Origin of the sequence: Acidovorax sp. SRB_14, from assembly GCF_012932145.1 — a bacterium.
Taxonomy (GTDB): domain Bacteria; phylum Pseudomonadota; class Gammaproteobacteria; order Burkholderiales; family Burkholderiaceae_C; genus Simplicispira.
The window spans coordinates 196,865-309,287 of the sequence record NZ_MWOK01000001.1 but is presented as its reverse complement, the minus strand read 5'-3'; the positions used below and the strand labels follow the sequence as shown (position 1 = coordinate 309,287).

The window sequence follows — 112,423 nt, the reverse complement described above, 5'->3', positions numbered from 1 at the left end:
GCCGGATCGTCCGAGTCGGGGTCGTAGCGCTCGAACAGCTGGCGTGCCGTCATCATCACCTGGTCGGAAGCCTTGCGCCCGCCGCTGCGCCCGCCCATGCCGTCGGCCACCACGGCGAGCACGCAGCCGTTGTGCCGCGGGTGGGAGAGCACGACGACCTGGTCTTGCTGGTAGTCGCGGTCACCCTTGTGGATGCCGGTCGAGGCGGTGAGGCGAAACGCTTTGGACATGCGCAAGGGTAGGGCAGTGGGAAGAACGGTAGGGCGTGTGGGCTGGGCGGGCGAAGCACGTATTATCGGCAGCCGCGTGACATTTCTACCATCGCCGTACGCCGATCGCCGCCATTCCCTTGGAACCTTCCTTTTTTCTCCTCGCGCGTGAGCGCGGCGGCCTCATGCGGCTGTGCCTGCGCAGCCCTGCGCGACGGTCCCTCCGTCCGGTGACAAGGGGCGCGCCATGACGGTGGTAGCTGCCGTGCAGCACGCGTTTGCGGCCGACGGCGTGCTCGCACGCACCCAGGCCAACTTCCGGCCCCGCGAAGGTCAGACCGCCATGGCGCTGGCGGTGGCCGAGGCCATCGAAGCGGGCGGGGCGCTGGTGGTCGAGGCCGGCACGGGTGTGGGCAAGACCTTTGCCTATCTGGTGCCTGCGCTGCTGAGCGGCGAGCGCGCGCTGCTGTCCACCGCCACCAAGGCCTTGCAAGACCAGCTGTATGCGCGCGATCTGCCGCAGCTCTTGCAGGCCCTGGGCCTGCCGCTGCGCATTGCGCTGCTCAAGGGGCGCAGCAGCTACCTGTGCCACCACCGTCTGGGCCTGGCCCGCCAGCACCCGGCGGCGCAAGAGGGGGCGGTGCTGCGCGCGTTGGCCGATATCGAGCAATGGGCCCACGGCACGCGCAGCGGTGATCTGGCCGAGCTGCCGGCGCTGGACGAGCGTTCGCCCGCCATCCCGCTCGTCACATCGAGCCGCGACAACTGCCTGGGCGCGCCATGTCCGAGTTTTCAGCGCTGCCATGTCAACCTGGCGCGGCGCGAGGCGCTGGCCGCCGATGTCGTCGTCATCAACCACCACCTGTTCTTTGCCGATGTGGCGGTGCGCGAATCAGGCGTGGCAGAACTGTTGCCCACGGTGGGCGCGGTGGTCTTTGACGAGGCGCACCAGCTCAACGAGATCGGTGTGCAGTTTCTGGGGACGCAGGTGGGCACGGGGCAGTTGCTCAATTTGGTGCGGGACCTGCTGGCCACCGGCCTGAAGTTGGCCCGGGGCCTGGTGGACTGGCAGGGGGTGGCGGCGCAGGTGGAGCGCGCAGCGCGCGATTTGCGCCTGGCCGCTGGGCCGGCGCGCTCGGGCGCGCGCCTGCGCTGGTTCGATGGCCTCCCCGAGGGCGTGCCCGCGGCGGCGTGGCGGTCGGCGCTGCAGCAGGTGGTGCATGCCCTCGCCCTGGCGCAGCAGGCACTCGACCTGGTGACCGAAAGCGCCCCCGATTTTGTGCGCCTGCAGGAGCGATGCGTGGCCTTGCACGCGCGCATGGAGCTGTTTGCCGGGCCCTGCGTGCCCGAGGCCGTGCGCTGGCTCGATGTGGGCATGCACCTGCGCATGGTCGAGTCGCCACTGGACATCGCGCAGGCGATGCAGCAGCGCTTGCGCGGTCCGCTGCCGGGGCCCGAAGGCAAGGGCGCAGGCGGCGATGCGACCGGTACGCGCGAGAGTGCCGCCCATCCCCGCGCCTGGATTTTTACTTCGGCCACCCTCGGCGACGACCCGCAACTGCGCTGGTTCACCGAGCCCTGCGGTCTGGAAGACGCCACGGTGCTGCGCGTTGGCAGTCCGTTCGACTATGCCGCGCAGGCCGGGGTCTATGTGCCAGAGCACCTGCCCAAGCCGTCGGACCCAGGCCACAGCGTGCAGCTGGCGCGCTGGGTGGGCGATGCGGCTGCGCGCATCGGCGGCCGCACCCTGGTGCTCACCACCACGCTCAAGGCCCTGCGGACCATGGGCGACGTGCTGCAGACGCGCTTTCAGGGGTCGGGCGCACTGGAAGTGCTGGTGCAAGGACAGTGGCCCAAGCGGCGTCTGATGGAACGGTTGCGCGCTGGTGCGCAGCCCGGCCAGCCGGGTTGCATTCTGGTGGCGTCGGCTTCGTTCTGGGAGGGCTTCGACGTGCCGGGCGACGCGCTGCAGTTGGTGGTGATCGACAAACTGCCTTTTCCGCCGCCGGGCGACCCCGTGGTGGAGGCGCGTTCACGGCGCCTGGAGCTGGCCGGGCGCAGCGCGTTCCGGGACTATTCGATCCCCGAAGCCGCCGTAGCGCTCAAGCAGGGCGCCGGCCGGTTGATACGGCACGAGTCGGACCGGGGCCTGTTGGTGGTGGGCGACACCCGGCTGGTCAGCATGGGCTATGGACGGCGCCTCATGGCGGCGCTGCCGCCCATGCGGCGCATTGGCGACGCGCAAGCGTTCGATGCGGCGCTGGAGGCGCTTACCAGACCTTCCACCAAGGCTCTGCCTTGCCCTTGATGCCGTTGGCAGAGAAACGGCTCTGCGGGTAGGTGGCATCCATCACGCGCTGGGCGTCGTCGCGCAACTGGGCCATGCCCAATGCATCGTAGGACTTCACCAGGATGTACAGCGCTTCTTCCAGGGCCGGCACGCCCTGGTAGTCGGTCAGGGCCTGCTGTGCCCGGCCAATCGCTGCGACGTAGGCGCCACGCTGGAAGTAGTAGCGTGCGACATGCACTTCGTATTGCGCCAGTGCGTCAACGATGTACGTCATGCGCTGGCGCGCGTCCTGGGCATAGCGTGACTCGGGGAAACGCGTGGACAGTTCGCGGAACGATTCAAACGAATCTTTGGCCGCCTTCTGGTCGCGCTCGGACAGGTCCTGCCGCGTCAGCCACGAGAACATGCCCAAGTTGTCGTTGAAGTTCACCAGGCCCTTGAGGTAGAGGGCGTAGTCGAGCGCCGGGCTGGCCGGATGCAGTTTCATGAAACGGTCGAGCGTGGCGACGGCCTGGGCCTTTTCGCCCGCCTTGTACTGGGCGTAGGCCTTTTCGAGCTGCGCCTGCTGCGCCAGGGGTGTACCGGCGGCGCGCCCTTCGAGCTTTTCAAACAGCGGAACGGCCTTGTCGTAGCCGCCGCTGCCGAGCTCGTCACGCGCTTCGGAATAGAGGCGGTCGGTGGTCCAGCCCGCGGTCTTGTCTTCTGGGGTGCTGGAACAGCCAGCCACCAGCAGGCTGGCCACCAGCAGGGCAGGAAAGGTCGCAAGGGGCGCACGCAGCATGGCAGGCAGCTTTCTGGCAGTAAGAGGCATGGGATTCCGGTGAAAGTCCCTGGTGCCACGCGGGCGGGCGTGGGCACATCGGGGAAATCCATTGTAGCGGCGGCGCGGTGGGCGCAATGCACCCGCCGCGGCAGGGGCGGTGCCCTTGCACGCCTTGGCCCTGCCTGCGCCTTTCTACAATGGCGCCATGTTTGTTCACCTGCGCCTGCACACCGAATTTTCCGTCGTCGACGGGACCAATCGCATCGATGAGACGGCCAAGGCCGCAGCGGCAGACGGCCAGCCCGCACTGGCCATCACCGATTTCAACAACCTCTTTGGCGCCATCAAGTTCTACAAGGAAGCGCGTTCCAAAGGCATCAAGCCCCTCCTGGGGGCCGAAGTCCTGGTCGAAGGCGAGGGCTCGGCCGCCCCGTCCCGCATCGTGCTGCTGGTCCAGGGCATGCAAGGATATTTGCATCTGTCGGAGCTGCTGGCCCGCGCCTGGACGCGCAATGTCGCCAAGGGTCAGGCCGTATGCACCTGGGCCTGGTTGCAGGAGCTGAGCGAGGGCCTGATTGTGCTCTCCGGAGCCCAGGCGGGGCCGGTCGGCCAGGCGCTGGTGCGCGGCGACGATGCGGGCGCCGCCAGCCTGGCGCTGCGCCTGGCTGGCTTGTTTCCTCACCGTTTTTACCTGGAGATACAGCGCGCCGGACGGGCCGATGACGAGGCCCATGTGGTGGCCGCGGTGCAGTTGGCCGCGCGCTTGAACCTGCCGGTCGTCGCGACGCACCCCGTGCAGTTCGCGACCGCAGACGACTACGAGGCGCACGAGGCGCGCGTGTGCATCGCCGAAGGCGAGATCCTGGGCAACCAGCGCCGCGTGCGCCGCTTCACGCGCGAGCAGTACTTCAAGTCGAGCGCGCAGATGCAGGCGCTGTTTGCCGACGTGCCCACCGCGCTCGCCAACACGGTCGAGATTGCGCGGCGCTGCAACCTCACGCTGGTGCTCGGCAAGCCGCAGCTGCCCAATTTCCCGATCCCGCCGGTGGACGGGAAAGTGCTTTCGGTGGAAGAGTATTTCCGGCATGTCTCGCACGAAGGCCTGGAGGCCCGGCTGCTGCACCTCTATCCGAACGAGGCAAAGCGCAACGAGCAGCGTCCGCGCTACCTCGAACGCCTGGAATTCGAGCTCAACACCATCCTGAAGATGGGGTTCCCTGGGTACTTCCTCATCGTGGGCGATTTCATCCAGTGGGCCAAGGCCAACGGCTGCCCGGTCGGCCCCGGGCGCGGCTCGGGCGCGGGCTCGCTGGTGGCCTATGCGCTCAAGATCACCGACCTCGATCCGCTTGAATACAAGCTGCTGTTCGAGCGCTTCCTGAACCCCGAGCGCGTGTCGATGCCCGACTTCGACATCGACTTCTGCCAGACCAACCGCGACCGCGTGATCGACTACGTGAAGGACAAGTACGGCAAGGAGGCCGTGAGCCAGATCGCCACGTTCGGCACCATGGCCGCGAAGGCGGCCATCCGCGACGTGGGCCGCGTGATGGACATGAGTTACACGTTCTGCGACGGCATCTCCAAGCTCGTACCCGGCAAGCCGGGCATGTCCTATACGCTGCAGTACCCGCCCGAAGTGAAGGAGGACGGGGACAAGAACAACTACGCGCTGGAGCTTGAGCCCATGCTCTACGAGCGCGTGCGCAAGGAAGAGGACGTCAAGACCATCATCGAGATGGCGCAAAAGCTCGAAGGCATGACGCGCAACATCGGCATGCACGCGGGCGGCGTGCTGATCGCGCCGGGCAAGCTGACCGACTTTTGCCCGCTCTACCAGCAGCCCGGCAGCGAATCGGCCGTGAGCCAGTACGACAAGGACGACGTCGAGGCCATCGGCCTGGTGAAGTTCGACTTTCTGGGCCTGGCAACGCTCACCATCCTGGAGATTGCGCGCGAATTCATCATGCAGCGCCACAAGGGCCAGGAAAACTTCGCTTTCGAGAACATCGCCCTGGACGACGTCGCCACCTACCGGCTGTTCTCGGAAGGCAAGACCGAGGCCGTGTTCCAGTTTGAAAGCCGGGGCATGCAGGGCATGCTCAAGGAGGCGCGGCCTTCGCGGCTCGAAGACCTGATTGCGCTCAATGCCCTGTACCGCCCAGGGCCCATGGACCTGATCCCGAGCTTCGTGAACCGCAAGCACGGCAAGGAATCGGTCGAATACCCGCACCCGCTGGTGGCCGACATGCTCTCGGAGACCTACGGCATCATGGTCTACCAGGAGCAGGTCATGCAGACCGCGCAGATCCTGGGCGGCTACTCTCTGGGCGGCGCCGACATGCTGCGCCGTGCCATGGGCAAGAAGAAGGCCGAAGAGATGGCCGAGCACCGCGCCATCTTCCGCGAGGGTGCCGCCAAGAACGGCCTCTCGACCGAAAAGGCCGACGAGGTGTTCGACCTGATGGAGAAGTTCGCCGGCTACGGCTTCAACAAGTCGCACGCCGCCGCCTACTCGCTGCTGGCCTACCACACGGGCTGGCTCAAGGTGCACTACACGGCCGAGTTCTTCTGCGCCAACATGACCGTGGAAATGGACGACACGGACAAGCTCAAGCTGCTGCTCGAAGACGCGCAGAAGAACTTTGGCATCACCTTCGAGCCGCCGGACGTGAACCGCGGCAACTACCGTTTCGAGCCCGTCTCCGACAAGGTGATCCGCTACGGCCTGGGCGCCGTCAAGGGCACGGGCCAAGCCGCCATCGAGGCCATCGTGGCGGCGCGCGAAGGGCGCGGCGAGGGGCCGCACGGATCGACCTGTGGCCCGTTCAAGAGCCTGTTCGATTTCTGCGTGCGCGTGGAGCGCGGCAAGCTCAACAAGCGCACCGTCGACGCCCTGATCAAGGCGGGGGCGTTCGACGCGCTGCACCTCAACCGCGCAGCGCTCGCGGCCTCGCTCGACCGGGCGTTCGACTTCGCCACCGCGACGCTGGCCAACGCCAACCAGGGTGGCCTGTTCGACATGATGGGCGAGGACGCCCACGGCTCCAGCACCCAGGAGCCCGCCCTGGTGGACGTGGCACCCTGGGGGGTGAAAGAGCGCTTGACCTATGAAAAACCCGCGCTCGGTTTCTACCTCTCGGGCCACCTGTTCGACGAGGTGGCGCGCGAAGTCGGGCGCTTTGTGCGCACGCGCATCAGCGACCTGGCCGACACCCGCGAAACGCAGACGGTGGCCGGCATCGTCAGCGACTTCCGCGTGGTCAACGGCATGCGCGGCAAGCAAGGCATTTTTGTGCTCGACGACACCTCGGCACGCGTCGAGGCCTCGGCCAGCGAAGCCGTCATCAACACCTACCGCGAGCTGCTCAAGGAGGACGAACTGGTCATTGCCAGCGGCCGCCTGCAGCCGGGGCGCAACGGCTTCGAGGCGCGCTTCATCGTGCAGCAGGTCTACGACCTGGCCACGGCGCGCTGCCGTTTTGGCAAGTACCTGTATTTGAGCGTCGGCGCCAAGGCCCCGGACGTGCCCCGGCTGCTGCGCGAGCACCCGTGCCGCAGCGAATCGACCGAGCACGGCGAATCGCTCCAGTACGGTCTCAAGGTGCGTCTGGGCGTGCGCTGCACCGGTGCCGGCGGCGCTGCCAGCGCCGAGCTGCAGCTGGGCGACGCCCACCGCACCTACCCCACCGACGCCGCCTTGGTGGCCTGGGCGGCGCAGGCCGGAGACGGGGTCGCGACGGTGGTCTATGACTAGCGTCAGCGCGGTGTTGCGGCGCTGGAAGAACCCCTCTCGGCTTCTCAGATTCCCTTTCACAGCGCCGTGCGGCGCGCATGGCTAGAATGAATTTCATGGCAACACAACCCCCTTCATCCCCCCTCGCGCCGGCTGTGCAACGGCCTGCGCCGGACGACGGCGGTTCGGTCGTGCTGGAGCGGCGTGCGCAGAAAACCAAGCCGCCCCAGATGTACCAGGTGCTCATGCTCAACGACGACTACACGCCCATGGAGTTCGTGATCGTTGTACTGCAGGAGTTTTTCAACAAGGACCGCGAAACCGCGACACAAATCATGCTCAAGATCCATCTCGACGGCAAAGGGGTGTGTGGCGTGTATTCGCGCGACATCGCCGCCACCAAGGTGGACCAGGTTCTGGATGCCGCCAACAAGGCGGGCCATCCGTTGCAATGTGTGAGCGAGCCCGTTGAATAACCGGCCCGCCACCCCGAAGTACGGTCATCCCTTCCCCGCAAGCACAAAGGAGTTCACATGATTGCCCAGGAACTGGAAGTCAGCTTGCACATGGCCTTTGTAGAGGCCCGCCAGCAGCGCCACGAGTTCATCACCGTGGAGCATCTGTTGCTTGCACTGCTCGATAACCCGAGCGCAGCCGAAGTGCTGCGCGCATGCTCTGCCAACATCGATGATTTGCGTGCATCGCTCGCCAACTTCATCAAGGACAACACCCCGCAGGTGGCCGGTACCGATGAGGTCGACACGCAGCCCACGCTGGGGTTCCAGCGCGTCATCCAGCGCGCCATCATGCACGTGCAGTCCACGGGCAATGGCAAGAAGGAAGTTACTGGCGCCAACGTGCTGGTGGCGATTTTTGGCGAGAAGGACTCGCATGCCGTCTACTACCTGCACCAGCAGGGCGTGACGCGGCTGGACGTGGTCAATTTCATCGCCCACGGCATCAAGAAGGGCGAGCCGCCAGAGCCGTCCAAGGGTTCGGATGCCGCGCCCGAGGGTGAGGACGGCGGCGGCGAGCGCAGCGAGAAGGCCTCGCCGCTCGAGCAGTTCACGCAGAACCTCAACCAGCTCGCCAAGGACGGCAAGATCGACCCGCTGATCGGTCGCCACTACGAGGTTGAGCGCACCATTCAAATCCTGTGCCGCCGGCGCAAGAACAACCCGCTGTTGGTCGGCGAGGCCGGCGTGGGCAAGACCGCGATCGCCGAGGGACTGGCTTGGCGCATCACGCAAAAGGACGTGCCCGAGATCCTGGCCGAGGCGGTCGTCTACTCGCTCGACATGGGCGCGCTGCTGGCCGGCACCAAGTACCGCGGCGATTTCGAGCAGCGCCTCAAGGGCGTGCTCAAGTCGCTCAAGGACAAGCCCAATGCCATCCTGTTCATCGATGAGATCCACACGCTGATCGGCGCAGGCGCTGCTTCGGGCGGCACGCTCGATGCGTCCAACCTGCTCAAACCGGCGCTCTCAAGCGGCGCGCTCAAATGCATCGGCGCCACCACGTTCACCGAATACCGCGGCATCTTCGAAAAAGACGCAGCGCTGTCGCGGCGCTTCCAGAAGGTGGACGTGGTCGAGCCGACCGTCGCCGAGACCATCGACATCCTGAAGGGCCTGAAGTCGCGCTTCGAAGAGCACCACAGCGTCAAGTACGCCGCTGCCGCGCTGCAGGCTGCAGCCGAGCTCAGCGCCAAGTACATCAACGACCGCCACCTGCCCGACAAGGCCATCGACGTGATCGACGAGGCGGGCGCGGCCCAGCGCATCCTGGTGCCCAGCAAGCGCAAGAAGACCATTGGCAAGACCGAAATCGAGGAAATCGTGGCAAAGATCGCCCGCATTCCCCCGGCCAACGTCTCCAACGACGACCGCGGCAAGCTGCAGGTGCTCGAGCGCGATCTGAAGAGCGTGGTGTTCGGCCAGGACAAGGCGCTGGACGTGCTCGCGTCCGCCGTCAAGATGGCGCGCTCGGGCCTGGGCAAGGGCGACAAGCCGATCGGCTCCTTCCTGTTTTCGGGCCCCACCGGCGTGGGCAAGACCGAAGCCGCCAAGCAGCTGGCCTACATCCTGGGCATCGAGCTGATCCGCTTTGACATGTCCGAGTACATGGAGCGCCATGCCGTGAGCCGCCTGATCGGCGCGCCACCCGGCTATGTGGGCTTTGACCAGGGGGGCCTGCTGACCGAGGCCATCACCAAAAAGCCGCACGCCGTGCTGCTGCTCGACGAGATCGAGAAGGCGCACCCGGACATCTTCAACGTGCTGCTGCAGGTGATGGACCACGGCACGCTGACGGACAACAACGGGCGCAAGGCCGACTTCCGCAACGTCATCATCATCATGACGACGAACGCGGGCGCCGAGACCATGAACAAGGCAACCATCGGCTTCAACAACCCGCGCCAGGCGGGCGACGAGATGGCCGACATCAAGCGCCTGTTCACGCCCGAGTTCCGCAACCGGCTCGATGCCATCGTCAACTTCAAGGCGCTCGACGAGAACGTCATCCTGCGCGTGGTCGACAAGTTCCTGCTGCAGCTCGAGCAGCAGCTGGCCGAGAAGAAGGTCGAGGTTACCTTCACCGACAAGCTGCGCAAGCACCTGGCCAAGAAGGGGTTCGACCCGCTCATGGGCGCACGGCCGATGCAGCGCCTGATCCAGGACACCATCCGCCGTGCCCTGGCCGACGAGCTGCTGTTCGGCCGCCTGCAAGACGGCGGGCGCCTGACGGTGGACATCGAGCTTAAGACCGACGACAAGGGCGTGGAAACCTCCGAGGTGGTGCTGGACATCCAGCCGCTGCCCAAGAAGGACCGCTCGGCCAAGTCCGAGCCGGCCGAGCCCGAAGAGGCCACGGCCGATTGACGGCGGCGCCACCGGCGCGCGGGGGCTGCGCGCCCAGGGCCAGCAACTTCGGTTGCTGGCTTTTTTGTTGCTATTCTTAGCATAGCTGCCAGCGCTGGATGGGTAAGCGCTGGAGGCCAAAAACACCCACATTCGGGTCGGATGCCGCGCCTGCGGTTACATTCGGCCCATTGCTGTTTGAGAGCGCCTTGGCGCCGCGCCATGTCCCCACACACCTTTCTCTGGCACGACTACGAAACCTTTGGCGCCGACACCCGGCGCGACCGGCCGGCGCAGTTCGCCGCCATCCGCACCGATGCCGATCTCAACGAGATCGGCGCGCCGCTGATGCTGTATTGCCAGCCCGCGAACGACTACCTTCCGGACCCGCAGTCGTGCCTGATCACCGGCATCACGCCGCAGATCGCCTGGGACCGCGGCGTCTCCGAACGCGAGTTCGCCGCCCGCATCGAGGCCGAGATGGCGCAGCCCGGCACCATCGGCGTGGGCTACAACACCCTGCGCTTTGACGACGAGATCACGCGCTTCATGTTCTGGCGCAACCTCATCGACCCCTATGCACGCGAATGGCAGAACCAGTGCGGCCGCTGGGATCTGCTTGATGTGGTGCGCATGGCCTACGCGCTGCGGCCCGACGGCATCGCCTGGCCGACCAAGGAGGACGGCACGCCGAGCTTCAGGCTCGAAGACCTGAGCCGCGCCAACGGCCTGCTGCACGAGGCCGCGCACGATGCGCTCTCCGACGTGCGCGCCACCATTGCGCTGGCGCGGCTGGTGCGCCAGCACAACCCCAAGCTGTTTGAGTTTGCGCTCGGCCTGCACAAGAAGGACCGCGTCGCCGCCGAGCTGCGCCTGCCCGCCACGGCGCTGACGGCGCGGCCTTTTCTGCACGTGTCGGGCATGTTCCCCGCCGAGCGCGGGTGCCTCGCCGTGATGTGGCCGCTGGCCAGCCACCCGACCAACAAGAACGAGATCATCGCCTGGGACCTGGCGCACGACCCGCGCGAACTGGCCACGCTCGACACCGACACGCTGCGCCTGCGCATGTTCACGCGCTCGGCGGATCTGCCCGAAGGCGTTGCGCGCCTGCCCATCAAGACCGTGCACCTGAACAAGTCGCCCATGGTGGTGGGCAACCTCAACACGCTCACGCCCGCCCTCGCGCAGCGCTGGGGCCTGGACATGGACCAGGCGATGGCGCACGCGCAGGCGGCCCGCGACCTGCCCGACATGAGCGCGATCTGGCCCGCCGTGTTCGCCCGCCCGAAAGACGAGGGCGGGGCGCCCGATGTGGAACAGGACCTGTACGGCGGCTTCGTCGGCAACAACGACCGCCGCCGCCTCAATGAGCTGCGCGCACTGTCCGGCGAGCAGCTCGCGCGCGCACGCACGGGCTTCGACGATCCGCGCCTGACCGAGCTGCTGTTCCGCTACCGCGCGCGCAACTTTGCCGCGACCCTGTCGCCCGAGGAAACCGAGCGCTGGGATGCGCACCGCGCCGCCCGCCTGTTCGACGGCGCCGGCGGCGCACGCACGGTGGAGCAGCTGTTCACCGAGATCGACCAGCTCTCCGAAACCGCCGACGAGCGTGCTGAAGGCATTCTGGGCGCGCTCTATGACTGGGCCGACGCGATCGCGCCCGAACGGTGAGACTGCCCGGCGCCTGCGCAGGAGCCACTCTGCTATTGAATGAAGAGCTTCTTGCCCTTGGTGGGTAAGGGATGGAGGCCTATTGGGCTGTGAATGTCAGCCAAAGAAGCGGTAGCACACGGCGATGGCGGCGACCACGCCGGCCAGCTCGGCCAGCAGGGCGCACCCCACCGCATGGCGCGCGCGCTGCACGCCCACAGCGCCGAAGTACACCGCGAGCACATAGAACGTGGTCTCGGTGCTGCCCTGCACCGTGGCGGCGGCGAGCGCGGCAAAGCTGTCCACGCCATGGGTTTGCATGGTCTCGATCAGCATGGCGCGCGCCGCACTGCCCGAAAACGGCTTGACCAGCGCCGTCGGCAGGGCGTCAACAAAGCGTGCGTCCAGGCCCAGCCACTGCACGCACCAGCGGATGGCGTCCAGCCCATAGCCAAGCGCGCCCGAGGCGCGGAAAACGCCGACTGCGCACAGCATGGCCACCAGGTAGGGCAGCAGGCCGCGGGCGACGTCAAAACCCTCCTTGGCGCCGTCGATGAAGGCCTCGTACACCGGCACCCGCCGCCACGCGCCCACGCCGACGAACAGCAGCACCAGCGCGAACAGCGTCAGGTTGCCCAGCAGCGCAGACAGCGCCGCCAGCGCCGCCGCGCTCAGCGAGGCCAGCAGCGCCATGAAGCCGGCGAGCCCCAGCGCCACCGGCAGCAGGTAGGCCAGCACCACCGGGCTCCAAAGCGGCAGGCGCTGCACCAGCGCCACGCTCAGCAGCCCCGCCAGGGTCGACGCCGACGTGGCCAGCAGGATCGGCAGGAACACCAGCGTCGGGTCGGGCGCGCCCTGCTGCAGGCGGTACATGAAGATGCTCACGGGCAGCAGCGTGAGCGACGAGGCGTTGAGCACCAGGAACAGGATCTGCGCGTTAGTGGCGGTGTCGGGCCGGGGGTTGAGCTCCTGCAGCGCCCGCATGGCTCTGAGGCCCATGGGCGTGGCCGCGTTGTCGAGCCCCAGCGCGTTGGCCGCAAAGTTCAGCGTCATCAGGCCCAGCGCCGGGTGGCCGCTGGGCACGTCCGGCATCAGCCGCCGGAACAGTGGCGCTAGCCAGCGCGCGAGCGCATCCACGATGCCGGCGCGCTCGGCAATGCGCAAAAAACCCAGCCACAGCGTGAGCGTGCCGAACAGCAGCACCATCACCTCGACCGACAGCCGGGCCATGGCAAACAGCGCCTCGACCATGGCGGCGAAGATCTGGGCGTTGCCGCCCAGCAGCCATTGGGCGAGGGCGGCGAGGGCGGCGGTGATGAAAAAACCCAGCCACAGGGTGTTGAGCAAGAAGACTCCGTCGGGTTGGGTGACAGGAAGGGAAAGTGCCGGCATTCTCGCCAAAGGACACACCGCCGGCTCGGCGGAGCCATGGTGGTACTCTACAAGGTTCGGCTGTGCACCGCGTTTTGCCTGCAAGGCGCCTCTGCACGTCGTTCCATCCAACCCCGCCAGGCGCCTTGGTGCGCCGCAACACCAAGGAACATCCGCCATGGGCGCCCAGTGGAAAGCAAAAGGTAAAGCACAGGCCGCAGATGCCAGAGGCAAGCTGTTTGGCAAGCTGGCCAAGGAAATCATGGTCGCCGCGCGCGGTGGCGCCGATCCCGCCGGCAACTCACGCCTGCGCCTGGTGCTGGAGCAGGCCCGCAAGGTCTCGATGCCCAAGGAAACGCTCGAGCGCGCCATCAAGAAGGGCTCGGGCACGGGCGCCGACGCCGTCCATCTCGAGCATGTGATCTATGAAGGTTTTGCGCCGCATCAGGTGCCGGTGATGGTCGAGTGCCTGACGGACAACGTGAAACGCACCGCGCCGGAAATGCGCGTGCTGTTCCGCAAGGGCCAGATGAGCGCCGTGGCCTGGGACTTCAACCATGTGGGCATGATCGAAGCCGAGCCTGCCGCCGCGGGCGCCGACCCGGAGCTGGCCGCCATCGAGGCCGGCGCGCAAGACTTCGAGCCCGGTGAGGAAGAGGGCAGCACGCTGTTCCTGACCGACCCTAGCGACCTCGAAGTGGTGAGCCGCGCACTGCCCGCCCAGGGCTTCACCGTGCTGTCGGCCAAGCTCGGCTACAAGGCTAAGAACCCCATCAGCGCGGCGAGCCTGAGCGCTGAGCACCTCGAAGAGGTGGAATCCTTCCTCGCCGCCATCGACGCCAACGACGACGTGCAAAACGTGTTCGTGGGGCTGACGGATTGACGCCTGCCGTGCCCACTGCTCCATGACAGACCACTACACCGCCCTCGGGCTGGGCGCCCATGCATCGCTGGCCGACATCAAGAAGGCCTTTCGCCAGAAGGCGTCGTTCTACCACCCCGACAGGAACCCGGCGGCGGACGCTGCCGAGCGTTTCCGCGCGGTGCAGAAGGCCTACGAAGTGCTATCGGACGATGCGCTGCGCACCGCCTACGACGACAACCGCCGCCGCAACCTGCTCGACGACCCGCTCGAGACAGCGCGGGAAATCTGGCACAACTACACCAAGAGTTTTCTTCCCTCGTGAAACTGTCCCCCTACTTTTATGACCTGCGCAAGGCCTACCAGGCCGAGCTCGACGACCTGATCTCCGACTCCGAAGGCAAGGACGTGCTGCGCAAGCGCCTGGCGCAAAAACGCAGCGAAATCGGCTTCCTGGTGCAAATGATGGAATTCAGCCCCGAGATGGTGGCCGTGGTGTTCCACCAGGGCTTTCGCTTCGGCAAGCCTGCGGCCATGGAGCAGGTGCTCGGCCTGCACGCCGACATGCTGCCGGACTGGCACAGCCTGGGGCACGCGGTCACCCTGGAACCCTGGGCCGCCAGCCTGGCGCAGACCGTGCTGCGCGAACCGCAGGGCGCCAGCTTCATGACCGTGGCCGCCGCGCTGGAATACCTGCATCAGCAGGCCCGCATGGCGCCGGTGGCCGCCGGCGCCGACGACGACGGGGACGATGCCGACGAAGAGGCCGCCGAGCACGACGACGACTTCAGCGCCCTGAGCGCCGACGACGCCCGCGACCCGCACACCAGCCGCAGCCGCGAGGAGGCCAGCGCCGACTGGCTGGCCGAGCAGGGCTTCGAGCGCAAGGACTGACATGAACCACCTGGCACTGATCACCCAAACCACCAGCCTGATCGCCGCAGGCGACATCGTGGGCGCCGAGGCGGCCCTGTCCGAACTGGCCGACACCGAGGGCGACCGCGCCCTGATGGTGGTGCTCGACCAGCTCGCGCCCAAGGACGTGCTGGCCGTGATGCGCGAGTACGACGACTCGAAAGAGTCCGTTGTCAACCTGCTGGTCACGCCCGAGCAGTTCGCGCGCGCCATGGTGCTGGAGAAGCAATACAAGGACCTCACGCACACGCACCTGCGCAGCATGGTCAACGCCGTGGTCTTCCGCGACGGTGCCGACACCGTCGAGTTCCTCAACGCCATTGGCGACCTCGAAGGCGGCAGCGAAGCCCTGGCCAACTATTTCACCGAGAAGTGGAGCCGCATCGAGGCCTTTGCGCGCACCGGGACCTTCGATGCGACCGAAGACTATGGACTGATGCTGAGCGACGACGAACTGCTGGCCTCTGCCTATGTGCGCCCCCGCGTCGAACAGGACGAGGTCGCCGACCGCGACTGGATGCAGCTGGCCTGGCTGCTGCGCTACGAATGCCGCGACCTGTTCATCGAGATGCTGCTGGTGCTGCGGGCCAAGGCCCGCGCCCACGATCTGGGCCTGGACGAGGGCGACGAGCACGCCGAAGAGGACGACGGCAAGTTCGAGACCAGCGACACCGACCGCGGCAAGGCCACGCCGGCGGCGCGCACGTCCGACGAGGAATCGGCGATCTAGCGCGATGGACACGACACCTTCCGCCTCGGCGCTGTCGCTGCACGACGCCCGCCCGTACTTTGAAAAAGCCTTGGCCCATGGCGTGCAGCACGGCATCATCGACGCGGCCAAGCTGGCTGCCATCGACGCCGACGCGCCCAAGGGCATGGTGCAGATCGCGCGCTATTTTGGCAGCGAATTCCTGCGGCCCGAGCTGGAAAAGGCACGCGAGCGCATGGTCAGCCTGGTCAGCCTGTGCCTGCAGGAGAGCAGCGGCGGCGACCTGCAGCAGGCCGCCGAGGCACTGCGCGAGCACTCGTTCCTGTCGCGCTCCAAAAGCGGCTCCGACATGCTCAAGCGCCTGATTGCCATGCCCGAGAGCAGCCACTTCGGCATGGTCGGCCATGCCGAGGCGCAGACGCCGCTGCTGGCGATCTGGTCGCTGCGCAGCCATGCCGACTACCGCGCCGAACTGGCCCGCCGCAGCGAAATTGCCCAGGCCGTGGGCGCGGCGCTGTGGCTTGCCGCGCGCTGCGAGCTCGACGCCGGCGACCTGGAAGAGGCCGGCACCGACGCCGAGTCCGTCATCCGCACCGCGCTGCTGTGGCGCGCCCTCGCGCCCCGGTCCACGGCCTGGCCCACTGGGGCGGCGCTCGAAAAGGCCCTGGCGGCGCAGCGCAAGCGTGCTGCCGGCGCGGCGCTTGCGGCGCCCGCGGTGGCTTTGCCGCCGCAGCTGCCCGCGCCCTGGCACGCGTTGGTGCAGGCGCAGTGCGAGGCGGTGCGCGCCGACTGCGCGCTGCTGCTGGCCAGCAGCGACAAGCAGCAGCGCGCACTGCTGCGCCCCCTGGGCCGTCTGCGCGCGCGCTACTTCCTGCAGGACGATCCGCTGGCCGACGTGGACGACTACGAGCGCGCACTGGCCGAAGGCGCCGCCCTGGACGGTGCCGATGGGCTGGACGAAGCACCGGCGCCCGCCAGCAAGACCTGGGACAAGGCCACCGAGGGCCGCCAGGACGAGCATGCGCTGCTCACGCTGTTCGTCTGCCTGGCTGCGGGTATGCCCAAGAAAACATTGCTCACGGAAAAAAGCGCCACGGCGCTGCTGCGCAAGATCGGCAGGAGCGGCTTCGACGCCGAGCGCGCCACCGCCTTCATCCGCCAGCATGCGCCGCAGGCCTGGGCGGACAGCTACCTGGCCCTGTGGAGCAGCTTCGTGCAGGAGTCGCAGGCAACGCTGTGCAGCGACCGCGTGGGCGCGCAGCAGGAAGCGCTGGCGCTGCTGCGCCGCGAATGCCACGTGGTGGCCGGGTAATTCGGTTCCTCCGCCAACTGCGCGCCACGGCCGGGCGGGACCGCAGCACCTGCACTGTCGTTAAAAGGTCATATCGGATGGCCCTTTGCTCCAGGTCAAACAATACCCCTACACCTCCTGGGAATAATGCCATTGACCCGCTGGCACCGCATCGTCGCAGCCCGCGGCGGGCGCTCCCCACGCGGGCGAGGCAATTCGGGCGGCGGCACCACTAGGAGTCTTTTCATGACAACCCGCAAGCTGGCGCGCATTGCTGCCCTGGCAATGACCACACTGGCGTTGACAGCCTGGGCGCAACACAAGGCCGAGGGCGTGACGCCCGCAGAAATGAATTACCAGGCCGGCTCTTCGCCCCTGGCAGACGAGCCGATGTACCAGAGCACGAACCCCAAGGCGCCCAAGATGACGCAGGCCGAGTTCGACAAGGCCCGGCAGACCTATTTCGAGCGCTGCGCCGGCTGCCACGGCGTGCTGCGCAAGGGGGCCACCGGCAAGCCGCTCACGCCCGACCTGACGCTGGCCAAGGGCACGGATTACCTCAAGGTGTTCATCGCCTACGGCTCCCCCGCCGGCATGCCCAACTGGCAGACCTCGGGCGAGATGACCGAGGCGGACGTGGACATGATGGCCCGCTACATCCAGCAAGATCCGCCCCAGCCGCCCGAGTGGAGCATGGCGGACATGAAGAAGACCTGGAAGGTCTCGGTGGCGCCCAAGGACCGGCCCACCAAGAAGATGAACAGCTACAACATCGCCAACATCTTCTCGACGACGCTGCGCGACACCGGCGAGGTGGCACTGATCGACGGCGACACCAAGCAGATCATCAACATCGTCAAGACCGGCTATGCGGTGCACATCACGCGCACCTCGGCGTCCGGCCGCTACCTGTTCGTGATCGGCCGCGACGGCCGCGTCAACATGATCGACCTGTGGCTGCCCAAGCCCGACAACGTGGCCGAGATCCGCATCGGCCTGGAAGCGCGCTCGGTCGACACCTCCAAGTTCAAGGGCTTCGAGGACAAGCTCGCCATTGCCGGCGCCTACTGGCCGCCCCAGTACGTGATCATGGACGGCGACACGCTCGAGCCCAAGAAGATCGTCTCCACGCGCGGCATGACCGTCGATACGCAGGAGTACCACCCCGAGCCGCGCGTGGCCGCCATCGTGGCCTCGCACTACAAGCCCGAATTCATCGTCAACGTCAAGGAAACGGGCCAGACGCTGATGGTGGACTACTCCAACCTCGAATCGCTCAAGACAACCGAAATCGGCTCGGCGCGCTTCCTGCACGACGGCGGCTGGGACTCGTCCAAGCGCTACTTCATGGTGGCCGCCAACAACAGCAACAAGATCGCTGCGATCGACGCCAAGGACGGCAAGCTCGCCGGCCTGGTGGAAGTGGGCAAGATCCCGCACCCCGGCCGGGGCGCCAACTTCATCCACCCCCAGTTCGGTCCCGTCTGGGCCACCGGCCACCTGGGCGATGAAACCATCTCGCTGATCGGCACCGACCCCAAGAAGCACAAGCAGTACGCCTTCAAGGAGGTTGCCAAGCTCAAGGGCCCGGGTGGCGGCGCGCTGTTCATCAAGAGCCACCCCAAGTCCAAGCACCTGTACTCGGACGCCCCGCTGAACCCCGACACCAAGCTGTCGCAGTCGGTCGTGGTGTTTGACATCAACGCCCTCGACAAGGGCTACACCGTGCTGCCGATTGCCGAGTGGGCCGGCCTGCCCGACGACGGCGGTGCCAAGCGCGTCGTGCAGCCCGAATTCAACAAGAACGGCGACGAAGTGTGGTTTGCGGTGTGGTCTGCCAAGGACAAGGCGTCTGCCCTGGTGGTCGTGGACGACAAAACGCTCAAGCTCAAGGCCGTGATCAAGGACCCGCGCCTCATCACGCCCACGGGTCACTTCAACGTCAACAACACGCAGCACGACGTGTATTGATGCCGCCGGCGCTGCGCCGAAGCACTGGGCTTTGGGGCAGTTGCCACACCAAAAAAACCGCCGGGGGCATGCCTCCACCGGCGGTTTTTTCATGGCAAGCGGGCATTAACGCCGCAACAGGCCGCTCACCGGGCCAGCGCCTTTCGGTTCCACGGCATCGCCATGAGCACGCGCGCCAGTCCGCAGAAACCCGAAATGCCCGCGAACACCAGGCCCACGCCGACGAAGCCCGACAGCGCATGGAACCATGGCGAAACGGTGGCGCCCAGCACCGCGCCGAGCACAACCATGGAGCCGGCGGCAATTTGCACCTGGCGCGACAGCTCGAGCGGCTGAGTGGCATCGGCCACGACGGGCAGACCGGCCTGCTTCCAGGCGTCCAGTCCACCTTCGAGCGCATAGGCATCGCCGGGCGTGCTGGCGGCCAGGGCCTGGGCGTTCATCCGCGTGCGGTTGCCGGAGCGGCAATGGAAGATGACCGCGCGGGCTGCGCCAGTGGCCAGCGCTTGGCCTGCCAACTGCTCCATGGGCACATGGCGCGCCTGTGCGATGCGTTCGCGCGCATTCTCATCGGCGGCGCGGATGTCGATCAACACGGCGCCGTCCACGATGAGTTGCCGGGCCGCCTGGGGGGAAAGGGGCTGGAGTGACATATTGATTTCCTTGTCATTGCCTGGGTTGAGACTGTTCAGGGACAGAAGATGGCCTTGAGTGTGGCCACGAGCTTTTCCACATCGGGGTTGTCAATGCGGTAGTACAAGGTCTGCGACTCGCGCCGGAACGCCACCAGCCCTTCGTCGCGCAGTTTGGCGAGGTGCTGCGACAGCGCAGACTGGCTCAGTTCCACCTGCTCGAGCAGCGCGCCCACCGGCAATTCGCCATGCTCGATCAGGAGACACAGCACGAGCAGTCGATGCCCATTGCCAAGCGCGCGCAACAGGGCGGCTGCCTTGTCGGCGCCTTCTTGCAGGAACAGGCGGTCTTTCGGGTTCAGTTCCATCTTGCGGATTAATTAGATTTATCTAATTTAGACAATTCTAATGTATATGCAGCCTGCCTTGTTTGCAAGGCCACCGCCGCGCCCACGCACGGAAAACCGGGCCGCAGCGTAGGCCAGGTAACCGCTCCAGCACTACTGGATTGATAGCTTCCAACGCTTGCTGGATAGGCGCTAGAGTCCGGTTTGGCTTGAAATTTAACCAGAGGGCGGCGTATTGCGTGGGCCGCCGCGCAATGCCACGACCCTGCGCGCGCAGTCCACCAGCTGGTGGATCAGGGGCAGCCGGGCGGATGAGCGCAGCCACATCACGCCGAAGCGGCGGGCCTGCGATTGCAGTGGCAGTGCGATGCGCACCACGCGCTGGCTATCAAGCAGGGGCAGGGCGGTATCCGGCACCAGTGAGACGCCCAGCCCGCGGTCCACCATCATGGCGATCGCCACCAGCGAGCTGAGCTCGAAGCGCTCCTGCGGCGCAATGTGCGCCGCATGCAGGTAGCGGTCCGCCAGTTGCCCGCCGCCCAGGCTGCGGTCATAGCGGATCAGCGGCTGTGTGCGCAGCAGCGCGTGCGGGTCTTGCCCCGCAAGGCGGCTCGGCGCCAGCAGCACCAGCGGCTCTTCGCGCAGCAGCGTCCAGTCAAAGGTCTTTGTCAGTGGAAAGGACGGATAGAGGCATATGGCAGCGTCCAGGTCCCCCTGTTGTACCGCTTGGTACAGGTCTTTCGTGGTACCGGATTGAAGAAAGACCTTCACCTCTGGGCATTTCTGCACAAAACGCGCCAGGATGTCGGGCAGCAGGCTGTGCATGGCGGTGTTGATGGTGCCAATCAACAGTTCTCCGGCCGTGTCTTCGCTGTGCACCGTGGCCTTGGTTTCCGTCAGCTCCCGCAGCAGGAGCGGGGCGCGTTGGGCGAGACGGTGCCCTGCGGGCGTAGGGAGCACCGTGCGCCCCGCGCGGGCAAGCAGGGAGACGTTGAATTCGCGCTCCAGCGTCCGGATTTGTTGGGCCACGGCGGAAGCGGTGATGTTCAGGCGGCGCGCGGCTTCCGACATGGAGCCGGACTCCACGACCAGCAAGAAGCTGTACAGGTAACTGGTTTCCATGAAGATAGATTTTCTATCATTTGATCGAAGAATATGCATGCATTTCTTTGCTTTTGTCTGAGCACAATGCAGGCATGAGAAGCAAGCTGTTTGTCCCCGGATCGCGCCCCGAACTCTTTGCCAAAGCCCTGCAGGGCTTGGCCGACAGTTTGTCTTTCGACCTGGAAGACGCCGTGGCAGAGTCCCGCAAAGCGCAGGCGCGCGCATTGCTGAGAGATTTCCTGCGTGCGCAGCTGCCACCGAACCACGGCAAGACCCTCATCGTGCGTGTGAATGCCATGGACACGGCGCACTTCGAAGCCGACATCGCGGCCGTGGTGCAGCCCGGCGTGCACATCGTGAACCTGCCCAAGCCGGAAAACACCGACCAGGTGCGAGCCGCGGCTGCGCAGATCGAGCAGGCCGCGCGCGCCAATGGGTGTTTTCAGCCGCCGCGCCTGCTGCTGAATATTGAGTCTCCCAGGGCCCTGCGCATCGCCGCGGAACTGGCTGGCGCACATGCCAGCGTAGTGGGCCTGCAGTTGGGTCTGGGCGACCTGTTCGAACCGCTGGGCATCGCGCGCCGTGAGCCTGCGGCCATCCAGCAGGCGATGTTCGCGGTGCGCATGGCGGCCGCGGAAGCCGGTGTGTATGCGTACGACGGCGCCTTTGCCAACATCCAGGATACCGAAGGCTTTGTGGCGGAGGCGCAGCTTTCCAAGCGCCTGGGCTTCTTGGGCAAGACCTGCATCCACCCCAGCCAGGTGGCGCTGGCCAACGAGGTGTATCGGCCGTCGAACGAAGAGATTGCGCACGCCCTCCAGGTGGTGCAAGCCGCGAGCGCGGCGGAAGCGAACGCCGTAGGCGCCTACGTCGTTGACGGCAAGATGGTGGATGCGCCTTTTGTACGGCGTGCCCACGCCATCGTCGAGGGCGCGCGCAGTCTCGGGCTGCTGCCCTCCGCCCACCCGCACTGATATTTGTTCGAGCCCCTTGGCGCCTCGCGAAGAACGCGCTTTATCCACCATCCTCAGGAGACAACATTGAAAAACAACATTGCGAAACACCACCGCACTGCCATTGCGGCGGCACTGGCAGGCCTTGGACTGATGGCCGGGGCCGTACAGGCGCAGCCACAGGGCAGCTATCCCAGCAAGCCCATCACCATGGTGGTTCCTTACCCTGCAGGCGGCTCGAACGATGTGTTTGCGCGCCAAGTGGCCAAGGAGATGGGCGATGCACTCAAACAGCCCGTCATCGTGGACAACCGCCCCGGGGCCAGTGGCAATACCGGCACCGCTTCTGTCGCGAAAGCCGCGCCCGACGGTTACACGCTGGTGGCCGTGTCTTCGAGCATGACGACGAATGCGGCCATACAAACGAAGCTGCCCTTTGACCCGGTCAAAAGCTTTGCGCCCGTGGCGATGTTTGCAAAAGGGCCGTTCATCGTAGCGGTCAGCAACGACTTCGAGGCCAAGACGCCGGCCGATCTGCTCAGGCTGGTCAAGGCCAACCCCGGCAAGTTCAACTACGCCTCGTCAGGCACCGGCAGCGTGAACCATTTCGCCACCGAACTGATGCGCGCGCAGGTGCCAGGCTTTGACATCACGCACGTGCCTTACAAGGGACAGGGACCGGCGGTGACCGACCTCGTGGGCAACCAGACGCAACTGATGGTCTCGAGCGGACCGTCGATCCTGCCGATGGTGCGTGGTGGCAAGCTGCGTGCGATCGGCATCACCAGTTTGGCGCCGAGCCCCGTCGCACCGGATCTGACGCCGATGTCGACAGTGATCCCAGGCTACGAATTCGATCTGTGGTGGGGCCTGCTGGCACCGGCTGGCACGCCGCCAGACATCGTGAACAAGCTCAATGCCGCTGTGAACCAGGCTTTGTCGAAGCCGCAGATGATCGCCAATTTCCTGCGGGAAGGCGCCATTGCCACGACGGTCAGCCCGGCCCAGTTTTCCCGGGTGATCGCGCAGGATGTGGAGCGCTGGAAGAAGCTGGCCAAGCAGCAAAACATCGTCGCCGACTAAGGTGATGCATTGAGCGGCCCATTTGTGTGTTGAGCGGAGATTTTGATGCGTTCCAAGTCCGATGATGGCGAAAACACCCTGCCTGTGCGAAGCGGACCTGCCGGGCCTTTGAGCGGATTGCGCGTACTCGACCTGAGCGCCTACATCGCGGGGCCGTATGGGTGTTCGCTGCTGGCGGATCAGGGCGCGGATGTCATCAAGATCGAACCCCCGGTGGGCGACAACCTGCGCAAGTACCCGTCGACACTGGAGGCCGAAAGCCGTGCGTTCATTGGCGTCAACCGCAGCAAGCTGGGCATGGTGCTGGACCTCAAGCAGCCCGGCGACCACGCCACTCTGCTGGGGCTGGTGCGCACGGCCGACGTGTTGGTACACAACTTCCGGCCCAGCGTGCCTGCAAGGCTGGGCATTGCGTTCGAGCAGCTGATTGAGATCAACCCGCGCCTGGTCTATTGCAGTGTGACGGGCTATGGCGACGAAGGTCCGCTCAAGGACAAGGCCGGCTATGACCAGGTGCTGCAATCCATGACCGGCATGTGCGCTTTGCAGGGCAAGGCTGGAGGCGCCCCTGAAATTCTGTATGGCTCCGTGGTTGATTACTACGCCTCGGCGCTGGTGGCGTCGGGGGTTGCCTCTGCGCTGTACGAACGCGAGAGAAGCGGGCGTGGCCAGCATGTCGGGGTGTCGCTGCTGCGCGCGGCACTCACCATGCAGTCGGCGCGTCTGGTGTGGGCGGAGGGTGAGCCCCGTGCCGTCGGGCGGGATATGCGCTCCGGCGGCATCACCGGCATTCATCCGACCAAGGAGGGCTATCTCTATATTTCCGCCAACACGCCGCACTTCTGGACCGCGCTGTGTGACAAGGTGGGGCTGCCAGAGGTAGGGGCAGATGCACGTTATGACACCGTGCGCAAGCGGGCCGAGCACCATGCCACGCTGGTGCCGATGCTGCACCAGGCGCTGGCAGCGCAGACGGCACTGGAGTGGGAGGCACTCTTTGGGGATGCGGTGCCGTGCGCGGCCGCCCGCACGGTGGAAGACATGTTTGACCATCCGCAGGTGGTGGCCGAAGACATGGTGGCCACGTTTGAGCACCCTGCGTTGGGTTCCTACCGCGGCTTCACGCGCGCGATCAAGTTTGACCGTACGCCGGGACCAGACCCCTTTGCCGCCCCGATGCTGGGGCAGCACACAGAATTGCTGCGTGCTGCCACGGCAGTGCAGGCAAGCAAGGAAGAGCCAGGGCCCTGCTGATCAAGGGACCTTTCCCAGGGGTTTGGAGCTGCGAAAGCGGCCGTGCCCCGCGCTGACGCAAAGTGACCGGTACCCGTGCCAGGTCCGGCATCCTTGGCGGCAAGGATGAAAGCTTCAAAAATGAGAGCTTTCAACGCAGGCGCAGCATGGATTTAAAGGTTATTTCGTGCCGAAGATGCGGTCGCCTGCGTCGCCCAGGCCCGGCAGGATGTAGCCATGGTCGTTGAGCTCGCGGTCGATCGCGGCGGTGTAGATCGCCACGTCGGGGTGCGCTTTTTGCAGCGTGGCGATGCCCTCGGGGGCGGCCAGCAGGCAGACGAACTTGATCGACTTGGGCTGGGTTTGCTTGAGGCGCGTGACGGCGGCCGCGGCCGAGTTGCCCGTGGCCAGCATGGGATCGACCACGATGATGTCGCGCTCCTGCATTTCCGAGGGCATCTTGAAGTAGTACTCCACGGGCTGCAGCGTGGCCGGGTCGCGGTACAGGCCGATGTGGCCCACGCGCGCCCCGGGGATCACGTTGAGCATGCCGTCGAGGAAGCCATTGCCGGCGCGCAGGATGGAGACCAGTACCTGCTTCTTGCCGTCGATGACCTTGCCGGTCATGGTCTCCATGGGGGTCTCGACCTCGAAGTCCTGCAGCGGCATGTCGCGCGTGACCTCGTAGGCCATGAGGGTGCTCAGCTCGCCCAGCAGGCGGCGAAAGCTGTTGGTGCTGGCGTCCTTGCGGCGCATCAGGGTCAGTTTGTGCTGCACCAGCGGGTGGGTGATGACGTGGACGTTGCTCATAGGGCTCTGTTGCCTGTGGTGTTCAAGGTGAAAGAGGATGGCGGGGCCAGGCGCGCTGGATCAGTCTGCCAGAAAGCGCGCATAGCGGGAAAGGTCGACATTGCCGCCGCTGACGACGACGCCCACGCGCGCGCCGCGGAGGTCCAGGCCGCCGTGGCAGGCACCGGCCCAGGCCAGCGCGCCGGTGGGCTCGACCACGGTCTTCATGCGCTCGGCAAAGAAGCGCAGCGCCTGCACGAGCTGCGCGTCGCTCACCGTGACGATGTCTTCGGCGTGGGCCGCGATGATCGGGAAGGTGAGCTCGCCCAGGGCCTGCGTCTGCGCGCCGTCGGCGATGGTGCGGGGCGTGTCGATGCGCACGATGTGGCCGGCGCGCAGCGACTGCTGGGCGTCGTTGCCGGCCTCGGGCTCCACGCCGACCACCTTGCATTGCGGTGCCAGCGCCCGGGCCGCCAGCAGGCTGCCGGCCATCAGGCCGCCGCCGCCCAGGCAGACGAACAGGTAGTCGAGGTCGGGCACCTCCTCGAACAGCTCCTTGGCCGCCGTGCCCTGGCCGGCGATGACCTGCGCATGGTCGAACGGCGGCACCAGCGTCATGCCGCGCTCCTGCGCCAGGCGACGGCTGATGGCCTCGCGGTCTTCGGTGTAGCGGTTGTAGGTGACGACCTGGGCGCCGTAGCCGCGCGTGGCGGCCATCTTGCTGGCGGGGGCGTCCTCGGGCATGACGATGGCCGCCGGCATGTCGAGCAGCTGGGCCGCCAGCGCAATGGCCTGGGCGTGGTTGCCGGCCGAGAACGCCAGCACGCCGCCCCGGCGCTGCGCGTCGCTGAACTGGGCCAGGGTGTTGAAGGCGCCGCGGAACTTGAAGGCGCCGGTGCGCTGCAGGTTCTCGCACTTGAAGAAGACCTGCGCGCCCATCTGCGCGTCGGCCGTGCTCGAGCGCAGCACGGGGGTGTGGTGCGCCATCCCCTTGAGCCGGTACGCCGCTTCGGCGACATCGTCGTAGGTGGGCAGGGCATGGGGGAGCAGGGTCATGGCGGCATCCTCGGTCGCAGGGCGCAGTGGTGCAGGGGATGCCGGATCATACGCGCGGATCGCCCAATGTTTGGTGAAAAAGGCCTCTAGCGCTTGTGCAGCAAGTGCGGGCAGCTATCGATTTTGATGCCTTTCGCGCTGGCACGGCGCGGGGTGGCGCTCAGTCCAGCGCGCTGAAGCGCTGCAGCGGGCTGAGCGGCGCAAAACTGCCGGCGCGCTTGTGCTGCAGGGCGCTGACGGACTCGCGCACATGCTGGTTGCTCCAGATCGCGCCCTGCAGCCAGCCCATCTGGCGCAGGCTGTCGTCGACCGAGTGGTCGCGCGCGTAGTTCACGGCCTGCTTCGTGCCCCAGATGGCCACCGGCGGCTTGGCGGCGATCTCGCGCGCGCATTGCAGGGCGGCTTCGAGCATGGCGCCCTGGGTGTCGAACACCTCGTTGACCAGGCCGTGCTGCAGCGCGCGCTGTGCGCTCAGGCGCCGGCCGGTGTAGGCCAGCTCTTTGACCAGCCCGAGGGGGATCAATTTGGGCAGACGCTGCAGCGTGCCCACGTCGGCCACCATGCCGATGTTGATCTCCTGGATGCAGAAGAACGCGTCCTGCGTGGCGTAGCGGAGGCAGGCGGCCGTGACCATGTCCACGGCGCCGCCGATGCAGCCGCCCTGGATGGCGGCGATCACCGGAATGCGCAGGTTCTCGATGCGCGTGAAGGTGGCCTGCATGTCGGTCAGCAGGTCGAAGATGGCCGCGCGCCCCTCGGGGCTCTGGTCGTCCATCGCGATGGCGCCGCCAAATACCTCCAGCGCCATGCCGGCCGAGAAATGCTTGCCGGTGCTGCTGAGGACCAGGGCGCGCGCCTCGCCCGCCTGGTGCAGCTGCGCCAACACCGCGTCCAGCTCGCGCCAGAAGGTCGGGTGCATGGTGTTGAGCGCTTCGGGGCGGTTGAGCACCAGGTGCGCCACCTGGTCGGTGGTGGTGAGCGAGAAGCAGGTGGGGGCGTTCATGGTGGCACTGTAGACGGGCGCGGCGCGGCCGTCCCGTCGCCGGGGCGACGTCCCGGGCCGTGGCCTGTGGCAGCGCTTTACCCGGATGCGCCCGGCGGTCTAGCGCGGCAGGCGCTTCACGCCCCGTGGAACCGGGCGAGAATCAGCGCGCCCCGCGCAAGCGCCGGCACGCACCAACCGCGCAATTTCCTCCGATTCCTATCGAAAGACCCCATGACCAGCCCCATCTACACCGCATCCATTCCCGTTTTCCAGCAAATGCTGGGGGGCCTCAGCCAGGTGCTGGCCAAGGCCGAGGCGCATGCCACGGCCAAGAACATCGACCCGAACGCGCTGCTGCAGGCGCGGCTGTTCCCCGATATGTTTGCGCTGCTGCGCCAGGTGCAGGTGGCCAGCGACTTTGCCAAGAGTGTGTCGGCGCGGCTGGCGGGCGTTGAGGTGCCCAAGCTGGAAGACAATGAACAGAGCTTTGCCGACCTGCAGGCGCGCATCGCCACCGTGCTGGCGTTCATCGGCGGGCTCGATCCGGCGAAGTTTGACGGTGCCGCCACGCGCGAGATCGTCACGCAGGCCGGCACGCCGAAAGAAAAGCGCTTCAGCGGCACGTCCTATCTCTTCAACTACGGCCTGCCGCATTTCTTCTTTCACACCACGACGGCCTACGCCATCCTGCGCCACAACGGCGTCGAGGTCGGCAAGAAGGACTACATCGGCAGCTACTGAGCGCCAAAAATCCCTCTGACGGAGGGGGGCGGAGCGCTCGCAGCTACGCAATGAACCGCTGCGAGTGCCGCGGCGCTGCCTCCGGCGCGCGAGCTGGGCCTGCACCGCGCCCACCGGCTGGGGCGCCGGCGGAGATGGGCCGGCAAGCGCGACAGCAGCGGCGTACGCTCTGGTGGATAGGGGTTGAATCGGCCCGAAATGCTTGCCAGTCCAGCGCCGACAGCTATGAAATCAGGAATTGTGTGCTGCGCAGTCTGGCCTATGGGCCGGGCCAGGCCAGGGCGCAGGCTTCAGCGCTTGCGACCGCCCAGCAGGCTGCCGAGCACACCGCGCAGGATCTCGCGCCCCAGCGTGGTGCCCATGGTGCGCACGGCCGATTTGGCCATGGTCTGGGCCAGGCCGTCGCGCTGCCCGCCGCGCGGGCCGGTGCTGCCGAACAGCACGTCGCTGAATCCCCCCATCAGCCCGCCGCCGCCGTTTTGCGCAGCTGCCGCGCCGCCGTTCTTCCCATTGGCCGGGGCTGCGCTGGCCGCGCGGGCCTTGAGCATTTCGTAGGCCGACTCGCGGTCCACCGTTTTTTCGTAGACGCCTGCCACCAGGGAGCCCGCCATCAGGGCCTGGCGCTGCTGCGCCGTGATGGGGCCGAGCTGGCTGCCCGGGGGCAGCACAAACGCCCGCTCGGTCACACTCGGGCGGCCCTTGGCGTCCAGGAAGCTCACCAGCGCCTCGCCCACAGCCAGTTCGGTGATGGCGCGCTCGATGTCCAGGCCCGGGTGAGGGCGCATGGTCGTTGCGGTGGCCTTGACGGCCTTCTGGTCGCGCGGGGTGAAGGCGCGCAGCGCATGCTGCACGCGGTTGCCCAGCTGCGCGAGCACGCTGTCGGGGATGTCGAGCGGGTTCTGCGTGACGAAGTAGACGCCCACGCCCTTGGAGCGCACCAGGCGCACCACCAGCTCGATGCGCTCGATCAGCACCTTGGGCGCCTCGTTGAACAGCAGGTGGGCCTCGTCGAAGAAGAACACCAGCTTGGGCTTTTCGGGGTCGCCGATCTCGGGCAGCTGCTCGAACAGCTCCGACAGCAGCCACAGCAGGAAGGTGGCGTACAGGCGCGGCGAGTTCAACAGCTTGTCGGCCGCCAGGATGTTGACCATGCCGTGGCCGTTGCCGTCGGTCTGCATCAGGTCCTGGATGTTGAGCATGGGCTCGCCAAAGAACTGGTCGCCCCCCTGGGTTTCGATCTGCATCAGCCCACGCTGGATGGCGCCCACGCTGGCGGCGCTGATGTTGCCGTAGGCGGTGGTGAACTGGCTGGCGTTGTCGCCCACATACTGCAGCATGGCGCGCAGGTCCTTGAGGTCGAGCAGCAGCAGACCCTGGTCGTCGGCGACCTTGAACACGACGTTGAGCACGCCGAGCTGGATCTCGTTGAGGTTCAGCATGCGCCCGAGCAGCAGCGGGCCCATGTCCGAGACGGTGGCGCGCACCGGGTGGCCCTGCTCGCCGAACACGTCCCACAGCGTGGCCGGGCAGGCCTGCGGCGGTGGCGGCTCGATGCCGCGCTCTTGGAGCGTCGCGGCCAGCTTCTCGCCAATGCTGCCGGCCTGGCTGATGCCGGTCAGGTCGCCCTTGACGTCGGCCATGAACACCGGCACGCCGATGCGCGAGAAATTCTCGGCCAGTGTCTGCAGCGTCACCGTCTTTCCGGTGCCCGTAGCGCCCGTGATCAGGCCGTGCCGGTTGGCCAGCGCGGGCAGCAATTCGCACGCGGTCGAGGGGTTCTTGGCGATCAGCAGAGGTTCGGCCATGGCGTGGTGCGGAAAAGTAGAATCGAAGGCGTAGATTAAATCAGGATAGCAAAAGGAAATCCCATGGCCGGACACAGCAAATGGGCGAACATTCAGCACCGCAAGGGGCGCCAGGACGAAAAGCGCGGAAAAATCTGGACGCGCATCATCCGCGAGATCACCGTCGCGGCCCGCGCCGGGGGCGGTGACCTCGGCGCCAACCCGCGCCTGCGCCTGGCGGTGGAGAAGGCCAAGGCCGCCAACCTGCCGGCCGACCGCGTCAAGTACAACATCGACAAGGCCACCGGCAACGCAGAAGGTGTCCACTACGAGGAAATCCGCTACGAGGGCTACGGCATCGGCGGCGCGGCCATCATCGTGGACACCATGACCGACAACCATGTGCGCACCGTGGCCGAGGTGCGCCACGCCTTCAGCAAGCACGGCGGCAACATGGGCACGACGGGCTCGGTGGCGTTCCAGTTCAAGAAGGTCGGCCAGTTCATCTTTGCGCCGGGCACCAACGAGGACCGGGTCATGGAAGTGGCGCTCGAAGCGGGCGCCGAGGACGTGGTCACCGACGACGACGGCGCCATCGAGGTGCTCACGGCCCCGGCCGACTTCGAGGCCGTCAAGCACGCGCTCGAAGCCGCGGGCCTCACGGCCGCCGCCGCCGACGTCACCATGCGCCCCGATGTCACGATCGCGCTCGAAGGCGAAGACGCCGCGCGCATGCAGAAGCTGCTCGATGTGCTGGAAGACCTGGACGACGTGCAGGAAGTCTTCCACAACGCTGCGCTGTGACGATGCGCATTTTTGTCCACCATTTTTCTTTGCCCCCCTGGGGGCGCGTCTCGCCGCTTTGCGGCGGACCTCTGGAGTAAGGTATGAAGGTTTTGGTCATTGGTGGTGGTGGGCGTGAGCACGCGATGGCGTGGAAGCTCAGCCAGTCGCCCAAGGTCACACGCGTGTATGTCGCGCCGGGCAACGGCGGGACCGAGCTGTCGCACCTGCTGGAAAACATCGCCATCACCGACGTGCGGGCACTGCGCGAGTGGGCGCAGGCCGAGAAGATCGGTCTCACGGTGGTCGGTCCGGAAGCGCCGCTGGCGGCCGGCGTGGTCGATGAATTCCGCGCGCACGGCCTGCGCATCTTCGGGCCCACCAGGGCGGCCGCGCAGCTGGAGAGCTCCAAAGCGTTCTCCAAGGCCTTCATGCGCCGCCACGGCATTCCCACGGCGGACTACGACACCTTCACTGACCCGGTCGCGGCCCACGCCTTCATCGACCGCCTGGGCGCACCCATCGTCATCAAGGCCGACGGCCTGGCCGCCGGCAAGGGCGTGGTGGTGGCCATGACGCTGCAGGAGGCCCACGACGCGGTGGACTTCATGCTGGTCGACAACAAATACGGCGTGGCGCACAACGACGGCGGTGCCCGCGTGGTGATCGAGGAGTTCCTCGAAGGCGAGGAGGCCAGCTTCATCGTGCTGTGCGATGGCAAGAACGTGGCCGCCCTTGCGACCAGCCAGGACCACAAGCGCCTGAAGGACGGCGACGAAGGCCCCAACACCGGCGGCATGGGGGCGTATTCACCCGCCCCCGTGGTCACCGCCGACGTGCACGCCCGCGCCATGCGCGAGATCATCCTGCCCACCGTGCGCGGCATGGAAAAGGATGGCATTCCCTACACCGGCTTCCTCTATGCCGGCCTGATGATCGATGCCAAAGGCCACCCCAAGACGCTCGAGTTCAACTGCCGCATGGGCGACCCCGAGACGCAGCCCATCCTGATGCGCCTCAAGAGCGACCTGCTCGATCTGCTGGGCGCCGCCATCGACGGCAAGCTCGACCAGGTCGAGCTGCAGTGGGACCGCCGCACGGCGCTGGGCGTGGTCATGGCCGCGCACGGCTACCCCGAAGATCCGCGCAAGGGCGATGCCATCACCGGCCTGCCGCCCGAGGCCGACGATGCCATGGTGTTCCATGCCGCCACCGTGATCGGCGACGGCGCGCTGCGCACCAGCGGCGGCCGCGTGCTGTGCGTGACGGCGCTGGCCGACAGCGCCCGACAGGCGCAGCAGCGCGCCTACGACGTGGCGCGCGGCATCCATTTCGACGGCGCACAGTACCGCCGCGACATTGGCCACCGCGCCGTCAAGAGCGCATGAACGCAAGCTTCAACACCGAAAGCACCGTGGCCCAGGTGCGCGCCTACCTGACCGGCCTGCAGGCGCGCATCATCGGCGCGCTCGAAGCCGTGGAGGGTGAGGGCGGCGCGCGCGCCCTGGTCGACCCCTGGCGCAAGCCACCGGGCGAGCTGCTGCAGGGCGACGGTATCACGCAGATCCTCGAAGGCGGGCGCGTGTTCGAGCGCGCCGGCTGCGGCTTTTCGCATGTGCGCGGGCCGCAGCTGCCGCCGTCGGCGACGCAGCACCGGCCCGAACTGGCGGGGGCGCCGTTCGAGGCGATGGGCGTATCGCTGGTGTTCCACCCGCGCAACCCCTATGTGCCCACCGTGCACATGAATGTGCGCATGATCGCCGCCGGTCACCCAGGCGAGGCGCCGGTGTGCTGGTTTGGCGGCGGCATGGACCTGACGCCGTACTACGGCTTCGAGGAGGATGCGGTGCATTTCCACCGCACTTGCCGCGATGCGCTCGCGCCTTTCGGCGACGACAAGTACCCGCGCTTCAAGCAGTGGTGCGACGAATACTTCTTCCTCCAGCACCGGGGCGAGCAGCGCGGCATTGGCGGCGTGTTCTATGACGACTTCTCCGAGCTGGGCTTCGAACAAAGCCTGGCCATGACGCAGTCGGTGGGCGACGCCTTCCTGGGCGCCTACCTGCCCATCGTCGAGCGCCGCCAGGGCATGCCCTACGGCGAGCGCGAGCGGGCCTTCCAGCTCTACCGGCGCGGCCGCTACGTCGAGTTCAACCTGGTCTGGGACCGGGGCACGCACTTTGGCCTGCAGTCGGGCGGGCGCACCGAATCCATCCTCCTGTCGATGCCGCCGCTGGCCAGCTGGTCCTACCAGCACACGCCCGAGGCGGGCACGCCCGAGGCCCACCTGACCCAGCGTTACCTGGTGCGGCGCGACTGGCTGTGACGGCGGCAGCGCAGCGGACAGGGCGCAAAGCTATAATTTCAGTAGCTATCAGCGCTCACCCCACCTGCGCCAACGCCCCCAAACCCTTGAATTGCTGTGCGCGCCCTGCGCCACGCTTCGCGCGCGCTGCGCACGCCCTCCATGGCCGTGCTGCGGGTTGCGCGCTATATTGACCCCCATTACCTCCACACCCACTGCCTGATGACCACCTCCACCCAATCGGAATCCGCGGCCAAGAAAGACGTCACCAAACTCCAGCGCGCCATCGTCGATGGCCTGGAAGACGTCAAGGCGCAAGACATCCAGGTCTTCAACACCGAGCACCTTTCGCCGCTTTTTGAGCGCGTGATCGTGGCCTCAGGCACCTCCAACCGCCAGACCAAGGCGATTGCCGCCAGCGTGCGCGACAAAGTGCGCGAGGCCGGCTTTCCCAAGCCGCGCATTGAGGGCGAGGAAAACGGCGAGTGGATCATCGTGGACTGCGGCGCTGCCGTGGCGCACGTCATGCAGCCCACCATCCGCCAGTACTACCGCCTCGAAGAGCTGTGGGGCGACACGCCCGTGCGCATCAAGCTGGGCGCACCCAAGCCCGCGGCCCCCGCCGCCGCCAAGGTGCCAGCCAAGACCGCCGCGCGCCGCGCCGCCAAGGCCGAGGCCGAACTGACCAGCACCACCGGCAAGGCCGCGGCGCCGAAGAAGGCCGCCGCCAAGCCCGCTGCCCGCAAGACCGCCCGCCCCGCGGCCGAAGCTGCCGCGCCCGCGGCCCGCAAGCCAGCGGCCCGCAAGACCGCCGGCGCTACCGCCAGCCCGTCCGCCGCCAAAACCCCTGCGCGCACCGGCGCCGTGAAGGGTGCGCCGGCCAAAACCCCGGCCAAGACGGCAGGCAAGGCCGCACCGGCCAAGGCCGCCATCAAGACCCTGGTGGTCAAGCCGCGCGCCGACAAGGCCGCGCCGGCCAAGAAGTCCGCACCCCGCGCCGCCGGCAAGGCCCCTGTGCGGGCCGCTGCCAAGCCGGCCGCGCCCGCCAAGGCGCCCGCGCGCAAGCCGGCCGCCCGCAAGCCCCAAGCCTGAGGCCTCTGATCCATGCGGCTGCTGATCGTGGCCGTGGGCCAGCGCGTGCCCGACTGGGCGCAAACAGCCTACGACGACTACGCCAAGCGCTTCCCGCCCGAGCTCAAGGTCGAGCTCAAGGCGGTGAAGACCGAGCCGCGCGGCTCGAAGACGCTCGAGACACTCTATGCCGCCGAACGCGAGCGCATCGAGGCGGCCATCCCGCGCGGCACGCGCGTGGTGGCGCTCGACGAGCGCGGCACCAGTCTCACCACCAAGGCGCTGGCCGAGCGGCTCAAGGGCTGGCAGCTCGGCGGCGACGATGTGGCGCTCGTCATTGGCGGCCCCGACGGGCTCGATCCGGCCTTCCGGCAGGGCGCGCACGAACGCATCCGGCTGTCGGACCTGACCCTGCCGCACGCCATGGTGCGCGTGCTGCTGATCGAGCAGCTCTACCGCGCCTGGTCGGTCAATGCCGGCCACCCCTACCACCGCGAGTAGAGGTCCATGCTGCCAGGCCGTGCTGGGGGTTTGCTTCTGATTCAATAGCTGCTGGCGCTTGATGTACAAGCGCCAGAGTCGTTTTTGGTCTCTATTCTGGAGGGTGGCCATGCGCCGATTCATCTACCTGGCCTCGCAGAGTCCGCGCCGCAGCCAGCTGCTCGACCAGCTGGGCGTGCACCACGACCTGCTGCTGCCCGCGGCGGGCGATGAAGCAGCAGAAGACGCCGAGGCGCTGGAGGCCGCACTGGTGGGTGAGTCGCCCACCGCCTACGTGCAGCGCGTGACCGGCCTCAAGCTCGACGCCGCCGTGGCACGCCGCGCGCGCCGCGGCCTGCCCGAGGCGCCCATCCTGTGCGCCGACACCACGGTGGCGCTGGGCCGCACGCTGTACGGCAAGCCCGAAGATGCGCAGGACGCGGCGCGCATGCTCGGCGAACTCTCGGGCCACACCCACCGCGTGCTCACCGCCGTGGCGCTGCAGGTGGGCGCGAAGCGCCTGGCGGCGCTGTCGGTGTCGCGCGTGACCTTTGCCGCATTGCCGCCGGCGCAGATCGCCGCCTATGTCGCTACGGGGGAGCCGCTGGGCAAGGCCGGCGCCTATGGCGTGCAGGGCAAGGCGGCGGCGCTCATCGAGCGCATCCACGGCAGCTATTCGGGCATCATGGGCCTGCCCTTGTTCGAGACCGCGCGGCTGCTGCGCGCTGCCGGCTTCTCCGTCTGATCGGCGCTCGCACTCCGCCCCCTATTCTTTGAGAGACCTTTGTCCATGCAACAAGACATCCTGATCAACTGGTCGCCCCAAGAGACGCGCGTGGCCGTGGTCGAAAACGGCGCGGTGCAGGAGCTGCACGTCGAGCGCACGCTCGAGCGCGGCCTGGTGGGCAATGTGTACCTGGGCAAGGTCTCGCGGGTGCTGCCGGGCATGCAGTCGGCCTTCATCGACATCGGCCTGGAGCGCGCGGCTTTCCTGCACGTGGCCGACGTCTGGCAGCGCCAGGAGGGCGGCGAGGCGCCCATGTTCGCGCGCAAGGATGCGCCGCAGGTGCCGATCGAGAAGCAGGTCTTCGAGGGTCAGGCGCTGATGGTCCAGGTCATCAAGGACCCCATCGGCACCAAGGGTGCGCGCCTGTCCACGCAGATCAGCATCGCAGGTCGCCTGCTGGTGTTCCTGCCGCAGGACGACCATGTGGGCGTGTCGCAGAAGATCCCGGCGGCCGAGCGCGATGCGCTGCGCGCGCGCCTGCAGGCGCTGGTGGGCAGCAAGGCGTCGGGCGGCGGGGGCGGATTCATCCTGCGCACCAACGGCGAGGACTCGACCGACGCCGAGCTGGCAGAAGACATCGCCTACCTGCGCAAGACCTGGGCGCGCACCAAGGAGGCGTCGCTGCGCCTGCCGCCGATGTCGCTGCTGCACCAGGACCTGAGCCTGCTGCAGCGGGTGCTGCGCGACTTGGTGGGCGAGCAGACCACCAGCATCCGCATCGACTCGCACGAGCAGTTCGCCGGGCTGCGCGCCTTTGGCCGCGAGTTCATGCCGGCGGCCGAACCCAAGCTGCAGCACTACAAGGGCGAGCGTCCGATTTTCGACCTGTATTCCATCGACGAGGAAATCGCGCGCGCGCTGGGCCGGCGTGTCGATCTCAAATCGGGCGGCTACCTCATCGTCGACCAGACCGAAGCGCTGACCACCATTGACGTCAACACCGGCGGCTTTGTCGGCGCGCGCAATTTCGACGAGACCATCTTCAAGACCAACCTCGAGGCGGCGGGCGCCATCGCGCGCCAGCTGCGCCTGCGCAACCTGGGCGGCATCATCATTGTCGACTTCATCGACATGGCGCAGCCCGCGCACCAGGAGGCGGTGCTGGCCGAATTCCGTAAGCAGCTCGCGCGCGACCGCGTCAAGACCATGGCGGGCGGGTTTTCGCAGCTCGGCCTCGTCGAGATGACACGCAAGCGCACACGCGAGTCGCTGGCGCACATGCTCTGCGAGCCGTGCCCGGCCTGCCAGGGGCGCGGCGCGCTGAAGACGGCGCGCAGCGTGGCCTACGACATCCTGCGCGAAATCCTGCGCGAAGCGCGCCAGTTCCACCCGCGCGAGTTCCGCGTCGTGGCCGCGCCGCAGGTGGTCGAGCTGCTGCTCGACGAGGAAAGCCAGCACCTGGCGGGCCTGTCGGACTTCATCGGCAAGCCGATCTCGCTGCAGTCGGAGAGCGCGATGGGGCAGGAACAGTTCGACATCGTGCTGCTGTAGCGGGACGGCCGCGCGGGGCACGCTCTTGAAAAGTGAGCTGCCTGCGCATGAATGAAAAGGGTTTCAGGCACTTTTCATGCGAAAACCCATGCAGCGCAAGCACTGGCCGCTCCTGTTTTTGCTCAGTGCCTGCCAGCGCCCTGGCGCTCAGAGTGTGCGCAGCCGCTCGATCGCCTCGCGCAGCGTGTCGTCTTTCTTGGCAAAGCAGAAGCGCACCACGCGCTGGTCGAAGCCGTCGCCATAAAAAGCCGACAGCGGGATGGCCGCCACGCCGACCTCGCGCGCGAGCCACTGGCAGAAGTCGGCTTCGCCGAGGTCGCTCACGGCCGAGATGTCCGCGCACTGGAAATAGGTGCCCGTCGTGGGCAGCAGGCGCAGGCGCGAGCCCTCCAGGCCGCGCCGGAACAGGTCGCGCTTGGCCTGGTAGAACGCCGGCAGCTGCAGGTAGGGCGCCGGGTCGGCCATGTAGTGCGCCAAGCCGTATTGCATCGGCGTGTTGACGGTGAACACGTTGAACTGGTGCACCTTGCGGAACTCGGCCGTGAGCGCCGCCGGCGCGGCGACGGTGCCGACCTTCCAGCCGGTGACATGGAAGGTCTTGCCAAAGCTCGACACGATGAAGGCGCGCGCCGCGAGGCCCGGAAAGCGCGCCGCGCTCTGGTGCGGCTGGCCGTCGAAGACCATGTGCTCGTACACCTCGTCGCTGATGAGCAGCACCTCGGTGGGCGCGAGCAGCTCCTGCAGGGTGAGCATGTCCTGCGCGCTCCAGACGGTGGCGCTGGGGTTGTGCGGGCTGTTGATGATGAGCGCGCGCGTGCGCGGCGACAGCGCCGCGCCGATCTTGTCGAAGTCGGGGCGGAAGCTGCCGGGCGTGAGCGGCACACGCACCACGGTGCCGCCGGCCAGCACGATGTTGGGCGCATAGCTGTCGTAGCAGGGGTCGAGCACGATGACCTCGTCGCCCGGGTGCACGGTGGCGAGGATCGCGGTCAGGATCGCCTGTGTCGCGCCTGCGGTGATGGTGATTTCGGTGTCGAAACTGTAGTGGCGCCCGTGCAGGGCCTCGATCTTGGCCGCCACGGCCTGGCGCAGCGCGGGCACGCCGGGCATGGGCGGGTACTGGTTGTGGCCGGAGCGCATGGCGTCATTGACCGCGTCGAGCAGGCGGGCGTCGCAGTCGAAGTCGGGAAAGCCCTGGCCCAGGTTGACGGCGCCACACTGGGCGGCCAGCGCCGACATGACGGTGAAGATCGTGGTGCCGACCTGGGGCAGGCGGCTGGTGATGGAGGGGGTGTGTTCGGTCGCGGGGGTCGGAGTCATGGCGCGCAGGCAGAAAAGAAAAAGTTACAGCTCGTAGTCGTTCACTTGGCCGGTCATGGCGCGTGCGACCAGGTCGCGGCTCAAGCGGTCGCTGATGAGCTCGGCGAATTTGTAGACGAAGTTGCGCAGGTAGGCGCCGCGCTTGAACGCGACGCGCGCCACGCTCTGGCCGAACAGGTGGCCCACGGGGCGCACCACGAGGTCGCCCACCGGGTCGTCGCGCATTGCCATCTCGGCCACGATGCCGATCCCCAGGCCCAGGCGCACATAGGTCTTGATGACGTCGGAGTCGATGGCTTCGAGCGCAATGCGCGGCTGCAGGCGGCGCGCGGCAAAGGCCGCGTCGATCTTGCCGCGCCCGGTGAACGAGGGGTGGTAGGTGATCAGCGGTTCGTGCGCGATGTCGTCGAGCCCGATGCGCTCCTTCTGCGCCAGCGGATGGCCGGGCGGCAGCACCATCACATGCTCCCATTCGTAGCAGGGCAGGGTGACGAGCTCGGGGTAGTCGGCCAGCGACTCGGTGGCCATGCCGATCTCGGCCACCTCGTCGATCACCATGCGCGCCACCTGGTCGGGCGTGGCCTGGTGCAGGCTGACGTTGACCTTGGGATAGGCCTCGCGCAGGCGCGCCACGGGCACCGGCAGGACGTAGCGCGCCTGGGTGTGGGTGGTGGCGATGCTGAGCGTGCCATTGTCCTGCGCGCTGTACTGTTCGCCGATGCGCTTCAAGTTGCTGACCTCGCGCATGATGAGCTCGATGCTCTTGAGCACGTGCAGGCCCGGCTCGGTGATGCGTTTGAGGCGCTTGCCGTGGCGGGCGAAGATTTCCACACCCAGCTCTCCCTCGAGTTCGATGATGGCCTTGGAGACGCCCGGCTGCGAGGTGTGCAGGGCCTTGGCCGCCTCGGTCAGGTTGAGGTTGCGGCGGGCGGCTTCTTGGACAAAGCGAAATTGGTGCAGATTCATATCTGATTGCGGCTAAAGAGTCGCATCATTATGCTGCAACTATCTAAGCGACTGGCCTCCAGGCCGTGCCGCAGGCAATCGAGGCCATGAGGGCGGTCATGCGCGGGTCCTCGCCAATCGCGGTCTGCACCTGGAATTGCACCCCCGGGTGCGCAGCATGCAGCGCCTGCACGAACTGGGGCAGGTCTTCGCGCGCGTGCTTTCCGGTGCCCAGGAACATCGGCACGACGGTGATGGCGCGCACGCCCAGCCCCGCCAGCTCCTGCGCGGCCAGCGCCAGGTCGGGGGCGCAGAGTTCCAGGTAGGCGCAGCGCACGGCGAAGTGGGGGCTGTGCGCTTCGATCTGTTCGCGCACGGCTTCGATGGGTGCGCGCCACAGCGGGTCGCGCGAGCCGTGCGCGAACAGGATGATGCCTCGGGAAGGGGTCATGGGTGTGCCGCAAGGGCCGTCAGCGCCGCAGCACCAGCCAGCCGAAGGCGGCCAGCGACACCAGCGAATAAATGATGCCGGGCGCCGCCGCCGTGATCCACGGCGACCAGTTCTGCAGGTTGCCCGCATAGCCAAAGACGTTGTTGAGCAGAAAGAAGCTGATGCCCGCCATCACGCCGCCGAACACATAGCCGGCGATGCCGCCCGCGCGGAAATGGAGGTACGCAAAAGGCAGTGCCAGCACCACCATGACCAGGCAGCTGAGCGGATAGAACACCTTGCGCCAGAACTCGATTTCATAGCGCTGCGCGGATTGCCCGTTGGCTTCGAGGTGGCGGATGTACTGGAACAGGTCCAGCGTGGCCATGCGGTCGGGCTTGAGCACGGCGGCGGCGACCATGTCCGCGCTGATATGGGTGGGCCAGCGCAGCGAGGGGGCCTGCAGGTGCTCGACAGATGCTTCGTCGGCGCCGCGGCTGCGGAAGCTGCTGCGGCGCACCTGCTCCAGCGTCCAGGCGCCGTCGCTGCCAAAACGCGCCGCTTGCGCATGCGTCTGCGAGGTCAGCCGCCCCTGGCTGTCGAACGCGAAGATGCGCACGTTTTGCATGCCGCCATCGGGCCCGATCGCGCGCACGTTGACGGCATAGGACTGGTCGTCCTGGCGCTCCTTGAGCCAGGCACCCGTGGCACCGGTGGTGATGCGGCCCATGTAGCGGGCCTTGACCAGCTGTGACATGCGGTCGCTCCAGGGGGCCAGGTAGTCGCCCGCGGCGAAGGTCACGACCACGAACACCGCGCCCAGCGTCAGCAGCGTGCGCAGTGCCCGTCCCGGGCCCAGGCCGCTGGTGCGCATGATCGTGAACTCGGAGCTTTGCGCGAGCCGCGCCATGACATAGATCGTGCCGATCAGCACGGTGATGGGCAGCAGCTCATAGAGGTGGCTGGGAATGCCCAGCGCCACAAAAAGCAGGGCGTGTGACAGCTCGTAGGTGCCGCCGCTTCTGCCCACCCAGCGCAGCTCGTCGAGCAGGTCGAAGAAAAAGAACAGCGCCAGGAAACCCAGCGTGACAAAAGCCACGGCAGCGATGACCTCGCGGTACACAAATCGGCGCAGGGTGTTCATGCAGCGCTCCTGCGTGCGCGCCACACGCGCGGCGTCCAGTGGTTGTGCCGCACGGCCAGCAGCAACACGGCCAGGGCGAGCGTGCCACCATGCAGCAGCACCATGAACGTGGCGAGGCCGATCTTGTCGGCGCCGACCCAGCTCTGGCCCAGGGACATGAGGTTGTAGTAGACGACGAAGGAGAACAGCGCCAACACCAGGTTGCTGCTGCGGCTGGCGCGCGGATTGACGCTGGCCAGCCCCAGGGCCAGCAGCAGGAAGTTCGCGGTCGCCAGGGACAGGCCGAGCCGCCAACCCAGCTCGGCCCGGTTCATCGGCACGGGTTGCTCAAGCAGTTGCCGGGTGCTGAGTGTCTTGGCGGCCAGTTCATCGGGTGTGCCGCTGGATGCAGTGCCGATGCGGGTCCCGTACTCGGAGAATTCGCTGATCTTCAGGCCGGGCCGATTCGCCGAGGATTCGACCCGCTGGCCATTGCTCAGCAAGACAAAGCGCTCGCCCGAGCGCAGTTCCAGGCGTGCGCTGCGCGCCGAGGTGATGGCTTCGCCGCCCGGGTCGGTGGCCGCAATGAAGACATTGTTCGCCGCTGCGGGATCGGGGCTGTCCTTGTCGATAAAGAAGACGCGGCTGCCATTGGCCGACTCCTGGAACTCGCCCGGGGCGATGCGCTCGATGTCGTTGCGCTGTTCGTACTGCATCCTGAGCTCCTGGATCTGCCGGTTGGCCCAGGGCCACACCAGCAGGGACAGCACCGCAACCCCGAGCATCACCGGCCAGGCGAACCGCAGCAGCGGAGACAGCAGGCTGGCGAGGCCTTTGCCGCTGGCAAACCAGATCACCATTTCGCTGTCACCGTACATGCGCGAGAGCGCCCCCACGATGGCCACAAACAGGCTCAGGCACAGAATGGTGGGGAGCTGCCCCAGCACCGTGAAGCCCATCACCAGCATCACGTCCGAAGGGTTGACGCTGCCGCGCGAAGCCTGGCCGAGCGTCCGGATCAGCATCATGGTCATGACCACCGTGACCAGCACTACCAGGGTGGCACCGAAGCTGCGTGCCAGCTCTCTGCGGATGGATGAATCGAATAACATTGGCTCGAAGGAAAAAGCCAATTATGAACTTTGATCTGAAGACGCTCGACCTGCCCGGGGCCCTGGCAGAAAAATGTGACCTGCTGGTGCTGCTCGTTCCCGAAGGCTTCCAGCCCGGCCGCGATGCGCTTTCCGCGGTGGTGGCCCAGGCCCTCAAGAGCGGTGACTTCGAAACCAAGGCGGGCAAGAGCCTGCCGCTGTACCAGGTGGTTGGCATTGCGGCGCGCCGCGTGGTGCTCGCAGGCATCGGCACCGGCGATGCGCGTGCCGTGGGCCAGGCCCTGCAGGCAGCGTCTGGTGCCTTGCGCTCGGCTGCCGTCAAGCGTGCGGTGGTGTGCTTTGCGGGCGCTGCATCGGCCGGCGCCGTGTCCGCGGCCGTGCAGGCCGTGGCGCACGGCAGCTACGTCTACACCACGACCAAACCCAAGGCCGAGGCGCGCGCACTCAGCCGCGTGGTGGTGGGCGTGAGCGACACGGACGCGGTCGCAGAGGCGTTTGCCCGCAGCACCGCCGTGGCGGTCGGTGTCGAATATGCGCGCGAATGGGGCAACCGCCCGGCCAACCATGCCACGCCGACCCTGCTGGCCGAGGCCGCCAAGGGATTGGCCAAGCATGCCGGCATCCAGTGCAAGGTGATGGGGCCGGCCGACGTGGCCAAGCTCGGCATGGGCGCCTTCATGGCCGTGGCCCGGGGCGCCGAAGAGCCGTTGCGCTTCATCGAGCTGCGTTACAGTGGCGCCGCCAAGACCGAGCCCCCGGTGGTGCTGGTGGGCAAGGGCATCACGTTCGACACGGGGGGCATCTCCATCAAGCCGTCGGCCGAGATGGACGAGATGAAATTCGACATGTGCGGCGCCGCGAGCGTGCTGGGCGTATTTCGCGCGCTCGCGGAGCTGCAGCCGGCCATCAATGTGGTGGGCCTGATCCCCGCCTGCGAGAACATGCCGGACGGCAAGGCCGTCAAGCCAGGCGACGTGGTCACCAGCCTGGCCGGACAGACCATTGAAATCCTCAACACCGACGCCGAAGGCCGGCTGGTGCTGTGCGACGCGCTGACCTATGCCGCGCGCTTCAAACCCGCCGCCGTGGTGGACATCGCGACGCTCACGGGCGCTTGCGTGATTGCATTGGGCGGCGTGCGCAGCGGCATGTTCGCGTCGGACGACGCACTGGCCAACGCCTTGTTGGCGGCCGGAGAGACGTCGCAAGACCTGTGCTGGCGCATGCCGCTGGACGAAGACTACGCCGAAGGGCTCAAAACCCACTTCGCCGATGTCGCCAATGTGGCGGGACGCCCAGCGGGCGCCATCACGGCGGCCAAATTCCTGCAGCGCTTTGTCGGCGCGTTTCCCTGGGCGCACCTCGACATCGCTGGAACTGCCTGGAAGGGCGGCGCGGCCAAGGGCGCCACGGGCCGACCGGTGGGCCTGCTGGTGCATTACCTGCTGGGTGCAGCGGCCGTGCCGCCTCAAGCAGCTGCGCCGTCAAAGACCGCTGCCCGCAAACCACGCGCCAAATCGCCTGCTCGCGGCGCATGAGCCCGTCATGACGGAGGTCGCCTTCCATTTCAACGCGCCGGACAAGCTGGCCTATGCCTGCCGGTTTGCTCGGAAACTGGTGCGCAGCGACCTGCGCCTGGTGATCGCGGCGCCCGCACCCGTGCTGGACACCTTGGACCGCATGCTGTGGCACATGGCGCCCCACGACTTCGTTGCCCATTGCGGCATCGACGGCGGCCCGGAGCTGCTCGCGGCGTCCCCCGTCGTATTGCTCGAAGACCCGCGCCAGGCACCACACCATGACGTGTTGCTCAATCTGGGTGGCGAAGTGCCGCAGGGTTTTGGCAGCTTTGCGCGGCTGGTGGAAGTGGTGAGCGCCAGCGACGAGGCCGACCGGCAAGGCGCCCGCACGCGCTGGCGCCATTACGCAGGGCGCGGCTATGAGATCGTTCGCCACGACCTGGTGCTCAAGCGCTGAAAGTCCTCCCATGAGCACGCCCTCCAAGACCCCGCCCCGTTTTGTGCCCACGCTCACAGAGGTGGTGCAGTGGTCCCCGGCCCTGGCGCCCGATGGGGCGGAAGAGGCTCCTCCGGTGCCCGCGAGTGCATCGGGTGACAGTCCCGCGTGGGCTTCTGCCGCGGCGCAGCCGGTGCCCGCCGCCGCGCTGGCGCCGCCGGGGCTGCCCGAGGACGTGGAAGAGTTGCTGGTGCACCGGATCATGCAGCGCGTGGATGTGGTGCTGGACCAGCGCCTGCGCGACGCCATCGCCACGGTCGTGCAGGAGCAGACACGCTCGGTAGTGCCCCGTTTGCGGGAAGAAATCGAGTCGGTGGTGCGGCAGGCGGTTTTCGAGGCGGTGGCCGACGAACTGACGGCCGGTGCAGTTGTTGAAAACATCAAAAGGTAACAGGGTATTCCCCCTGTGGTTTCTCTTGCATTTCATCGTGTTCCCTAGTGCCTCGGCACGGAAACTGCGATATGTTCGCCAGCGCTGAGGCACAAAAATAAATTCTCGGCGTTTATCTTTACTGGAGATTCCTATGCAACTCAAGTTGAAACTGACCGTAGCTGCCGCTATCGCGGCGGTTGCCGGCATCGCCTCTGCACAAGAACAGGTGATCAAAATTGGCCACGTGGGACCCGTATCCGGACCCCAGGCTCACTACGGCAAGGACAACGAAAACGGCGCACGCATGGCTGTGGATGATCTGAACACGCAAGGCATCACCATTGCGGGCAAGAAGATCAAATTCGAGTTGCAGGCGGAAGACGACGCTGCGGATCCCAAGCAGGGAACGGCTGCGGCACAGAAACTGTGCGACGCCAAAGTGGCCGGCGTGGTCGGGCATTTGAACTCGGGCACCACCATTCCAGCGTCCAAGGTCTACAACGACTGCGGCATTCCCCACGTCACGGGCGCAGCCACCAACCCCAATCTGACCAAACCGGGCTACAAGACCACGTACCGCATCATTGCCAACGACCTGGCGCTGGGCGCTGGCTTGGCGACCTACGCTGCCGATACGCTCAAGCTGAAGAAAGTCGCCATGATCGACGACCGTACTGCCTACGGTCAGGGTGTGGCAGAGGTGTTCAAGAAGACGGCCGCAGCCAAGGGCATGCAGATCGTCGACGAGCAGTTCACCACCGACAAAGCCACCGATTTCATGGCCATTCTGACGGCCATCAAATCCAAAAATCCCGACGCCATTTTCTTCGGTGGCATGGACCCGCAGGGCGGACCCATGCTGCGCCAGATGGAGCAGCTCGGCCTGTCCAACGTCAAGTACTTCGGTGGCGACGGCATCTGCACGGCCGAACTTGCCAAGTTGTCAGCGGGTGCCAAGACACTGGGCAACGTGATCTGCGCCGAAGGCGGCTCGTCGCTGGCCAAGATGCCTGGTGGCATGGCCTGGAAGGCACGCTACGACGCCAAGTACCCTGGCCAGTTCCAGATTTACAGCCCCTACACCTATGACGCGACCATGCTGCTGGTCGATGCGATGAAGCGGGCCAACTCGTGGGATCCCAAGGTCTATATCCCTGAGCTGCAAAAGTCCAACTACAAGGGCGTGACCGCCAATATCGCCTTTGAGCCCAATGGCGAAATGAAAAATCCGGCCATCACCTTGTACACCTACAAGGACGGAAAAAAGGTGTCTCTGAACTGACACGAGAGCGTTTAGGCCGGGCGCCGGCCAAACGCTGCACAGTAAAAAGGCTTCCTGCGGGAAGCCTTTTTTGTGTGGCAGGCAACGTTCAGCGGCGCACCTGCAAGGCGCCGGGGTTCACGATGTTGGTCGGTGTCCCCTTGATGTAGTTCACCACATTGTCGAAAGCCGAGCCAAAGTACAGCTCGTAGCTGTCTTGCTCCACATAGCCGATGTGCGGCGTGCAGATGCAGTTTTCCAGGCGCAGCAGGGCATGGCCCTGCAGGATGGGCTCGCTCTCGAACACATCGACCGCCGCCATCCCCGGGCGGCCCCGGTTCAGCGCAGCGATCAGTGCTTCGGGCTCGAGCAGTTCGGCGCGCGAGGTGTTGACCAGCAAGGCCGTGGGCTTCATGCAGGACAGGTCTTCCAGCGAGATGCTGCCACGGGTCTCGTCGTTGAGCCGCAAATGCAGCGACACCACGTCGCATTGCGAGAAAAACTCCTCGCGTGTGCTGGCCACCTGAAAGCCATCGGTGAGCGCCTGGGCGCGCGAGGCCTCACGGCCCCAGATGCGCACATTCATGCCGAAGGCGCGGCCATATCCGGCCACGATCTGGCCGGTCCGGCCATAACCCCAGATGCCCAGTGTCTTGCCGCGCAGCACGCTGCCAATGCCGAAATTGGGCGGCATCGAACCTGCCCTGAGCCCCGATTGCTGCCATGCGCCGTGCTTGAGGTTGGCGATGTATTGCGGCAGGCGGCGCATGGCGGCCATGATCAGCGCCCAGGTCAATTCGGCCGGGGCGACCGGCGATCCCACCCCCTCGGCGACGGCGATGCCGCGCTCGGTACAGGCAGACACGTCCACATGGGGGCCGATCTTGCCGGTCTGGGAGATCAGTTTGAGGCGCGGCAGTTTTTCGACCAGTTGGCGCGTGATCTGGGTGCGTTCACGGACCAGGACAATGATGTCGGCGTCCTTCAATCGCACCGACAGCTGTCCCAGGCCTTTGACGGTGTTGGTGTAGACCTTGGCGTTGTAAGGGTCCAGGCGCGAGGCGCAGTGGAGCTTGCGCACTGCATCCTGGTAGTCGTCCAGAATCACGATATTCATAGCGAGGTATTGTGCCTCGGACCTGCACCACTGCGCTGGCAACAAACCGCAATGGGGCTCGTGCCTGTGCTGATCAATGCAGCATTTCGCGCGCGGCCAGTCTGTCGAGTTCGGCGCATACATCCGCCATGCGTCCGGAAATCACCAGCCGGTCGGTGCCACCCGTGCCCGAACGCCGCAACACGCGCACCGCGCGGTGCGGGCCCGTGGCGCGGACCACAGAGGCGGGCAGGGCCGCGCGGGCCGATTCCGAGGCGGCCGTCGCGCAGGGTTGGGCCCGCTTCTCGGCCGCGGTTGCCGCGTCGGACACCGTTGTGCCGGCGGCATGCCGCAGCGCCGCGCCAGGGTGTGCAGCGTGCCGCGCCACGGAAGGGCCTGCGGCACGGCATGCGGGGGCCGCGGCATGCGTCCTTTGGCGCCGCCACCAGAGACCCAGGGCGTGCAAAGGGTGGACAAAGGCCGACGCGGCCAGCAGGGCAATTCCCATGTGGAACTCCATTCAACAGAGGGTGGACACGGGCGGGATTGCGGAACCTGGCACTGCTGCAGGGCCAGCGGTTTCCAAGAAACCACCCAACGCCCACCACCTGCAGCCGTGCGCCAGGTGGCCCTACATGAGCATGGTGTTGCGGATCAGACCGACCGCGATGCCTTCGATTTCAAAAGCCTCCCCGGGCTCGACGACGATCACCGGGTAGTCGGGGTTCTCGGGCAGCAGTTCGATGGCGTGCGCCGTGCGGCGCAGGCGTTTGACGGTGACGTCGTCCCCCAGGCGCGCGACGATGATCTGGCCATTGCGCGCTTCGCGCGCGGTCTGGACGGCCAGCAGATCGCCGTCCATGATGCCGGCGTCGCGCATGGACATGCCGCGCACCTTGAGCAGGTAGTCGGGGCGGTGCTGAAAGAGGCTGTTCTCGACGCAGTAGGTCTGGTCGATGTGCTGCTGCGCGAGAATGGGCGATCCGGCAGCGACCCTTCCCACCAGGGGCAGCACCAGCTGGCTCAGGCCGGCCAGGGGCAACTGGAACGGGCTGCCGCGTGCGGCGTTGATGGAACGCACGGTCTCGCTGTGCAAGCGGATGCCGCGCGAGGTGCCGCTGACCAGCTCAATGACGCCCTTGCGTGCCAGCGCTTGCAGGTGTTCTTCGGCCGCGTTGGCCGACTTGAAGCCCAGCTCGGCCGCGATTTCAGCGCGTGTGGGAGGGGCCCCGGTGCGCGCAATGGCGCTCTGGATCAGGTCCAGGATCTGCTGCTGCCGGGCGGTGAGCTTGGGGAGGGTGTGCATGGAGGCTCCAAGGGAGTGCCATATTCGGAATGGCTGTTTTTTAATCCAGTAACTGTATTTTTAACCAGTTCTTTGGGGGGCGCAAGTGGGTACTGCGAAATTGGTGGTTTTGGGCACAGGCGGCACGATCGCGGGAACCGCGGCCGAGGCCGGGGACAACGTGGGCTATACCGCGGCCCAGGTGGGTGTGCAGGCGCTGTGGCAATCGGTCCCCGGCCTGTCGCAGGCCTGTGGGGATTGGGTGACCGAGCAGGTGGCGCAGATCGACAGCAAGGACATGGACTGTGCCGTGTGGGGCGCGCTCGCCCAGCGCTGCCAGCACCACCTGGACGATCCCGCAGTGGACGCCATCGTCATCACGCACGGCACCGACACGCTGGAAGAAACCGCATGGTTTCTGCACCGCGTGCTGCGCACGGACAAACCCGTCGTGATGACCTGCGCCATGCGCCCCGCGACCGCCGTGGCGCCCGATGGGCCGCAAAACCTGCTCGACGCCGTGGCCGTCGCCCTCGCGCCGGACGCGCGGGGCGTGCTCGTCGCCTGCGCCGGCGAGGTGCATGGCGCGCGCGGTGTGCAGAAAGTCCACCCCTACCGGCTCAACGCCTTCAGTTCGGGCGAAGCCGGACCGCTGGGGTGGGTCGAGGAGGGAACGGTGCGTTTGGCACAAAATTGGCCGCAAGCTCAGATGGGTAAAGCACATGCAGCTCTCGAAAAGATAGCGCAGGGGGCGCAGTGGCCGCGCGTGGAGATCGCCATGAGCCACGCCGGCGCGAGCGGCGCCACGGTCGATGCGCTGGTGCACAGCGGAGTGCAGGGACTGGTGGTGGCGGCCACCGGCAATGGCACTGTGCACGCTGCATTGCAGGCGGCGCTCGAGCGCGCTGAGGGCGCAGGCGTGGCGGTGCGCGTGGCCTCGCGCTGCCCTCTGGGGCAGATCGTGCCGGGTTCGCCAAGCACTTTTATTGCGTTGCCCGGCCTGAGTCCGGTCAAGGCGCGCGTCGAGCTGATGCTGGAATTGATGGAGGGTGCAGCGCCGCACTGAGCCGCTGCGCAGCGACTGGTCGCGGGGGAGCGCACGCAAAAACGCCCCGCAGGGCGGGGCGTTGCCGGTGAGCGGAAGCCTGCGGGCGTTCAGTCGGCCAGGGCGGCCATGGCGCGGGCGGTGATTTCTTCCACGCTGCCGGTGCCGCTGATGGCCCGGTACTTGGGGGCCTGTGCCGGGTCTTGCTGGGCCCAGCTTGAGTAGTAGTCGACCAGCGGGCGGGTCTGCGCGCTGTACACGTCCAGGCGCTTCTTCACGGTTTCTTCCTTGTCGTCCTCGCGCTGGATCAGGTCTTCACCGGTCACGTCGTCCTTGCCGGCCACCTTGGGCGGATTGAACTTGACGTGGTAGGTGCGGCCGCTGGCGGGGTGCGAGCGGCGGCCGCTCATGCGCTCGATGATGGCATCGAAGGGCACGTCGATTTCCAGCACATAGTCGAGCTTCACGCCGGCCGCCTTCATGGCGTCGGCCTGCGGGATGGTGCGCGGGAAGCCGTCAAAGAGGAAGCCTTGGGCGCAGTCCGGTTCGGCAATGCGTTCCTTGACCAGGCCGATGATGATGTCGTCGCTGACCAGGGCGCCCGCGTCCATGACGGCTTTGGCCAGCAGGCCCAGCGGCGTGCCGGCCTTGACCGCGGCGCGCAGCATGTCGCCGGTGGAGATTTGCGGGATGCCGTATTTCTGGCAGATGAACGCGGCCTGCGTGCCCTTTCCGGCGCCGGGGGCACCGAGCAAGATCAGTCTCATGGAAGTCCTCTAAGTGTGTGAAATCAGCGGCGCCACTGGCCCCGGACACGGTTGTCCGGGGACGTGGCGCTCTCATTGGCGGCAAGGATAGCACGCACATCCTTGGCGCTGGCTGACGGCGGGCGCCTGCGCCACCGCCTGTGTCAAAGGCTTTTTGGCGGCTTCAGGCCAGCAGCTGGCGCACGCGTTCGAGGTCTTCGGGCGTGTCCACACCGGCGCCCGGGGCCTGGGCTGCGATGTGGACGGCGATGCGGTGGCCATGCCAGAGCGCGCGCAGCTGCTCCAGGGCTTCGATGGCTTCCGTGGGCGCCTGGGCCAGGGTGGGAAAGCGGCGCAGGAAGTGCGCGCGGTAGCTGTAGATGCCGATGTGGCGCAGCGGCGCAAAGTCGGCCAGCGCGGCCACGCCGGGCTGGGCCTGCGCCGCGTGGCCATCCCACCAGGCGCTGTCCGCCAGGTCGCGCGCATGCGGGATCGGGGCGCGGCTGAAATAGTGCGCCAGCCCGCGCGCATCCAGCACGACCTTGACGATGTTCGGGTTGTCGAAATCGGCCCGCGTCGCAATCGGGTGGGCGGCCGTGCCCATGCTGGCTTCGGGGTGCTGGGCCAGCAGTGCGGCGACGGCGTTGATGAGCTGCGAATCGATCAGCGGCTCGTCGCCTTGCACATTGACGACGATGTCGCCGCCCGTCAGGCCGAGCAGCGTGCAGGCCTCGGCCAGCCGGTCGCTGCCGCTGGGGTGGTCGGCGCGCGTGGCCACGGCCTGGATGCCGTGCGCGGCGCAGGCGTGCAGGATGCGCTCGTCGTCGGCCGCCACCACCACGCGCGCGGCGCTGCTGCGCGCCGCGGCGCGCGCGACGCGCACCACCATGGGCAGGCCGGCAATGTCGGCCAGCGGTTTGTCGGGCAGCCGGCTCGATGCCATGCGCGCCGGGATCAGCACGGTGAATGGAGGGGGCGGGCCGGCCGGCGCGCTCACTGCTCCAGCTCCTCGTCGGTCAGGGTGCGTGCCTCGTTTTCGAGGAGCACGGGGATGCCGTCGCGCACCGGGTAGGCCAGGCGCGCGCTGCGCGAGACCAGTTCCTGGCGCTCGCGGTCGTAGGTGAGGGGGCCCTTGGTGACAGGGCAGACCAGCAGTTCAAGCAGTTTGGGGTCCATGGCGGCGCGGTGGTGAAGGGTTCAGGAGGGCGATGATAGTGTCCGCCGCAGCAGGGCGTCGAGTGCGGCAAAGAAGCCGCCATCGATGTCCACCTGCAGCGGAACGGCCAGCGCATCGGGGTTTTGGCGCCACAGCTTGGCGGCGTCCTTTTCGGTGCAAATAAGGCGCAAAGGATCGCCTGACGGGCGCTTCCAGCTATCAAAATCAAAGTGGTCCGGCAGCGCCAGCGTGTCGGCCAGCGTGAGCCCCTGCGCGCGCAGCATGGCAAAGAAGTCTTCGGGCCGTGCAATCGCGGCCACCGCCCGCAGCGGTTCGCCGCGCAGGCTGGGCAGCGGCACGCGCTGGCCGTCGGCGCGCAGGGCGTGATCGGCCAGCTGGCGCCGCAGCGCGAACGTGGGCGCGCTGGTGTCGGGCGCAGGGCCGGCGTGCACGACCAGGTCCACGGCGCGCGGCCAGGGCTCGCGCAGCGGGCCGGCGGGCAGCAGGAAGCCATTGCCGACGCCGCCGTCGTTGAACACGCAGATAGCGACATCGTGTGCCAACGCCCAGTGCTGCAGGCCGTCGTCACAGACCAGCAGGTCGGTGCCGGGGTGCTGCGCCAGCAGGGCGCGCGCGGCGTCGATGCGCCGCGGGGCCACCGCCACCGGCACGCCGCAGCGGCGCGCGATCAGTGCGGGCTCGTCCCCGACCTCGCTGGGCAGGCTGTCGGCGCGCACCAGCCGGCAGTCGTGGGCGCTGCGCCCGTAGCCGCGCGAGACCACGCCGGGCTGCCACCCTTGCGCCTGCAGGTGGCGCACCACGGCCATCACGACGGGTGTCTTGCCGGCGCCGCCGGCGATCACGTTGCCGACCACGAGGACCGGCACACCCGGGTGTTCAGCGCGCCGCAGGCCTGTGCGGTACAGCGCGCGGCGCAGCGCCACGAGCAGGCCGTAGAGCAGCGATAGCGGCCACAGCGCCCAGGCCAGCGCGCCGCGCCGGCGCCAGGCGCGCAGCAGCGCCGCTTCGAGCGGCGGCGTGGACCGGGGCGCGGAGGCTGGCTGCGGTGCGGCAGCCATGGGGAGCTAGGATTTGCCAGCGCCCGCGCGCGCGGACGACTGGGTGGCGAAGGTGATCTGCGTGAGGCCGACGCGGCGTGCCGCCTCCATCACGCTCACCACGGCTTGGTGCGGCGCCATGGCGTCGGCGCTGATGATGACCACACTGCCCGGGCCGGCCTGGGCGGCCGCGCGCAGGGCCGTGGCCAGCGCGTCCACGCTCTTGCCCTCGATGCCGGCCTTGTTCACCACGTAGCGGCCATCGGCGGCGACGGCGACGACGACCTCCTTGGGGTGGTCGCGCTGCTGCTCGGCGTCGGCCACGGGCAGCGTGAGCTGCAATTCGGTGAACTTGCTGTAGGTGGTGGTCAGCATCAGGAAGATGAGGATGACCAGCAGCACGTCGATGAACGGGATCAGGTTGATCTCGGGCTCGTCGCGTTGGCGCGGGCGGAAGTTCATCGTGGCCTCCGGGCAGTCCGGGGGCCGGCGGCGCCGCAGCCGCGGTCCCCGCTCATTTGCGCAGCCGCGCCAGGTGGCGCACGAAGGTCTCGCTCGACAGCTCCAGCGTGAGCAGGTAGGCGTCGACGCGGCTGCGGAAGTAGCGCCAGAAGATCAGCGCCGGAATGGCCACGATCAGGCCGAAGGCGGTGTTGTACAGCGCCACCGAGATGCCGTGCGCCAGCTGCGCCGGGTTGCCGCTGCCCAGGCCGCCCGCGCCGGCCTGTGAGCCGAAAATCTCGATCATGCCGATCACCGTGCCCAGCAGGCCGAGCAGCGGCGCGGCCGAGGCAATGGTCGCCAGGGCGGTCAGGGACTTTTCCAGGCGGTGGGCCACCGCACGGCCGGCGCCTTCCATGGCGGCGCGCAGATCGCTTTCGCTGCACTGCGGCGTGGCGTGCAGCGTGCGCAGGCCGCTGGCCAGCACCTCGCCCAGTGCCGAGTTCTGTGCCAGCTGGACAACCACGTCGGGGCCGGGAAGCGCCACCGACGACACGGAGATCGCCTCGTCGAGCAGCTGGGCAGGGGCCACGCGGGCGGGTTTCAGGGCCACGAAACGTTCAAAAATCAGCGCCATCGCCAGGACGGAGCAGGCAACCAGGGGCCAGATCGGCCAGCCTGCGGCTTGTATGATCGACAGCAATTCTCTCTCCGCTCGGGGTGGGGCAAGCAGCGATTATGGCCCAGCTTGCCAGGGGCCCAGCAGCACACGGCCCGGGCGAGACAGGGGTGCCGATGGCTGCGGTCACCCACAAAATCTGTGGATAACTTTGTGGACAAAGGCGGGTGCAAGCCGCGCAAAGCGGCGCCGATTCGACATTGCAACAGATTGATTAAATTTTGCACAGCAAAAAACTCTTATAAATCAATGGCTTGTATGTATTCGTGTGATCCTGAGGCCCATCGATCGGCCCGATTGTGGAGCCAGTCGGCATGCGCTGCGCTGTGGAGTACTGCAGCGCAGCAAATGCGGCAAGCCCGCCGCCAGCGCCATGTTTGAAACCTCCACCCAAGCTGCTGCGCCCCGCATCTGGGAGGTCGGTGCGCTGTGCCGCGCCGTCTCGGACGCTCTGCAGGCGCGCTTCAACCCGGTCGCCGTGCGCGGCGAGATCACCGGCTTTTCGCGCGCTTCCAGCGGGCACTGCTATTTCAGCATCAAGGATGCGCAGGGGCAGATCCGCTGCGCCATGTTCAAGCGCGCAGCCAGCCTGCTCGACTTCCATCCACGCGACGGCGAGCTGGTCGAGCTGCGCGGGCGCCTGGGCGTCTACGAGGCCCGGGGCGACCTGCAGCTGGTCGTCGAGAGCCTGCAGCGCGCAGGGCAGGGCGCCTTGTTCGAGCAGTTCCTGCGCCTCAAGGCCAAGCTGGAGGGCGAGGGCCTGTTCGACGCCGCGCGCAAGCGCGCGCTGCCCCTGCTGCCGCGCGGCATCGGCCTGGTGACCTCGCCGGGAGCGGCGGCGCTGCACGACGTGGTGACGGCGCTGCGCCGGCGCGTGCCGCACATCCCGGTGGTGCTGGTGCCGGCCCTGGTGCAGGGCGCGGGTGCGGCCGCGTCGATGGGCAATGCGCTATCAAATCTGTATCGGCTTGCGCAGACTGGGCAAGGGTTGGAGCCCGATTTGGTGCAAAGTCCGCCGATCGACGTGATCTTGCTGGTGCGCGGCGGCGGTGCCATCGAGGACCTGTGGGCCTTCAACGACGAGGCGCTCGCGCGCACCATCGTGCAAAGCCCGGTGCCGCTGGTCAGCGGTGTGGGGCACGAGACCGACTTCACCATCGCCGACTTCTGCGCCGACCTGCGCGCGCCCACGCCCACGGCCGCCGCCGAACTCGTGGCGCCGCCGCGCGAGGTCTGGCTCGGCGCCCTGGACCTGCTGGCCGGGCGGCTGCGGGACGGGGTGCAGCGCCAGATCGACCAGCGCCACCAGCGCCTGGACCAGGTCGGCGCGCGCCTGGGGCGGCCCTCGGGCCTGGTCGGGCGCCAGCACGAGCGGCTGGCGCGGCTGGCGCAGCGCATGCGCCATGCTGCGCTATTGAAATTGCAGCGCCTGGCGCATGACCAGCAAGCGCTGGAGGCCGATTTGCCTGTAAAACTGCAGCAGCGCCTGGCCCAGCACCAGCAGCGCCTGGAGCGCGCCGCGCTGCGCCTGCAGCTGCTCGACCCGCGCCTGGTGCTGCAGCGCGGCTACGCCCTGTTGACCGACAGCGAGGGCGCGGCCGTCACCAGCGTGCGCCAGGCCCCGCTGGGGGCGCAGCTGCAGGCGACGCTCGCCGATGGCAAGGTGGACCTCACGGTGTCGCAGCGCCGGCTGCTCTGAACCGCCACCCCACGGGGCGCGGCCCGGCCGCGCGGGATCACCCCCGTTTTGTAGGAGTAGCCGGACGCCTACAGCCGAACAGGGGTTTAATTCCTACAATCTGCGCTCGCTGGCCGCAGGCGCCCTCGCTTGCGCAGCGCCCCGGCCCTCCATTCAAACCATAAGGAACCACCATGGAACATACCCTGCCCCCGCTGCCCTATGCCATCGACGCCCTGGCCCCGCACTACAGCCAGGAAACGCTGGAATACCACCACGGCAAGCACCACAAGGCCTATGTGGACAACCTCAACAACCTGCAAAAGGGCACCGAATTCGAGGCGATGACGCTCGAAGAGATCGTCAAGAAATCCAGCGGCGGCATCTACAACAACGCTGCGCAGATCTGGAACCACACCTTCTTCTGGAGCTGCATGGCCCCCCAAGGCGGCGGTGAGCCCACGGGCGCGCTGGCAGACGCCATCAACGCCAAGTTCGGCTCCTACGCCGCATTCAAGGAAGCGTTCGTGAAGTCGGCCGTCGGCAACTTCGGCTCGGGCTGGACCTGGCTCGTGAAAAAAGACGATGGCAGCGTCGACATCGTCAACACCGGCGCAGCCGGCACGCCGCTGACCACGGCCGACAAGGCGCTGCTCACGGTGGACGTGTGGGAGCATGCCTACTACATCGACTACCGCAACCAGCGTCCGAAGTTCGTCCAGACCTTCCTGGACCAGCTGGTGAACTGGAAGTTTGCCGAAGGCAACTTCGCCTGAGTCCCGTGGCGCTGCGGCGCCAGGGCCACTGGCCGCCGTGCACAAGGGCCCGAAGAGCGATCTTCGGGCCCTTTTTTCATGGGTGCACCAAGGGACTGGAGTGCCAGTCTTATAGAAGACTTGATGTCAATCGCCATTGAATGGTGTAGAATTTCGCATGGTGATATCTGCTTGCAAAGTCGCCGATATCGGCATGCGGCGTCCAGCAAAATCCCATACCGTCCAGCCAAGCGACGTGCGTCGGAACGCAGGCCGGCAACATGACCCCTGTTTTTCTTACCTGAAAGAAGAGATGAGCACCCAGCAACCCACCATCATCTACACCCTGACCGACGAGGCACCCCGCCTGGCCACGGCTTCGTTTCTGCCCATCGTGCGCCGTTTCACGGCCCCGGCCGGCATCGACGTGGCCGAGACCGACATCTCGGTCGCGGCGCGCGTCCTGGGCGAGTTCCCGGAGTGTCTGACGGACGCCCAGAAGGTGCCCAACACGCTGGCCGAGCTCGGCCAGAAGACCCTGCAGCCCGATGCCAACATCATCAAGCTGCCCAACATCAGCGCGTCGGTGGGCCAGCTGATCGCCTGCATCAAGGAGCTGCAGGGCAAGGGCTACGCGATTCCCGATTTTCCGGAAGACCCCAAGACCGACGAAGAGAAGGCTATTCGCGCCCGCTACGCCAAGTGCATCGGCAGCGCCGTGAACCCCGTGCTGCGCGAGGGCAACTCGGACCGCCGCGCCCCCCGGGCCGTGAAGGAATACGCGCGCAAGAACCCGCATGCGATGGCCGAATGGAGCCAGGCCTCGCGCTCGCATGTCTCGCACATGCACCGCGGCGACTTCTACCACGGTGAAAAGTCGATCACGCTGGACCAGGCCCGCGACGTCAAGATGGAACTGACCACGAAGAGCGGGCAGACCGTCGTGCTCAAGCCCAAGGTGTCGCTCAAGGCGGGCGAGATCGTCGACAGCATGTTCATGAGCAAGAAGGCCTTGCTCGACTTCTACGAGACGCAAATTGAAGACGCGCGCAAGACGGGTGTGATGTTCTCGCTGCACGTCAAGGCGACGATGATGAAGGTCTCGCACCCCATCGTGTTCGGCCACTGCGTGAAGATTTTCTACAAGGACGCCTTCGCCAAGCACGGCAAGCTGTTCGAGGAACTGGGCGTCAACGTCAACAACGGCATGGCCAACCTGTATGAAAAGGTCGCCACGCTGCCGCAGTCCACGCGCGAGGAAGTGCTCAAGGACCTGCACGCCTGCCACGAAGGCCGCCCCGAGCTGGCGATGGTGGACTCGGCCAAGGGCATCACCAACTTCCATTCGCCCAACGACATCATCGTGGACGCCTCCATGCCGGCCATGATCCGCAACGGCGGCAAGATGTGGGGCGCCGATGGCCGCCTCAAGGACGTCAAGGCCGTGATGCCCGAATCGACCTTCGCCCGCATCTACCAAGAGATGATCAACTTCTGCAAGTGGCACGGCGCCTTCGACCCCAAGACCATGGGCACCGTGCCCAACGTGGGCCTGATGGCCCAGCAGGCCGAGGAGTACGGCTCGCACGACAAGACGTTCGAGATCGCCGAAGACGGCGTGGCCAACATCGTGGACCTGGCCACGGGCGAAGTGCTGCTGAGCCAGAACGTGGAGGCCGGCGACATCTGGCGCATGTGCCAGGTCAAGGACGCCGCGATCCGCGACTGGGTCAAGCTCGCCGTCACGCGCGCCCGCAACTCGGGCATGCCCGCCGTGTTCTGGCTCGACCCCTACCGTCCGCACGAAGCCGAGCTGATCAAGAAGGTTGAGGCCTACCTGAAAGACCACGACACCCAGGGCCTGGACATCCAGATCATGTCGCAGGTGCGCGCCATGCGCTACACGCTCGAGCGCGTGATCCGCGGCCTGGACACCATCTCGGTGACCGGCAACATCCTGCGCGACTACTTGACCGACCTGTTCCCGATCATGGAGCTGGGCACCAGCGCCAAGATGCTCTCCATCGTGCCTTTGATGGCCGGCGGCGGCATGTACGAAACGGGTGCCGGCGGCTCGGCCCCCAAGCATGTGCAGCAGTTGGTGGAAGAAAACCACCTGCGCTGGGACTCGCTGGGCGAGTTCCTGGCGCTGGCCGTGTCGCTGGAGGACCTCGGTCTGAAGACGGGCAATGCCCAGGCCAAGATCCTGGCGCAGACGCTGGACGCGGCCACCGGCAAGCTGCTGGACAACAACAAGAACCCGTCGCCCAAGACGGGGCAGCTCGACAACCGCGGCAGCCAGTTCTACCTGGCCCTGTACTGGGCCCAGGAACTGGCCGCGCAAACGCAGGACGCCGCGCTGGCGGTCGAGTTTGCCCCGCTGGCTAAAAAGCTCGCGACCGACGAGCAGGCCATCGTGGCCGAGTTGCAGGCGGTGCAGGGCAAGGCCGTGGACATCGGCGGTTACTACCAGCCCGACCTGGCCAAGCTCGACGCCGTGATGCGCCCGAGCGTGACCCTCAACGCGGCGCTGGCGTCGGCGCAGGCCTGAGTCCCTGCGCCAAAATTTCGCTCAGGCTTCGGGCAGCGCCCGGGGCCTGGCGGAAGGGCATGAGAACAAGGCCGATCCACCCTGCGGGGCGGATCGGCCTTGTTGTTGGCGCGTCTAGGGACGGGCAGAGAAAGGCGCGCCGCCGAGCCTGCTGCCGGCCTTGAGCCCCTTCTTGGCGAACCAGCCCTGGTTCATTTCGAGCACATACCGCACGGGCTTTTGCGAGCAGTGCGAATCCTCGGTTTGCGGCTGCATGTCGGCAAGGTTCACGATGCTGCCGTCATCGGCCACAAAGGCTGCCGTGAGCGGCAGCAGCGTGTTCTTCATCCAGAAGCATTGCGTGGCGGGCTGCTCGAACACGAACAGCATGCCTTCGTGCTGCGGCATGCTCGGGCGGTTCATCAGGCCGATCTGGCGCTCTTGCGACGCCTTCGCCACCTGGGCCTCGATGCGGTGCATGCCGGCCGTGAGTTCGATGCGCTGCAGGTTGAGCTGTGGCCCGTTTTGCGCCAAGGCGGCGGGATGGGCCAGGCCCAGCGCGGCCGCCAGTGCGGCGGCGGCCAGCAGGGGGCGCTGGAGGGGAGGGCAGATCAAAGAAGTCATCGGTCAAGCCTCTGGCGTAAGGGGAGGGGGCAGGCGGGCGCAAAAAAGCCCGCGGCAAGCGGGCGATTTTGAGGCAAAAGCCGCAGGACCGAGGGCGGGCGCTTGGCCTGCGCGATCCTGGCCGGCCAAGGCTCACGCTGCCTTGGCAGTCTTGTGGACCTTTTTCTTGGCCACTTTCTTGTGGTGGCTGCTCTTGGCTTTGGCTGCCTTGGTGGCCGGTGCGGGCGTGGCAGCGGGGGCGGCCGTGGCGTTGGCCGGAGCCGGCGTGACAGGGGCGGCGGGAGCGGGCGTTTGCGCGTAGGCACCTGCGGCAAACAGGCCAGCGATCAGGGTAGCAAGAATCTTGTTCATAAAAGCCTTCAAGGGGAGACAGGTGGGGTTGGAGAGAGTGCGTCGCGAATTGCTTCCGATGCCTTTCCACAACGGCGGCCATACCCGCTCGTTGACAGGGTTTGCCGTTTTTTTGTCGATAGAATCAATTCGTCCAGAGAGTTCTTTCCAACCTGCTGAAGCCTTTTCAGCCTCATCGGAGACTTGCCGCACATGACCAGCTACCAGCACATCCAGGTGCCCACCGAAGGCCAGAAAATCACCGTCAACGCCGACATGTCGCTCAACGTGCCGGACCAGCCCATCATCCCTTTCATCGAAGGCGACGGCACGGGCGGTGACATCACGCCCGTGATGCTCAAGGTGGTGGATGCGGCGGTGGCCAAGGCTTATGGCGGCCAGAAGAAGATCCACTGGATGGAAGTCTTCGCGGGCGAAAAGGCCACCAAGGTGTACGGCCCCGATGTCTGGTTGCCCGAAGAAACCCTGCACGCCGTCAAGGACTATGTCGTGTCGATCAAGGGCCCACTGACCACGCCCGTGGGCGGCGGCATCCGCTCTTTGAACGTGGCCCTGCGCCAGGAACTCGACCTCTACGTCTGCCTGCGCCCCATCCAGTACTTCGACGGCGTGCCGTCGCCCGTCAAGGAGCCGCACAAGACCCACATGGTGATCTTCCGCGAGAACTCGGAAGACATCTACGCCGGCATCGAGTTCGAAGCCGAGTCCGACAAGGCCAAGAAGCTCATCAAGTTCCTGCAGGAGGAAATGGGCGTCAAGAAGATCCGCTTTCCGCTCACATCGGGCATCGGTATCAAGCCCGTCTCGCGCGAAGGCACCGAGCGCCTGGTGCGCAAGGCCATCCAGTACGCCATCGACAACGACAAGCCCAGCGTGACCATCGTGCACAAGGGCAACATCATGAAGTTCACCGAAGGGGGCTTCCGGGACTGGGCCTACGGCCTGGCAGCCAAGGAGTTCGGCGCCGAACTGATCGACGGCGGCCCCTGGATGAAGTTCAAGAACCCTAAGACGGGCAAGGAAATCACCGTCAAGGACAGCATCGCCGACGCTTTCCTGCAGCAGATCCTGCTGCGCCCGGCCGAATACTCGGTGATCGCCACGCTGAACCTCAATGGCGACTACGTCTCCGACGCGCTCGCCGCGCAGGTGGGGGGCATCGGCATCGCCCCGGGCGCCAACCTGTCCGACACCATCGCCATGTTCGAGGCCACGCACGGCACGGCGCCCAAGTACGCCGGCAAGGACTATGTGAATCCCGGCTCCGAAATCCTCTCGGCCGAGATGATGCTGCGCCACATGGGCTGGACTGCAGCTGCCGATCTGATCATCAGCGCGATGAAGAAGTCGATCGCCAGCAAGAAGGTCACCTACGACTTTGCGCGCCTGATGGACGGCGCCACGCAGGTCAGCTGCTCGGGCTTCGGACAGGTCATGATCGACCACATGTGATGGCGTTTTTGGGCGTCGCATGGCGCCCCAAAATTAAGCTCCTTCCCTCTGTGGACAGGGGCTTTTTTTTGTTGCCGCCACCGCGGGGTCGGCGCGGTCCGGGGCGCGCGTGCGGAGCGCAGCCACCGGATCAGAAAAGCTGCGCGCGCAGTCCCACCATCAGGCGCCGGCCGGCCGCGGGTTCGAAGAAGCGCTGGTTGCCGTCGTTCACGATGAGCGAACCCGCGTAGCGGCGGTCCAGCAGGTTGTCCAGCCGCGCCCAGGCCTGCCAGCGCGTGGACGCACCGGCAGAGAACGCATAGCCCGCGCGCAGGCTCAGCACCGCAAAACCTGCGGCGGCCTCCGTGTTGAGGTCGTTGGCAAACACCTTGCCGGACAAGGTCAGCTCGCCGCCCCACTGCCACGCGGCGGTGGACGTGTGGTCCAGCGCCAGCCGCGCGACGTGCCGCGCCGTGCCGGGCAGGCGATTGCCGGCCGGCACCGGGGCGCCGCCGGCCACGGCATAGGGGCTGGCAAAAAAGGCGTCGAGGTAGGTGTACGACAGCTGGGGCCGCCAGGGGCGGGCCTGGGCGCTCCACGCCAACTCGAGGCCGCGGCGGCGCACGCGGTCGGCGTTCTGGTAGACCGTGCGGCCGTTCACCGTGGCGGCGGGCACGATCTCGTCGCGGCTGCGCGCATCGAACCAGGCGGCGTCGATCCGGTGCACCGGGCCCTGCCACTTGGCGCCGATCTCGGCCTGCCGGCTGCGCGACGCCTGTAGCGTGTAGTTGGGCCCGGCATTGCCGAGGCTGTAGGCCATCTCGGCCAGCGTCGGCGTTTCAAACCCTCGGCCCACATTGGCATACAGGTTCAGTGGCTCGGAAGCGCTCCAGACCACGCCCAGCGTCGGGCTGGTCTGGCGCCAGCGGCGCGCGCCGCTGTCGTCGGGGTTGGTGGCGGTGCGGTAGCGGTCGGCCACCGCCAGCCGCACCGCGCTGGTGCGCAGGCCCGCCACCGCGCGCCAGGTGGGCGAGAGCAGCGCGTCCACCTGGGCATAGAGGTCGGTGTTGCCGGCGCGGTCGCGTTCGTCGCGGCGCAGTGCACCGGCCTGGCCATCCTGGTTGACGAAGCCGCGGCGGTCTTCGGCGAGGCGGTCCGCGTCGAGGCCGAGCGTCCAGGTCAGTGGCAGGCCGGACGCCAGGCGGGTGCTGTGGTTCCAGGCGATGCCGGCGCCGTGGTAGCGGCGGTCCAGCGCGACCACGCCGCCCGCGCTGCTCTCGGCGTCGCCGCTGAACGACAGGTACTGCTCGAGGCGGCGCGTGCCGCCGTAGACGCGCAGGCGCAGGCTGTCGGCCGGGCTGACACGGCGCTCCATCACCAGACCGAGCTGGTTCTGCGCGACCGATTTGCGTGTGTCGAACTGCCGCGCCTCGGCAGGCGCCTGGCGCGGGTTGGCGTCGAACTGCGCGCGTGCCAGTCCGAGCGGATCTTGCGCGTGCGGCTGGTCGAACAGGTTCAGCAGCGCCGTGACGGTGGTGTCGCCGTCGGGACGGGCGACGAGTTTGCCGTTCAGGTGGGTGCGCTGCGCCGCACTGTGCGCGCGCCAGCCCTCGGTGGAAAAATGCGAAACATCGACCAGCCCGCCGAGACTGCGGTCGCCAAAGTCCAGCGAGGCATCCGCCAGCCGCTGCCCAAAAGAGCCCGCCGCCATTGATGCCGCTGCGCCGCCGCCGCTGCGCGGCTCGCGCGTGGTCACCTGCAGCACGCCGCCGGCCGCGTTGCCATAGAGCTGCGCCAGCGGCCCGCGCAGCACGTCCACGCGCGCGGCCGACTGCAGCTGCGCGGTGGCCGCCTGGCCCTGCCCATCGGGCATGGTGGCCGGGATGCCATCGACCAGGATGCGCACGCCGCGCACGCCAAAGGTGGAGCGCGCGCCAAAGCCGCGCACCGCGATCTGCAGGTCCTGCGCATAGTTCTGCCGGTCCAAGGCCACCACGCCGGGCTGGCCGGCGAGCAGCTCGGACAGGTTGACCAGCGGCGATGCGGCGGTGAACGGGTCCACGTCCACACTGCTGAAGCTGGCGGCCGCGTCAAAGCGCTGCTGCGCCGCGGCCTGACCGCGCACCTCCACTGGCGCCAGCACGGGCTCCGGCGCTTGGGGCGCGGCAGGGCCGGCACGAGCGCCGGTGTCCGCGCCGGCGCTCTGGCCTTGCGCCGCGGCCCCGCTGGAGGCGGTGGCGGCGAGCAGCCATGCCCAGGCCGTCCAGAATCCCGCGCGTGGCAGCCTGAGACTGCACGCCGCCGGAGCGGCCGTGTGGGCGCGGCTGAAGGCAGGCTCGGCCGTGGTCGGGGGCTGGGTCACTTTTATTGCCCGGCGCCTGCGTGGCGGCGCTGGCGCTGCGCGAGCACCAAACCGCCTAGCTGCCCATGCGCGCGACGGGCGGCGTGGTGCCTTCGGCGCTGTCACCGGGCGTGAGCAAAATCACGCCGCAGGCGATGCGGGGGCCTGAATTGCCGGCCGGGTTGGTCTTGTAATCGTCCTGGCTCTCGTGCACGACCAGCGAACGCCCGGCAATCGAGCTCTGGCCGGGTGTCAGGGTCACGCCCGTGTTGGTGTAGCGCAGCGTGCCCTGGCCACTGGCATCCACCACCAGGTTCGGGGTGTCGCCGGCATGCACCTCGTGCGGCGACTGCCCGGGGTGGCCGTGGGTTTGCGTGTTGTAGGGATCGAAGTGCCCGCCTGCGCCGCCAAAGGCCACCATCTTGCCGGTCGCGGCGTCCGGGGCGGGCGTGCATTCCCCCTTGGCATGGATATGGAAACCGTGCGTACCGGGTGCCATGCCCTGCACTTGCAGCACGATCTCCACGCCCCCTTGCACCGATTGCAAGGTGGCGCTGCCCGCCGGCGCGCCATCGGCCGTCACCAGGCGCGCATGCCCCATCGGCATGCCCGTTGGGGGAGCCCCGGCGGCGCGGGCAGCGGGCGCGGTGTCGGCAGCGGCGCTGCCGTGCTGCACGCCTGTGCAGCCCGCGGCCAGAACGAGGGCGGTCGCAACCGCCATGCCCATGAGGGACCTGCCGTGCACACGGCGGGCAGAGGAGGGGTGGATATATGGCATGGTGAACAACCAGAAGAGTGGAGGGGCAGGGCAACGGTTCCCGTACCTTCCACGGCACCGCAAGGTGTGCGGGTGGCAGGGGCAGGGCCTTTCATTCTTCCAGCCGGCTGTGCCCTGGCCACGCCAGCAGGCAGGGGCGCTTTTTGTAGGACAAAGCCGCGAGAGCGTGGAGCACCGCGGGCGCTTTCGTCGCTGCTGCTGGGCCATGGCCCGAGCGGGTCAGGCGCGCTTTTGCACACTTTGCAGGATGCTGGAGAAGTCGAGCGTGCCATGGCCTGCCAGCGAATGCATGGCATACAGTGACCGCGCCAGTCCGCCGAGCGGGGTGGCGGCCTTGACGGCGGTGGCGTTTTCTTGCGCCAAGCCCAGGTCCTTGAGCATCAGGTCGGTGCCAAAGCCGCCGGCGTAGCCTTTGCTCGACGGCACGTTGTCCTGCACGCCGGGGTAGGGGTTGTACTTCTCCAGCGCCCAGTTGCCGCCCGAACTGCGGCGCATGATCTCCGACAGCACCTTGGGATTGAGCCCGTTGGCGACGCCCAGCGCAATCGCCTCGCTGGTGCCGGCCATCAGGATGCCCAGCAGCATGTTGTTGCAGATCTTGGCCGTCTGGCCCGCACCCACGGCTCCGGCGTGGAAGATGTTGGCACCCATTTTTTCGAGCAGCGGGCGCGCGCGTTCGAGCGCTGCCGCATCGCCGCCGACCATGAAGGTCAGCGTGCCGGCGATGGCGCCGCCCGTGCCGCCCGACACCGGCGCGTCGATGAACTGCACGCCCTGCGCCTCGGCCGCCTTGGCCACTTTTTGCGAGGTGGCGGCGGCGATGGTCGACGAGTCGATCACCAGCGTGCCCTTGGCAATCTGCGCCAGCAGGCCCGGCTGGCCGTGGCTGCCGAAGTACAGGCCATCGACATGCTGGCTGGCGGGCAGCATGCTGATGACCACCTCGGCGCCTTGCACGGCGGCGGCGGCACCGGCCGCCACCGGCACGCCGCTGGCCGCAAGCTGCTCGCAGGCGGCCTGGGACAGGTCGAAGGCGCGCACCTCGTGGCCGGCCTTGTGCAGGTTCAGGGCCATGGGGCCGCCCATGTGGCCCAGGCCGATGAATGCAATTTTCATGGTGTTGTCTCCTTGGTGGTTGCTGCGTTGGATTGGTATTTATTTGATAGCTGCTGGCGCCCATGGGATAAGGGCTGGAGGCCGAAAATGCTTGAATTTTCAGTCGGCGATGTCCGCGCCGCGGCTGTGCAGCTCGGCGCGCAGCACCGAGCGGTGGCAGCGCGCCTCGTCTTCGCAATAGCATCCCAGCGACAGGGCGCTGTGGTGTGACAGCGCAGCCAGCAGGTCGAGCGTGCGGTTGGTCTCGGGCTGGGCCAGTTCCCTGCGGAACTGCTTGACGAAGGCTTGCCACTCCTTGTCGGACTGTGTGGCCTGCGCGTGCAGGGCTTCCTTGACGAGCTCAGGGCTCGGCGAAAGCAAGGGATACCACACGTCGTAGTAGTCGCGGCTGGCGAATTCGGCCTTGGGTACGCCGCGCGGCGGGCGGCGCACGGTGCCGATGCGGGTGCCTTCCCCGGCGGCGCGCGGGGTGCCTAGGCGGACGATGCGAACGGGCATGGCGGTTTCCTCCGGTCAATCAGTGGGGCTCAGTCATCGGCATCGAAGATGCTGTGTTTTCTGCGGGCCGGCGGGACGCCGGTTCCTTTTTGGGTACTCGCAGTGGGCGCCTTCTTGCGCGGTGGCGTGGCCTTGGCGCGCGGGTTGTAGTCCAGGGCTTCCGCCAGCCAGAAGGCCCACTGCGCCCGCGTGGCGTAGCCGTTGGGCTCGATCCAGAAGTAGCCCTGCATGCCGCCGCTGGGCGAGAGTTCGCGCGTGTTCTGCATTTCCTGGAACTCGGCATGGCGCTCGGGCGGCAGGCGCACCAACAGTTCGTCGCCCTTGACACCGATGCAGAGCTTGCCGTCGACGAAGAAGCAGTAGCTGCCGAACAGGGTGCGCTCGTCTACATCGTCGCGCCGCGCCAGTGCAGAGCGCACCGCGTCGATCAGGTGCAGCGTGGCGTCGGCAAGGGGGCGGGCGGGCATCGGTATGAATGAAATAGGCCTCTAGCGCTTATTGGTAAAGCGTTAGCAGCTATCGAAAGACTAGCGTATGGCCTCAGGCGCATCGCCGTCGAGCATGCGCCGGGCAATGATGACGCGCATGATTTCGTTCGTGCCTTCAAGGATCTGGTGCACGCGCGCGTCGCGCAGCAGGCGCTCGAGCGGGTATTCGCGGATGTAGCCGTAGCCGCCATGCAGCTGCAGCGCCTCGTTGCAGACCGTGAAGCCGGCGTCGGTGGCAAAGCGCTTGGCCATGGCGCAGTAGGTGGACGCATCGGGCGCACCGGCGTCGAGCTTGCTGGCCGCCAGGCGCACCATCTGGCGCGCGGCGACGAGTTCGGTCGCCATGTCGGCCAGCTTGAACTGCAGCGCCTGGAAGCTCGCGATCGGCTTGCCGAACTGCTTGCGTTCGTGCATGTACTGCTGCGCCTGCGTGAGCGCGCCCTGTGCGGCGCCGACCGAGCAGGTGGCGATGTTGATGCGCCCGCCGTCCAGCCCCTTCATGGCGATCTTGAAACCCTCGCCCTCGCGGCCCAGCAGGTGGTCGGCCGGGATGCGCACGTTGTCGAAGCTGATGGTGCACGTGGGCTGGCTGTTCCAGCCCATCTTGTGTTCCTTCTTGCCGTAGTGGATGCCGGGCAGGTCGGCCGGCACGGCAAACGCGGATATGCCGCCCGCGCCAGACTGCGCATCGCCCGTGCGCGCCATCAGCACCAGCACGTCGGTCGCGCCGGCGCCGCTGATGAAGGCCTTGGCGCCGTTGATGATGTACTCGTGGCCGACCCGCTCGGCGCGCGTCTTGAGTGAGGCCGCGTCGGAGCCCGCGCCGGGCTCCGTCAGGCAGTAGGAAGCCAGTTTTTGCCCGCTGGTCAGCATCGGTCCCCAGTGCGCGCGCACGGCCGGCGTGGCCCAGGTGCCGAGCATCCAGGTCGCCATGTTGTGGATGGTGATGAAGGCGGTGGTGGACGGGTCGACCGCCGCCATTTCCTCGAACACCAGCGTCGCATCGAGCCGCGGCAGCGCGAGGCCGCCGGCGTCCTCGGGGGCGTAGAGGCCGCAGAAGCCCAGCGCGCCGGCCTTGGCGATGGCGTCTTTGGGAAAGACGCCCTCGGCGTCCCAGCGCGCGGCGTGCGGTGCGAATTCGGCCTGGGCGAAATCGCGGGCCGTCTGGGCAAAGGCGCGTTGTTCTTCAGAGAGTTCGAAATTCATGGAGTCCTCTTCCGTGACGCCGCCCTCAGGGCTGGAGCCAGCGCTCCAGCGCCGGGCGGCGCTCCTCGGTGGCCTGGGTCAGGCACTGGTGGTACAGGCGGGGCCAGTCGCTCTGGTCTTCTTGCGCCCCGTGTGCGGATTTGCAGCGCGCACTGCGGCCCTTAATCCAGCCATTGTGCTGCTGGCGCAAGGCCGTGCGCCGGCCCGCAGGCAACGACTGCATCACCGCGAGGTAGCGGATGTTCAGCGCAGTGTCGGCCGCCTGGAAGTCGCGCACCGCGCAGGCATTGACCTGCGCAACGCTGCCCTGCGGGTCGCAGCGGTCGCCGGCTTGCGCCCATGCGGCCGCGCCGCCCAGCACCGCGCCGCTGCACAGCAGCGCGTGGGCGATGCGGCGGACCGAGGCCGCGGCCACCGCCATCACTTGAGGCTGATGGTGGTGTTCACGCCGTGCGCGGTGGTGCTGTCGTCGAACCAGCGCGACGTCACTGTCTTGGTCTGTGTATAGAACAGCACCACCTGCTTGCCGTACGGGCCCAGGTCGCCGAGCTTGGACGCGCGCGAGCCCGTGAACGAGAACATGGGCACTGGCACCGGGATCGGCACGTTGATGCCGACCTGTCCCACGTCGATCTCTTCCTCGAACCTGCGCGCCGCAGCGCCCGACTGCGTGAAGATGGCCGTGCCGTTGCCGTTGGGGTTGCTATTGATGAGGGCGATGGCCTCGTCCAGGTCGGATGCCGACGAGAGACACAGCACCGGGCCAAAAATCTCCTGGTCATAAATCGACATGCCGGACTTCACGCCCGAGAACACCGTCGGACCGACAAAGTTGCCTTTTTCGTAGCCGGGCACCTGCGGCTTGCGGCCGTCGAGCTCCAGCGTGGCGCCGTCGGCCACGCCGCGCTCGATCAGGCCTTCGACGCGCGAGAGCGCAGCGCACGAGACCAGCGGTCCCACGTCGGTGCCCTTGTGCGTGCCGGCATTGATCTTGAGCGATTGCGCCTTGGCGACAAGGTCGGGAATCCACTGCTGCGCCTCGCCCACCAGCACCACCACCGACAGCGCCATGCAGCGCTGGCCGGCGGCGCCAAAGGCCGCGCCGGCAATCGCGTTGAGCGTCTGCTCCTTGTTGGCGTCGGGCATGACGATGGCGTGGTTCTTGGCGCCCATCATGCATTGCACGCGCTTGCCGGCCAGGCTGGCGCGGTTGTAGACATGCGTGCCGACCTTGGTCGAGCCGACGAAGCTGATCGCCTGGATGTCGGGGTGGTCGCAGATCGCGTTGACCACGTCCTCGCCGCCGTGCACCACGTTCAGGACGCCGGGCGGAATGCCGGCTTCGAGCGCCAGCTCGCACAGACGCATGGTCACCATCGGGTCTTGCTCGGAGGGCTTGAGGACGAAGGTGTTGCCCGTGGCAATCGCCATCGGGAACATCCACAGCGGAATCATGGCCGGGAAGTTGAATGGCGTGATGCCCGCGCACACGCCCAGCGGCTGCAGCCGCGTATAGGTGTCCACGCCGTTGGCCACATTGTTGGCCAGCTCGCCCAGCTGCAGGTTGCCGATGCTGGCCGCGTGCTCGACCACTTCGAGGCCGCGGAACACGTCGCCTTCGGCGTCGGGCAGGGTCTTGCCTTGCTCGGCGGTCAGCGTGGCGGCCAGCTCGGCCATGTTCTCGCGGATCAGCTGCTGGAGCTTCAGGAAGATGCGCGCACGCGTGCCGATGGGGGTCTTCTTCCAGGTCATGAACGCCTCCTTGCCCGCGGCCACGGCGGCGTTGACCTCTTCGGGCGTGGCAAACGGCACGCGCGCCAGCACCTCTTGCGTGGCGGGGTTCACCACGTCACGCCACTGGGTGGTTTGGGACTCGACGAAGTGGCCGCCGATCAGCAACTTGACGGTGGGGGCCTTGACGGCCTGGGTGGTGGAAGCGTCCATGGGGGTCTCCTGGAAGAAAAGAAACGCGTGGCAACGAGGGCGGGCCGGCGGTCCGTCCCTGCAGCACGCATCGTATCTGTGCGAAATTGCCATGACAATAGACAAACGCGCACTTTGATTCTGCAAATTTGCACAACGTATGCGCGCATGGCGAACGCACAAGGAAACGGCATGGACTGGGACAACCTGCGCTACTTTTTGGAGCTGGCCCGCACCGGCACCCTCGCGGGCGCCGCGCGCCGCCTGGGCGTGGAGCACACCACGGTGTCGCGCCGCATCCAGGCCCTGGAAAAGCAGATGGGGGTGGCCCTGTTCGCGCGCGAGGCCGGCGGCCACCGGCTGGCCGAAGCCGGCCGCCACCTGCTGCCCGGTGTGGAGGCCATGGAAGCCGCCGTGCTCGGCGTGGAGCGCGCCGCGCCCGCGCCGGGCGGCGGCCCTTCGGGCCTGGTGCGCGTGGGCGCGACCGAAGGTTTTGGCACGCTGGTGCTGGCGCCGCACCTGGCGCGCCTGACACAAAATCACCCGCAGCTGTCCATCGACTTGCTGGCGCTGCCACGCATGCTGCACCTGAGCCGGCGCGAGGCCGACATCGTGATCTCGCTCGAGCGCCCGACGCGCGGCGCGGTCATCGTCACCAAGTTGGCCGACTACACGCTGCACCTGTACGGCCAGCGCGAATACCTGGCCCGCCGCCCCCTGGTGGCCCAGCGCGAAGACCTGCGCCACCATGCCTTCATTAGCTATGTGGACGACCTGCTGTTCACCAAGGAGCTGCAGTTTCTCGACCAGCTGTATCCGCCCGAGCGCTTCGCCTTCCGCAGCACCAGCATCACCGCGCAATACGAAGCCGTGCGCGCCGGCGCCGGCCTGGCCGTGCTGCCGGCTTTCCTGGCCGACCGCGACCCCATTCTGGCGCGCGTGCTGCCGCACGAGGCGCGCTTCACGCGCACCTTCTGGATGAGCATGCCGGCCGAAGCCAAGCACCTCGCGCGCATGCAGGCGGTGTGGGGGTTTTTGAAGGAGACGGTGCAGAGGGAAGGGGCGAGGCTGGTACCGAAGGGAGCGGGATGAGGCGGGTTGCCCAGCGGCCCGTGGGGCCGGTCTGAGGCATGCCTGCGGGCCCTTTTTTGGGGCAATCGGAGCATACTGGGCCTCTCCAATCCAGTCCGGAGGTTTGCCATGAACGCCCTCGCCCAAGCCTTGGCGGGCCGCAGCGACACGCTGCTCGCGGAGCGCGAAAGCATCTACAAGGACCTGCACCAGCGCCCCGAGCTGTCGATGCAGGAAGTCCGGACCGCCAAGATCGCCGCAGGCTGTATCGAGACACTGCAGACCATCGTCTCGCGCCAGGTGGCGGGTGCCTTCACAAGCCAGTTTGGAGACAAAGCTTGCGAAACAGTGCCAGCCTCGGCCAGCGAAGACTTCAGCGCCTTCGGGCGCACCTGGCAGGCGCCTTGTGTCTTCTGGTTCGTCGGCGGGACCGACCCCGACGCCTATGCACAAGCCAAGGCCGCCAAGCTGCTCAACAAGACACCTAGCAACCATTCGCCCAAGTGCGCGCCGGTGATCCATCCAACGCTGGAGACCGGGCTGCAGGCCATGCTGATGACCGCCGCATCCGTCTGGCTCTGCCCTTCGCCGCAGGCATGATGGAACACAGCCTCTCCACCTTCGTGGACCTGTGCGGCACTTTCGCCTTCGCCGTCAGCGGTGCGATCGCCGCCGAGCAGCGTCGGCTCGACCTGTTTGGCGTATTGGCCATCAGCTACCTGACGGCATGCGGTGGCGGCTTCGTTCGCGACCTGTGCCTGGGCGCGCTGCCGCCGGTGGCGATTTCCGACTGGCGGTACCTCGCCACGGCGGCATTGGCCGCCGGGATGGCGATGTGGGCGCGCCCCATCATCGAGCACCTCAGCCGTCCCATTGCTTTCTTCGATGCGCTGGGGCTGGGCTTCTTCGCCGTCGTTGGCGCGCACAAGGCGCTGCTGGGGGGGCAGAACGTCGAGGTCGCCATCCTGCTCGGCATGGTGACCGCCGTCGGCGGCGGCGTGGCCAGAGACGTGCTGCTCAACCGCGTGCCCATCATCCTGGAGAAAGAGATCTACGCGGTGGCGGCGTTGATCGGGGCGTCCATCCAGGTGCTGGGGCAGCTCATGGAGTGGAGTCTCGCGGCCACGCCGTGGTTAGGCGCCTTCGTGTGCCTTGCCATCCGCCTTCTCGCGTTGCGCTATTCGTGGAGCCTGCCCGTGCTTCGGAAAAGCGACGCAGCGTAATGCTGCTCTGGCAGAGCCTGTCGGGCAGGGGGGGAAATCGCTGACATTTCAAGCCCACGCTGATTCGCGGATCGGATCAGCTGCGTTGTATGGTGTGCAAGGGTGGCATTGCCTTCTGGGCGGGTAAAAAGTCGACCCAACGCCACAGCACCTTTCATTCAAGCAGCTGACACGCTCCATTGCCTAACTGTCTTCGCTGCACATAAGGAATCGACCCATGGCACTCGAAACTGTCCAATATGCACCCAGCGACTTTGATTTTGCGGTGGGAGACTGGCGCGTCAAACACCGTCGCTTGAAAGACCGGCTGGTGGGCTCTGACCACTGGACAGAGTTTGACGGGAGCATGTCCACCCAGAAGATTCTGGGGGGCTATGGCAACGTTGAGGACAATCTGCTGCGGCTCCCTGAAGGCGAGTACCGCGCAGTTGCTGTCCGCTCCTTCGATCCACAAACCCATCAATGGTCAATCTGGTGGTTGGATGGCCGCTTTCCAGGGAAGATGGACATACCGGTGGTCGGCCAATTCAACGAACAGATCGGAACGTTCTATGCGGAAGATGTGCTCAACGGCACACCGATCCGTGTGCGATTCATCTGGTGGACCCGCGATCCACAGAATCCGCGTTGGGAGCAGGCATTCTCAGAGGATGGGGGCGCCACTTGGGAAACCAATTGGACCATGGAATTTTCAAGAGCGTGAGTCCGTGGAATATGTTGTGGCCATCCAGTCACGCTCGCGCTGTTTTCTTTTGGTGGCACGGCGGATAAAAATAGCCTGACATCCACTGAATTTCAGTGAAATTCAACCGACGGCGCATCGCCAGAAGATGAGCAAATTATTGGGGGGCTATTTCAATGGGTGCAGGTTGAATCCGGCTGGCCATTGAATAAATAGGCGATTAGCCCGCTCAATCCGCAGCCTGTTCCGCCCCTGCCACACCCAGCATGCGCTGTGCCCAGGCTGGCATGGCCTCCACCAGCGCCGTAGTGGCCGCCGCGGTGCGAATGGCCACCAGGCGCGGGCCGCCCTCGGCGACTTCCGTGGCGTCGTACAGGTAGGCCACGTCGGCCAGGCGTACGGCCTGCGCGAGGTGGGTCATCGTGCGCGGGTAGCGCGCGAGGATGCGTTCGGGTGGCACGGGATGACCGCCTTCGCGCACGCGCTGGGCCACGCGGTCGAGCAGGCGGGCCGGGTCGTCAAGCGCCACGGTGTGCAGCGCGACAGTGAAGCCATGGCGTTGGGCTTCCTCGATAAGCGCCAGCTTGGAAGGGTGAGAGAACACGGTTTCGCTGGCGAAGGGGGTGCGTGCCGCGATCAAGGCCGTGCGGCGTGCCTCGGCCCAGGCGCGGGCGGCTTCGGAGCGCTCTTGCGCGTTGGCGATGTGCTGGAGGTGCCCGCGCTCGTACAGGTCGGCGTTCACGAATTCGAGCGGCGGCCCGAGGATGCCTTCGCGCACCAGCGCGCGGTAGAGCGTGGACTTGCCCGCGCCATTGGGGCCGGCGAGCAGATGGAACCAGAGGGGCGAGGGCGTTCCATTGCGGGGCGCTGCCATGGGCTCAGGCCGTGCGGGCCTGGTTTTCGCGCACCACTTCGCGCACGCGCTGGGCCAGCGAGCCGCTGGTCTGCGCGGCCAGCAGGCGGGCGCTCAGCGCGTCCACCGAGGCGGGGGACGTGGCCGGCGTGTGCGGGGTTGAGGCGGTTTCGTACTGCTCGATGGCGGTGCGGGCTTCCTGCACGCTCAGGCCGGTGTGTTCGACGATCTGGCCCAGCGTGGCCCAGTATTCGATCTGGCTGGCCACCGAACGGCGCATGGGCTGCGCGGCCTGGCGCGCCTGCTCGACGAGGGCGCTGGGAAGTTTGACGGATGCGAAGGGGGTGGCGGCCATGCTGATCTCCTGATTGGCGCATTTTGCGCCAATCAGGGGTGAAAAGCAAAAGAAGAGAGATGCGGCAAATGGACGCAGGGCACACCGGAAAGCCGAAGCGCTATTCAAAGGAGAGCTGCCAGCGCTTTCTGGGAAAGGGCTACAGCCTTATTTGTCTCTTTCCGATATGGATCCGATGGCTGAGTCGCTGCTTTGCCGCCACAGGCCCGGCGGCGCGGGCCCGTGGAGGGGAAAGACGGGCCTAGATGCGTCCCATCAGCATCAACACCACCAAGATCAGAATGATCAAGCCAATACCGCCGCTGGGGCCGTACCCCCAAGAGCTGCTGTGGCCCCACGTAGGCAGGACGCCAATGAGGATCAGGATCAGCACGATGAGAAGAATCAGGGAGATCGACATGGCAGATCCTTGTTGTTGGTGATGACCGCATTGTTCGGTGCACCAAGGTGCGGTTTGGCAGGCCGCAGGCGTGTCAAGGCGTAAGGGTTTTTCAGCAAGCGCTGTCAGACAAAGCGCTCGCAGCTATTGATTCAATAGCTGTAAGCGCTTGACCCATCAGCGCTGGAGGCTGTTTTTGCTTGCATTGCCGATGGCGCGAACGCAGAGGCGCTTCAATGGGCTCCGCCCGCGTCCCCGGGCGCACCGGCCGGCACGCGCGGCGGGCGCTGGGTGAGCCAGATGGTGCCGATCAGTGTGAGGAACAGGAAGGCCGAGCCCAGGAAGATGTCGTCCACCGCGCGGGTGTAGGCCTGCTGGTCGATCAGGCGGTTCACCTGCGCCAGCGCCTGCTCCATGGACAGGCCCGAGGCGGTCAGGCCGTTCAGCGTTTGCGCGAACACGCCCTGGCCCTGCACCAGCGTTTCGGTCAGGTGCGCATGGTGCAGCGCGGCGCGGCTCTCCCACAGCGTGGTGGTGATCGAGACACCCATGGCGCCGGCCGTGATGCGGGTGAAGTTGCTCAGGCCGGCCGCCGCCGGAATGCGCTCGGGCGCCAGGCCCGAAAGCGTGATGGTGGTAAGCGGAATGAAGAAGAACGCCATGGCCGCGCCCTGGATCAGCGTGGGAATCAGGATGGTCACGAAGTCGGTCTGCACCGTGAACTGCGCGCGCATCCACAGCACCAGCGCAAACACGATGAACGCGCCTGTCGCCATGCGGCGCGGGTCCCACTGGCCGACCTTGCGCCCGACGATGGGCGTGAGCAGGATGGCGAACAGCCCCACCGGCGCCAGCGCCATGCCGGCCGAGGTGGCGGTGTAGCCCATCCACTGCTGCAGCCACAGCGGCAGCAGCACCACGTTGCCAAAGAACAGCGCATAGGCGACCGACAGCGAGAGCGCGCCAAAGGCGAAATTGCGTTCCTTGAACAGCTTGAGGTCGACCACCGGGTGCTTGTCGGTCAGCTCCCACACCAGGAACAGCGCAAACGCGACGGCGGCCACCACGGCCATCGCGACGATTTCGTGGGAGGCAAACCAGTCCAGTTCCTTGCCTTTGTCGAGCATGAGCTGCAGCGCGCCGACCCACAGCACCAGCAGCGTCAGGCCGACGGTGTCGATGGGCAGTTTGCGTGTGGGCGTCTCGCGCGTGCGGTAGATGCCCCAGGTCAGTGCGGCGGCCAGGAGGCCCACGGGCACGTTGATGTAGAAGATCCAGGGCCATGAGATGTTGTCGGTGATCCAGCCGCCCAGCAGCGGCCCGACCACCGGCGCCACCAGCGTCGTCACGCCCCACAGCGCCAGCGCCGTGCCCGCCAGCGCGCGCGGGTAGCTTGACAGCAGCAGCGTCTGCGACAGCGGAATCATCGGCCCGGCCACCAGGCCCTGCAGCACGCGGAAGAACACCAGCATTTCAAGCGACGAGGCAAAGCCGCACAGCCAGGACGTGAGCACGAACAGCAGCACGCTCATGGTGAACAGGCGCACGGCGCCAAAGCGCTGCGTGAGCCAGCCCGTGAGCGGCACCGAAATGGCGTTGGCTACGCCAAAGCTGGTGATCACCCAGGTGCCCTGGCCCGGGCTTACGCCCAGGTCGCCGGCAATCGCGGGGATGGACACGTTGGCGATCGACGAGTCCAGCACGTTCATGAACGTGGCCAGCGACAGCGCCAGCGTGCCCAGCAGCAGCGTGGTGCCGTGCAGCGGCGTTGGCTCGGCGGGTGCGACGGCCGGGGGCGTCGGGGGTCCGCCCGCAGGCGCCGGCAGCCCGGCGGAGGATGAAGCGGCAGTCATGCGGGTCGGTTCTGCCGTTTATTGCGCTGCGGCCGGGCGCGCCGACGCGGCCACTTTGCGGCCCAGGTTGGCAGCGATGATGGCCTGCACCTCGGCGTCGGCAGCGAGCAACTGCGCGTCGAACACCTCGGTGGCCTGCGGCGGCGTGGTGCTCGGCGTGTCGGACAGCGTCTTGCCGTCCTGGTTGCGGATGTCCACCGACACGTCCATCGACAGGCCCACGCGCAGCGGGTGCGCGGCCACTTCCTTCGGGTCGAGCGCGATGCGCACCGGCACGCGCTGCACCACCTTGATCCAGTTGCCGGTGGCGTTCTGCGCCGGCAGCAACGCAAACGCCGCGCCCGTGCCTGCGCCCAGGCCCGCCACGGTGCCGTGGTAGGTGACCTTGCTGCCGTACACGTCGGCCTGCAGTTCGGCGCTCTGGCCGATGCGCAGGTTCTTGAGCTGGCTTTCCTTGAAATTGGCGTCCACCCACAGGTCGTTCAACGCCACCAGCGTCATCAGCGGCGCGCCAGCGGCCACCCGCTGGCCCAGTTGCACGCCGCGCTTGGCGATGGTGCCGTCGAGCGGCGCCTTGAGCTGCGCGCGCTCCAGCGCCAGGTAGGCCTCGCGCACGCGGGCGGCGGCGCGCTTCACGTTGGGGTGCTCTTCGGGACTGGTGCCCTCGGTCTGCGTCTGGCCGGCCACCAGTTGTTCCTTGGCCGCCTGCACCGCCGACTGGGCGGCGGCGACGGCGCTCTTGGCCGCGGCCAGTTGCGCGGTGGCGTGCTGGAACTCTTCCTTGCCCACGGCGCCCGTGGCCAGCAGGGGGCTGCGGCGGTTCACGTCGTCCTGGGCGCGCGCGGCGTCGGACTGGGCGCGCGCCAGGTCGGCTTCGCGCAGGCTGACCTGGGCCTTGAGCGGGGCGTTGTTGGCAAACAGGGTGCGCACTTCGCGCACGGTCTGTGCCAGCTGCGCCTCGGCCTGCTCCAGCGCCACGCGGGCATCGGCCGCGTCGAGCTTGACCAGCACCTGGCCGGCGCGCACGAAGTCGGTGTCGTCGGCGCCGATGGCCACCACCGTGCCGCCGACCTGCGGCGTGATCTGCACCACGTTGCCGGCCGCGTAGGCGTTGTCGGTGCTCTCATAGTGGCGCGCATGCACCCACTGCCAGCCGCCCCAGGCCAGGCCGGCCACGGCCAGTGCCACGGCGATCACGGTCAGGCCGCGGCGGCGCGCGGGGTTGGTGGCGGGGGCGGCAGCAGGGGCTGCGGCGGTGGTTTCGCTCATGGCAAGGGTCTTTCGAGAGGCGTTTTTGTCAGGGGTCAGCGCGCTGCCGTTTCCAGGCTGCCGGTGTCGTCGCTCCAGCCGCCGCCCAGGGCCTTCATCAGCACGACGCGGGTGTCGAGCTGGCGCGCGCGCAGGTCCACCGCGAGGCGGCGCTGGGCGAGCAGCTGGCTTTCGGTGTTCAGCACCAGCAGGTAGTTGCCCAGCCCGGCGCGGTAGCGCTGCACCGCGAAGTCGTACGCGGTCTCGGACTTGGCGCTGGCCTCGCCCTGCAGCGCCTGCTGGCGCGCGAGCGACTGCACCGAGGCGATCGCGTCGCCGGCCTCTTGGACGGCATCGAGCAGCGCGCCGTTGTACTGCGCGATCGCGGCGTCGAGCTCAGCCTGCCGGCCGCCCAGTTGTGCGCGCAGCCGCGTGCCGTCGAACAGCGGCAGGCGCAGCGCGGGCGCCACGCCGATCTGGCGCGAGCCGGCGTTGAACAGGTGGTTCAACCCAAGCGCGTTGAGGCCGATGAACGCGCTCAGGTTGATGTCGGGGTAGAACTGGGTGCGCGCCACGGCCACGTCCTGCGCGGCGGCCTCCACGCGCCAGCGCGCGGCCACCACGTCGGGGCGGCGGCCCAGCAGGTCGGCGCCCAGCAGCTCGGGCACGTCGCTGAGCGCCAGATGCTGCAGCTGCGGCGCCAGCTGCGCCTGCGCATCGGGCGCCTGGCCGCACAGCACGGCCAGCTGGCGGCGCGCCAGCGTGATCTGTTCATCGAGCGCCTCGATCTGCGTGCGCACATCGGGCAGGGCGACCTGGGCCTGCGTCAGTTCGACCTGGCTGTCGAGCCCCGCCTGCGTGCGCTCGTTCGTGAGCTGCAGCATGGCGCTGCGCTGGGCCAGGTTGCGCTCGGCCACGGCGCGCTGCGCCAGCAGCCGCGCCAGCGCCACATAGCTGCGGCTGACCTGCGCGGCCAGGGCGTTGGCGGCCGCGGCCGCGTCGGCCTGCGCGGCGCGCGCCTGGCCCACGGCGGCGGCCAGTTCGGCAGCGTGCTGGCCAAAGAAGTCGGGCGACCAGTTCAGGCCGGCCTGCAGGTTGGCACTGGTCCAGGTGTTGCCGGCAATGGGCGGCGGAACCAGCCCGTTGGCGCTGTAGCGCTGGCGCGAGGCGTCGGCCTCCAGCAGCGCGTGCGGTTGGGCGGCGGTGCCGGTGGCTTCGGCCAGCGCCTGCGCGCGCGCGAGGCGGGCACGGCCCACGGCCAGGCTGGGGCTGCCCTGCAGGGCCTGTTCGACGAGGGCGTTGAGCTGGGCGTCGCCCAGCGCCGTCCACCACTGCGGGGCGGCCGGCGCCGATGCGGCGTTGACCAGGCCGAGCGCGGCCGGGGAGGTGGCCGCCAGCGGCCGGTGCGCAGGGCCGGGCGAGGCGCAGCCCGCGGCGAGCAGGCAGGCCGCCGCCAGCGTGCCGAGGGCGGCGGGGCGTCGCAGCGCAGCGGCGGTTAAAGGAAACGGGGAGGGCATGGGCGTCTTGGGGAGTGAAAGCATTAGCCGGCCGGCTTGCCGGTGGACTGGCGCAGCGCTTCGCCGTTGGCCAGCATGCGCTGCAAAAACTGCAGCAGCTGTTGCCATTCACCGTGGCTGAAGTCGCTCAGGTGGCCGTTGAGCACCTCGGCGAGCGCGCCCGGCACCTTGGCGGCGACCTCGCGGCCCGCATCCGTCAGCACCAGGTGCACCACGCGGCGGTCCGCGGTCGAGCGCTCGCGGCGCACCAGGCCTTTGGCCTCGAGGCGGTCGAGCGCGCGCGTCATGGCGCCGGGGTCGATCTCCAGGTCGCGCGCGAGACTGGCCACGGTGTTGCTCTCGCAGCGCATGAGCTTGTAGAGGGGCAGGTACTGCACATAGGTCAGGTCGTGCGCGGCAAGCTGCGCATCGGCCTGCGACAGGACGGAGCTGAGCACCTTGCGCATCAGGTAGCCCACGCTCTGGTCGGGCGTGTACTGGCCGGGCTCATAGAAAGGGCGGGGCGCCGCAGCGGGTTGGGACATGGCGCGCAATTTACTTGCCTAGACAATGATTGTCTCGACATGAATTGATGCCCGGGAGCCCTGCGGGGTTTTTTTGCCGCCGCGCCGACAGGGATCGGATACCTTGGGGCAGGGCGTCTTCGCTATTTAATCAATAGCTTTCCGCGCTTGTTGGTATTGGGCTGAAGGCACTTTGGACTCCAAACTCAGGCGAGCCGCACCACCGCCACGATCGCCACGCCGATCCACAGGTTGACCACCACCCAGGTGCGGATGCTCGCCAGCGCCTGGCCACCCGTCGCCCAGTCCGACGCGGCGGCGGCGCGCTGCAGGCGCTTGAACAGCGCAAAGCGGATGTGGCCAAAAATCGCCATCATCACCAGGCCCAGCGTGGCCATCACGGTCCACGACAGCGGCATCGAAAACTGCCCGCCCGACTGCACGGCCTCCTTGGCGACGCGGCCGATCATCCACAGCCCCGTGCCCAGCACCAGCACCACCGCGGCCGCAATGGCGGCAAAAAAGCGCTGCAGCACGCCCAGCATCAGCGGCACGCGCAGCGCGGGAGGCAATGTCTGCGCGGCCGGGCGCAGGAAGAAATGGGCGAACACCATGCCGCCGATCCAGACGATGAGGGCCAGCAGGTGGATGAGCTTGAGGGTGGCGTAGAGCATGGGGGAGCTTTCAAAAGAGGCCCTGGTGGGGCGGGATGCATGCATGTCGGGGCCGGCCGGCGCAGCCTGCCGGCCGTGGCGGGGAAGGCTTCAGGCGGTCGTGCTGGCGCCGCCGTGGCAGCTCGGGTGGGGCGCGGGCGCGCTCGCGGCCCGCCACGCGGCGGGAGCGCCGTTTCTCTTGCACTGGTACATGGCCGCGTCGGCGTGGGCCAGCAGCGTGGTGGCTTCGCTGCCGTGGTCGGGGTAGACCGCGACGCCAATGCTCGGGACGATGGCCACGCGCTGGCCTGGCAGCGTAAAGGGCGCGGCAAATGCGGCCAGGATCTTTTGCGCCACGCTGTCCGCGTGGCCGCTCGACTGGCCGCTTTCGAGCAGCACCACGAATTCGTCGCCGCCCAGGCGCGCGACCGTGTCCGAACTGCGCACGCAGCCGAGCAGCCGCTGGGCGACCTGTTGCAGCAGCAGGTCGCCCGCAGCGTGGCCGAGGGTGTCATTGACCTGCTTGAAGTGGTCCAGGTCCAGGAACAGCAGCGACAGCCGCGTGTGGTCGCGCCGCGCCCGGGCCAGCGCGGTGCGCAGGCGGTCGAGAAAGAGCTGGCGGTTGGGCAGCTCGGTGAGCTGATCGAACTGCGCCATGTGCTGCAGCCGGGCATGCATCTGCTTGCGCTCGATGGCAAACGCGATCTGCGCGGACACGAACTGCAGCAAATCCCTGTCCTTCTCGGTGTAGCGCGCGTCCTCGCCATAGCCCTGCAGCACCAGCGCGCCGATGGCGCCGCGCTGCGTTGCCAGGGGCACGCCGAGCCAATAGGGCGCCGCTGCCGCCGCTGCCTCCGCTGCGCCAGCGGTCTCGGGCGTGACCAGCAAGGTCTGCCCGCTGCGGATGACCTGGGCGCACAGCGCGTCCGCGCCCAGCGGCAGTGGCGGGGGCGCCGCATGGCGTTCGTTCACGTGATAAGGAAAGCTCAGCTCGTCGCGCTCGGCGTCGTACAGCGCCACGGCAAAGTTCTGTGCCGCCAGTAGGCCGCCCAGGGTCTGGTGGATGCGCTCGAACAGCGCCAGCAGGTCTTCGGCCGTGTGGGCCGCCTCGGAAATCGCGTACACGGCGGCCTGCAGCGCCTCGGTGTGCTTGCGCTCGGTGACGTCGTGCGCCACAGCCACGCGCACCTGCTCGGTCTCCACCCAGCGCGCGGTCCAGCGGATGTGCGCGATGCGGCCGTCCTTGCGCACGTAGCGGTTCTCGAAGCCCAGTTGCAGCCCGCCGTCCGTCACGCGCTGCGCTTCCTGCCGCGTGAGCTCGCGGTCGTGCGGGTGCACCAGATCGAACATGCGCAGACCCACGGCCTCTTCGGGGGTGTAGCCAAAAATGCGCTCGAATGCCGCACTCACAAAAACGATGCGGCTTTCGACATCGACGATGCAGACGGCGTCGAGCAGCAGGTCTGCGAGGTTGGTGGACAAAAGGCGGTGCATGGCGGCGGAGCGTGAAGACATTTTCAGGGCGCGGCGCAGCGGGCGGTGGGGCGGGAAATGGAGCGGGCGGGCATCGCGGCATTGTGCCCGCCTGGCGTGACAAGCGTGCGGCCAGGGCCGGCTGCGGGCAAGGCAGAATGCCATGTGCCCGCCGGCAGAGCGCCGGCCTTCCACCGACCGCCGACCGCGCCATGGACAAACACTACCTCACCCCCCTTTTCACGCCAGCGTCCATCGCCGTGCTGGCTGGCAGCTCCGAGGCCCCCGAGCAGCTCACGCCGCAGGCGCGGGCCGTGCACAGCGCGCTGCGGGCACAGAAGTTCAAGGGCACGTTGCAGTTTCTCGATGTCCACACCAGCGGCACGCTGGCCGACCTGGCGCAGCGGCGCGCCGACCTCACGGTCATTGCCCTGCCGGCGCAGGACCTGCCGGCAGCGCTGGAGGTGGCCGCGCGCATCGGCTCGCGCGCGGCGCTGGTCATCTCCAGCGGGGTGGGCGCGGCCGAGGCCGCAGAGCTGAAGAAAATCGCCCAGCGCGAGGGCATCTACCTGCTCGGCCCCAACAGCATGGGCCTGCAGCGCCCGGTCTTGGGCCTCAACGCCAGCGCAGTCGGTCCACTGGCCAATGCCGGCCCGCTGGCGCTGGTGTCGCAGTCGGGGGCGCTGACCTCGGCCATCCTGGACTGGGCCGGCAACAACGGCGTGGGCTTTTCGTCGGTGGTGTCGCTCGGGCCCGAAACGGCGCTCGACATCGCGCAGGTGCTCGACTTCCTGGCCAGCGACCCGCACACGCAAAGCATCGTCGTCTACCTCGAAGGCATCTCGAATGCGCGCGAATTCATGAGCGCGCTGCGCTCGGCCGCACACGCCAAGCCGGTGGTCGTGCTCAAGGCCGGGCGCAAGCCGGCCGGCAACCGCGCGGCGCTCACGCACAGCGCGGCCATCGTCGGCAGCGACGACGTGTTCGATGCCGCCCTGCGGCGCGCGGGCGCGGTGCGCGTACGCTCGTTCGTGGAATTGTTCTCGGCCGCCAAGTGCCTGGCCTCGCGCTACCGCGCCGTCGGCCCGCGCCTGGCCATCGTCACCAACGGTGGCGGCCCGGGGGTGCTGGCGGCCGACTGGGTCAATGAAATCGGCCTCGACCTGGGCACGCTGCAGGGGCCGCGCGCGCAGGCGCTGGCGCCACAGCTGCCCCCGCTCGCCTCGCTCAGCGACCTGATCAATTTATCGGAAGACGCCACGCCGGCGCACTACCAGCTGGCGGTCGAAGCGGCCAGCGCCGAGCCCTTGGTCGACGGTGTGCTGGCCATCTATTCGCCGCGCAGCAACGCCGATGCCAGCGGCGTAGCGCGCGCGCTGGCGCAGACCGCACGCCAGATGTCCAAGCCGCTGCTGACCTGCTTCATGGGCGATGCCCAGGTGGTGCCGGCGCGCGCTGTGCTGCGCGAGGCGGCGCTGCCGGCCTTCCGCACGCCCGAGGCGGCGGTGGGCGCGTTTGGCGACATCGCTTCGTTCTACCAAAACCAGAAGATGCTGCAGCAGACGCCGACCTCGCTGAGCGCGCTGGCCAAGCCCGACATCGCCGGCGCACGCCTGCTGATCGAGAGCGTGCTGGCCGAGCAGCGGCATGTGCTGACCGAGATCGAGTCCAAGACGCTGCTGGCGGCCTTCCACATCCCCGTCACGCAGACCGTTCTGGCGCGCAGCGCCAACGAGGCCATGATGATCGCCACGCAGCTGGGCTTTCCGGTGGCGCTCAAGATCGATTCGCCCGATGTGGCGCACAAGTCCGACGTGGGCGGCGTGGCGCTCGACATCCGCAATGGCTCGGCGGCGCGCGACGCCTACAACGACATGGTGCAGCGCGTGGCGCACGCGCAGCCCGGCGCGCGCATCAACGGCGTGAGCGTGCAGCGCATGGCGCGCGGCCAGCGCGGGCGCGAAATCTGCATCGGCATGGTCAGCGATGAGCCGTTCGGCCCGGTCATCACCTTTGGCGCGGGCGGCACCATGATCGAGCTGATCAACGACCGCGCGATGGAGCTGCCGCCGCTCAACCAGTACCTGGCGCACCACCTGATCGAGCGCTCGCGCGTGGCGCAGACCCTGGGCGAGTGGCGTAACGCCCAGGCCGTGAACCGCGAGGTGCTGGAGCAGACGCTGCTGCGCGTTTCCGAGATGGTGTGCGCGCTGCCCTCGCTGCGCGAGATGGACATCAACCCGCTGATCGTCGACGAGTTCGGCGCGGTGGCGGTCGACGCGCGCATCGTCATCGGGCACGCGCAGCACAGCAGCGGCTTTGGCCACCTGGCCATACCGCCGTACCCGGCGCAGTACGAGCATGTCTGGCCGCTGCGCGACGGCGGCCAGTACACCGTGCGCCCCATCCGCCCCGACGATGCGCCGCAGCTGCAGGCGCTGGTGCAGGGCCTGTCGCCGCAGAGCCGCTACTTTCGCTTCGTGTCATCGCTGGTCGAGCTGCCGCCCTCGATGCTGGCGCGCTTTGCGCTGATCGACTACGACCGCGAGATGGCGCTTGCCGCCATCTTCCGTGAGCGCCAGGTGGCCGCCGACGGCACCGTGACCGAAACCGAGCGCCTGGTGGGCGTCTCGCGCTACGTCACCAACCCCGACCACAGCAGCTGCGAGTTCGGCCTGGTGGTGGCCGACGATTTCAACGGCAAGGGACTGGGCTCGCGCCTGATGCTCAGCATCATGGACGTGGCGCGTGACCGCGGCCTGGCGGAAATCGAAGGCCTGGTGCTGGCCAACAACACCAGCATGCTGCGCCTGATGCGCAATCTGGGTTTTGCCATCAAGCCTTTTGCCGAGGATGCCGACTTCAAGCTCGTGACGCACCGGCTGTGAATGGATTCCCTGCGCGCCCTTGGCAGCGCCGTTGCGCTTGCCCGTCGTCCAGTGGCGGAGCACGGTCGGGAGCGCGGAAAGCCGTGCGCGTGTCGCATTGCCACACGCATCGGTGGCACCGCCAGTGCTTCGGTGCTCTTTAAATGAGAGCTTCTGTCGCTTGATGGGCCTGCGTTAGAGGCCTATTTCATGATTTATTCGGAGGGCATGGCGGCCGCCGTCCAGATGCCTTGTGGGCTGCGCTGTCACCGTGCCGCGACCGGGTCGAAGCCAAAAAACGAGGCCGCAGACTGCATCTCCGGCAGCACATAGACCACGCCCGGCGCATGGCCCAGGTGGGGCAGCACAAAGCGGTCGTAGAACGCGGCGGGCACGTTCACGCAGCCGTACGAGATGCGGTTGTCTGCCGGCGTGGCGCTGGCCAGGCGCTGCAGGCGGCGCTCAGCCGGGTTGGTCGCGCGCACCCGGTGCAGCGAGACCGCGTCGTCGTAGTCGATCCAGACAATGTCCTCGCCCTGCAGATTGCGCCCCGGCTCGGAGACAAAGCGCCCGGCAGGCGTGGTGCGCTCGTGCGGTGCGATGCGGGACATGGGCCGCTCGCCGATGCCGGGCACCGAGCGGTCGCCCCGCGCCAGGCCCAGCAGCACGGGGGCGGATGCCTGGAGCGTGCCGTCGGCGCTGAACACATGCACCGCGGCAGCGCGCTTGTCCACCAGCACGAACGGCAGCCGCGCGTTGTTGCCGCTGCGCCTCACCCAGTGGGCCACCGCGCGCGCCTCGGACGACAGCGCGGGCTGCGCCGCGGTCGTTGCGCGGGGAATGGTGGCGCTGCCGCGGGCCGGCGCCGCCTGCGCGGCGCCACCGCACCCGGCCGCCACAGCCCCCAGCACCGTGCACGCACGGATCCAATGGAGCCAAGAAGAGGAGCAGGGCAGTGTCATGGGAAAGGGCAACGAAACGTCAGATTCATGATTCTGTGGCGCACGCAGGTGGCGCAGCCATCCACACGCTTCACAAAAAAGCGGCCATTTCGTGTGAAATGGCCGCTCGTCGAACGGCTATCAAAACCGCGAAGGTCAGTGTCTACTATGCCAGAGCGCTCGGGGCGGTGCGCCGCGGCGCGTGCCTGGCCGGCCGGTGCATTGCCGATCAGCGGTACACGTGCTCGCCGCGGTTGTTGCGCCACTCGTTTTCGAGATAGGCGGCGTCGTCGTCCGACTTGGTGCGCAGACCCATCAGAATGCCACCGCGCTTGATGCCTTCTTCATAGTGCTTGACGCGCTCTTCGGGGATGTTCCAGCCGATCAGTGCGCCGATCAGGCCACCACCGGCAGCACCCGCTCCAGCACCTGCGGCGGCCGCTGCCAGCGGGCCGGCAATCACCAGACCCAGGCCAGGCAGTGCCAGCGTCGTGCCCACGGCGGCAATGGCCGCGATGACCGCGCCCACGGTGCCGCCAATGGCGCCGCCAATGCCTGCGCCTTCGGCTGCCTTGTTGCCCAGCTCGGTTTCCCGGCCCGCGGTCGTGTCGCCAAAGTGGCGGGTGCGGGTTTCATCGGACATCACCAGGTTCACGTCGTCCTTGGAGTAGCCGCGGGTGTTCGCTGCGTTGTATGCGGCCTCGGCACTGTCGCGGTCGGGGAACAGGCCCGTCACGAGCTTGCCCGAGGGGGTGGTTGTGGTGGTCGTGCCGGTGGTGGAGTTGATGCCGGTCGTGTCGGTGGTCGGGTTGTAGGGCGTGTTCATGGCTTTTCCTCTCAGGTCAACAGGGATGAATAAAGGCTGGGACGGGGTACAGCAAGGCCGTCAGTTGCGGTCTGCACGGGCGCGCCGGGTGCCGTAGGCGCCCATGCGCTGGCCACTGCTGTTCATGTCGGAGCTCATGGAACCCGTGGTGTTGTTGGTGTTGGTGTCCATGTTCGATGCACTGGAGCCCGTTCCCATCGATCCGCTGGTGCTGCCGGCCGTGCCCGCATTGCCAGTCGTGCCGGTGGTGGTGTTGGTAGTGCTAGTGCCGGTGCCGGTGCGGTTCTGGACCTGGTTGGCGGCATCCCGGGCGCGGTCGGCGGCAGACTGGTCGGTGCGCACCACGGTGCCGGTGTCCGAGCGCGGCACGGCCTTCTGGGTGGCTTGGGACGCGTCTTGCGGTGTGACGCCGACCGAGGCAGGAGGCTGTGTGCTCGTACTCGGGGTCGTCTGGGCGAATGCGCCGCTGGCTGCCAGCGCCAGGGCTGCGCCCACTGACATGGCTTTGATCGATGCGTTCAACATGGCTTTCTCCTTGTCCGAAAGTGGGTAAACGAACCAGAAGCAGGCCGCAGGGCGCGGTGGGGAACGGTGTGCCACGGGGGCGGTGGCCTGTTCCCAGTTCGAACTTTCAGTGTGCTACCCGGCGCTGTCCGGGCCAGCGGAAAAAGCGCCCGTGAGCGTGTAGGAGATATCCGCCAGCTTGGATGGCTCCCTGGCTGCGAGGACGCCACTAGACGCTGATGCCTGTTGGATCAGGGGATGTTTTGCCAATTTACCTTAGTAGATTTGTACTACCCATGCGCCTAAAAAAAGGCGCTTTGGCCTAATCAAAAAAGGGCTCAATGCCCATGCTCCCATTCCTTGCGTGGCTATATTTAATTTATCCGCAAGAGCATTGTCTCCAGGTGGAGTGAATAAAAATCAAAAATATACCAAACTGGAGATATATATGCAATCAGTCGGCCATCTGTTGCATGCCGTTGTGGAGTTTTTAAAGGGCGAGTCCGGCGTGTCGCTTATAGAGTGCATATTAATAGGGGCAATTATCGCGGTGGTTAGCGCACTTTCGTTTCTCGCGCTGTCCAAAGAAATGCAAGGGTAGATCATGCAAGAATTTTATTCTTTAATGGAACTCCTGGTGGCGCTCATCAAGGATCCGCGCACCGCCGTTCTGTTTATATTTCTGGTGGCGGCTTCTGTGAACGACTACCGTACCTATAAGATTCCCAATTGGTTAACTGTCAGCGGTATTGTTTTTGGATTGATTTACAGCGCGATAGTGCCGTTTTCACGCGACCATGGATTTTTTTGGGCATTGGGAGGGCTCGTGCTGGGGTTTTTGATCATGCTGCCCTTATACGCATTGAGAGTGATGGGTGCCGGGGATGTAAAGTTAATGGCCATGGTGGGTGCTTTCCTGGGTGTGAGCGATACCTTGTATGCCGTCATTTTTTCATTCATTGTGGGTGGTATTGCGGCATTGGTATTTGCGCTATATGCCAAGGCATTGGTACGCATGCTGCTTAATGTCAAGGACACTGTGCAAATGGTGGTGATTTCGGCTGTTGGCGGTTTCAAGCCGGAAGTGCAGATAGAGGCACAAAAATCGGTAGGAAAACTGCCGTATGGCATCTGCATCAGTATTGGAACAATGACGTACGCCGTGGCAAAGCAACTAGGTTACGCATAAATCGTTCACTCAAGCCCATGAAAGACAGCAATGAAAAACATTAAAGCCCTCGGATTGTTGTTTCTTGCCTTGATGGTCGGTCTGGCAGCGGCAGTCTATGCAGCAGGCTGGGCAGCACGGCAATCGAATATTGCCTCCCACAAAGTCGTCGTCGCTGCGGTCGATATTGAAATGGGCAGCAAGATCAATCCGCAAATGCTCACATCGACGGACTGGCCCAGCGGTTCCATACCGGAAGGCTCTTTCAAGGACATCAACGAGCTGCAGGACCGGGTCGTTAAAGTCAGCGTGCTGAGAGGCGACGCGGTGCTGGAGCGCAAGCTGGCACCTGCTGGTACCCAGGGCGGTCTTTCGGCCGTCATTGCCGAAGGCAAGCGGGCGATGACCGTGCGCGTCAATGACGTCGTCGGCGTGGCCGGCTTCGCTCTTCCTGGAAATTACGTCGATGTCATGGTCAATGCCCAGCAAGACAAGGGCAAGGGGGAAGAAGGCAAACAAATCAGCAAGACCGTGCTCGAGCATGTGCTGGTGTTGGCCGTGGCCCAGGAGTCAAGCCGGGATGACACCAAACCCAAGGTCGTCAGCGCCGTCACCCTGGAGTTGTCGCTCGAAGACTCCGAAAAACTCGACCTGGCCCGCAGTGTCGGCACCCTGTCATTGGTATTGCGCAACCAGATTGACAAGAAAACCGTAGCCACTTCTGGCATTACCAAGAGCCAGCTTTTTGGCGAAAAGGAAGTACCGCCCGCCGCCGTGAAAGTGGCAGCTACCACGACGTCTGTCTACAAACCAAAAGCAGTGATAGCCAAGCCGGCCGCGCAGCCAGCGACTGAATGCGTCGAAGTGATTCAGAACGGTTCCCGATTTATCAACTGTTTCTAAATAAAAAAAGAGGGAGCAAATAAAATGCACAAAAAATATAAGAGCCTGATTTTTCTTGCCACATTGGCCCTGGCTGGCCAATCGTTCAGCCAAGACAAAGCAGTTGCAGCCACTCATCCGACCACGAACCCGACCGTCGACCAAGCACCACGCGCGACCTCAGGTTTAAAGCCCTGTATTGGCGAGGCGAGGGTCGACCCCCCCACCTATATGGCTCTCGGCAAGTCGCGCGTCATACCGCTGGATTACCCCGCATCCCGCATGCTCGTTGGCGGGCATTCGTTCAGCCGCGCAGGCCGGGCGATTTCAGCGGCCGACAAGGCGGTCTCCGGAATGCCAGCCAATGCACCGGCAGTGCCGGCGGCTTCAGCACAAGGTTCGGATGGCGTAGCAGATGTGGAGATCACGTTGCTCAGCCCCAGAGAACTGTTCTTTCTGGGCAAAAAGGCCGGCTCCATGAACGTGATCCTGCAGAGTGCCGATGGGCGTTGCGTGGTCAAGGACATCATCGTCACCATCGATCCGGACACGCTGCAGTCCAAGCTCGCCGAGTTGATGCCTGAAGAAACCGGCATCAAGGTCAAAGGCGCCGAGAACGCCATTGTGCTGACCGGCCGGGTCAGCGACGCCATCAGGCTCGACGAAGTGATGAGTCTTGCCACCGCCTACGGCGATGGCAAGAAGGTCGTCAACATGCTGCGCATCTCGACGCCGCAGCAAGTCATGCTGGAGGTCAAGATTGCCGAGGTCAGCAAAACCTTGCTGGATAAATTCGGTGCCAGTGTCGCCATCAACCGCTCGAGTGATGGTGGTGCCAACAGCTTCTCCTTGCTTTCCAATTTCCTCAGCAATGGTGGTGGATTGCTGCAAGCGCTGAGGGTCGGCAGGACTGCGCTCAATCTCGATGGCCAGAAAGACGATGGCCTGGTGCGGGTGCTGGCCGAGCCCAACATCATGGCTATCAGTGGCCAATCCGCCAGCTTCCTTTCGGGCGGCAAGATTTTCATTCCGGTGTCGCAAGACAACACAAACGGCAGACCCACCATCACGCTGGAGGAGAAGGAGTTTGGCATCGGTGTCAAGTTCACGCCGACCGTGCTCGATGGCACCCGGGTCAACTTGAAAATGGTGTCGGAAGTCTCTGATCTGTTGCAAACCGGCTCGCCTTTCACCAGCGTCAACGGCGTGACCTCTATCTTGCCTTCGCTCACGGTGCGCCGGGCAGATACCACCGTGCAACTCAACGATGGACAAAGCTTCGTGATTGCCGGTCTGATCAAGAACAACGTTACCGAAACCATCAAGCGCTTCCCCGGCCTGGGTGAAGTGCCGGTCATGGGCGCCTTGTTCCGCAGTACCGAGTTCCAGAACGACCAGACCGAGCTGCTGTTCATCGTGACCCCTCGCCTGGTCAAGCCGCTGATGGAGGTTCCCAGGCTGCCGACTGACAACCATGTGGTGCCGAGCCGCGCTGAAGTGATTTTCAACGGCAGTCTGGAAGGCGCTGCGCCGGCATCTGCCGCTCCGGCTCCCGCCGCTGAAATCAAGTAATGGAGCGATTATGAACACACCTGCAATTGCCCTGCTAATCACCTTGCTGACAGGTTGCGCCTCGGTGACGCCCAACTACGACGCGAAGTTCGGCGATGCCGTTCGCGAAGCCAAACTAAAAATGATGATTAACCCTGACGCTGGCAGGAATCCAGACCAGGTGCTGGGAATGGACGGCAAATCGGCCAGGGAGTCGATGATTATTTACCAGGGAACATACAAAGCACCGCCGCCACCGGTCAATGTGATCAATATTGGAGGAGGCATTGGAGGAGGTAAATAGCAACCCATAAGCCAAGGGTTGACTTATTAAAAAATACAAAGCAAGGATATTTATTCAATGTTCTATTTTTGCAAATTATTAGATAGGAGGGCGATCCATGTAGTGACATCAATGCTATTGCCGCAGGAAATTTTTTAAATTTTTAACTTATTAACTTTAAGAGGCTATCAAATGAACACATTTCTCACTCAAGTCAACAACTCCATCCGTTCCTTTGCAAAAGATGAGGAGGGTGCCCAGATTATTGAATATGCTTTGATTATTGCTGTAGTTTCTATTGCTTTAATTGTAGCAATGGCTGCATTGGCTGGGACGGATTTTAGTAAATGGATTGATAGAGTTGGAGTCTGCTTGACTGGTTCAGCCGCTTGTGTTTAATTAAATTTAGAGATGACGCGCTTCATAAGTTGCGTCATTTCAATGTTTATTTAAATTATTCCAAGAGTAATATTATGAATCGCCATCGTCAAAAAGGTGCAGTTATTGTCACCGTAGCACTTTCCCTGCTCTTCCTGCTCGGATTTATGGGGATTGCGCTGGACTTTGGCCGCCTTTTTATTGTGAAGACGGAGTTGCAAACCGCCATGGACAGTTGTGCCTTGGCAGCGGCGCAAGAGCTGGATGGGGCCCCCGATGCGCTCCCAAACGGCGGTAGCGTCGGGCGAGCAGCCAGCGCTGGAATGACAGCGGGAAATCTCAACAAAGTACATTTTCAGGGGGCATCAGCAGGAATCATCGCTACCGACATTGCTTTCAGCGACTCGCTGACCGGAAGCTACAGTCACAATTTCACGCCGACAGACAAAGCAAAGTATGTCAAATGCACGCATATTAAATCTGGATTCGCTCCCTGGCTATTGCAAGCCATGGGGGCATTTAGTGGCAATGCAGATTATGGAAAAACACAAAGTGTTGGCGCACTCGCAGTAGCCACCAAAGTGCCATCTCAAACCAATTGCCTAATTCCTGTTGGGGTTTGCCAATACAGCCCATCGAATCCCTTGGGATTCACTAGGGGTGAATGGGTTAAGGGCGTAACTAATGATAATGAAGAAGTGGAGGTCGGCGGTCAATTCCGTTGGGTAGACTTTACGGGAAATGGAGGAGGGACACGAGAAATAAAAGATTTACTTTCTGGTAATGGTCAGTGTGGACTTCCGGGTAAAACTACAAAAGTTAATGATATCGGGAAGTCAGGAAAATCCAATGGGGCCGTTGAGGCATGGAACACTAGATTTGGAATATATAAAGGTTCATACAGTTCCGCAAACAGTACGCCAGACCTTACGGGTTATTCTTGGTATGAAAGTAGCGACACAGTTCCGTCAAGCATGCTAGGACGATACGATGATGTCTCAAATAAAGGATTTCAATACCACCGTGCTAACAATGATCCCTATGAGGGGGATAATAAAAATCCTGATACTAAAAATCTAAAAACACAAGGAAGTTCAAGTAGCATAGCCACGCATAAGTTGGGTGCTAATCGTCGAATTATAACAGCTCCAATAATCGATTGCGCCACTATGAATGTGAAGGCCTTTGGGTGTTTTTTGATGCTTCACCCTTTAGAAAAAAATGCTAGCGGCAAAAAAAGCAAGATGTGGATCGAGTTCATCAGTGATGCCAGTGCAGGTAAAAATAATCCATGTGCTACGGCTGGATCACCGGGAGGATCCGACGGAGTTCGCGTTCCTTCTCTAGTGCAATAAGGGGTAAAAATGAAAAATAAAGAACATGGGGTGGCGATTATTGAATTCGCCTTGATACTCCCGCTTTTGCTGATTCTGACATTTATTGCCACGGAATTTGGCCGTGCCATTTATCAGTACAACACTATCACTAAGTCAGTGCGTGATGCTGCTCGCTATCTTTCCATGCAAGATCCAACGATAAAAGTCAATGATCTAGGAAAAATAACTATAGCAAGAAATCTCGTTGTATATGGAAATCCAAATCCTGGTATTGGCGATCTTCCATTGGCTATTGGATTAAAACTTGAAAATGTCCCTGCTGCAAATATTCAATGGAATATTAAAGGTGCCAATCCGTCAATCAATGTCGTCACCATTAGCGTGACTGGATACAAATTTAAATCGTTGATATCCAATGCTTTTGGGGTTGTTTTTGGTGATTCCAAAGGTGATATTTCTTTTGGTGAGATCAGTGCAACCATGCGAGCTCAATCATGAAAAATCAAAAACAAGCCGGGGCTACCATGGTGGAGTTTGCCTTGGTGCTCATTGTCTTTTTGACGTTTTTGCTCGGTATTATCGATTTCTCACGCATGTTATGGACCTGGAATGCGGCTAATGAAGCCACCCGCTGGGGTGCCCGCGCTTCGGTGGTTTGTGACAAAGATGCCACCGTGGTTTTGAGCAACATGAAGAAGTTTTTGCCACAGCTTACCGCAAGCAACGTCAAGATTGATTGGTATGACCAAACTGGAAACATTAGCACCAGTTGCAACCACACCAATTGCGCTGGTGTCAATGTTCGAATTAATGGTCTAAATTATCAATGGATATCCCCCGTCGGTTTTAGCAACTATGGATCGATACCCATGCCGGGATTTTCTACATACCTGCCCAGGGAGGTCATGGGACAAGATCCTGACAGTGCTGCTGTCTGCTCCTGAATTTCAGTGAAAGCACAAAATGAAAATCGCTCTTATTTCCCCCAACAAGAATCACCTGCAAGACATGGGCAAGGTGCTTCAGGCGCAATTGCACACCGTCACGCTCTTTGATGGTGGAAAGAGCCGGATGCGCGCGGTGGTTGAACAAGAGCAGCCAGACCTGATGCTGGTGGATGGCATGTGCTGCGACCCACACGAACTGGTTCAAGTCGAATATGTCACCACCCACCATCCCAAAATCGCGGTCATTCTGCTCTGCGCGACCCAGACGCCGGAGTTCCTGATCAACTCGATGCGGGCAGGAGTGCGCGAAGTTCTGCCTTCACCGGTGATCGCGGAGGCGCTGGAGGCAGCTGTCAGCCGCATTGCGGCCAAGTTGATCACAACCAAACCCAAGGGCGTAGGCAAGGTACTGGCTTTCATGCCCTGCAAAGGCGGAAGTGGTGCCACGTTCATAGCGACCAATCTGGCCCACCAGTTGGCGGAAACGAACTCGGTTCTGCTGATCGATTTGAATCTGCAGTTTGGTGATGCCCTGTCTTTTGTGCACGACGGCCAGCCAGCTTCCACATTGGCGGATGTGGCGCATGACATCAGTCGTCTGGATGCATCCTTCCTTTCTGCCAGCACCGTCAAAATTTCTGCCAACTACAGCATTTTGGCGGCGCCTGAGGACCTGACCAAAGCAATGGAGATCAAGCCCGAGCATATTGACACGATCCTCGGTCTGGCGGTGACCCAGTACGACTTTGTGCTGCTGGACATGGGCCGTACCCTGGACACGATGGCCATCAAGGCCTTGGACCGGGCTTACCGCATCTTTCCGGTGCTGCAGGCCGGGCTGCCAGGTATTCGAAATGCAAGCAAGCTCTTGGCTGTCTTCAAGTCGCTGGGTTATCCGGAAGACAAGATCGAGATGATCGTCAACCGCTTTGAAAAAGGGGGAGACATCAGCCTTGATGGCATTCAGCGCTCGCTGGGCACTGTCAGCCTTCGCACCGTGCCAAATTCGTACAAAGAAGTGAATGCATCGATCAATCACGGCGACGCCCTGGCCGAAATGGCATCTTCCAATACGGTGACAAAAAGTTTGGCGGAGTTCGCCTTGTCGCTCAGCCCGAAGCAGGAAGACAACCGCAGCTTGCTGGGGCGTTTGTTTCGGCGGGCATGAAGTACAGCGCTGCCCTTGGTTTTTCTCCATTGAATGGGAGTTAAAAAATGTCCTTCCGAGACAAACTCAATGCCGTCGCCGCAGAACCCATTGCGCCGCGGCCGCTTCATGCCGTCAACGATGCGAATCAGGGCCACGTTGCCAGTGAGGCCTACAAGGTATTGAAGGGCCAGATGCATCTCAAGCTGGTCGAAAAGTTTGACTTGGCGGCGTTGGAGAATTTGTCGCCCGTCATCCTGCGCCAGGAAATCGCCACCATGGTGGAGCGCCTGCTCCTTGAGGAGCAAGCCGCTATCAATGACATTGAGCGGCGCACGCTGATCCGCGACATCCAGCATGAAATGCTCGGCTTCGGGCCGCTTGAACTGTTGATGGCCGACCCCACGGTGTCGGATATCTTGGTGAATTCCTACCAGCAGATTTATGTGGAACGCAAGGGCAGGCTGGAGCTGACCAACGTCACTTTTACCGATGAGAAGCACCTGCTGCGCATCATTGACAAAATCGTGTCGCTGGTAGGGCGGCGCATTGATGAGTCCAGCCCCATGGTGGATGCCAGGCTGCCAGATGGGTCGCGCGTCAATGCGGTGATTCCGCCGGTAGCGCTAGACGGTCCCATGATGTCGATTCGCCGGTTTGCCAATATTCCACTGCGAATGGAAAACCTGGTGATGGAACTCAAGAGCTTGACGCCAGAAATGGCGTTCATGCTGGAAGGTCTGTGCAAAGCCAAAGTCAACATGATCATCTCGGGCGGCACCGGTGCTGGCAAAACGACCTTGCTCAACATTTTGTCGGGCTATATCCCCGAGTCAGAGCGCATCGTCACCATCGAAGATGCGGCCGAACTGCAGATGCAGCAGCCCCACGTGGTCCGACTGGAAACCCGGCCCATCAATATTGAAGGCAAGGGTGAAATTACCCAGCGCGCACTGGTGCGCAACGCCCTTCGGATGCGGCCTGACCGTATCGTGATTGGCGAAGTTCGCGGCGCTGAAGCGGTGGACATGCTGCAGGCCATGAATACCGGCCATGAAGGATCGCTGACCACCATCCATGCCAACACGCCGCGCGATGCCTTATCGCGGCTTGAAAACATGATTGGCATGGCCAATCTTAACCTTCCACACAAGGCCGCCCGTCAGCAGATTGCGTCGGCGATTACGGTCGTGATCCAGGGGCTGAGGCTGATTGACGGAAAACGCAAGATCACCAGCATTCAGGAGATCACCGGCATGGAAGGTGAAATCATCACCATGCAGGAAATCTTCACCTTCAGGCAAACCGGTATCAGTGCAGCAGGCGAGGTGCAAGGCCATTTTCAGGCAACCGGCGTCAGACCTAAGTTTGCGGAGCGTTTGCGCTCGTTTGGGGTGGTGTTGCCTGATGCGATGTTCGACCCCGCGAAACATTACGAATAAAAGGAGTTAGCATGCTGCAAACCCTTGGCGGCAACGCCTTCCTTGTGATATCGGTGCTTGTTTTCGTGGCGGTGCTCTTGTTGCTCGAAGGGGTTTACCTGTTCTGGAAGTCGTACAAGGGTCCCGAGGCCAAGAAAATTGAAAAGCGCTTGCAAGCGCTCTCGGCGTCCTCGGATCACACCAAACAGGCGCAACTGTTGAAACAGGGAATGCTCAGTGACGTGCCCGTCATCGCGCGTTTTCTGCTGGGCATGGCCAAAGCGGAAGGATTAGGGCGGTTCATCTTTCAGGCGGGACTCAGCTGGACCGTATCCAGGCTTTTACTGACCTGCGCAGCACTGGGCGCCATCAGCTTCACGCTGGTGATCTACCTGGCGCACCAGTCGCTCTTGCTGGGGGCAGTGGTAGGAGCCATCTTTGCAACGGTCCCCCTGTTGTATGTCAGCTATCAAAGAACACGCCGCTTGGACAAGTTCGAAAAGCAATTGCCTGATGCACTCGATCTGATCACCCGTGCCCTGCGCTCTGGCCATGCTTTCTCATCGGCCTTGCAAATGGTGGGCGATGAAATGGCGGAGCCCGTCGCTGGAGAGTTTCGTGTTGTGCACGACGAAGTTAATTTCGGTGTTTCGCTGCAGCAGGCGCTGACAAACCTGAGCGTTCGCATCCCCCTGACCGATTTGCGTTATTTCATCGTATCGGTACTTATTCAACGCGACTCCGGCGGCAACCTGACCGAGGTCCTTGGTAATTTGAGCCGCTTGATTCGCGAACGGCTCAAATTGCTTTCAAAGGTAAGAATTTTATCCTCGGAAGGACGCTTGTCGGCCTGGATATTGGGCATCATGCCTTTTGCATTGGCTGGCTTGATGTATCTCTTGAATCCGGCTTTCATGGCGCCGTTATGGACCGACCCTATCGGCATTTCAATTATCAAGTACATGCTCATCCTGATGGCTTTCGGCGCGCTGATGCTCAGGAAAATAATAAAGATACACGTATAAAGGAAATGCAAATGTCATTACTTCCTTACCTTGTATTTTTTTCTGTCACCTTGGGACTCATCGGACTTTATCTATGGCTGGTGCCAAGCAAGACCGAGAAACGTTTGCAAGCCATGGCAGGACCGTCTGAACAACCGCGGTGGACAGAAACCTTTGTGAAAATCGCTGGTCCATTGGCCAAGTTGTCTTTACCGGCTGGTGATTTTGAAAAATCCCCACTTCGAATCAAATTCTTGAATGCCGGGATTCGATATAAGAATGCTTATATTATTTATTTTGGCTGCAAGACACTGATGCCAATTGTATTTTCAGCAGCTGCATTTATAGCGCTCAGAGCCGTGGGAAAAACGGGTACGACGTTCTTGTTTTATATGCTGCTGTCAGCTCTGATCGGCTGTTATTTACCGAATTTGTTTCTGTATTTTAAAATTAAAGGCCGCCAGCAGGAAATTTTTGAAAACTTTCCCGATGCGGCTGATCTGATGCTTGTCTGCGTGGAAGCCGGTCTGGGACTGGATGCGGGATTGACCAAAGTTTCCGAGGAAATTCAGATCAAAAGTGTTGCACTGGCCGAAGAGTTGCATCTGACCAATCTGGAAATGAGGGCCGGTGGCACCCGGGAAAAATCATTGCAAAATCTTGCACTTCGCACCGGTATCGAGGAAATCAGCATTTTTGCAGTAATGCTGATCCAGGCAGACAAATTTGGAACGAGCATTGGCGAGTCGCTGCGGGTTTTTTCCGATGATCTGCGCCATAAACGTCAGGTACGGGCTGAGGAAATGGCAGCCAAAGTGCCTACAAAAATGTTATTTCCCCTGGTGCTCTGCATATTTCCTTCCATTATAATGGTCATCATGGGACCTGCAGTTATTCAGGTGATTCGCACCCTTCTTCCGATGTTGGGCGGTAAGGGATGAGCGTGAATGTTCTGTCCATTTTGCCTGGTAAATTCAAGGGGTTGTCTGCGCATCTGGATTGCCCGAAGAACCCAAGTTGCCAAGCTGATGCTTGGATGCGTAAACGTACAACTCAAGGCGATTGCTGACGCCCAGCTTTTGGTAAATCGCAGTCAGATGATTTCGCAGGGTATGCTCGGATATAAAAAGCCGATCAGCAAGCGCTTTGTTGTGCGCACCATTACCTTCGATAACGGCATAAATGATTTTTCTTTCCCGAGGGGTCAGGCTGGCCTGTTTTTCCGCTTCGGGGTTCGATTTTTTGGTGAGTTTGGTAGTCGTAAATTCCCTGAACACCCTGCTGAGCGTTTCACGGTCAAGCCACATTTCTCCCTCGGCCGTTTTTTCGATGGCCTTCAGCACTTGTTCCGCTGATGCGTCTTTCCGCAAAATCCCACGTGCACCTCGAAGAACTGCCAGATCGAGCGTCGCCTGGTTGCGTTCTCCGGTAAAAATCAATACCTGCGAGGCAGGATTCAACAGCAGCGCGGGGAGAATGTCGAGAGCGCTTTTTCCGCCCAGATCAAGATCCAGCAAAATAACATCCGGATGCAGAGAGCCTATTTTCTCAAGGGCCTCTTCACCGGTTCTTGCGGTTCCTGCCACTTCCATTCGCGGCTTTTCACTTTCAATCAGTTTGACAAGCCCCCATAGCATGGTCTGGTGATCGTCTATGAGCAGGACGCGAATCGGTTTTGATGAAAATGTCATAGAACCACCCTATACAGGTATTTCAACGTGAACGACCGTATTGCCATCTGGACCGTGATTAATATGCAGCTTGCCTCCCAGCACAGCGGCCCTTTCACTTAGAGAATTTGGGGTGAAAGCTACAGGCTGGTGCCCTTGATTTTCATTTTCAATTTCAATCTTGATGGATTCGTTGATATGGTGAATTTTTACATGTCCTTTTTCTGCGAGAGTGTGTTTGCAGATGTTGCTCAATCCTTCGCGCACGAGCTGTAATATCTCTATAGCCAAACGATCGCTTACCCTGAATTCGCCCGCTATGGTAATGCTGATGTCAATTCCATAAAATTCTTTAAGCTGCTCCGCCTGTTGATTCAAAGCCACGAGAAAAACGGGTTCGATTTTGCTGTGCCGATTTTTAAAGTTCGCGGCAAAACGGCGTAAATCACCAATTACTTTTTCTGCCATCCGTGCTAATTTATCAATATCCTCAATAAGTGGGTTGTCGGCAGAAGCCTTGTTTCGAATGGCTCCCAGTGCCAACTTCAAGCCGATGTATGGCTGGATGGCAGTATCATGGAGATCCAATGAGATTTTGTGCCGTTCCTGCAGTGCGGCTTCTGAAGCCATTCTATCGAGAATGTCAATATTATCAATGGCAGGAAAGGCTTGTGCCAAAATATGGCTTAAAAATAAAGCATCCGCTTTGCTGAATGATTCGTTGGGCGAGAGTAAATAAATTCGACCGTGTTGTCGCCTTAATGACAAAGGTGCGCTGAGGAAGGACCGAGTATCCAGAATTTCAGCGAGATTTTTAATGGACTCTGCTTCGTGCTTCTCCCATCGTTCCCTGGAGCAGTCATAGGCCATCGATTTCTGAAACAAAGACGACGAGAAAAGCCAGAGCGGGCTGGTGTATGCAATGATGTGGTCGTCAGAAACCGCCATCAGAGGCGCAGCGGCTTCTGCATTCACTGCATCGGCACTGATCGCTGATGTTGAATTTTTGTCTTTTATCGTGCGAAGAAAATAAGTGCCAAGCTCTTTATCGCGCAGTACCAGAATACAGCTTCTGGCCTTGAAAAACCGTCGCGTTTTTTCCAGTACGTTAACAATGGTTTGATCGACTCCAAATCGAGGATTGGATAAGCGACTTACATCACGGAGAAGATTAAGCTGGTGCATTAATCTTACTTTTGATTCGCCCCAGTACACGCTCATATAGCCGAAGGTCAGCAGAAAGGTGGTGCGCAAAAATAATCGAGATAAATCGCTTTGCGTTTCCAGTGCCAAGCCAGATGCAGAAAATAGTATGGCCGATGCAACGGTGACTCTAGCACCCTCTTCGAAACCCCATCGAAAAGAGGAGGTGAGAATGGCGAAGAAAAAAAACAGAAAGAAAAAACTGTCCACCCCACCGGTGAAAATAACAATAAGCGCAAACCACAATACATCCAGTCGGTGAACCAGGATGCTTTGCGAGAATGGCTTTTCGCGCAGGGAGAAAACATAAATAAATATACTGTGGAACAAGTATCCGAAAAATACAAGCCAAGTGAAATTTTCTCTGCTGCTCAAACCTGAGGGGTCAACAAAAACGGCGAGTAGCACCGAGACGGCCAAGACCATGCGCATTCGGCTGACCATTTTTGCATCGGCGGAATTCATTGCAAAACTTGAATCAGTTTCGCCTTTTATGTCATCATTGGATTTCAGCATGTGCCCTCTCTGCTCAAGAACATGGGTTCAACAATCCTGATTCACCGCACCGATGCAGACTAATTTAACACTTTGATGCATGACAATCAATAAAAGACTTGTCCTCCTCTTTAATTTGCTCCGCATACGCGATCAGTGATTTCTTACACCGCGGGTACGCATGAATTGGTTGGGTGCGCTGCACTCGATTTTTTCAACTCCAGCAAAGCCGACCGTGACGGTTGAACGTTCTGAAGAGTGCATAAAAATCAGGTTGTTGCGGCGCTGGAAATCTGGGGCGAAGCCTTGCACAACGCAGTTGATTGTTGATATGCAACGCATTCAAGAAGACCAGATGGCAGTGCGAAAAGGGTAGGGTGCCACCACCTTGATGGACATCGACAGCCATGGGCTGCTGGATGCCTAGATCGGCGTTATGGACTTGGGGGAGCTGAGCCTTGCAGAACCGTGGCAGGCCTTGGATCGCTGTGCGGTTCTGTCAGTCGGTGCCGGGTGACAAGCTGCGGAGCATCGATATCGTGTCGGCGTCGCATTGGCAGTGGCCGATGCGTGCCGCTGATAATTTGCGGCGGGGATGCCGTCAGCATCGGGTAAGCCGACCTCAAGCCATTGATTGTCAGACCTGCCGTGCCGCCGCCGCGTTGCGCCGAGCGGCACTTCCCGAAAGTCGTCGACAACTGAATTTCCAGGTTTCCAATAAAAAATGCCAGTCAGCGTGAGCTGACTGGCATTGCCCTTACAGGGCCCGTTTTGAATCGATATTTTCCAGATAATTAGCTGCGGCGGCGGCGTGCAAAGCATGCGCCCAGCAAGCCCAGCCCCAAGAGTGCCAGGGTGGCAGGTTCCGGAACTGCGGTACCGGGGGCGCCGAGCACGAACACAATTTCAGGGCCGTCATTTGCATCGGCGAAGGCGAAGCGGAACTGAACTTTATCGGTGGCGGAAAATGAGGAGAAGTTGCCCAGCAGGTAGTCTGCGAAGCCAAGCCCGTTATTGATGTCAGGTACGCTGACTGGGCCCGTGAATGTGTCGACGATAATGTCGTTCACACGCATATCGAACGCTACCAGCGTTTGTGGAGAATTAGCATTCGTCTGATTCAAATTGAGACCAAGCCGAAGCGTGTTGCCCGTACCAATGACATTAAGAAGGGTCTGCCCGGTGTAGGCGGGTGAAAGAAGATCCCAGTTGGTCACATTGCCTTGAGAAGGCAAAGGCTGCGAAGGAAAACTCGCCGGGTTTTGGCACGATGGGCTGCTAAAGACGCAAGGGCTCTCAACAGAGTGTTGAAACTGGTTGCCAACGACAGGGGTCAAGCTGATGGTATTGGCGGTAGCACCACCGCCGAATGCAAGGCCTGCCAGGCCCAGCGCCAACGCATAAAGTTTGGTGGTCATGATTGCTGGCTCCTAGAAAAAAGTGCGGTGCCAAGCTATGAGCAATATGCGTGCCAGAAATTTTTTTCTTTGTAGGGTAATCACTTACATTGCTACCTCTACCGTATCTTCAAAAAACTGTCAAAAAATCCGACGGCTGTTATGGACTTAATGGATGTTCTCAGAAGCAGAAAATACAAACGTTCAACTGCTGGCCATGGTCGTGGCCAGTCTGAACAGGAGCTCATTTGGCACTGCTGCACCAAGGCAATGGCCAAGGTGTCGTTAGAAGGTGCAATACGTGATCTTCAGCGGCATGACCACGCACAAGCAGGCCAGGCGCCAGCTTGAGCAGACCCTGCAGTCGCAGATCATCCTTGGCGCGAGGGTGCGCGGCTCTTGCCCTTCAGGCGTGGTAACCGCTGGGGCGCAATGCCCACGACCTTGCGCATGCCCGCACCATGTGCCCATGCTCGTGGCGTTCGATGAGCACGTACCTCACCGGGATTGCCTGGCAAAGTACGCTGCCCTTTCCAGATCAAATCTTGCGGCGGCGTGCCCACGATGCGCCGAGTAAGGCGATACCCATCAGCGCAATCGATCCCGGCTCAGGAACTTGCGTTGGACCGCAATTGGATGTGCCCAAAACACAACCTGCGAATTCAAAGTTATTGCCACCATTGCCGACTTGTTGAAACCTGACGCTGAAGGGGCTTGTGAACGAAATCCCATTCGTCAGGAAGTTGCCAGCGGTTGTGAGGGTCAGCGAAAAGGTATCGCTCCCTCCTTCGGAAAGTCCATTGCCGTTGCCACCGCCGGAGCAGTTGTTGCTGCGCCAAATGCACAGATCCACAGTCGCGAATGACGGGAATGTATTGTTGATTCCAGCATCCCAGGACCCGGTCGCCGAAGCCCCCGTCAGTGTGGGGCTGACCATGTCAATCCCGAATGACATCAGCCGGTTCTGGCCCGGGCCGCTGGAATCATTGGAAACTTTCAGCCCAAAGGTTGCGCTTTGGGCCGACAGCGAGTTGAGCGTGAACTGCATCGTGGCAGACAGCGTGGCGCCATCTCGGGTCGTCGAATACAGGATCGAACCCGTATCGGACACACTGTCGAAAAGCATGAGCGCAGCATGGGTGCTGCCCATTCCCATCAATCCGCCACAAAGGGCAACTGCTTGAACAACTTTCTTCAATTTCATGGTGGCTCCCTCGGTTGTATGTGCACGTTGCACACTGCAACAAGCAAGCACGATGTATGCCATTTCAAAAATAATGAGTGAAATCAATGCGTTAGCGTCGCCTTGCGTCGGTATCTGCGACGAAATGTAAAAATGTTCGACAAATATGGAGGTGCCTTCTCCTCCTAAGCCGCCGAACGGTGCTTTCCCCTGTTTCGTCTCTAGCGCTTCGGACGCGTTGTAAGCGCCCAGCCACGCGGCATTGCCATTGCCTCAGTTAACATTCACCCCTTGAGCCGCCGGGCACGTCAGCGCGCCCGGCGGCGACTGCCGCCCGGCCCTGGCGCTGCGCAGCGGCGCGGTGTTACAGGTGATTCGTGCGACTCAATTCCATCAAACTCTCCGGCTTCAAGTCGTTTGCCGAACCGACCAACTTCCTGCTGCCCGGCCAGCTGGTGGGTGTGGTGGGGCCCAACGGCTGCGGCAAATCCAACATCATGGATGCGGTGCGCTGGGTGCTGGGCGAGAGCAAGGCCAGCGAGCTGCGCGGCGAGTCGATGCAGGACGTGATCTTCAGCGGCACGACCACGCGCAAGCAGGCCAGCCGGGCCAGCGTGGAGCTGGTGTTCGAGAACAACGACCACCGCGCGGGCGGGCAGTGGAACCAGTACGCCGAGATCGCCGTCAAGCGCGTGCTCACGCGCGATGGCACCAGCAGCTACTACATCAACAACCAGCCGGTGCGCCGCCGCGACGTGCAGGACGTGTTCCTGGGCACGGGCCTGGGGCCGCGCGCCTACGCCATCATTGGCCAGGGCACCATCAGCCGCATCATCGAATCGCGCCCTGAAGAGCTGCGCCTGTTCCTCGAAGAGGCGGCGGGCGTCTCCAAATACAAGGAGCGCCGCCGCGAGACCGAGAACCGGCTCTCGGGCACACGCGAAAACCTCACCCGCGTCGAAGACATCCTGCGCGAGCTCAACCTCAACCTGGAAAAGCTCGAAAAACAGGCCGAGGTGGCGCAGAAGTACAACGCGCTGCAGGCCGACGTGACGCTCAAGCAGCACCAGCAATGGTTCTTGAAACGCGCCGACGCCGAGGCCGAGCAGGCCAAGGTGCGCATGGACGGCCTGCAGGCCGTGAACGACCTTGAAGCGCGCATGGCCGAGTTGCGCCACATCGAGTCCGAACTGGAGACCATCCGCCAGGCGCACTACGCCGCTGGCGACCAGGTCAACCAGGCGCAGGGCAAGCTCTACGAGACGACGGCCGAGGTGGGGCGCCTGGAGGCCGAGATCCGCTACGTGATCGAAGGCCGCCAGCGCGTGCAGCAGCGCCTGGTCGCGCTGGCCGAGCAGATCACGCAGTGGTCCGAGCGCAAGGAGGAGGCCGAGTTCGAACTGGAGAACCTGGCCGGGGCCGGAGTCGATGCCGAAGAGCGGGCCGAACTGCTGGCCGCCCAGGTCGAAGAGCAGGCGATGCAGCTGCCTGACCTCGAGGAAGCCCTGCGCCAAAGCCAGCACCACGCCAACGAGCAGCGCACGGCGGTGGTGCAGGTGCAGCAGCAGATCCAGGTGCTGGCCGCCGAACAGCGCAGCATCGACGAGCAAAGCCGTCAGCAGGACGCCCGCTACGAGCGCCTGCGCGCCGACCGCAATGCCCTGGCCGCGCCCGACGAGGCGCGCCTGGTCAACCTGCACGGCCAGCTGACCGCCGCGCAGGAGGGCGTCGAAGTGACCGAAGCGCGCCTGGCCGAGCTGCAGGACGCCGTGCCGCGTCTGGACGAAGAGCGGCGCACGCGCCAGCAGGCGGTGAACCAGGAAGCCGCGCGCCAGGCCGACCTGTCGGCACGCATGGAAGCGCTCAAGGCCTTGCAGGAAAAGCTCAAGACCGACGGCAAGCTGCAGCCCTGGCTGGCCAAGCACGGGCTCGAGGGCCTGCAGGGGCTGTGGAGCCGCATCCACATCGAGCCCGGCTGGGAACACGCGCTCGAAGCGGCGCTGCGCGAGCGCATCGGCGCGCTCGAAGTGGGGCGTCTGGACAGCGTGCGCGGCTTTCTGGGCGCGGGCGGGGCCGATGCGCCGCCGGCCAAGCTGGCGTTTTTCAGCCCCCCTGCGGCCTCGGCACCCGAGCCTGCGAGCGATCTGCCGCGCCTGGCCGATTTGCTGCGCCTGCACGATGTCGGCCTGCGCGCCGTGCTCGGCGACTGGCTGCAGGGCTGCTACACCGCCCAGTCGCTCGATGAAGCCCTGAACCGGCGCAGCCAGCTGCAGGCCGGCGAAGCCCTCTACATCGCCGGTGGCCATGTGGTTACGCGGCACAGCGTCGGCTTCTATGCGCAGGACTCCGAGCAGTCGGGCCTGCTGGCGCGTGCGCAAGAGATCGAGCACCTGGAGAAAGAACTGCGCGCGCAGGCGCTGATCACCGACGAGGCGCGCACGGCCCTGGTGCGCGCCGAGGGCGCCTATGCCGACGCCGCGCAGCGCCTCACCGCCGTGCGCCGCGAGGCCACCGAGGCGCAGGGCCGCGCGCACGGGCTGCAGGTCGAGCATCTGCGCCTGTCGCAGCTGGTCGAGCAGACGCGCGCGCGCAGCGAACAGATCGGTGCCGACCTGGCCGAGGTCGAGGAGCAGCTGGCCGAACTGCAGGAGCGCCGCGTGACGGCCGAAGCGCGTTTTGAAGAGCTCGACATGCAGTTGGCCGACAGCCAGGAGCGCCACGCCCAGCTGGGCGACCGCGTGATCGAGGCCGAACGCAAGCTGCACGAGTGCCGCGAGCAGCAGCGCAGCCTGGAGCGCCAGGCGCAAGAGGCCACGTTCTCGCAGCGCAGCGTCGAGGCGCGCCGGGCTGAACTCTCGCGCACGCTGGCGACGGCCTCGGGCCAGGCGACGGCGCTGGCCGACGAGCGCGTGCGCGCCCAGGGCGAGCTCGAGCGCCTGTCCGACGCGGCCGCGCAGGGCGGCCTGCAAGACGTGCTGGCGCTGAAGATGGAGCGCGAGCACGCCCTGGCCGCCCAGCGCAGCACCTACGACGGCCTGAGCACCCAGCTGCGCGCCAGCGACGAACGGCGCCTGCAGCTCGAGCGCGCGCTCGACCCGCTGCGCGCGCGCATCACCGAGTTCCAGCTCAAGGAACAGGCCGCGCGCCTGGGCCTCGAGCAATACACCACGCTGCTCGCCGACGCCCAGGCCGACCTGGAGGCCGTGGCCCGGTCGATTGCCGAGGGCAACGTGCGCGTGGCCGGGCTCCAGGGCGAGATCGACCGGCTGCACCAGGGCATCGCCGCGCTGGGCGCCGTCAACCTGGCCGCACTCGACGAACTGGCCGCTGCGCGCGAACGCAAGACCTTCCTGGACATGCAGACCGCCGACCTGACGGAAGCCATGAACACGCTCGAAGACGCGATCCGCAAGATCGACGCCGAGACGCGCGAGCTGCTCTCGGGCACCTTCGAGGCGGTCAACGGCCATTTCGGGCGCATGTTCCCCGAGCTGTTCGGCGGCGGCAACGCCCGGCTCATCGTCACCGGCGACGAAATCCTCGATTCCGGCGTGCAGGTCATGGCCCAGCCGCCGGGCAAGAAGAACCAGACCATCCACCTGCTCTCGGGCGGCGAAAAGGCCCTCACGGCCATCGCGCTGGTCTTCGCCATCTTCCAGCTCAACCCCGCGCCCTTCTGTTTGCTCGACGAGGTCGATGCGCCGCTGGACGACGCCAACACCGAGCGCTACGCCAAGCTGGTCTCGAGCATGAGCCGCGAAACGCAGTTCCTGTTCATCAGCCACAACAAGATCGCGATGGAAATGGCCGAGCAGCTGATTGGCGTCACCATGCAGGAGCAGGGCGTCTCGCGCATCGTCGCGGTGGACATGGAGTCCGCCCTGTCCATGGCCGACGCGGCCTGAACACCAACCCCACACCACCATGAGCACCTTGCAAATCAGCCTGGCCGTCATCGGCGCCCTGTTGCTGGCCCTGATCGTGGCCTACAACGCCTGGACAGCCCGCCGGAACACCCCGAAGAAGGCCTTGCCGCCCGAGGGCGAGCGCGCCGCCGAGCCCGCGCTGCGCCAGGAGCCCGGCTTCGACATCCCGGCGAGCCCCGAAACCGAAGCGCACGCGCTGGCGCCAGGCGCCGAGCCCGCGCCGCACAGCGTCGACCTGCACGACGCGCTCGACCTGCCGGTGCCTCCGCCACCCGAGCGCCGCCCGGGCCTGGATGCGCTGATCGACGCGATCGCTCCGCTGCAGGCCGACCACCCGGTGTCGGGCGACGCGGCCATGGCCGCGCTGCCGCCGACGCGCCGCGCCGGCAGCAAACCGTTTGCCATCGAGGGCTACAACGAACGCACGCAGCACTGGGAAACCCCCGTGGCCGGCCAGCGCTACCACGCGTTCCAGGCGGGGGTGCAGCTGGCCAACCGCACCGGCGCGCTCAACGAGATCGAGTTTTCGGAGTTCGTCGTCAAGGCCCAGGCGTTTGCCGACGCCGTCAACGCCGCGCCCGACTTCCCCGACATGCGCCACGAGGTGGCGCGTGCGCGCGAGCTCGACCAATTCGCCAGCGAACACGATGCACAGCTCGCGTTCGTGCTGCGCGCGCGCCAGGCCGCGTGGAGCCCCGGCTACCTGCAGCAAAACGCCGCGCGCCTGGGCTTCGTGCCCGGCGCCATGCCCGGGCGCATGGTGCTGCCCGCCGGCACGCCCGGCCTGCCGCCGGTGCTGAGCCTGGTGTTCGACGCGCAGGCGGCGCTGTCCGAAGACATGGAGCAGTCGGCCGTGCGCGACCTGCTCATCAGCCTCGACGTGTCGCAGGTGAACCGCGCCGAGCAGCCCTTCGCGCGCCTGCGCGAAGCGGCCGCGGCGCTGTGCGAGGCCATGGACGGCGTGCTGTGCGACCAGAACGGCACGCCGCTGCCCGCCATGGCCATGGAGCCGATCGCGGCCGACCTGGAACTGCTCTACGACAAGCTCGACAGCCGCGATCTGTCGGCGGGCTCGGTGCTGGCGCGCCGCCTGTTCAGCTGAAGGCATGGGACACCCCCCTGTGTCGCTTCGCTCCATCCCCCCTCTCTCGCCTCGCTGCGCGATGCGGGAGGGGGGACGCCGCCAGCGCGGCGGGGCGGCCCTTGCGCGGCGGCCGCTGGCCTGGGCCGCGCCAGTTGCATGCGCTGCGGGCAGCGCGCAGATCCATGAGAGCTGAGATGACCGAAAACCTGGATCTTTTTCCGACACCAGAGCCCACCAGACAAGCCCAGGCTGCTATTCAAATAAGAGCGCTTCGGGAACAGCTCAACCGCTGGGCGCACGAGTACTACGTGCAGGATGCGCCCACGGTGCCCGACGCCGAATACGACCGCGCCTACCAGGCGCTCGAAGCGCTGGAGGCGCAACACCCCGACCTGGTCACGCCCGAGTCGCCCACCCAGCGCGTGATTGGCGCCGTGATGGCAGGCCTGGCGCCTGTGCGCCACGATGTGCCGATGCTCAGCATCCGCACCGAAACCGACACCCAGGGCAGCGGCGCGCAGGCGTTCGATGCGCGCGTGCGCCGCGAGCTGGGCCTGCACGAGTCCGACCCGCCGGTCGAATACGTGGCCGAGCCCAAGTTCGACGGCCTGGCCATGAGCCTGCGCTACGAGCGCGGCCACCTGGTGCAGGCCGCGACGCGCGGCAATGGCGAGGTCGGTGAGAACGTCACGCACAACATCCGCACGCTGCGGCAGATTCCGCTGACGCTGCCGCCGGGCGTGCCCCCCCTGCTGGAAGTGCGCGGCGAGGTGTTCATGCGCCGCGCCGACTTCGAGGCGCTCAACGAACGCCAGCGCGAGCAGGGCGGCAAGACCTTCGTCAACCCGCGCAACGCCGCCGCCGGCGCCGTGCGCCAGCTCGATTCGGGCATCGCCGCGCAGCGGCCGCTGAGCTTCTTCGCCTATGGCCTGGGGGCCGTCACGCCGGCGGAGGAGGGCGGCCCCGCGTTTGCCACGCACTACGCGCTGCTGCAAACCCTCAAGTCATGGGGTTTTCCGGTCGCAGACCAGGTGGAGACTGCGCAGGGTGCTTCTGAATTGATAGCGTATCACCAGCGCGTGGGCGCCACCCGCGACGAGCTGCCCTACGACATCGACGGCGTGGTCTACAAGGTCAACCGGCTCGACCTGCAGCGCCAGCTGGGCTTCCTCACGCGCGAGCCGCGCTGGGCCGTGGCGCACAAATACCCGGCTCAGGAGATGGTCACGCGCGTCGAAGGCATCGACGTGCAGGTCGGCCGCACCGGCAAGCTCACGCCCGTGGCGCGCCTGGCGCCCGTGTTCGTGGGCGGTGTGACGGTGACCAACGCGACGCTGCACAACGTGTTCGAGATCCGCAAGAAAGGCGTGCGCGTGGGCGACACCGTGGTGGTGCGCCGCGCCGGCGACGTGATTCCGGAGGTCGTGGGCCGGGTGGCCTCCAGCGGGGCGGCGGGCCTGCCCGATGCCCAAGCGCTTGCGCACGGCGGCGGCGATGCCAAGGCCCTGATCGCCGAACGGGCCCGTGTGCCGCGCCGGCCCTACGTCCCCAACTTCCGCATGCCCGCGCACTGCCCGGTCTGCGGCAGCGACGTGGTGCGCGAAAAGGGCGAGGCCAACCACCGCTGCAGCGGCGGCCTGTTCTGCGCCGCCCAGCGCAAGGAGGCCCTGCTGCACTTTGCCGCGCGCCGCGCCATGGACATCGAGGGCCTGGGCGGCAAGCTGGTCGACCAGCTGGTCGAGTCGGGCGTGATCCGCACCTTGCCCGACCTGTACCGGCTGTGCCTGACTTCGCTGCTGGCGCTCGAGCGCATGGCCGACAAGTCGGCGCAGAACGTGCTCGCGGCGCTGGAGAAGTCCAAGCGCACCACGCTGGCGCGCTTTCTGTTTGCCCTCGGCATTCGCCACATCGGCGAGGCCACGGCCAAGGACCTGGCGCGCCACTTCGGCAGCCTCGACGCGATCATGGACGCGACCGAGGCGCAGCTGCTGCAGGTCAACGATGTCGGCCCCGTGGTCGCGCACAGCCTGCGCACTTTTTTCGACCAGCCGCACAACCGCGAGGTGGTCGAGCAGCTGCGCGCCTGCGGCGTGGCCTGGGAAGAGGGCGCCCCCGCCGAGCGCGCGGCCCAGGCGCTGGCTGGCACGACGGTGGTGATCACCGGCACGCTGCCCACGCTCAGCCGCGACCAGGCCAAAGACCTGCTCGAAGCCGCCGGTGCCAAGGTGGCCGGCTCGGTCAGCAAGAAAACCAGCTACGTTGTGGCCGGCGCGGACGCGGGCAGCAAACTCGCCAGGGCGCAAGCGCTGGGCGTGCCCGTGCTCGACGAGGCGGGCATGCTGGCGCTGCTGGCGGCGCCATGAAGGCGGCACGCGCAGCGCCACGCCCCGCACTTGTGCGCCGCCCGAGCCGCCCCTGTGGCGGCTTTTTCAATATCAAATTCATAGCTGCAAGCGCTTGCTGCAAAAGGGCTGGAAGGCTATTTTCCTGAAAATCTGATGCCGCCTTGCACGCTGTGCCCGCACCCCCGCTCGCCTGAACCATTTCCGTCCCCGCCATGCACCCTGCCATTGCCTCCCTGTCCGCGCGCCTGAGCGGCTGGCGCCAGCGCCTCGCACCCCATCTGCGCCGCCCCACGCGGCGCGGCGTGGCGCTGGGCGCCGCGGCGGTGCCGGCGCTGTGCCTGCTGTATGCGCTGGTGCTGGTGCCGTTCACGCCGTCGATCAGCGACATCCGCAAGGCCAGGACCGAGCAGCCTGCGCAGGTGCTGGCGCGCGGCGGCGAGCTGCTGGCCGAGTACCAATGGGTGCACCGCGAATGGGTGCCGCTCAAGGCCATCGCGCCGCAGGTGGTCGATGCGCTCATCGCCACCGAGGACCACCGCTTCTACCAGCACTGGGGCATGGACTGGCGGCGCACGGCCGGCGCCGCGCTGGCCACGTTCTCGGGCGACCGCCAGGGCGGCTCGACCATCACCCAGCAGCTGGCGCGCAACCTCTATCCGGAAGACATCGGCCGCGCACCCACGCTCACGCGCAAGCTCAAGGAGGCGATCACCGCGTTCAAGATCGAGTGGGCGTACTCCAAGGACGAGATCCTCGAGACCTACCTGAACACCGTGCCCTTTCTCTACAACGCCTGGGGCATCGAGATGGCGGCGCGCACCTATTTCGACACCTCGGCGCGCCGGCTCACGGTGCTGCAAAGCGCCACGCTGATCGGCATGCTCAAGGGCACGAGCTACTACAACCCGGTGCAGAACCCCGAGCGCGCCCAGGCGCGGCGCAACACGGTGCTGGCGCAGATGGCCAAGCGCGGCAAGCTCGACCCGGCGCAGCTCGTGGCCTTGCAGAAACGCCCGCTGCGCATCAATTTCGAACGCCAGTCGGAGCCGCCCGGGCCGGCGCCGCACTTTGCGCAGCAGCTGCGCAAATGGCTGATCGCCTGGGCCGACCGCAACGGCTACAACATCTACACCGACGGCCTGGTGGTGCACACCACGCTCGACGCGCGCCTGCAGTCCCTGGCCACCCAGGCCGTGGCACGCCAGGGCCGCGTGCTGCAGGGCGTGGCCGACGCCGCCTGGGGCCAGCGCAGCGGCTGGAGCGCTGCCAACCCGCTGGTGCAGCGCCTGGTGCGCGAGTCGCCCGAATTCCGCACCGCCGTCGCGCAAGGCCAGGCACCCGACGCCGCCGCCAAGGCGCTGCTGGCGGACGCGGCCTTCCTGCGCGCGCTGCGCCAAGGCAAGACGCGCGTGCAGGCAGGCTTTCTGGCCCTGGCGCCGCAGACCGGCGAGATCCTGGCCTGGGTGGGCAGCCGCGACTTTGCGCTCGACCCCTTCGACCATGTGCAGCAGGCGCGTCGCCAGCCGGGCTCCACCTTCAAGCCCTTTGTGTACGGCGCCGCCTTTGCGCAGGGCGCCCTGGCGAGCGACACGCGGGTGGACCAGGCGGTGGAGATCGCGCTGCCCGGCGGCGAGGTCTGGCGCCCCAGCGACGGCGGACCGCCCAGCGGCCAGCCGATGGCGCTGGCCGACGCGCTGGCGTACTCCAAGAACACCATCACCGCCGAGCTGGTGCAGCAGGTCGGCCCCGCCAAGGTGGCGCAGCTCGCGCGCGCCATGGGCGTGCGCGAGTCTCCGTTCGACGTGGTGCCCTCGCTCGCGCTGGGCACCAGCCCGGTCACGCTCAAGGAAATGGTCAGCGCCTACGCGACCATTGCCAATGCCGGCATGGCCGTCGAGCCCGTGTGGGTCACGCGCATCGAGGACCGCAGTGGCAAGCTGCTGGAGGCCTTCGAACCCCCGAAACCCCGCACCGCGCTGGCCACCCAGGCCGCGCAAACCCTGCGCAACGCCCTGCGCGCCGCGATCGACAAGGGCACGGGCAGCGCGATCCGCACGCGCTACGGCATCCGCGCCGACGTGGCGGGCAAGACCGGCACCACGCAGGACAACGCCGACGGCTGGTTCATCCTCATGCACCCGCAGCTGGTGGCCGGTGCGTGGGTGGGCTTCAACGACAGCCGCATCACGCTGCGCAGCGACCACTGGGGCCAGGGCGCCCACAGCGCGCTGCCCATGGTGGGCGACTTCTTCCAGCAAAGCCTGCGCGCCAAGGCCATCGATGCACGCCAGCGCTTCGTGGACGAGGAAGACACGCGCTGGTGGCACCAGCTTGCCACGCGCCTGCGCGAACGCTGGCAGGCTTGGGGAGCCGGCACGACGCCGCCCGAGGAGGCGCAGGCGCCCGAGCCCGCACCGCGCCGCGCGCCCCAGGCCGCCGAGCCTCCGCCGGCACTGCCGCAGATCACCGAATCGTCCGAGCTGCTGCCGCTGCCCGACGCCAGCCCGACGCCGCTGTCCGCGCTGCCGGCCTTCGTCGTGGTGCCCGGTGACCGCTCGGAGGCCAGTGGCCCGTCCCTCTCGCCCTGGTCCAGCGGGCCCGCCGGGGCGGGGCAGGGGGGTGCGGCGCGTGCTGCAGTGCCCGAGGCGAACCTGCCACCGGTGAGCACCGACTCGGACCCTTGATCCAAGGCGTTTGCCGCCGGGCCCGCCCCGTGCGGCAGCCGCGCCCGGGTCACCCATCCACTCCCGCGGGTGCCGGTACGTTGACTTTGGGGCAAAGCGGGCGCACCGTGGCGCACAGGCCAGACGGCTCCCCCTCAGCCTGCAGGCGCCCTCGGCCTGCGCTTTCTCCGTCCACCAGGTGAGCATGGATTGCCGGTTGCGCAACGGGGCCTGCCCAACCGGTTCACCGATGGGGCCCCTTTGCGCAAAGGAAATACCATGGCAACTTACATCGCACTGTGCAACTTCACGGACCAAGGCATCCGCACGGTCAAGGAGACGACCAAACGCGCCGACGCTGTGAAGGATGCCGCTTCGAAATTCGGCGCCAAGATGCCCCAGATCTATTGGACCCTTGGTCCCTACGACCTGGTCGCGTTCATCGAGGCGCCCGACGACACCTCGGCCACCGCCTTCGGCCTGGCCATTGCCTCCGCGGGCAATATTCGCATGCAAACCCTGCGAGCCTTCACCAAGGACGAGATGGCCGGCATCCTGGGCAAGCTGGGATAGAAGGCCTCAGCCCGATTGAGGCGCAGCGCGCAGGCGCCTCGCTTTCCACAGCCGGTGCCTGCGCCTGCGCTGCCGCTTGGCGGAAGGAAGACAGCTTTCCGGAAGCGGGCAGAAAAAGCCTCATTCAGCCTCCATTGAATGTAACTTACATGAATTAAGCAAACGCCCATGCCGAGGAAAGAGTGGGCGATATCAAGCTTCTTGCTTGGCAATGCAGGGGGCATGCGGCTTCTTGGATCGTGATTACGCAAATTGGCCATCCCTCTCCGTCTCAACACACTTGGTCTGTATCGATCCAGTCCAGGCGGTGCAATCCGCGCAGCAGCGAGAGTCCCAATCGGGCGCGATTCATAGATCCATGGAAAGCGGGCGTGCGGCGCGTGTCAAGATGCCTGTCTGTCGACCCCAGCCCCCCGGGTTCTGCAAACCAGGGAACTTTCAGGCGGCTCGCGCGTTGAAGCCATCAAACCCCATGGGAATTTTCAGCCATCTCCAAGACGAAGAATGCGCTGCGCACGCACAGCGGGGTGAGCGGGCGGCTTTTTCAGAGTTGGTGGCACGCTTTCAGGACCGCATCTACCGCTTTCTCGTGCGCTTGACCCGCTCGCACGACGATGCGCTGGAGTTGACCCAGGACACTTTTTTGAACGCCTACAAGGCCCTGCCGCGCTGGACGCCGCAGGCGCGGCTCAGCACCTGGCTGTTTCGCATTGCCCGCAACCTGGCTTTTGACTGGTTGCGGCGCGGCAAGCGGGTGGATT

104 protein-coding genes (2 of these 104 cut by a window edge) are annotated in these 112,423 nt (G+C 65.2%); 54 read left to right on the top strand and 50 right to left on the bottom strand.

Features of this window, described 5'->3' with window-relative positions; translation table 11 throughout:
- Positions 1–230, bottom strand: the 5' end (the start) of a protein-coding gene (locus tag B2J86_RS01405; protein WP_173024547.1) for a PP2C family serine/threonine-protein phosphatase. The gene continues 580 nt to the left of window position 1, outside the view; only the first 230 of its 810 coding nucleotides appear in the window; its start codon is at positions 228–230; its stop codon lies beyond the left edge, outside the window.
- A gap of 226 nt (positions 231–456) precedes the next feature.
- Between B2J86_RS01405 and B2J86_RS01400 the strand changes: the two genes are divergently transcribed.
- Complete coding sequence (locus B2J86_RS01400) at positions 457–2,517, top strand: ATP-dependent DNA helicase (RefSeq protein WP_169168427.1); 2,061 nt, start codon at positions 457–459, stop codon at positions 2,515–2,517.
- On the opposite strand, the gene B2J86_RS01395 is transcribed toward B2J86_RS01400, so the two are convergent.
- Positions 2,480–3,280 (bottom strand): outer membrane protein assembly factor BamD, encoded by an 801-nt coding sequence (locus B2J86_RS01395; protein WP_173024546.1) that lies wholly within the window; start codon positions 3,278–3,280, stop codon positions 2,480–2,482. The two genes, B2J86_RS01400 and B2J86_RS01395, sit on opposite strands and share 38 nt — an antisense overlap.
- Positions 3,281–3,467: 187 nt before the next feature.
- On the opposite strand from B2J86_RS01395, the gene dnaE reads away from it, so the two are divergent.
- From dnaE to sbcB, 4 genes are all read left to right on the top strand, one after another.
- Entirely contained in the window at positions 3,468–7,019 is a 3,552-nt protein-coding gene (gene dnaE / locus B2J86_RS01390; RefSeq protein WP_173024545.1) for a DNA polymerase III subunit alpha, read from the top strand.
- Positions 7,020–7,105: 86 nt separating this feature from the next.
- On the top strand, positions 7,106–7,474 hold the full coding sequence (clpS, locus tag B2J86_RS01385) for an ATP-dependent Clp protease adapter ClpS (RefSeq protein ID WP_371735991.1): 369 nt from the start codon (positions 7,106–7,108) through the stop codon (positions 7,472–7,474).
- Positions 7,475–7,531: 57 nt separating this feature from the next.
- Complete coding sequence (gene clpA / locus B2J86_RS01380) at positions 7,532–9,880, top strand: ATP-dependent Clp protease ATP-binding subunit ClpA (protein ID WP_169168430.1); 2,349 nt, start codon at positions 7,532–7,534, stop codon at positions 9,878–9,880.
- 201 nt (positions 9,881–10,081) lie between these two features.
- Positions 10,082–11,530: an exodeoxyribonuclease I gene (gene sbcB / locus B2J86_RS01375; RefSeq protein WP_173024543.1), complete on the top strand. Its 1,449-nt coding sequence runs from the start codon at positions 10,082–10,084 to the stop codon at positions 11,528–11,530.
- Between the two features lie 96 nt (positions 11,531–11,626).
- Here sbcB and B2J86_RS01370 read toward each other — a convergent pair whose 3' ends face one another.
- Entirely contained in the window at positions 11,627–12,856 is a 1,230-nt protein-coding gene (locus tag B2J86_RS01370) for a nucleoside recognition domain-containing protein (protein WP_173024542.1), read from the bottom strand.
- Between the two features lie 202 nt (positions 12,857–13,058).
- Here B2J86_RS01370 and B2J86_RS01365 point away from each other — a divergent pair, with 202 nt between their 5' ends.
- The 6 genes from B2J86_RS01365 to B2J86_RS01340 all read left to right on the top strand — a co-directional run bounded on the left by B2J86_RS01365 (position 13,059) and on the right by B2J86_RS01340 (position 18,628).
- Positions 13,059–13,763 (top strand): YebC/PmpR family DNA-binding transcriptional regulator, encoded by a 705-nt coding sequence (locus B2J86_RS01365; protein ID WP_173024541.1) that lies wholly within the window; start codon positions 13,059–13,061, stop codon positions 13,761–13,763.
- Between the two features lie 22 nt (positions 13,764–13,785).
- Positions 13,786–14,067 carry a DnaJ domain-containing protein gene (locus B2J86_RS01360; protein ID WP_169168434.1) on the top strand — a complete coding sequence of 94 codons (282 nt, stop codon included), beginning with the start codon at positions 13,786–13,788 and terminating at the stop codon, positions 14,065–14,067.
- A complete protein-coding gene (locus B2J86_RS01355) occupies positions 14,064–14,636 on the top strand; it encodes a hypothetical protein (RefSeq protein WP_173024540.1) in 573 nt (190 codons plus the stop codon). The genes B2J86_RS01360 and B2J86_RS01355 overlap by 4 nt, the downstream gene beginning before the upstream one ends.
- A 1-nt stretch (position 14,637) precedes the next feature.
- Entirely contained in the window at positions 14,638–15,387 is a 750-nt protein-coding gene (locus B2J86_RS01350; protein WP_169168436.1) for a hypothetical protein, read from the top strand.
- A 4-nt stretch (positions 15,388–15,391) separates the two neighbouring features.
- Entirely contained in the window at positions 15,392–16,678 is a 1,287-nt protein-coding gene (locus tag B2J86_RS01345; protein ID WP_173024539.1) for a hypothetical protein, read from the top strand.
- 225 nt (positions 16,679–16,903) lie between these two features.
- Positions 16,904–18,628: a nitrite reductase gene (locus B2J86_RS01340; RefSeq protein ID WP_169168438.1), complete on the top strand. Its 1,725-nt coding sequence runs from the start codon at positions 16,904–16,906 to the stop codon at positions 18,626–18,628.
- Between the two features lie 125 nt (positions 18,629–18,753).
- On the opposite strand, the gene B2J86_RS01335 is transcribed toward B2J86_RS01340, so the two are convergent.
- From B2J86_RS01335 to B2J86_RS01325, 3 genes are all read right to left on the bottom strand, one after another.
- Positions 18,754–19,281: a rhodanese family protein gene (locus B2J86_RS01335; RefSeq protein WP_173024538.1), complete on the bottom strand. Its 528-nt coding sequence runs from the start codon at positions 19,279–19,281 to the stop codon at positions 18,754–18,756.
- A 35-nt stretch (positions 19,282–19,316) separates the two neighbouring features.
- On the bottom strand, positions 19,317–19,628 hold the full coding sequence (locus B2J86_RS01330; RefSeq protein WP_169168440.1) for a helix-turn-helix transcriptional regulator: 312 nt from the start codon (positions 19,626–19,628) through the stop codon (positions 19,317–19,319).
- A gap of 195 nt (positions 19,629–19,823) precedes the next feature.
- Positions 19,824–20,729: a LysR family transcriptional regulator gene (locus B2J86_RS01325; RefSeq protein ID WP_173024537.1), complete on the bottom strand. Its 906-nt coding sequence runs from the start codon at positions 20,727–20,729 to the stop codon at positions 19,824–19,826.
- A gap of 74 nt (positions 20,730–20,803) precedes the next feature.
- Between B2J86_RS01325 and B2J86_RS01320 the strand changes: the two genes are divergently transcribed.
- From B2J86_RS01320 to B2J86_RS01310, 3 genes are all read left to right on the top strand, one after another.
- Positions 20,804–21,685 carry a CoA ester lyase gene (locus B2J86_RS01320; protein ID WP_173024536.1) on the top strand — a complete coding sequence of 294 codons (882 nt, stop codon included), beginning with the start codon at positions 20,804–20,806 and terminating at the stop codon, positions 21,683–21,685.
- 132 nt (positions 21,686–21,817) lie between these two features.
- Complete coding sequence (locus tag B2J86_RS01315) at positions 21,818–22,747, top strand: tripartite tricarboxylate transporter substrate binding protein (protein WP_173024598.1); 930 nt, start codon at positions 21,818–21,820, stop codon at positions 22,745–22,747.
- 45 nt (positions 22,748–22,792) lie between these two features.
- Positions 22,793–24,001, top strand: a complete 1,209-nt coding sequence (locus tag B2J86_RS01310) for a CaiB/BaiF CoA-transferase family protein (RefSeq protein ID WP_173024535.1) — start codon at positions 22,793–22,795, stop codon at positions 23,999–24,001.
- 159 nt (positions 24,002–24,160) lie between these two features.
- Here B2J86_RS01310 and upp read toward each other — a convergent pair whose 3' ends face one another.
- From upp to B2J86_RS01295, 3 genes are all read right to left on the bottom strand, one after another.
- Positions 24,161–24,790 (bottom strand): uracil phosphoribosyltransferase, encoded by a 630-nt coding sequence (upp, locus tag B2J86_RS01305; protein ID WP_169168444.1) that lies wholly within the window; start codon positions 24,788–24,790, stop codon positions 24,161–24,163.
- Positions 24,791–24,850: 60 nt separating this feature from the next.
- Entirely contained in the window at positions 24,851–25,825 is a 975-nt protein-coding gene (locus B2J86_RS01300) for a threo-3-hydroxy-L-aspartate ammonia-lyase (RefSeq protein ID WP_173024534.1), read from the bottom strand.
- Between the two features lie 160 nt (positions 25,826–25,985).
- On the bottom strand, positions 25,986–26,828 hold the full coding sequence (locus B2J86_RS01295) for an enoyl-CoA hydratase-related protein (RefSeq protein ID WP_169168447.1): 843 nt from the start codon (positions 26,826–26,828) through the stop codon (positions 25,986–25,988).
- A gap of 213 nt (positions 26,829–27,041) precedes the next feature.
- On the opposite strand from B2J86_RS01295, the gene B2J86_RS01290 reads away from it, so the two are divergent.
- Positions 27,042–27,551: a DUF1993 family protein gene (locus tag B2J86_RS01290; protein WP_169168449.1), complete on the top strand. Its 510-nt coding sequence runs from the start codon at positions 27,042–27,044 to the stop codon at positions 27,549–27,551.
- Between the two features lie 290 nt (positions 27,552–27,841).
- Here B2J86_RS01290 and B2J86_RS01285 read toward each other — a convergent pair whose 3' ends face one another.
- Positions 27,842–29,356, bottom strand: coding sequence for a helicase HerA-like domain-containing protein (locus B2J86_RS01285; protein WP_173024533.1), 1,515 nt, complete (start codon positions 29,354–29,356; stop codon positions 27,842–27,844).
- A 63-nt stretch (positions 29,357–29,419) separates the two neighbouring features.
- On the opposite strand from B2J86_RS01285, the gene B2J86_RS01280 reads away from it, so the two are divergent.
- The 7 genes from B2J86_RS01280 (at position 29,420) to rng (ending at position 36,252) form a co-directional block, all read left to right on the top strand.
- Positions 29,420–30,139 (top strand): YebC/PmpR family DNA-binding transcriptional regulator, encoded by a 720-nt coding sequence (locus tag B2J86_RS01280; protein ID WP_173024532.1) that lies wholly within the window; start codon positions 29,420–29,422, stop codon positions 30,137–30,139.
- Between the two features lie 83 nt (positions 30,140–30,222).
- The gene (gene purD, locus B2J86_RS01275) at positions 30,223–31,506 is read left to right on the top strand and encodes a phosphoribosylamine--glycine ligase (protein ID WP_169168453.1); all 1,284 of its coding nucleotides are present in this window, start codon (positions 30,223–30,225) and stop codon (positions 31,504–31,506) included.
- Positions 31,503–32,444, top strand: coding sequence for an oxygen-dependent coproporphyrinogen oxidase (gene hemF / locus B2J86_RS01270; RefSeq protein ID WP_173024531.1), 942 nt, complete (start codon positions 31,503–31,505; stop codon positions 32,442–32,444). Before purD ends, hemF begins: the two co-directional genes overlap by 4 nt.
- A 201-nt stretch (positions 32,445–32,645) precedes the next feature.
- Complete coding sequence (gene rsfS / locus B2J86_RS01265; protein ID WP_173024530.1) at positions 32,646–33,515, top strand: ribosome silencing factor; 870 nt, start codon at positions 32,646–32,648, stop codon at positions 33,513–33,515.
- Positions 33,516–33,527: 12 nt separating this feature from the next.
- The gene (rlmH, locus tag B2J86_RS01260) at positions 33,528–33,995 is read left to right on the top strand and encodes a 23S rRNA (pseudouridine(1915)-N(3))-methyltransferase RlmH (protein WP_169168457.1); all 468 of its coding nucleotides are present in this window, start codon (positions 33,528–33,530) and stop codon (positions 33,993–33,995) included.
- 109 nt (positions 33,996–34,104) lie between these two features.
- A complete protein-coding gene (locus B2J86_RS01255) occupies positions 34,105–34,719 on the top strand; it encodes a nucleoside triphosphate pyrophosphatase (protein ID WP_169168458.1) in 615 nt (204 codons plus the stop codon).
- 45 nt (positions 34,720–34,764) lie between these two features.
- Positions 34,765–36,252, top strand: a complete 1,488-nt coding sequence (gene rng, locus B2J86_RS01250) for a ribonuclease G (RefSeq protein ID WP_169168459.1) — start codon at positions 34,765–34,767, stop codon at positions 36,250–36,252.
- A gap of 147 nt (positions 36,253–36,399) precedes the next feature.
- Here the strand turns inward: rng and B2J86_RS01245 are convergent, their stop codons facing one another.
- The 5 genes from B2J86_RS01245 to lptF are packed head-to-tail and all read right to left on the bottom strand — an operon-like array spanning position 36,400 to position 41,182.
- Positions 36,400–37,572, bottom strand: coding sequence for a pyridoxal phosphate-dependent aminotransferase (locus B2J86_RS01245; protein ID WP_173024529.1), 1,173 nt, complete (start codon positions 37,570–37,572; stop codon positions 36,400–36,402).
- Between the two features lie 24 nt (positions 37,573–37,596).
- Entirely contained in the window at positions 37,597–38,538 is a 942-nt protein-coding gene (locus tag B2J86_RS01240) for a CysB family HTH-type transcriptional regulator (RefSeq protein WP_169168461.1), read from the bottom strand.
- A gap of 43 nt (positions 38,539–38,581) precedes the next feature.
- The gene (locus B2J86_RS01235; protein WP_169636188.1) at positions 38,582–38,968 is read right to left on the bottom strand and encodes a sirohydrochlorin chelatase; all 387 of its coding nucleotides are present in this window, start codon (positions 38,966–38,968) and stop codon (positions 38,582–38,584) included.
- 19 nt (positions 38,969–38,987) lie between these two features.
- Positions 38,988–40,091, bottom strand: a complete 1,104-nt coding sequence (gene lptG, locus B2J86_RS01230; RefSeq protein WP_169636189.1) for an LPS export ABC transporter permease LptG — start codon at positions 40,089–40,091, stop codon at positions 38,988–38,990.
- Entirely contained in the window at positions 40,088–41,182 is a 1,095-nt protein-coding gene (lptF, locus tag B2J86_RS01225) for an LPS export ABC transporter permease LptF (protein ID WP_173024528.1), read from the bottom strand. Before lptF ends, lptG begins: the two co-directional genes overlap by 4 nt.
- Positions 41,183–41,205: 23 nt before the next feature.
- Between lptF and B2J86_RS01220 the strand changes: the two genes are divergently transcribed.
- The 4 genes from B2J86_RS01220 to B2J86_RS01205 all read left to right on the top strand — a co-directional run bounded on the left by B2J86_RS01220 (position 41,206) and on the right by B2J86_RS01205 (position 44,853).
- Positions 41,206–42,720 (top strand): leucyl aminopeptidase, encoded by a 1,515-nt coding sequence (locus B2J86_RS01220; RefSeq protein WP_169168465.1) that lies wholly within the window; start codon positions 41,206–41,208, stop codon positions 42,718–42,720.
- A gap of 7 nt (positions 42,721–42,727) precedes the next feature.
- Positions 42,728–43,159: a DNA polymerase III subunit chi gene (locus tag B2J86_RS01215; protein ID WP_169168466.1), complete on the top strand. Its 432-nt coding sequence runs from the start codon at positions 42,728–42,730 to the stop codon at positions 43,157–43,159.
- Positions 43,160–43,169: 10 nt separating this feature from the next.
- Entirely contained in the window at positions 43,170–43,589 is a 420-nt protein-coding gene (locus B2J86_RS01210; RefSeq protein ID WP_173024527.1) for a hypothetical protein, read from the top strand.
- 133 nt (positions 43,590–43,722) lie between these two features.
- On the top strand, positions 43,723–44,853 hold the full coding sequence (locus B2J86_RS01205; RefSeq protein ID WP_169168467.1) for a branched-chain amino acid ABC transporter substrate-binding protein: 1,131 nt from the start codon (positions 43,723–43,725) through the stop codon (positions 44,851–44,853).
- Positions 44,854–44,941: 88 nt separating this feature from the next.
- On the opposite strand, the gene B2J86_RS01200 is transcribed toward B2J86_RS01205, so the two are convergent.
- The 3 genes from B2J86_RS01200 to lexA form a co-directional block, all read right to left on the bottom strand.
- On the bottom strand, positions 44,942–45,949 hold the full coding sequence (locus tag B2J86_RS01200; protein WP_169168468.1) for a D-2-hydroxyacid dehydrogenase family protein: 1,008 nt from the start codon (positions 45,947–45,949) through the stop codon (positions 44,942–44,944).
- 73 nt (positions 45,950–46,022) lie between these two features.
- Entirely contained in the window at positions 46,023–46,436 is a 414-nt protein-coding gene (locus tag B2J86_RS01195) for a hypothetical protein (RefSeq protein WP_169168469.1), read from the bottom strand.
- Between the two features lie 123 nt (positions 46,437–46,559).
- Positions 46,560–47,234: a transcriptional repressor LexA gene (lexA, locus tag B2J86_RS01190; RefSeq protein ID WP_169168470.1), complete on the bottom strand. Its 675-nt coding sequence runs from the start codon at positions 47,232–47,234 to the stop codon at positions 46,560–46,562.
- Between the two features lie 109 nt (positions 47,235–47,343).
- On the opposite strand from lexA, the gene B2J86_RS01185 reads away from it, so the two are divergent.
- Complete coding sequence (locus B2J86_RS01185; RefSeq protein ID WP_169168499.1) at positions 47,344–48,279, top strand: asparaginase; 936 nt, start codon at positions 47,344–47,346, stop codon at positions 48,277–48,279.
- An 89-nt stretch (positions 48,280–48,368) separates the two neighbouring features.
- Here B2J86_RS01185 and adk read toward each other — a convergent pair whose 3' ends face one another.
- From adk to B2J86_RS01160, 6 genes are all read right to left on the bottom strand, one after another.
- Positions 48,369–49,025: an adenylate kinase gene (gene adk, locus B2J86_RS01180; RefSeq protein ID WP_173024526.1), complete on the bottom strand. Its 657-nt coding sequence runs from the start codon at positions 49,023–49,025 to the stop codon at positions 48,369–48,371.
- Positions 49,026–49,188: 163 nt separating this feature from the next.
- Complete coding sequence (kdsB, locus tag B2J86_RS01175) at positions 49,189–50,001, bottom strand: 3-deoxy-manno-octulosonate cytidylyltransferase (RefSeq protein WP_371735981.1); 813 nt, start codon at positions 49,999–50,001, stop codon at positions 49,189–49,191.
- Positions 49,998–50,180, bottom strand: a complete 183-nt coding sequence (locus B2J86_RS18050) for a Trm112 family protein (RefSeq protein ID WP_013519449.1) — start codon at positions 50,178–50,180, stop codon at positions 49,998–50,000. The genes kdsB and B2J86_RS18050 overlap by 4 nt, the downstream gene beginning before the upstream one ends.
- 21 nt (positions 50,181–50,201) lie before the next feature.
- Positions 50,202–51,239, bottom strand: a complete 1,038-nt coding sequence (gene lpxK / locus B2J86_RS01170; protein WP_173024525.1) for a tetraacyldisaccharide 4'-kinase — start codon at positions 51,237–51,239, stop codon at positions 50,202–50,204.
- Positions 51,240–51,245: 6 nt separating this feature from the next.
- Entirely contained in the window at positions 51,246–51,680 is a 435-nt protein-coding gene (locus tag B2J86_RS01165) for a biopolymer transporter ExbD (protein ID WP_173024524.1), read from the bottom strand.
- A gap of 52 nt (positions 51,681–51,732) precedes the next feature.
- Positions 51,733–52,362, bottom strand: coding sequence for a MotA/TolQ/ExbB proton channel family protein (locus tag B2J86_RS01160; protein ID WP_173024523.1), 630 nt, complete (start codon positions 52,360–52,362; stop codon positions 51,733–51,735).
- Between the two features lie 349 nt (positions 52,363–52,711).
- On the opposite strand from B2J86_RS01160, the gene xseA reads away from it, so the two are divergent.
- The 3 genes from xseA (at position 52,712) to B2J86_RS01145 (ending at position 57,322) form a co-directional block, all read left to right on the top strand.
- Positions 52,712–54,037: an exodeoxyribonuclease VII large subunit gene (xseA, locus tag B2J86_RS01155; protein WP_173024522.1), complete on the top strand. Its 1,326-nt coding sequence runs from the start codon at positions 52,712–52,714 to the stop codon at positions 54,035–54,037.
- A gap of 173 nt (positions 54,038–54,210) precedes the next feature.
- The gene (locus B2J86_RS01150; protein WP_173024521.1) at positions 54,211–54,792 is read left to right on the top strand and encodes a superoxide dismutase; all 582 of its coding nucleotides are present in this window, start codon (positions 54,211–54,213) and stop codon (positions 54,790–54,792) included.
- A gap of 292 nt (positions 54,793–55,084) precedes the next feature.
- The gene (locus tag B2J86_RS01145; RefSeq protein ID WP_173024520.1) at positions 55,085–57,322 is read left to right on the top strand and encodes an NADP-dependent isocitrate dehydrogenase; all 2,238 of its coding nucleotides are present in this window, start codon (positions 55,085–55,087) and stop codon (positions 57,320–57,322) included.
- A 114-nt stretch (positions 57,323–57,436) separates the two neighbouring features.
- Here the strand turns inward: B2J86_RS01145 and B2J86_RS01140 are convergent, their stop codons facing one another.
- Together B2J86_RS01140 and B2J86_RS01135 are read right to left on the bottom strand one after the other, a co-directional pair.
- Positions 57,437–57,925 carry a DUF192 domain-containing protein gene (locus B2J86_RS01140; protein ID WP_173024519.1) on the bottom strand — a complete coding sequence of 163 codons (489 nt, stop codon included), beginning with the start codon at positions 57,923–57,925 and terminating at the stop codon, positions 57,437–57,439.
- Positions 57,926–58,057: 132 nt separating this feature from the next.
- Positions 58,058–58,276, bottom strand: a complete 219-nt coding sequence (locus tag B2J86_RS01135) for a hypothetical protein (RefSeq protein WP_169168479.1) — start codon at positions 58,274–58,276, stop codon at positions 58,058–58,060.
- Between the two features lie 192 nt (positions 58,277–58,468).
- On the opposite strand from B2J86_RS01135, the gene icd reads away from it, so the two are divergent.
- Entirely contained in the window at positions 58,469–59,728 is a 1,260-nt protein-coding gene (icd, locus tag B2J86_RS01130) for an NADP-dependent isocitrate dehydrogenase (RefSeq protein WP_169636199.1), read from the top strand.
- A 130-nt stretch (positions 59,729–59,858) separates the two neighbouring features.
- On the opposite strand, the gene B2J86_RS01125 is transcribed toward icd, so the two are convergent.
- The 8 genes from B2J86_RS01125 to B2J86_RS01090 all read right to left on the bottom strand — a co-directional run bounded on the left by B2J86_RS01125 (position 59,859) and on the right by B2J86_RS01090 (position 68,078).
- The gene (locus B2J86_RS01125) at positions 59,859–62,069 is read right to left on the bottom strand and encodes a TonB-dependent receptor family protein (RefSeq protein WP_371735978.1); all 2,211 of its coding nucleotides are present in this window, start codon (positions 62,067–62,069) and stop codon (positions 59,859–59,861) included.
- 55 nt (positions 62,070–62,124) lie between these two features.
- On the bottom strand, positions 62,125–62,826 hold the full coding sequence (locus tag B2J86_RS01120) for a superoxide dismutase family protein (protein ID WP_169168481.1): 702 nt from the start codon (positions 62,824–62,826) through the stop codon (positions 62,125–62,127).
- A gap of 219 nt (positions 62,827–63,045) precedes the next feature.
- Complete coding sequence (gene mmsB, locus B2J86_RS01115; RefSeq protein WP_173024518.1) at positions 63,046–63,942, bottom strand: 3-hydroxyisobutyrate dehydrogenase; 897 nt, start codon at positions 63,940–63,942, stop codon at positions 63,046–63,048.
- 99 nt (positions 63,943–64,041) lie between these two features.
- On the bottom strand, positions 64,042–64,440 hold the full coding sequence (locus B2J86_RS01110; RefSeq protein WP_169168483.1) for a DUF488 domain-containing protein: 399 nt from the start codon (positions 64,438–64,440) through the stop codon (positions 64,042–64,044).
- 29 nt (positions 64,441–64,469) lie between these two features.
- On the bottom strand, positions 64,470–64,907 hold the full coding sequence (locus B2J86_RS01105) for a TfoX/Sxy family protein (protein ID WP_173024517.1): 438 nt from the start codon (positions 64,905–64,907) through the stop codon (positions 64,470–64,472).
- Between the two features lie 60 nt (positions 64,908–64,967).
- A complete protein-coding gene (locus B2J86_RS01100; RefSeq protein WP_173024516.1) occupies positions 64,968–66,134 on the bottom strand; it encodes an acyl-CoA dehydrogenase family protein in 1,167 nt (388 codons plus the stop codon).
- A gap of 25 nt (positions 66,135–66,159) precedes the next feature.
- A complete protein-coding gene (locus tag B2J86_RS01095; protein WP_173024515.1) occupies positions 66,160–66,555 on the bottom strand; it encodes a lysozyme inhibitor LprI family protein in 396 nt (131 codons plus the stop codon).
- Positions 66,555–68,078, bottom strand: a complete 1,524-nt coding sequence (locus B2J86_RS01090; RefSeq protein WP_173024514.1) for a CoA-acylating methylmalonate-semialdehyde dehydrogenase — start codon at positions 68,076–68,078, stop codon at positions 66,555–66,557. Before B2J86_RS01090 ends, B2J86_RS01095 begins: the two co-directional genes overlap by 1 nt.
- Before the next feature lie 171 nt (positions 68,079–68,249).
- On the opposite strand from B2J86_RS01090, the gene B2J86_RS01085 reads away from it, so the two are divergent.
- From B2J86_RS01085 to B2J86_RS01070, 4 genes are all read left to right on the top strand, one after another.
- A complete protein-coding gene (locus B2J86_RS01085; protein WP_173024513.1) occupies positions 68,250–69,149 on the top strand; it encodes a LysR family transcriptional regulator in 900 nt (299 codons plus the stop codon).
- A 108-nt stretch (positions 69,150–69,257) separates the two neighbouring features.
- Positions 69,258–69,728, top strand: a complete 471-nt coding sequence (locus tag B2J86_RS01080; RefSeq protein WP_206042712.1) for a hypothetical protein — start codon at positions 69,258–69,260, stop codon at positions 69,726–69,728.
- Positions 69,725–70,351 carry a trimeric intracellular cation channel family protein gene (locus tag B2J86_RS01075; RefSeq protein ID WP_173024512.1) on the top strand — a complete coding sequence of 209 codons (627 nt, stop codon included), beginning with the start codon at positions 69,725–69,727 and terminating at the stop codon, positions 70,349–70,351. Before B2J86_RS01080 ends, B2J86_RS01075 begins: the two co-directional genes overlap by 4 nt.
- Positions 70,352–70,568: 217 nt before the next feature.
- On the top strand, positions 70,569–71,054 hold the full coding sequence (locus B2J86_RS01070) for a DUF1579 domain-containing protein (protein WP_169168489.1): 486 nt from the start codon (positions 70,569–70,571) through the stop codon (positions 71,052–71,054).
- A gap of 208 nt (positions 71,055–71,262) precedes the next feature.
- On the opposite strand, the gene B2J86_RS01065 is transcribed toward B2J86_RS01070, so the two are convergent.
- The 9 genes from B2J86_RS01065 to B2J86_RS01025 all read right to left on the bottom strand — a co-directional run bounded on the left by B2J86_RS01065 (position 71,263) and on the right by B2J86_RS01025 (position 79,888).
- Positions 71,263–71,907: an AAA family ATPase gene (locus tag B2J86_RS01065; RefSeq protein WP_169168490.1), complete on the bottom strand. Its 645-nt coding sequence runs from the start codon at positions 71,905–71,907 to the stop codon at positions 71,263–71,265.
- Between the two features lie 4 nt (positions 71,908–71,911).
- A complete protein-coding gene (locus B2J86_RS01060; protein WP_169168491.1) occupies positions 71,912–72,241 on the bottom strand; it encodes a hypothetical protein in 330 nt (109 codons plus the stop codon).
- Between the two features lie 241 nt (positions 72,242–72,482).
- Positions 72,483–72,641: a DUF3309 family protein gene (locus tag B2J86_RS01055; RefSeq protein WP_169168492.1), complete on the bottom strand. Its 159-nt coding sequence runs from the start codon at positions 72,639–72,641 to the stop codon at positions 72,483–72,485.
- Between the two features lie 212 nt (positions 72,642–72,853).
- A complete protein-coding gene (locus B2J86_RS01050; RefSeq protein WP_169636203.1) occupies positions 72,854–74,473 on the bottom strand; it encodes a DHA2 family efflux MFS transporter permease subunit in 1,620 nt (539 codons plus the stop codon).
- A gap of 18 nt (positions 74,474–74,491) precedes the next feature.
- A complete protein-coding gene (locus tag B2J86_RS01045) occupies positions 74,492–75,742 on the bottom strand; it encodes an efflux RND transporter periplasmic adaptor subunit (protein ID WP_169168494.1) in 1,251 nt (416 codons plus the stop codon).
- 35 nt (positions 75,743–75,777) lie between these two features.
- On the bottom strand, positions 75,778–77,238 hold the full coding sequence (locus B2J86_RS01040) for an efflux transporter outer membrane subunit (protein ID WP_173024511.1): 1,461 nt from the start codon (positions 77,236–77,238) through the stop codon (positions 75,778–75,780).
- A 23-nt stretch (positions 77,239–77,261) separates the two neighbouring features.
- Entirely contained in the window at positions 77,262–77,762 is a 501-nt protein-coding gene (locus B2J86_RS01035; RefSeq protein ID WP_169633133.1) for a MarR family winged helix-turn-helix transcriptional regulator, read from the bottom strand.
- A gap of 185 nt (positions 77,763–77,947) precedes the next feature.
- Complete coding sequence (locus B2J86_RS01030) at positions 77,948–78,415, bottom strand: CopD family protein (RefSeq protein WP_169633132.1); 468 nt, start codon at positions 78,413–78,415, stop codon at positions 77,948–77,950.
- 90 nt (positions 78,416–78,505) lie between these two features.
- Positions 78,506–79,888, bottom strand: a complete 1,383-nt coding sequence (locus B2J86_RS01025) for a GGDEF domain-containing protein (RefSeq protein WP_173024595.1) — start codon at positions 79,886–79,888, stop codon at positions 78,506–78,508.
- Positions 79,889–80,079: 191 nt separating this feature from the next.
- On the opposite strand from B2J86_RS01025, the gene B2J86_RS01020 reads away from it, so the two are divergent.
- Positions 80,080–82,755 carry a bifunctional acetate--CoA ligase family protein/GNAT family N-acetyltransferase gene (locus B2J86_RS01020; RefSeq protein ID WP_173024510.1) on the top strand — a complete coding sequence of 892 codons (2,676 nt, stop codon included), beginning with the start codon at positions 80,080–80,082 and terminating at the stop codon, positions 82,753–82,755.
- A gap of 245 nt (positions 82,756–83,000) precedes the next feature.
- On the opposite strand, the gene B2J86_RS01015 is transcribed toward B2J86_RS01020, so the two are convergent.
- From B2J86_RS01015 to B2J86_RS01005, 3 genes are all read right to left on the bottom strand, one after another.
- The gene (locus tag B2J86_RS01015; protein ID WP_254067940.1) at positions 83,001–83,696 is read right to left on the bottom strand and encodes a hypothetical protein; all 696 of its coding nucleotides are present in this window, start codon (positions 83,694–83,696) and stop codon (positions 83,001–83,003) included.
- A gap of 208 nt (positions 83,697–83,904) precedes the next feature.
- Entirely contained in the window at positions 83,905–84,501 is a 597-nt protein-coding gene (locus B2J86_RS01010) for a hypothetical protein (protein ID WP_206041333.1), read from the bottom strand.
- 60 nt (positions 84,502–84,561) lie between these two features.
- The gene (locus B2J86_RS01005; protein ID WP_173024509.1) at positions 84,562–85,026 is read right to left on the bottom strand and encodes a hypothetical protein; all 465 of its coding nucleotides are present in this window, start codon (positions 85,024–85,026) and stop codon (positions 84,562–84,564) included.
- A 583-nt stretch (positions 85,027–85,609) separates the two neighbouring features.
- Here B2J86_RS01005 and B2J86_RS01000 point away from each other — a divergent pair.
- The 12 genes from B2J86_RS01000 to B2J86_RS00945 all read left to right on the top strand — a co-directional run bounded on the left by B2J86_RS01000 (position 85,610) and on the right by B2J86_RS00945 (position 96,064).
- Positions 85,610–86,194 carry a prepilin peptidase gene (locus B2J86_RS01000; RefSeq protein WP_173024508.1) on the top strand — a complete coding sequence of 195 codons (585 nt, stop codon included), beginning with the start codon at positions 85,610–85,612 and terminating at the stop codon, positions 86,192–86,194.
- A 30-nt stretch (positions 86,195–86,224) separates the two neighbouring features.
- On the top strand, positions 86,225–87,076 hold the full coding sequence (gene cpaB, locus B2J86_RS00995; RefSeq protein ID WP_173024507.1) for a Flp pilus assembly protein CpaB: 852 nt from the start codon (positions 86,225–86,227) through the stop codon (positions 87,074–87,076).
- A gap of 24 nt (positions 87,077–87,100) precedes the next feature.
- Positions 87,101–88,627: a type II and III secretion system protein family protein gene (locus tag B2J86_RS00990; protein WP_173024506.1), complete on the top strand. Its 1,527-nt coding sequence runs from the start codon at positions 87,101–87,103 to the stop codon at positions 88,625–88,627.
- 10 nt (positions 88,628–88,637) lie between these two features.
- The gene (locus tag B2J86_RS00985; protein WP_173024505.1) at positions 88,638–88,910 is read left to right on the top strand and encodes a hypothetical protein; all 273 of its coding nucleotides are present in this window, start codon (positions 88,638–88,640) and stop codon (positions 88,908–88,910) included.
- Positions 88,911–89,081: 171 nt separating this feature from the next.
- Positions 89,082–89,288 carry a Flp family type IVb pilin gene (locus B2J86_RS00980; RefSeq protein WP_173024504.1) on the top strand — a complete coding sequence of 69 codons (207 nt, stop codon included), beginning with the start codon at positions 89,082–89,084 and terminating at the stop codon, positions 89,286–89,288.
- A gap of 74 nt (positions 89,289–89,362) precedes the next feature.
- A complete protein-coding gene (locus B2J86_RS00975; RefSeq protein WP_173024503.1) occupies positions 89,363–90,622 on the top strand; it encodes a pilus assembly protein TadG-related protein in 1,260 nt (419 codons plus the stop codon).
- A gap of 9 nt (positions 90,623–90,631) precedes the next feature.
- Positions 90,632–91,102, top strand: a complete 471-nt coding sequence (locus B2J86_RS00970; protein WP_173024502.1) for a TadE family protein — start codon at positions 90,632–90,634, stop codon at positions 91,100–91,102.
- Positions 91,099–91,548 (top strand): TadE/TadG family type IV pilus assembly protein, encoded by a 450-nt coding sequence (locus B2J86_RS00965; protein ID WP_173024501.1) that lies wholly within the window; start codon positions 91,099–91,101, stop codon positions 91,546–91,548. The genes B2J86_RS00970 and B2J86_RS00965 overlap by 4 nt, the downstream gene beginning before the upstream one ends.
- 19 nt (positions 91,549–91,567) lie before the next feature.
- Positions 91,568–92,719 (top strand): AAA family ATPase, encoded by a 1,152-nt coding sequence (locus tag B2J86_RS00960; protein ID WP_173024500.1) that lies wholly within the window; start codon positions 91,568–91,570, stop codon positions 92,717–92,719.
- Positions 92,720–92,766: 47 nt separating this feature from the next.
- Positions 92,767–94,140, top strand: a complete 1,374-nt coding sequence (locus tag B2J86_RS00955) for a CpaF family protein (RefSeq protein WP_173024499.1) — start codon at positions 92,767–92,769, stop codon at positions 94,138–94,140.
- Positions 94,141–94,151: 11 nt separating this feature from the next.
- On the top strand, positions 94,152–95,144 hold the full coding sequence (locus B2J86_RS00950; RefSeq protein ID WP_173024498.1) for a type II secretion system F family protein: 993 nt from the start codon (positions 94,152–94,154) through the stop codon (positions 95,142–95,144).
- A gap of 11 nt (positions 95,145–95,155) precedes the next feature.
- Positions 95,156–96,064, top strand: coding sequence for a type II secretion system F family protein (locus tag B2J86_RS00945; protein ID WP_173024497.1), 909 nt, complete (start codon positions 95,156–95,158; stop codon positions 96,062–96,064).
- Between the two features lie 33 nt (positions 96,065–96,097).
- Here B2J86_RS00945 and B2J86_RS00940 read toward each other — a convergent pair whose 3' ends face one another.
- The 4 genes from B2J86_RS00940 to B2J86_RS00925 form a co-directional block, all read right to left on the bottom strand.
- Complete coding sequence (locus B2J86_RS00940) at positions 96,098–96,814, bottom strand: response regulator transcription factor (protein WP_169170462.1); 717 nt, start codon at positions 96,812–96,814, stop codon at positions 96,098–96,100.
- A gap of 9 nt (positions 96,815–96,823) precedes the next feature.
- A complete protein-coding gene (locus B2J86_RS00935) occupies positions 96,824–98,512 on the bottom strand; it encodes a sensor histidine kinase (protein WP_173024496.1) in 1,689 nt (562 codons plus the stop codon).
- Positions 98,513–99,285: 773 nt separating this feature from the next.
- Positions 99,286–99,909 carry a PEP-CTERM sorting domain-containing protein gene (locus tag B2J86_RS18045; protein ID WP_240965083.1) on the bottom strand — a complete coding sequence of 208 codons (624 nt, stop codon included), beginning with the start codon at positions 99,907–99,909 and terminating at the stop codon, positions 99,286–99,288.
- 517 nt (positions 99,910–100,426) lie between these two features.
- Positions 100,427–101,092 carry a cistern family PEP-CTERM protein gene (locus tag B2J86_RS00925; protein WP_169170455.1) on the bottom strand — a complete coding sequence of 222 codons (666 nt, stop codon included), beginning with the start codon at positions 101,090–101,092 and terminating at the stop codon, positions 100,427–100,429.
- 356 nt (positions 101,093–101,448) lie between these two features.
- Between B2J86_RS00925 and smc the strand changes: the two genes are divergently transcribed.
- The 6 genes from smc to B2J86_RS00895 form a co-directional block, all read left to right on the top strand.
- Positions 101,449–104,976: a chromosome segregation protein SMC gene (smc, locus tag B2J86_RS00920; protein ID WP_173024495.1), complete on the top strand. Its 3,528-nt coding sequence runs from the start codon at positions 101,449–101,451 to the stop codon at positions 104,974–104,976.
- Between the two features lie 19 nt (positions 104,977–104,995).
- Positions 104,996–106,099 carry a cell division protein ZipA C-terminal FtsZ-binding domain-containing protein gene (locus B2J86_RS00915; protein WP_169170453.1) on the top strand — a complete coding sequence of 368 codons (1,104 nt, stop codon included), beginning with the start codon at positions 104,996–104,998 and terminating at the stop codon, positions 106,097–106,099.
- A gap of 176 nt (positions 106,100–106,275) precedes the next feature.
- Complete coding sequence (gene ligA, locus B2J86_RS00910; RefSeq protein WP_173024494.1) at positions 106,276–108,444, top strand: NAD-dependent DNA ligase LigA; 2,169 nt, start codon at positions 106,276–106,278, stop codon at positions 108,442–108,444.
- Positions 108,445–108,638: 194 nt separating this feature from the next.
- Positions 108,639–111,110 carry a penicillin-binding protein 1A gene (locus tag B2J86_RS00905; RefSeq protein ID WP_173024493.1) on the top strand — a complete coding sequence of 824 codons (2,472 nt, stop codon included), beginning with the start codon at positions 108,639–108,641 and terminating at the stop codon, positions 111,108–111,110.
- A 258-nt stretch (positions 111,111–111,368) separates the two neighbouring features.
- Positions 111,369–111,662, top strand: coding sequence for a GYD domain-containing protein (locus B2J86_RS00900; protein WP_169168953.1), 294 nt, complete (start codon positions 111,369–111,371; stop codon positions 111,660–111,662).
- Between the two features lie 472 nt (positions 111,663–112,134).
- A protein-coding gene (locus B2J86_RS00895; RefSeq protein ID WP_169169003.1) for a sigma-70 family RNA polymerase sigma factor crosses the window boundary here: on the top strand, positions 112,135–112,423 show its 5' portion. It continues 266 nt past the right edge of the window; the window shows 289 of its 555 coding nt (coding positions 1–289); the start codon lies at positions 112,135–112,137; its stop codon lies beyond the right edge, outside the window.

Excerpts from the sequence above, each read along its gene's own strand:
- B2J86_RS01400 (WP_169168427.1), top strand. The coding sequence starts at position 457 with ATGACGGTGGTAGCTGCCGTGCAGCACGCGTTTGCGGCCGACGGCGTG.
- B2J86_RS01395 (WP_173024546.1), bottom strand. The coding sequence starts at position 3,280 with ATGCTGCGTGCGCCCCTTGCGACCTTTCCTGCCCTGCTGGTGGCCAGC.
- dnaE (WP_173024545.1), top strand. The coding sequence starts at position 3,468 with ATGTTTGTTCACCTGCGCCTGCACACCGAATTTTCCGTCGTCGACGGG.
- clpS (WP_371735991.1), top strand. The coding sequence starts at position 7,106 with ATGAATTTCATGGCAACACAACCCCCTTCATCCCCCCTCGCGCCGGCT.
- clpA (WP_169168430.1), top strand. The coding sequence starts at position 7,532 with ATGATTGCCCAGGAACTGGAAGTCAGCTTGCACATGGCCTTTGTAGAG.
- sbcB (WP_173024543.1), top strand. The coding sequence starts at position 10,082 with ATGTCCCCACACACCTTTCTCTGGCACGACTACGAAACCTTTGGCGCC.
- B2J86_RS01365 (WP_173024541.1), top strand. The coding sequence starts at position 13,059 with ATGGGCGCCCAGTGGAAAGCAAAAGGTAAAGCACAGGCCGCAGATGCC.
- B2J86_RS01360 (WP_169168434.1), top strand. The coding sequence starts at position 13,786 with ATGACAGACCACTACACCGCCCTCGGGCTGGGCGCCCATGCATCGCTG.
- B2J86_RS01350 (WP_169168436.1), top strand. The coding sequence starts at position 14,638 with ATGAACCACCTGGCACTGATCACCCAAACCACCAGCCTGATCGCCGCA.
- B2J86_RS01345 (WP_173024539.1), top strand. The coding sequence starts at position 15,392 with ATGGACACGACACCTTCCGCCTCGGCGCTGTCGCTGCACGACGCCCGC.
- B2J86_RS01340 (WP_169168438.1), top strand. The coding sequence starts at position 16,904 with ATGACAACCCGCAAGCTGGCGCGCATTGCTGCCCTGGCAATGACCACA.
- B2J86_RS01335 (WP_173024538.1), bottom strand. The coding sequence starts at position 19,281 with ATGTCACTCCAGCCCCTTTCCCCCCAGGCGGCCCGGCAACTCATCGTG.
- B2J86_RS01330 (WP_169168440.1), bottom strand. The coding sequence starts at position 19,628 with ATGGAACTGAACCCGAAAGACCGCCTGTTCCTGCAAGAAGGCGCCGAC.
- B2J86_RS01325 (WP_173024537.1), bottom strand. The coding sequence starts at position 20,729 with ATGGAAACCAGTTACCTGTACAGCTTCTTGCTGGTCGTGGAGTCCGGC.
- B2J86_RS01320 (WP_173024536.1), top strand. The coding sequence starts at position 20,804 with ATGAGAAGCAAGCTGTTTGTCCCCGGATCGCGCCCCGAACTCTTTGCC.
- B2J86_RS01315 (WP_173024598.1), top strand. The coding sequence starts at position 21,818 with ATGGCCGGGGCCGTACAGGCGCAGCCACAGGGCAGCTATCCCAGCAAG.
- B2J86_RS01310 (WP_173024535.1), top strand. The coding sequence starts at position 22,793 with ATGCGTTCCAAGTCCGATGATGGCGAAAACACCCTGCCTGTGCGAAGC.
- upp (WP_169168444.1), bottom strand. The coding sequence starts at position 24,790 with ATGAGCAACGTCCACGTCATCACCCACCCGCTGGTGCAGCACAAACTG.
- B2J86_RS01300 (WP_173024534.1), bottom strand. The coding sequence starts at position 25,825 with ATGACCCTGCTCCCCCATGCCCTGCCCACCTACGACGATGTCGCCGAA.
- B2J86_RS01295 (WP_169168447.1), bottom strand. The coding sequence starts at position 26,828 with ATGAACGCCCCCACCTGCTTCTCGCTCACCACCACCGACCAGGTGGCG.
- B2J86_RS01290 (WP_169168449.1), top strand. The coding sequence starts at position 27,042 with ATGACCAGCCCCATCTACACCGCATCCATTCCCGTTTTCCAGCAAATG.
- B2J86_RS01285 (WP_173024533.1), bottom strand. The coding sequence starts at position 29,356 with ATGGCCGAACCTCTGCTGATCGCCAAGAACCCCTCGACCGCGTGCGAA.
- B2J86_RS01280 (WP_173024532.1), top strand. The coding sequence starts at position 29,420 with ATGGCCGGACACAGCAAATGGGCGAACATTCAGCACCGCAAGGGGCGC.
- purD (WP_169168453.1), top strand. The coding sequence starts at position 30,223 with ATGAAGGTTTTGGTCATTGGTGGTGGTGGGCGTGAGCACGCGATGGCG.
- hemF (WP_173024531.1), top strand. The coding sequence starts at position 31,503 with ATGAACGCAAGCTTCAACACCGAAAGCACCGTGGCCCAGGTGCGCGCC.
- rsfS (WP_173024530.1), top strand. The coding sequence starts at position 32,646 with ATGACCACCTCCACCCAATCGGAATCCGCGGCCAAGAAAGACGTCACC.
- rlmH (WP_169168457.1), top strand. The coding sequence starts at position 33,528 with ATGCGGCTGCTGATCGTGGCCGTGGGCCAGCGCGTGCCCGACTGGGCG.
- B2J86_RS01255 (WP_169168458.1), top strand. The coding sequence starts at position 34,105 with ATGCGCCGATTCATCTACCTGGCCTCGCAGAGTCCGCGCCGCAGCCAG.
- rng (WP_169168459.1), top strand. The coding sequence starts at position 34,765 with ATGCAACAAGACATCCTGATCAACTGGTCGCCCCAAGAGACGCGCGTG.
- B2J86_RS01245 (WP_173024529.1), bottom strand. The coding sequence starts at position 37,572 with ATGACTCCGACCCCCGCGACCGAACACACCCCCTCCATCACCAGCCGC.
- B2J86_RS01240 (WP_169168461.1), bottom strand. The coding sequence starts at position 38,538 with ATGAATCTGCACCAATTTCGCTTTGTCCAAGAAGCCGCCCGCCGCAAC.
- B2J86_RS01235 (WP_169636188.1), bottom strand. The coding sequence starts at position 38,968 with ATGACCCCTTCCCGAGGCATCATCCTGTTCGCGCACGGCTCGCGCGAC.
- lptG (WP_169636189.1), bottom strand. The coding sequence starts at position 40,091 with ATGAACACCCTGCGCCGATTTGTGTACCGCGAGGTCATCGCTGCCGTG.
- lptF (WP_173024528.1), bottom strand. The coding sequence starts at position 41,182 with ATGTTATTCGATTCATCCATCCGCAGAGAGCTGGCACGCAGCTTCGGT.
- B2J86_RS01220 (WP_169168465.1), top strand. The coding sequence starts at position 41,206 with ATGAACTTTGATCTGAAGACGCTCGACCTGCCCGGGGCCCTGGCAGAA.
- B2J86_RS01215 (WP_169168466.1), top strand. The coding sequence starts at position 42,728 with ATGACGGAGGTCGCCTTCCATTTCAACGCGCCGGACAAGCTGGCCTAT.
- B2J86_RS01210 (WP_173024527.1), top strand. The coding sequence starts at position 43,170 with ATGAGCACGCCCTCCAAGACCCCGCCCCGTTTTGTGCCCACGCTCACA.
- B2J86_RS01205 (WP_169168467.1), top strand. The coding sequence starts at position 43,723 with ATGCAACTCAAGTTGAAACTGACCGTAGCTGCCGCTATCGCGGCGGTT.
- B2J86_RS01200 (WP_169168468.1), bottom strand. The coding sequence starts at position 45,949 with ATGAATATCGTGATTCTGGACGACTACCAGGATGCAGTGCGCAAGCTC.
- B2J86_RS01195 (WP_169168469.1), bottom strand. The coding sequence starts at position 46,436 with ATGGGAATTGCCCTGCTGGCCGCGTCGGCCTTTGTCCACCCTTTGCAC.
- lexA (WP_169168470.1), bottom strand. The coding sequence starts at position 47,234 with ATGCACACCCTCCCCAAGCTCACCGCCCGGCAGCAGCAGATCCTGGAC.
- adk (WP_173024526.1), bottom strand. The coding sequence starts at position 49,025 with ATGAGACTGATCTTGCTCGGTGCCCCCGGCGCCGGAAAGGGCACGCAG.
- B2J86_RS18050 (WP_013519449.1), bottom strand. The coding sequence starts at position 50,180 with ATGGACCCCAAACTGCTTGAACTGCTGGTCTGCCCTGTCACCAAGGGC.
- lpxK (WP_173024525.1), bottom strand. The coding sequence starts at position 51,239 with ATGGCTGCCGCACCGCAGCCAGCCTCCGCGCCCCGGTCCACGCCGCCG.
- B2J86_RS01165 (WP_173024524.1), bottom strand. The coding sequence starts at position 51,680 with ATGAACTTCCGCCCGCGCCAACGCGACGAGCCCGAGATCAACCTGATC.
- xseA (WP_173024522.1), top strand. The coding sequence starts at position 52,712 with ATGTTTGAAACCTCCACCCAAGCTGCTGCGCCCCGCATCTGGGAGGTC.
- B2J86_RS01150 (WP_173024521.1), top strand. The coding sequence starts at position 54,211 with ATGGAACATACCCTGCCCCCGCTGCCCTATGCCATCGACGCCCTGGCC.
- B2J86_RS01145 (WP_173024520.1), top strand. The coding sequence starts at position 55,085 with ATGAGCACCCAGCAACCCACCATCATCTACACCCTGACCGACGAGGCA.
- B2J86_RS01140 (WP_173024519.1), bottom strand. The coding sequence starts at position 57,925 with ATGACTTCTTTGATCTGCCCTCCCCTCCAGCGCCCCCTGCTGGCCGCC.
- B2J86_RS01135 (WP_169168479.1), bottom strand. The coding sequence starts at position 58,276 with ATGAACAAGATTCTTGCTACCCTGATCGCTGGCCTGTTTGCCGCAGGT.
- icd (WP_169636199.1), top strand. The coding sequence starts at position 58,469 with ATGACCAGCTACCAGCACATCCAGGTGCCCACCGAAGGCCAGAAAATC.
- B2J86_RS01120 (WP_169168481.1), bottom strand. The coding sequence starts at position 62,826 with ATGCCATATATCCACCCCTCCTCTGCCCGCCGTGTGCACGGCAGGTCC.
- mmsB (WP_173024518.1), bottom strand. The coding sequence starts at position 63,942 with ATGAAAATTGCATTCATCGGCCTGGGCCACATGGGCGGCCCCATGGCC.
- B2J86_RS01110 (WP_169168483.1), bottom strand. The coding sequence starts at position 64,440 with ATGCCCGTTCGCATCGTCCGCCTAGGCACCCCGCGCGCCGCCGGGGAA.
- B2J86_RS01105 (WP_173024517.1), bottom strand. The coding sequence starts at position 64,907 with ATGCCCGCCCGCCCCCTTGCCGACGCCACGCTGCACCTGATCGACGCG.
- B2J86_RS01100 (WP_173024516.1), bottom strand. The coding sequence starts at position 66,134 with ATGAATTTCGAACTCTCTGAAGAACAACGCGCCTTTGCCCAGACGGCC.
- B2J86_RS01095 (WP_173024515.1), bottom strand. The coding sequence starts at position 66,555 with ATGGCGGTGGCCGCGGCCTCGGTCCGCCGCATCGCCCACGCGCTGCTG.
- B2J86_RS01090 (WP_173024514.1), bottom strand. The coding sequence starts at position 68,078 with ATGGACGCTTCCACCACCCAGGCCGTCAAGGCCCCCACCGTCAAGTTG.
- B2J86_RS01085 (WP_173024513.1), top strand. The coding sequence starts at position 68,250 with ATGGACTGGGACAACCTGCGCTACTTTTTGGAGCTGGCCCGCACCGGC.
- B2J86_RS01080 (WP_206042712.1), top strand. The coding sequence starts at position 69,258 with ATGAACGCCCTCGCCCAAGCCTTGGCGGGCCGCAGCGACACGCTGCTC.
- B2J86_RS01075 (WP_173024512.1), top strand. The coding sequence starts at position 69,725 with ATGATGGAACACAGCCTCTCCACCTTCGTGGACCTGTGCGGCACTTTC.
- B2J86_RS01070 (WP_169168489.1), top strand. The coding sequence starts at position 70,569 with ATGGCACTCGAAACTGTCCAATATGCACCCAGCGACTTTGATTTTGCG.
- B2J86_RS01065 (WP_169168490.1), bottom strand. The coding sequence starts at position 71,907 with ATGGCAGCGCCCCGCAATGGAACGCCCTCGCCCCTCTGGTTCCATCTG.
- B2J86_RS01060 (WP_169168491.1), bottom strand. The coding sequence starts at position 72,241 with ATGGCCGCCACCCCCTTCGCATCCGTCAAACTTCCCAGCGCCCTCGTC.
- B2J86_RS01055 (WP_169168492.1), bottom strand. The coding sequence starts at position 72,641 with ATGTCGATCTCCCTGATTCTTCTCATCGTGCTGATCCTGATCCTCATT.
- B2J86_RS01050 (WP_169636203.1), bottom strand. The coding sequence starts at position 74,473 with ATGACTGCCGCTTCATCCTCCGCCGGGCTGCCGGCGCCTGCGGGCGGA.
- B2J86_RS01045 (WP_169168494.1), bottom strand. The coding sequence starts at position 75,742 with ATGAGCGAAACCACCGCCGCAGCCCCTGCTGCCGCCCCCGCCACCAAC.
- B2J86_RS01040 (WP_173024511.1), bottom strand. The coding sequence starts at position 77,238 with ATGCCCTCCCCGTTTCCTTTAACCGCCGCTGCGCTGCGACGCCCCGCC.
- B2J86_RS01035 (WP_169633133.1), bottom strand. The coding sequence starts at position 77,762 with ATGTCCCAACCCGCTGCGGCGCCCCGCCCTTTCTATGAGCCCGGCCAG.
- B2J86_RS01030 (WP_169633132.1), bottom strand. The coding sequence starts at position 78,415 with ATGCTCTACGCCACCCTCAAGCTCATCCACCTGCTGGCCCTCATCGTC.
- B2J86_RS01025 (WP_173024595.1), bottom strand. The coding sequence starts at position 79,888 with ATGCACCGCCTTTTGTCCACCAACCTCGCAGACCTGCTGCTCGACGCC.
- B2J86_RS01020 (WP_173024510.1), top strand. The coding sequence starts at position 80,080 with ATGGACAAACACTACCTCACCCCCCTTTTCACGCCAGCGTCCATCGCC.
- B2J86_RS01015 (WP_254067940.1), bottom strand. The coding sequence starts at position 83,696 with ATGACACTGCCCTGCTCCTCTTCTTGGCTCCATTGGATCCGTGCGTGC.
- B2J86_RS01010 (WP_206041333.1), bottom strand. The coding sequence starts at position 84,501 with ATGAACACGCCCTACAACCCGACCACCGACACGACCGGCATCAACTCC.
- B2J86_RS01005 (WP_173024509.1), bottom strand. The coding sequence starts at position 85,026 with ATGTTGAACGCATCGATCAAAGCCATGTCAGTGGGCGCAGCCCTGGCG.
- B2J86_RS01000 (WP_173024508.1), top strand. The coding sequence starts at position 85,610 with ATGCAAGAATTTTATTCTTTAATGGAACTCCTGGTGGCGCTCATCAAG.
- cpaB (WP_173024507.1), top strand. The coding sequence starts at position 86,225 with ATGAAAAACATTAAAGCCCTCGGATTGTTGTTTCTTGCCTTGATGGTC.
- B2J86_RS00990 (WP_173024506.1), top strand. The coding sequence starts at position 87,101 with ATGCACAAAAAATATAAGAGCCTGATTTTTCTTGCCACATTGGCCCTG.
- B2J86_RS00985 (WP_173024505.1), top strand. The coding sequence starts at position 88,638 with ATGAACACACCTGCAATTGCCCTGCTAATCACCTTGCTGACAGGTTGC.
- B2J86_RS00980 (WP_173024504.1), top strand. The coding sequence starts at position 89,082 with ATGAACACATTTCTCACTCAAGTCAACAACTCCATCCGTTCCTTTGCA.
- B2J86_RS00975 (WP_173024503.1), top strand. The coding sequence starts at position 89,363 with ATGAATCGCCATCGTCAAAAAGGTGCAGTTATTGTCACCGTAGCACTT.
- B2J86_RS00970 (WP_173024502.1), top strand. The coding sequence starts at position 90,632 with ATGAAAAATAAAGAACATGGGGTGGCGATTATTGAATTCGCCTTGATA.
- B2J86_RS00965 (WP_173024501.1), top strand. The coding sequence starts at position 91,099 with ATGAAAAATCAAAAACAAGCCGGGGCTACCATGGTGGAGTTTGCCTTG.
- B2J86_RS00960 (WP_173024500.1), top strand. The coding sequence starts at position 91,568 with ATGAAAATCGCTCTTATTTCCCCCAACAAGAATCACCTGCAAGACATG.
- B2J86_RS00955 (WP_173024499.1), top strand. The coding sequence starts at position 92,767 with ATGTCCTTCCGAGACAAACTCAATGCCGTCGCCGCAGAACCCATTGCG.
- B2J86_RS00950 (WP_173024498.1), top strand. The coding sequence starts at position 94,152 with ATGCTGCAAACCCTTGGCGGCAACGCCTTCCTTGTGATATCGGTGCTT.
- B2J86_RS00945 (WP_173024497.1), top strand. The coding sequence starts at position 95,156 with ATGTCATTACTTCCTTACCTTGTATTTTTTTCTGTCACCTTGGGACTC.
- B2J86_RS00940 (WP_169170462.1), bottom strand. The coding sequence starts at position 96,814 with ATGACATTTTCATCAAAACCGATTCGCGTCCTGCTCATAGACGATCAC.
- B2J86_RS00935 (WP_173024496.1), bottom strand. The coding sequence starts at position 98,512 with ATGCTGAAATCCAATGATGACATAAAAGGCGAAACTGATTCAAGTTTT.
- B2J86_RS18045 (WP_240965083.1), bottom strand. The coding sequence starts at position 99,909 with ATGACCACCAAACTTTATGCGTTGGCGCTGGGCCTGGCAGGCCTTGCA.
- B2J86_RS00925 (WP_169170455.1), bottom strand. The coding sequence starts at position 101,092 with ATGAAATTGAAGAAAGTTGTTCAAGCAGTTGCCCTTTGTGGCGGATTG.
- B2J86_RS00915 (WP_169170453.1), top strand. The coding sequence starts at position 104,996 with ATGAGCACCTTGCAAATCAGCCTGGCCGTCATCGGCGCCCTGTTGCTG.
- ligA (WP_173024494.1), top strand. The coding sequence starts at position 106,276 with ATGACCGAAAACCTGGATCTTTTTCCGACACCAGAGCCCACCAGACAA.
- B2J86_RS00905 (WP_173024493.1), top strand. The coding sequence starts at position 108,639 with ATGCACCCTGCCATTGCCTCCCTGTCCGCGCGCCTGAGCGGCTGGCGC.
- B2J86_RS00900 (WP_169168953.1), top strand. The coding sequence starts at position 111,369 with ATGGCAACTTACATCGCACTGTGCAACTTCACGGACCAAGGCATCCGC.